The sequence below is a fragment of the Rhodococcus sp. SBT000017 genome, assembly GCF_003688915.1.
Taxonomy (GTDB): domain Bacteria; phylum Actinomycetota; class Actinomycetes; order Mycobacteriales; family Mycobacteriaceae; genus Rhodococcoides.
Genome location: NZ_REFU01000001.1, coordinates 864,076 through 979,418, shown reverse-complemented (window position 1 = coordinate 979,418; position 115,343 = coordinate 864,076). Strand labels below are relative to the sequence as shown.

Sequence of the window (115,343 nt, the reverse complement as noted above, 5' to 3'; positions counted from 1 at the left end):
GTGGGAGACAGCTCTGATTCGATTGTCTCGTCTGCGAATTCAGGATGAGATCGAGGTCGGCCTCCGCTACTTCGAGTCGTCTCTCTTCGACGTCATGCCAGCCCTCAACGCGGATGTGCGTGCGGCACTGCGCGCACGGTGGCCCGAGGACGACCTGCTGCCTAGGCCGATTCTGCGCCCCGGATCGTGGATCGGCGGCGACCGTGACGGCAATCCGAACGTGACCGCCGACGTGGTGCACACGGCGACACATCAGGCCGGATACGTCGCGTTCGAGCACTACCTCGACGAGCTGGTCGCCTTGGAGAAGGAACTGTCGATGTCCGCGCGCCTGGTGGACGTCACCGAGGATCTCGCCGCCCTGGCCGGCGCATCGGCCGAACCGGACGATCGCCGGTCGGACGAACCGTATCGGGTCGCGGTCGTCGGCATCCGGGCCCGGCTCACTGCCACCGCCGAGGCGGTACTCGACGCGGTGCCGGTATCCGGGGTGGACCTCGGGGCGCAGCAGTACGACGGCCCGCAGGACATCCTCGACGACCTCGACATCATCGACCGGGCGTTGCGAGCGGACGGTGATGCGTTGATCGCCGACGATCGACTGCTGCGGCTCCGACAGTCGGTCGAGACGTTCGGCTTCCATCTGCAGGCCTTGGACATGCGGCAGAACTCCGAGACCCACGAAGAGGTGGTCGCCGAGCTGCTGGCCTGGGCCGGTGTTCACTCCGACTACATGTCCCTCGGAGAGGACGAGCGGGTGTCGGTGCTGTCGCAGGAACTTGCGACCAGGCGGCCGCTCGTCGGCCCCAACGCGCAGCTCAGTGAGCTCGCCACCAAGGAACTGGGCATTGTCAGGGCCGCCAAGGAGGCCATCGACCACCTGGGCCCCGACACCATCCAGAACTACATCATCAGCATGTGTCAGTCGGTCAGTGACATGCTCGAAGCGGCGTTGCTGCTCAAGGAAGCGGGCATCTTCGACCCGGGCACCGACGGCTCGGCGCCCACGTCGACGGTGGGTGTCGTTCCGCTGTTCGAGACCATCGAGGATCTTCAGCAAGGTGCCGCGACCTTGCTCGCCACGCTCGACGTTCCGATCTATCGCGCGCTGGTGGCCGGGCGCGGCATGAATCAGGAAGTCATGCTCGGGTATTCGGACTCGAACAAGGACGGCGGGTATCTGGCAGCGAACTGGGCGCTGTACCGCGCCGAGCTGGATCTGCTCGAGGCCTCACGCAAGACGGGTATTCGCCTGCGGCTCTTCCACGGACGCGGCGGCACCGTCGGCCGCGGCGGCGGTCCCAGCTACGACGCGATCCTGGCGCAGCCGCCGGGCGTGGTGCAGGGGTCGCTGCGGCTGACCGAACAGGGCGAGATCATCGCGGCGAAGTACGCCGAGCCGTCCATGGCGCGTCGCAATCTCGAGTCTCTGGTCGCGGGAACGCTCGAATCGACTCTGCTGGACGTGGAGGGTCTCGGGGACGGCGCAGAAGCCGCGTACGACATTCTCGACGACCTGGCCGCCAAGGCACGTGCTGCATACGGACGCCTGGTGCACGAGGAGCCCGGTTTCGTCGAGTACTTCCGCACGTCGACGCCGGTCGCCGAGGTGGGCGAGCTGAACATCGGCTCGCGTCCCGCATCGAGGAAGCCGACGAACTCGGTCTACGACCTGCGAGCCATCCCGTGGGTGATGTCGTGGAGTCAGTGCCGCGTCATGCTGCCCGGGTGGTACGGCACCGGATCGGCGTTCGAGGAGTGGGTCGGCGACGACGATGCCAAGCTCGAGGTGCTGACCGACCTGTATCGAAAGTGGCCGTTCTTCCAGACCGTTCTGTCCAACCTCGCGCAGGTCATGGCCAAGTCGGATCTGGGCATCGCGGCTCGGTACGCGGAGTTGGTTCCCGACGCAGACCTGCGTGCGCGGATCTTCGGCATGATCGAGGCCGAACACGCAACGACTGTGCGGATGTACCTGAAGATCACCGGTCACAGTCGCCTGCTCGAAGACAACCCGTCGCTCGAACGCTCCGTGCACAATCGGTTCCCGTACCTCGAGCCGCTCAACCAGATGCAGGTGGAGATGCTCAGGCGCTACCGAAACGGTGACGACGACGAACGCGTCAAGCGAGGAATCCTGCTGACGATGAACGGTCTCGCGACGGCACTGCGCAACAGCGGCTAGCCTCGCGCACAAGGGGCGAGGAACCGGCTGGCGGTCGATCGCGTCCAACGAGGTATGAGGCAGTGCAGCAACTCGATGGACACCTGGCGAAACGGATCCGCCTACCGCGCGAACGGTAGGCGGATCGGACGATCAGACATCCAGTGCGAGCCTCATGCCGTCGAGAACGACGGCGAACCTCGGGAACGCGACTTCGGGGCCGAACCCAGTTAGCTCGGCACCTGTCGGGTCCGAGGTCAGACAGTGTCCAGCTTGGACGCTGCGCCGGAGTCGAGGAACCAAACCGTCGATTCGGTGCCCAGCGCGCCGGCCGACGGGACGTCGTCGGAATCGGCCCCGCCCACCGCAGCAGCGACGGCATCGGCCTTGTTCGCTCCCGAGACGAGCAGCCACACGTGCTGTGCGCGGCGAACCGCAGGCAGCGTCAGTGTGATGCGCACCGGCGGGGGCTTGGGGGAGTCCTCGACCGCCACGACGAAGCGGTGCTGCTCGCGCACTGCATCGGTGTGGGGGAAGAGCGAATTGATGTGGCCTTCGCCGCCCATTCCGAGGAGATGGACGTCGAATTGGGGAGTCGGCTCACCTTCGGATCCGGAATGCAGGATCTGCGCATACGTTGCCGCAGCCACCTCGGGGTCGCTCCCGTGCGGTCCGTCGGATGCTGCCATCCGAAACACCCGATCCGGATGGACCTCGACGTGGTCGAGCAGCGCCTGCGAGGCTTGAACCTCGTTGCGCTCGGGATCGCCCGAGGGCAGGAAGCGTTCGTCGCCGAAATAGATGTCGACTCTGCCCCAGTCGATCGAGCCGGAGTCCGTGCGTAGCGCCTCCAGCAGCGCGATTCCGGTGCCACCGCCGGTCAGCACCACCGACGCGGAGCCTCGCTCGGCCTGCGCGGCTGTGACCACGTCGACGAAGCGCGATCGTGCTGCGTCGACCAGGGCCTGCGCGTCCAAGTACTGAAGTACAGAGGTCTTACTCATAGCTCACTTTCGACAGTCCGTGCAGGGCGAGTTCGTAGATCTCGTCCGTGTCGAGTCTGCGCAGTTCCTCGGCGAGGCACTCGCGCGTGTTACGACGCGCCAGTGCGACTTCGGCGTCGGGCTGACCGGTACGCCGCAGGGTCGCGGTCTTACCCGTCTGCGGTCGCGTCAGCGAAATGCTGCTGTTCTCTCGGATCAGCTCCACCTTCAGCTCACCCGCCCGGCGGTAGACCGGCACGTCCAGTTTCGCGGCCAGCCAACCGGCCAGGATGTCGAGTGCGGGCTCCTCGGCCAGTCCCGACACCGTGGCCGAGACGACGGCCTCGAACGGAGCCTGGTCGAGCGCGGTGGCCAACAGGCCGCGCCAGTAGGTGATGCGACTCCAGGAGAGATCGGTGTCGCCCTCGGTATAGCTGCTCAGCCGTCCCTTGATCGTCGCGGTGGTGTCGGGGGAGTTGGTGGCATCGGTGATCCGTCGAATTGCCAAGCGTCCAAGCGGATCCTTCGCCGGAACGGTCGGAGCTTCGTCCGGCCACCAGGCGACGATCGGGGTATCGGGAAGCAGGAACGGGATGACGACACTGTGCTCGTGATCGGCGAGTTCGCCGTTCAGGCGCAACACGACGACCTCCGATGCACCGGCGTCGCCGCCCACCCGGATCTGGGCGTCGAGGCTCGAATCGGCTGATCGGTCTCCGTGGATGAGCACGATGACGCGGCACGGATGCTCACGGCTCGCCTCGTTCGCTGCGTCGATCGCTCGTTCGGCCTTGGCCGGATCACGGCTGGCGACGATCAGTGTCAGCACCCGGCCGATGGTCACCGCACCGCCTGCCTCGCGCACCTCCACCAGCTTCTTGCCGACCTCGGCCGTCGTCGTGGCGGGAATGTCGACAATCACGGTCTTCTCCATTCGCGTCCGGTGCGGTGCATCATCTCGTCACCCGAGGAAGGCCCCCAGGTACCGGCTTCGTACGGTTCCGCGGTGCCGCCGGAAGCCCAGAATTCCAGAATCGGATCGAGGATCTTCCACGACAGTTCCACTTCGGCATTGACCGGGAACAACGACGGCTCCCCGAGCAGCACGTCGAGGATGAGGCGCTCGTATGCCTCCGGAGAGGATTCGGTGAACGCCTGGCCGTAGCTGAAGTCCATGCTGACGTCACGCACCTGCATGCTCGATCCCGGCACCTTGGAGCCGAATCGCATCGTCACGCCCTCATCGGGCTGGACTCGGATCACCAACGCATTCTGACCGAGTTCCTCGGTCATCGTGGCGTCGAACGGCAGGTGTGGAGCGCGCTTGAACACCATCGCGATCTCGGTGACTCGGCGCCCGAGTGCCTTGCCGGTACGGAGATAGAACGGCACCCCACCCCAACGCCGCGTGTCCACCTCGAGGGTGATGGCGGCGTAGGTCTCGGTGTTCGACTCCGAGTCGAACCCCTCTTCCTCCTTGAGCCCCTTCACTTTCTGGCTGCCCTGCCAGCCCGCGGAGTACTGACCGCGCGCCGAGGTTCGATCGAGTGGCTCGGCAAGTTTGGTCGCCGAGAGCACCTTGATCTTCTCCGATTGCAGCTCCTTGGGGTTGAAGCTGACCGGCTCCTCCATCGCAGTGATGGCGAGAAGCTGCAGAAGGTGGTTCTGGATGACGTCGCGGGCGGCGCCGATTCCGTCGTAATAGCCTGCGCGACCGCCCAATCCGATGTCCTCGGCCATCGTGATCTGAACGTGGTCGACGTAGTGCGCATTCCAGATCGGATCGAACAGCTGGTTGGCGAAGCGCAGTGCCAGGATGTTCTGCACCGTCTCTTTGCCGAGATAGTGGTCGATACGAAACACGGTGTCCTCGGGGAACACTCGGTTCACGACCGCGTTGAGCTCTTTCGCGCTCTGCAGATCGTGTCCGAACGGCTTCTCGATGACCACGCGTCGCCAATTGCCGTCCTTGCTCTGCGCCAGTCCCGAGCGCGAGAGCTGCTCGAGGACGACGGGGAACGCGCTGGGCGGGATGGACAGATAGAAGGCGTGATTTCCGCCGGTGCCGCGGGTCTCGTCGAGCTCGGTCAGTGTTCGTGACAGCTCGTCGAAGGCGTCGTCGTCGTCGAAGGAGCCTTGGACGAACCGGAATCCCTCGGCGAGGGTGTTCCACACCTCCTCGCTGAACGGTGTCCGAGCATGATCGCGCACGGAGTCGTGCACGATCTTGGCGAAGTCCTGGTTCTGCCATTCCCGCCGGGCAAATCCGACCAGAGCGAAACCGGGGGGTAGAAGCCCCCGGTTCGCCAGGTCGTACACCGCAGGCATGAGCTTCTTACGCGCGAGATCGCCGGTCACTCCGAAGATGACCATGCTGCACGGGCCCGCGATACGGGGGAGCCGCTTGTCTCGCGCGTCGCGGAGAGGGTTGAGCCAGTCCGCGGAATGGAGAGGTTCGGTTTCTGCGGTGGGCACAGTCGGTCAGCTCTTCTGACCTGCTTGGCGAAGCTGCTCGCCGGTGGCCTCGAGCAACTCGTTCCAGGCGGCCTCGAACTTCTGGACGCCTTCGTTCTCCAACGTCACGAAGACATCGGTGATGTCGATACCGAGCGCCGAGATGCGGTCGAAGATCTCCTGCGATTCCGGTCCCTTGCCCGAGACCGTGTCGCCGACGACCTCGCCGTGATCGGCAACCGCGTCCATGGTCTTCTCCGGCATCGTGTTCACCGTGTTCGGTGAGACGAGCTCGGTGACGTACATGGTGTCGGGGTAGGCGTCGGACTTCACGCCGGTCGACGCCCACAGCGGACGCTGCGGACGCGCGCCGCTACCGACGAGCTCGCGGAACCGAGGAGCGACCTCGAAGATCTGCTGGTACGCCACGTATGCGAGACGAGCATTGGCCAGAGCGGCCTTGCCCTTGAGTGCCTCGGCATCGGGGGTGCCGATCGCATCGAGCCGGGAATCGATCTCGCTGTCCACGCGGGAGACGAAGAACGACGCGACCGAGTGGATCTTGTCGAGGTCGTGACCGGCTGCGCGCGCGTTCTCGAGGCCCTCGAGGTAGGCGTTCATCACCAGTTCGTAGCGCTCGACGGAGAAGATCAGCGTGACGTTGACGCTGATGCCCTCGCCGATCACCTTGGCGATAGCGGGGATTCCTGCCTCGGTGGCCGGAATCTTGATGAGCAGGTTCGGGCGGTCGACGATCTTCCACAGTTCGACGGCCTGCTCGTACGTCTTGTCGGCATCGTGTGCCAGGCGGGGATCGACCTCGATCGACACCCGACCGTCGACGCCTGCACTGGCCTCGTACTGAGGCATCAGGATGTCGCACGCCTCACGAACGTCGTCGGTGGTGACCGTACGGATCGTGGTCTCGACGTCGGCACCTTCACCGGCGAGCTTGGTCACCTGCTCGTCGTATGCCGCGCCCGAGCTCAGGGCGGCCTGGAAGATCGACGGGTTGGTCGTCACTCCGACGACACTCTTGGTGTCGATCAGGTCCTTCAGGTTGCCCGAGCGGATGCGATCACGGGACAGGTCGTCCAGCCATACCGAGATTCCGGCGGCGGAGAGCTCTGCGAGATTCTTGTTCTGGGTCATGAATTATCCCTTCACATTGGTGATGGAGCGCTGTGCGGCTGCGGTGACGGCCTCGGCGGTGAAGCCGAACTCGCGGAAAAGTGTTGCAGCGTCGGCAGATTCGCCGTAGTGCTCGAGCGAGATGATCTCGCCGAAGCCGCCGACGATCTTCCACCACGGCATCGCGATGCCGGCTTCGATCGACACCCGGGCCTTGACGGTGGGCGGGATCACCTGGTCGCGGTAGTTCTGATCCTGGCTCTCGAACCACTCGACGCACGGCATCGAGACGACGCGGGCGGCGATGCCCTGCGCCTCGAGCTGCTTCTGTGCCTCCACGGCGTACTGCAGCTCGGAACCGGTGCCGATCAGCACGACGTCGGGGGTCGCCTTGGACGACTCGACGAGGATGTATCCGCCCTTGGAGACGCCCTCGTAGCTGGTGCCCTCGAGAATCGGGATGCCCTGACGGGTCAGCGCGAGGCCGACGGGTCCGCTGCTGCTGGACTTGGCCAGCACTGCCTGCCATGCGAATGCGGTTTCGTTGGCGTCACCGGGGCGTACCACCGACAGGTTGGGGATGGCCCGCAGCGCGGCGAGATGCTCGACCGGCTGGTGCGTCGGGCCGTCCTCGCCGAGGCCGACGGAATCGTGGGTCCACACGTAGATGGGGTCGATGTCCATGAGCGACGCGAGCCGAACCGCAGGCCGCATGTAGTCGCTGAACTGCATGAACGTTCCGCCGTATGCGCGGGTCGGGCCGTGCATGACGATGCCGGACAGGATGGCGCCCATCGCGTGCTCACGGATGCCGAAGTGCAGCGTGCGGCCGTACGGCTCGGCGTCCCAGTCGTCGGTGGAGATCGACGTGGGGCCGAAGGACTTCGCACCCTTGATCGTGGTGTTGTTGCTGCCGGCGAGGTCGGCCGAGCCGCCCCACAGTTCCGGGAGAACGGGTCCGACGGCGTTGAGGACCTCGCCCGACGCCGCACGTGTCGCGACGGCCTTGCTGCCGGGCTCCCAGGTGGGCAGAACGTCGGTCCAGTTCTCGGGCAACGTGCCCTGGGTCAGGCGGTCCAGCAGCTTCTTGCGCTCGGGCTCGCGCGCAGCCCAGGCGTCGAATTCGACGGTCCACTCGGCGTGGGCCTTGCGGCCGCGCTCCTGCAGCTTGCGGGTGTGGCCGATGACCTCGTCGGTGACCTCGAACGTCTTGGCGGGGTCGAAATCGAGTGCCTGCTTGACCTTCGCGATCTCCTCGTCGCCCAGTGCGGCACCGTGGACTGCACCGGTGTTCATCATGGTGGGGGCCGGGAAGCCGATGATGGTGCGCAGCACGATGATCGACGGCTTGTCGGTGACGGCCTTGGCAGCCTCGACGGCCTCTTCGATCGCGGTGACGTTCTCGCCGCCTTCGACCACCTGGACGTGCCAGCCGTAGGCCTCGTAGCGCGCGGCGGTGTTCTCGCTGAGGGCGATGTCGGTGGAGTGCTCGATCGAGATCTTGTTGTCGTCGTAGAACAGGATCAGGTTGCCGAGCTGCTGAGTACCGGCCAGCGACGAAGCCTCGGACGTGACGCCTTCTTCGATGTCTCCATCGGACGCGATGACGTAGATGAAGTGGTCGAACGGGCTCTCACCCAGAGCGGGTTCGGGATCGAACAGGCCACGCTCGCGGCGTGCCGCCATGGCCATGCCCACGGCCGAGGCGAGTCCCTGGCCGAGCGGGCCGGTGGTGATCTCGACGCCGTCGGTGTGGCGGAACTCGGGGTGTCCGGGTGTCTTGGACTTGTAGGTGCGCAGCGCCTCGATGTCGGCGAGCTCGAGTCCGAAGCCGCCCAAGTACAGCTGCAGGTAGAGCGTCAGGCTCGAGTGGCCGCACGAGAGCACGAACCGGTCGCGGCCGATCCAGTGCGTGTCGGTGGGGTCGTGGCGCATGGTGCGCTGGAAGAGGGTGTAGGCGAGGGGGGCCAGGCTCATCGCGGTTCCGGGGTGGCCGTTGCCGACCTTCTGCACTGCGTCCGCTGCCAGAACACGAACGGTGTCGACCGCTCGGGTGTCCAGGTCCGTCCAGTCGCTCGGGTGGTGCGCCGTGGTGAGGACGTCAATATCGTCTGTGATCGACACGAGCAGAAATCTCCTGACATTCGTTCGAGTTGTGGCTCCGAGGAATCGTCGCTCGGCGGCCACTGCGATGCGCCTGGGAGAAGCACGTGCGCAGTCGGTGCCGAAGGACGTCCTTCACCAGCCTAGTTCTGTCCGACCCTACTGTCGTGCCTTCCCCCGGGCGATTGCGCGCGGGTTACTCGTAGGCGACATATTCCTCACTTTGGGTGCCCTGCGAATTGGAGGTGCAAACCCAGCCGTCTACCATCGGTCGTAGTAGGCGCACGTTCGTCGGCCCCCGCGGTGGTAGTTGCGGAGGACCGCGCGTGCGCGCAGGCGCCGAAGTGTCGCCGTGGAGAGACAACCCGCGTGCCGGTGGCGCGCGAGCAAGTGGCCGAGCGCCAGAGAACGACAGTCGTGCGAGGAGACGCAGTGCGAATTGGGCAGCAGCCGGGCGGACACGGTTTCGCCGGCGGCCCCGGATTCGGAGCAGACGACAAGGGTGAGCCCACGCAGGCCGCGCCGGTGACGTCCGCCCCGCGCAGAGCATTCGCACTCTTTCTTGCGTATGTCGCGCTCACGAAGCCCCGGGTCATCGAACTCCTCCTCGTCACGACCATTCCGGCGATGTTGCTGGCAGACCGAGGAAACGTCGATCCGTGGCTGATCCTCACCACGCTGTTCGGCGGAATGCTGGCCGCGGCCAGCGCCAACACGCTGAACATGGTGGTCGACGCAGACATCGACAAGGTGATGAAGCGCACCGAGAAGCGCCCACTCGCCCGCGGTGCCATGCCCGTCTCGCACGCCCTGATCTTCGGGCTCGTCCTGGGTGTGTTCTCGTTCTTCTGGCTGTGGGCTACCACCAACCTGCTCAGCGGTGTGCTTGCCGTCGTCACCATCTGCTTCTACATCTTCGTCTACACCCTCGTGCTCAAGCGGCGCACCTCGCAGAACGTGGTGTGGGGTGGCGCGGCCGGTTGTATGCCGGTGATGATCGGTTGGTCCGCCGTGACCGGCACGATCGGGTGGCAGGCGCTGGTGATGTTCCTTGTGATCTTCCTGTGGACGCCGCCGCACACCTGGGCGCTCATGCTCCGTTACAAGGAGGACTACCAGGCGGCCAACGTGCCGATGTTGCCTGCTGTCGCCTCGGAAACGAAGGTCACCAAGCACATCGTGCTCTATGCATGGGCCACCGTTGCCGCAACGCTCGCGTTGGCGCCGGGCTCGGGCGTCGTCTACGCGGCCGTCGCCGTGGCGTCGGGAGTGTGGTTCCTCGTCGTCGCTCATCGCCTGTACGCAGGCGTGCGAGCGGGGACTCCGGTCAAGCCGCTGAAGTTGTTCATCCTGTCCAACGAGTACTTGGCCCTGGTGTTCTGCGGTCTTGCCGTGGACTCGGTGCTCGGCTGGCAAACGCTCGCCCAGATCTTTTCCTGAGCGAGCGTCCGCCGAGAGCCGGATCAGGGAACCAGAACGATGGACCCGATCGTCTTGCGTGACTCGAGGTCGATATGGGCCTGCGCCGCGTCCTCGAGTGCATAGCGCGCACCCACCCGGACCGTGAGCGCTCCGCTCGCCATCGCTGCGAACACATCTCCGGCGCGCCACTCCAGTTCGGCTCGGTCTCGGATGTGATGCGCGAGCGTGGGCCTGGTCAGGAACAGAGATCCTGCGCCGTTGAGCCGCTGCGGATCGAGAGGCGGGACCGGACCGCTCGCGGCACCGAACAAAGCCAGCGTCCCTCTGATCCGAAGCGACGCCATGCTGGCCTCGAACGTCTCGGCACCGACACCGTCGTACACCGCATGGACGCCCTCGCCGTCGGTGATCTCGCGCACGCGTGCGGCGATGTCCTCGTCGTAGCGCAACACGTGGGCTGCACCGGCATGTGTGGACCGCTCGGCCTTAGCATCCGTGGAGACCGTGGTGATCACGTTCACGCCCTTCGCCACCGCCATCTGCGTCAACAGCAGCCCGACGCCACCTGCGCCGGCGTGCACCAGGACGGTCTCACCCCGCTGGGCCGGGTAGGTGGATTCGATCAGATAGTGCGCCGTCATGCCCTGCAGCAGCGCCGAGGCGGCCTGATCGGCAGGAACGCCGTCGGGTACCGCGATGGCGGACGAGGCGTCGACCAGGACGTATTCGGCGTAGCTACCCGGTGCTGTGGCCCAGGCGACGCGATGTCCCGGTGCGAAACCGGTGACGTCTGCTCCGAGTTGTTCGATCACCCCTGATCCCTCGTCGCCGGGAACGTACGGCAGCGCGCGCGGGTACAGTCCGCGCCGAAAGTACGTGTCGATGTAGTTGATGCCGACGGCGTCGATCCGAACCAGGAGTTGACCGGGTCCCGGCGTGGGTATCGGAACGTCGACGATGTTCATGACCTCGGGTCCGCCGGTGTTGTCTATTCGAATGGCACGCATGAGCACCGTTCTACACGGGCGCGTCGCACCCGGGTACACAGATCCGCTCGATGCACGCATGCGAGCGAAGTTACCGATCAGTAACGACTCGACGGGTCGATGCGGGGATCGTGGACGACCTCGGTATCGTGTCGGCATGGCTACCGAAATCGACAGTGCGGGTATCGAGAAGAACGAGTCGAACGACGTTCCCAAGGGAACGCTCGCGGCAGTGAAGAGCTTCCTCGCCGACCACGGCAACTCTGCCAACGTGGTGATCCAGCCGGTCGGTCGGGCCGGGACTCGGCTCACCATGGTCGGTGCCGACGGCGTCCTCGGGGACCAGGTGGTGGCGACGACCGCCATCGCCCGCGCGATCGTCGACGGTCTCGACCAGTTGACCGAGGCCGAATGGGACCGCGAGCTGGTCAGTTCGGTCAATCCGGCACCCGGACACCACGAGAAGATGGCCGGGTGGGTAGCCAATCAGAAGAAGTTCCCGAAGGCGCGCAACCAGGCGATCGTCTGAGCGGAGAAAAGTCGCAAAACTTGTTCGATTCGGCGGGAACCAACTCGGTACCCGGTGCGTCGAAGTCAGTGGAGGGGCAGTCGGCCATCTGAGGGGGAGGTCGGCTGCCCCTCCACCCTGTTCGAAGCTCGACCGATCGTCACGAGCGAACTGCAACGTCCTCGGTGGTCTCGATCTTCTCGGACGTGGCCGGGCCGCGAGTTCGGCAGGCCGCCCAGACGGCTGCGGTGGCGGCGGTACATGCGCCCGCACCGGCCACGTGGAAGGCGACGAGCACGGCCGGAACCCCGGTGAAGTACTGGACCAAGCCGATCAGAGACTGTGCCAGCACCAGAGCGATCAGGACATTGAGTCGAAACTTGACCGCCTTCGGCGCACGCACTGCGTACAGGGCGAATGCCAGTCCGACGAGCAGGGCCAGGTAGCCGACCAGGAACTGCGAGTGCGCGTGCACCAGCGTCACGATCTCGATACCGAGGCGCGGCACCGGTTCTTCGACGCTCTTGTCGCCTGCGTGCGGACCGGCTCCGGTCACCATGGTGCCCGCGATCAGCACGCCCGTCAGTGCGATTCCGGACAGCCCCGTCAGCGCTCGCAGAGCACCCGGCACCGTGGGCGTCGACTCCGATGGAGCATCGCTCTCGCCCACCTTGGCGTACAGCAGCGTGGCCAGCCACACCATCGCCATCGAGACGACGAGGTGAACGGCGACCGTCCACCACAGCAGTCCGGTGAGCACCGTGAATCCGCCGATGACGGCCTGCACGACGGTACCGAGTGGCATCAGCCACGCGAAGAACAGCACTTCCCGACGACGCCGCGCCCTGGTGACGGCGATGACGACAGCGGCGGCCGCGAGAACAACCACGAACGTGAGCAGACGATTGCCGAACTCGACCGCCTGATGCAGAATCGGCACCTCGGACACCCCGACGGGAGTGAAGCTGCCGGGGAAGCACTGCGGCCATGTGGGGCATCCGAGACCGGATCCGGTGACGCGAACGACGGCACCGGTGACTGCGATGCCACCCTGCGTCAGGATCGCGATGAATGCCAGCACCCGTTGCACTCGAAGCGAGGGCAAGGGCAGGAGATCGACGACGCGCAAGAACGCTCTGTACAGCACCCCACGATGGTAAACGCCGATCAACTACACAGCGTCGTTGGGTGGCGAGCGTCGTTGGGTGGCGAGCGTCGTTGGGTAGCGAGCGTCGATCAGGTGAACTTGAACGTGCGGACGGCGAGGGTGCCGCACACCACAGCCCACACCAGCAGTACGACCACGCCGAAGATGTCGAAGGACGAGGACACACCTCTGCTCAGGGCCTCACCCAGCGCGCCGGACGGAACGATGCGTGCGACGTTCTGCAGTCCTTGGGGGATCTGGTCGTCCACGAACACCGCGCTGCCGATTCCCAGCATCACGAACCAGGCGATGTTCGCGAGCGCCAACACGATCTCGGCGCGCAGGGTGCCGCCGAGCAGCAGTCCCATCGACGCGAAGGTGATGGTTCCCAGAGCGATGATGACGGCCCCGAGCAACAGACCCGTCGCGCTCGGTCGCCATCCCAGAGCGACGCCGATCGAGCCGAGCAGAATCGACTGCAGAATCACCACGATCACCACGGCGGCGGATTTGCCGCCGATGATGCCCCACCGCGGAAGTGGTGTCGCCCCGAGCCTCTTGAGAGCGCCGTAGCGGCGATCGAAGCCGACAGCGATCGCCTGGCCGGTGAACGCCGTCGACATGATGGCCACCATCATCACGGCCGGGACCACTCGGGCAACTCGGTCGGTGCCGAGTTCGCCGAAGGGCAACAGGGTCAATCCGATCAGCAATGTGATCGGGATGAACATCGTCAGCAGCAACTGTTCACCGTTGCGCAGCAACAACTTCAGTTCGAGGCGGGTCTGCGCGAGGAGCATGCGCGCAGCCGACGCGGGCTGCGGGCGAGGCGAGAACAGGCCTGTCTCGAATCGGTTGTCGGCGAGCCGGGCTTCTCTGCGCACGGTCACTTCCTCAATTCTCTGCCGGTCAGCTCGAGGAACACGTCCTCGAGGCGGCGCTGGTCGACCTGTAACTCGGTGGCCAACACGTCCTGCTGTGCACACCAGGACGTGACGATCACCAGAATCTGCGGCTCGATCACGCCGGAGACCACATAGGAGCCGGGCGTCGGTTCCGACGGTACGTAACCCGGGGGAAGAGCCGCGTCGAGCAGGGACAGTTCGAGTCCCGGGGGTGCGGTGAAGCGCAGTTGCCCCTCGGCACCCTGCTTGGTCAGTTCCGACGGTGTGCCCGAGGCGACGACGCGTCCGTTGTCGATGATCGTCAGCCGGTCCGCGAGCTGCTCGGCCTCGTCCATCAGATGTGTCGTGAGCAGTACGCCGACACCGTCGCGGCGCAGGGCGTCGATCAGCTCCCACACCAGCAGCCGGGCCTGGGCGTCGAGCCCGGCGGTCGGTTCGTCGAGGAAGACCAGTTCGGGCCGTCCGACAATGGCGCAGGCCAGGGCCAGTCGCTGCTGCTGCCCACCGGAGAGCCGCCGGTACGGGGTGCGGACGGCAGAGGTCAGGCCGAGGCAATCGAGCAGCCAAGCCGGATCGAGTGGGTCGGCCGAGTACGAGGCGACGAGTTGGAGCATCTCGCCGGCTTTGGAACCGGGGTACGCACCTCCGCCCTGGAGCATGACGCCGATGCGTGGCCTCAGCTGCGCCGACTGTGCGACGGGATCGAGACCCAGGACCCGGACCGAGCCGCTGTCGGGTACGACGAATCCCTCGCACATCTCGACGGTGGTGGTCTTTCCGGCACCGTTGGGGCCCAGCAGCGCGAGAACCTCGCCGGGGCCGATGTTCAGGCTCAGTCCGTCGACGGCACCGACACCGTCGTACGACTTGCGTACGTCGGTCAGTTGTACGACAGGTTGCGTCGCGTCGGACGTCCCGGAGATCACGAGGACTCAGCGTATTCGTCGGTGCTGCGGTCGCGTGCCGGTGGTCCGGTGCGGGAGGGCCACGGCATCCGGTTTCGCGTGAGGAGGTAGAGCACTGCGATGGTCAGGATGGTCATGACTGCGGCCTGCACGATCTGGAACGGCTGGTACTCACTGCCGTTGGGCATGAGGATCACGCTGACCAACGATGAGAAGGCGATGGCAGGACGCCGGAACGAGGGAGTCGTGGCCCACGCTGCCAGCGGAATCACTGCCCACAGCAGGTACCAGGGCTGCACCACCGGGAACAAGAGAACAACGGCCCCGAGCGCGACGCCGAGTGCGCCGACCGGATGCAGGCGGCCGCGCAGAACGGCGATCAGCATCCGGACGACGATGATCCCCGCGACAACGCCGGCGATCGGGCGAGTGAGACCCAACACAGCGGTGGTGTGATCGCCGAGGCCCAGCAGCACGCCGACGAATCCGGTGCCCAGACCGAGGATCGTCGGAATCGACATCCAGCTGCGTACCACCCCCGCAGTACCCAGAGTGTTGATCCAGCCGAAGCCGAGCCCACTGCCCAGGCTCACGGCGACTTGGACCGCGACGGCGATCGAGCCGAGCAGGAGCGCCGCGTACATCACGGATCTGAGGGTCCCGCCCCATCGCCTCGACAATGCCATCCCCACGAAGCCGAGCGCGATGAGCGAGGGGATCTTGATCGTGGACGACAGCGCGATCAGGCCTGCTCCGCCGACGAGAAAAGCGATATCGGTGCTGCGTAGAGCACCCGAGTGCTCGATCGCGCGAAGCGCCAGTTCGGTGCCCGCCAGCATGAGCCCGATCATCAGGGCTTCGTTGTGGATACCGGCCACCAGGTGGAACAGCAGCAACGGGTTCGCGGCACCGAGCCACAGCGCCGTTACCGACGCGACCCCGCAGCGTCGGGCGAGACGGGGCAGCGACCAGACGATCAGCGCCACGCCCACCAGCGCGAGCAAGCGATGAAGAAAGATGCCCGCAACGATGTTCTCGCCGGTCAGGTACGTGATTCCGCGCCCCATCCACAGGAACAGCGGACCGTAGGGTGCTGGGGTCTCGCGCCAGATGTTGGGAACCGTTCGGGTCAGGACGTTGTCGGCCCCGAGTGCATCGACCGGACCGACCTCGTACGGGTCGAGTCCGCGTGCGGTGATCTCGCTCTGGGCCAGGTACGAGTAGACGTCACGCGAAAACATCGGCGGTGCCACACTCAACGGCAGGATCCACAGCAGCAGCGTGCGGTCCATCTGGGAACGAGTGAGCCGACGCGGGGTGCCTCCCGATCGCGTGCGTCCCAACGCGAATCTTCCCAACAGCAACCACGCGAGCACCACGATGACGGTTCCGGTCATCGTGACGGTCAGTGCGGTGGTCGCCATCCGGGACGGCAGGCTCAGAAGTCGGACACCTGCGATCGGGTTCTGCAGCACCGGTTGCGCTCCCGCGCCGAGGGCACCGATCGCCATCAGCAAAGCGCCCGCGGCCCCGAAACGGCGGATGTTCCTGAGCTGGTTCGTTTCCGACGGATTCAGCCCCGGTGCTTCCGGCTCGTCTCCGTGCAGGGTGGCGACGCCGCCGCCAGGCGGACTGGACTCGAGCCCGATGACTCGACGCGCGGGGGCCACGACGAACCGGTGGACGAGCGCAGTCGGCGTGGACTTCGATGTGCCGGACACCGAGGGAGACTCGGGACCGCTCGCGGAAGGTGAGCTCTCGAAACTGGGCTCACTGTCGGTCGATGGCACAGTGGGAGCGTAGCGGTGCACTCACGCGGGATCTCCACCGTGCTCGGTGAGCGAGCCGCATAGGGCACCCTTGCTGGACCGGTTACCGCAATTCCGTCACACTGGTGTTGTGAAAACAACCGAGAGTTCGCTCGTGCGTCCGGGAAGTGTCGAGTCATCGGCCTCCGGCGCAGGCGTTTCGTCGGTGCGACCCACGTCGGCCCCCGAGGGGCAGACGCGGAGCGCTGTGGTCACTCTGCTTCTCGAAGAGGGTCCCATCACCGCCTCCGACATCGGTACTCGGCTGGGGTTGAGCGCGGCAGGTGTCCGACGTCACTTGGACGCACTGATCGACGTGGGCGAGGCCCGCATCACCACTCCTGCGGGTGCTCGGCAACGTGGTCGGGGACGACCGGCGAAGCATTTCCAGCTCACCGCGGCCGGGCGTAACCGTCTCGGCCACACCTACGACGATCTTGCCGGTGCCGCCATGCGGCAGCTACGCAAGATCGGTGGAGACGCGGCCATCGAGACATTCGCCCGGCAACGAGTCAACACGATCGTGGCCGACGTGGAGCCGGCGACGGGATCCGATGCGCATGCCGTGGAGGACGCCGCCGACCGAATCGCCGACGCGTTCAGTGCGGCAGGTTTTTCTGCCACCACCCGTCAGGTGGGCAACGGTGTGCAGATCTGCCAGCACCACTGCCCGGTGTCGCACGTCGCCTCCGAGTTTCCGGAGCTGTGCGAGGCAGAGCAGACCGCGTTCGCCGAGATCCTCGGCACGCACGTGCAGCGTTTGGCGACCATCGCCAACGGCAACTGCGCGTGCACGACGCACGTGCCGCTGTCACCGACGCGGCACTCGAACATCGATAGTTCCGACAAGAAGACTCCCGACGCGCAGCCCCGCGTCGGAGAACGCCCACGCCTCCGGAAGGAGCCCGCATGACCGTCACACCAGACCAGGTGACACCCACCGCGCCGCTGACCCAGGACGAGACCATCGCCTCGCTCGGCACCTACGGATACGGCTGGGCCGACTCGGACGTAGCCGGTGAAAGCGCCAAGCGCGGTCTTTCCGAGGCCGTCGTCCGCGACATCTCACAGAAGAAGAGCGAGCCCGAGTGGATGCTCGAGGCGCGCCTCAAGGCGCTCAAGACGTTCGAGCGCAAGCCGATGCCGAACTGGGGTTCCAACCTCGACGGTATCGATTTCGACAACATCAAGTACTTCGTGCGGTCCAGCGAGAAGCAGGCTGCAACGTGGGAAGACCTGCCCGAGGACATCAAGAACACGTACGACAAGCTCGGCATCCCCGAGGCGGAGAAGCAGCGCCTCGTCTCCGGTGTCGCCGCTCAGTACGAGTCCGAGGTCGTCTACCACTCGATCCGTGAGGACCTCGAGGCTCAGGGAGTGTTGTTCCTCGACACCGACACCGCCCTCAAGGAGCAGCCGGAGCTGTTCCGCGAATACTTCGGCACCGTCATCCCCGCAGGCGACAACAAGTTCTCCGCGCTGAACACCGCGGTGTGGTCCGGTGGATCCTTCATCTACATCCCGCCGGGCGTCCACGTGGACATCCCGCTGCAGGCCTACTTCCGGATCAACACCGAGAACATGGGTCAGTTCGAGCGGACGCTGATCATCGTCGACGAGGGCGCATACGTTCACTACGTCGAGGGCTGCACCGCGCCGATCTACAAGTCGGATTCGCTGCACTCCGCCGTGGTGGAGATCATCGTCAAGAAGGGCGGCCGTTGCCGCTACACGACCATCCAGAACTGGTCGAACAACGTCTACAACCTCGTCACCAAGCGCGCCAAGGCCGAGGCAGGCGCAACGATGGAGTGGGTCGACGGCAACATCGGCTCCAAGGTCACCATGAAGTACCCGGCCGTCTGGATGACCGGCGAGTACGCCAAGGGCGAGGTTCTCTCGGTCGCGTTCGCAGGCCCGGACCAGCACCAGGACACCGGCTCGAAGATGCTGCACCTGGCACCGCACACGTCCTCGAACATCGTCAGCAAGTCCGTAGCTCGCGGCGGTGGCCGGACGTCGTACCGCGGTCTGATCCAGATCAACAAGGGAGCGCACGGTTCGCGCTCGACGGTCAAGTGCGACGCGTTGCTCGTCGACACGATCAGTCGTTCCGACACGTACCCGTACGTCGATATCCGTGAGGACGACGTGTCCATGGGCCACGAGGCCACCGTCTCGAAGGTGAGCGACGATCAGTTGTTCTACCTGATGAGCCGCGGCATGACCGAGGACGAGGCCATGGCAATGGTGGTGCGCGGCTTCGTCGAGCCGATCGCTCGCGAACTGCCGATGGAATACGCGCTCGAGCTCAACCGGCTCATCGAGCTGCAGATGGAAGGGTCGGTCGGATAAGTGAACAACCCCCTCACCGGAGTGATGGGTGCCGTGGCATCCGAAAACCCCGAGTCGGCCAAGGAAGACAAGTCGAAGCTCGTCGAGAACAAGGGCGCTCAGTTCACGTCCTACGACGTGAATGCGTTCGAGATCCCGTCCGGCCGTGACGAGCTGTGGCGTTTCACGCCGCTGCGTCGGCTGCGCGGCTTGCACGACGGTTCCGCTGTCGCCGACGGGGCCGCTCAGGTCACCGTCGGCGCCCCGGAATCGGTGGTCGTGGAGACCGTCGGTCGCGACGACGAGCGACTGGGCAAGGCCGGCGTTCCGGCCGATCGTATTGCCGCTCAGGCATTCTCGGCGTTCACCGAGGCCACGATCGTCTCCGTGCCGAACGAGGTCGAGGTGTCCGATCCGATCGAGATCACCGTCGACGGTCCCGGTGTCGACCATGTCGCCTACGGCCACGTGCAGATCCGGCTCGGTACGTTCGCTCGTGCCACCGTCGTGATCGACCAGCGGGGTAGCGGCACGTACGCCGAGAACGTCGAGTTCGTTCTCGGCGACAGCTCGCAGTTGCACGTAGTAGTGATTCAAGACTGGCAATCCGATGCCGTGCACGTCGCAGCACACCATGCACTACTGGGACGCGACGCCGTGCTGCGGCACTACAACGTCAGTCTCGGCGGCGATCTGGTGCGCATCAGCCCGACCGTGCGCTACAGCGCGCCCGGCGGCGACGCGAACCTGCTCGGTGTGTACTTCGCCGACGCAGGCCAGCACCTCGAGCAGCGACTGCTCGTCGACCACTCGGCTCCGCACTGCAAGTCGAACGTGATGTACAAGGGTGCGCTGCAGGGCGAAGTCGGTCCGGGCAAGCACGACGCGCACACCGTCTGGATCGGCGACGTTCTCATCCGCGCCGAGGCCGAGGGCACCGAAACGTACGAGCTCAACCGGAACCTGGTACTCACCGACGGCGCTCGCGCAGACTCGGTGCCGAACCTGGAAATCGAGACCGGCGAGATCGTCGGGGCAGGCCACGCCAGTGCGACCGGCCGCTTCGACGACGAGCAGCTGTTCTACTTGCGCGCTCGCGGCATCTCGGAGGAGGTGGCCCGACGCCTGGTCGTCCGCGGTTTCTTCCACGAGATCATCGACAAGATTCCGGTCCCCGCCGTGCGCGAACGTCTGGACGCTGCCATCGAGACCGAACTCGCCGTCGTCGGCGCGTAGGTCTCACCCGAAACTTTCTCGACTGCACAAAGGAATTTGAAGATGTCCACACTCGAAATCCGCGATCTGCACGTCAGCGTCGCCAACTCCGACTCGACCGCGGAGCCCATCAACATCCTCAAGGGTGTCGACCTCACCGTGAAGTCCGGTGAGACGCACGCGATCATGGGGCCCAACGGTTCCGGCAAGTCCACGCTGTCCTACGCCATCGCAGGCCACCCCAAGTACGCGGTGACCTCCGGCACCATCACCCTCGACGGTGAAGACGTGCTCGAGATGAGCGTCGACGAGCGCGCCCGTGCCGGCCTGTTCCTGGCAATGCAGTACCCGGTGGAGGTGCCCGGCGTCTCGATGTCGAACTTCCTTCGTACCGCCGCCACCGCGGTGCGCGGTGAGGCCCCCAAGCTTCGGCACTGGGTGAAGGAAGCCAAGACCGCCATGAGCGAACTGGAGATCGAGCCCAACTTCCTCGAGCGCAACGTCAACGAAGGCTTCTCCGGTGGCGAGAAGAAGCGTCACGAGATTCTTCAGCTGGGACTGCTCAAGCCTAAGATCGCCATTCTCGACGAGACCGACTCCGGCCTCGATGTCGATGCCCTGCGAGTGGTGTCGGAGGGCGTCAACAAGTACAAGGAGCGCGAAGAAGGTGGAGTGCTGCTGATCACGCACTACACCCGCATTCTGCGCTACATCAAGCCCGATTTCGTGCACGTCTTCGTCAACGGCGAAATCGTGAAGTCCGGCGGAGCAGAGCTGGCCGACGAGCTCGAGGCCAACGGGTACGCCGGCTACTCCCAGGCCGCGACCACCGGAGCATGAGTATGGCTGCACCGGCAGCTGTGGCGGTGGCGGCATCGTTCGATGTCGCCACGGTTCGCCGCGATTTCCCCATCCTCTCGCGCACCGTCCGGGATGGAAAGCCGTTGGTGTACCTCGATTCCGGTGCCACCTCGCAGCGGCCCGTACAGGTACTCGACGCCGAGCGCGAGTTCCTCACCACCTGCAATGCCGCAGTGCACCGCGGGGCGCACCAGCTGGCCGAGGAGGCCACCGACGCATACGAGGGAGCCAGGGCGGCCATCGCGTCGTTCGTCGGGGCCGACGTCGACGAGATCATGTTCACCAAGAACGCGACCGAGTCGCTCAACCTCGTGACGTACGTGCTTGCCGATCAGCGATTCGACCGCCATCTCGGTCCCGGCGACGAGATCGTCGTCACCGAACTCGAGCATCACGCCAATCTCGTTCCGTGGCAGGAGTTGGCAGCTCGAACCGGTGCCACGCTGCGCTGGTACGGCGTCACCGACGACGGTCGAATCGATCTCGATTCGCTCGAGTTGTCCTCTGCCGTCAAGGTTCTCGCGTTCACGCATCAGTCCAACGTGACCGGCGCGGTCGCTCCGGTCGAGGAATTGGTGCGTCGGGCCAGGGCCGTCGGAGCGCTCGTCGTCCTCGACGCATGCCAGTCGGTGCCGCACATGAAGGTCGATTTCCACGCGCTCGACGTCGACTACGCGGCGTTCTCCGGTCACAAGATGCTCGGTCCCTCGGGAGTGGGCGTGCTGTACGGCAAGGCTGCACTCCTCGAGGCGATGCCTCCGTTCATCACCGGCGGTTCGATGATCGAGACCGTCACCATGGAGAAGACGACGTTCGCCGCGCCCCCAAAACGATTCGAGGCCGGGGTTCCGATGACCTCGCAGGTCGTCGGACTCGGCGCAGCCGTGCGGTATCTGGAGAACATCGGTATCGATGTCATCGCCGCTCACGAGAAGACCTTGGTTGCAGCAACTCTTGCCGAGTTCGCAAAGATCGACGGTGTTCGTGTGATCGGGCCGACCGAGAACGTCGACCGTGGTTCGGCAGTGTCGTTCGTGGTCGAAGGTATTCACGCCCACGACCTCGGACAGATTCTGGACGACGAGGGCGTCGCCATTCGCGTCGGGCATCACTGCGCGTGGCCTCTGCATCGTCGATTCGGTGTGGCTGCGACAGCGCGCGCCTCGTTCGCGCTGTACAACACGGTCGAGGAAGTGCAGGTTCTCGCACAGGCGATTCGCCGCGCACAGTCGTTCTTCGGCACCACCGACCACGGCGGGGGAGGTCAGCAGTAGATGCGTATGGAACAGATGTACCAGGAAGTGATCCTCGATCACTACAAGCACCCGCACGGCCGTGGACTGCGCGAGCCCTTCGGCGCAGAGGTACACCACGTCAACCCCACCTGCGGCGACGAGGTGACCCTGCGTGTGCAGATCGAGAACGGCACCGTCGCAGACGTCTCGTACGACGGCCAGGGCTGCTCGATCAGTCAGGCGGCGACATCGGTGCTCACCGATCAGGTGGTCGGGCTGACCGTCGACGAAGCCCTGACGACGGTCGATGCGTTCAGCGAGATGGTGGGCAGTCGAGGTACCGTCGAGGGTGACGAGGATGTCATCGGTGATGGAATCGCATTCGCCGGTGTGGCCAAATACCCGGCCCGCGTGAAGTGCGCCCTGCTGGGCTGGATGGCTTTCAAGGACGCGGTTGTTCAAGTAGTGGACGCAGATTCGACAGCCACGACGGGCGAGACCGCCCAGTCGGCATTTTCCGGAGGACAGCAATCATGACCGAAGCAACAGAGACGACACCAGCCGTGACCACCACGCCGGTGGAACTCACGGCCGACGAGATCAAGGTGCTCGAGGACCTCGAAGAAGCGATGCGCGACGTCGTCGACCCCGAGCTCGGTATCAATGTCGTCGACCTGGGTCTGGTGTACGACATCAAGATCGATGCCGACGACATCGTCACGGTCGACATGACGCTGACGTCGGCGGCGTGCCCGTTGACCGACGTCATCGAGGATCAGGCTCGTGGCGCGCTCGTGCGCAGCGGACTTGCCGCAGACCTCAAGATCAACTGGGTCTGGATGCCGCCGTGGGGCCCGGACAAGATCACCGACGACGGTCGCGAGCAGCTCAGGGCCCTCGGCTTCACCGTCTGACGTACGGACGAGTCGGCCCGCTCACGCGCCTTTGGCTTCGTCAGCCTTGGAGTCGGCGGACTTGGCTGAGGTCGACTTCTTGGCCGCTGCCTTCTTGGCCGGGGCCTTCTTTGCCGCTGCTTTCTTGGCGGGTGCCTTCTTCGCCGGAGCCGATGCGGCGGACCCCGACTTCGCGTTCTTTCCTGCCGCCTCGACGCTCCGCTGCAAGGCCGCCACGAGATCCACGACCTCGGCATCCTCACCGTCGTCTTCTTTGTCCTTCTCGGTGTGGATGACCTTCTCGCCGCCGTTGGCGAGCGTCTCGTCGATCAGCTTGCGCAGTTCGGTCTGGTAATCGTCGGTGTACTCGGTGGGATCGAATTCCGAGGACATGCTTTCCACCAGCGACGTCGCCATCTTCACTTCCTGCGGGCGCGCGGACGGAGCATCCTCGAGCGAAGGAAATTCTGCGGCCCTGACTTCGTCCGGCCACAGCAGTGTCTGGATCACCAACACGTCGTCGCGCACGCGCAATGCAGCCAGACGGGTCTTCTGTCGCAGAGTGAAGTGCACCAGTGCGGTGCGTTCTGTTTCCTCGAGCGTCTCCCGAAGCAGAACGTAAGCCTTCGGCGACGCGGAGTCCGGTTCGAGGAAGTAGCTCTTGTCGTAGAGGATCGGATCGATCTGCTCGGTCGGCACGAATTCGAGAACCGGAATTTCGTGCTTCTCCGCCGCAGGGAGCTTGTCGAAGTCGTCGTCGGTGAGAATGACGCGTTCGCCGTCGGGGGAGTCGTACGCCTTGTCGATATCGGCGAACTGAACCGACTTGCCGCATTCCTGACAGATCCGGTCGTACTTGATTCGACCGCCGTCCTTCGCGTGCACTTGATGGAACCGAATGTCGTGCTGCTCGGTGGCCGAATAGACCTTCACCGGAACATTGACCAGTCCGAAGGCGATCGAGCCCTTCCAAATGCTGCGCATCTGTCCATGATCGCCGACCGGGCGCCCGTGTGTCGACCGTTGGCGAGAAAACTCAGCCGCGGCCCGGAGTGCGCGCTATCGTGCGCGCGATCGCGAGCCTGGCGGACGCCGGGAGCGTCGGAAACATTTTCAGCATCGCGGTCATCGTCCCGAGCGCGTCGTCATGGCCGGACAGGTACGAACGCTGCAGTTCGACCGGGAGCGAGAAGAAGCTGGAGAAGAACTGGGGGACCATCTCGGGTTCGAGTGCCAGTGCCGTGCGCAGGCCGAGGTTGCGAAGCTTCTGGACCGTCCAGACGTGCACCGGTCGGTTCGGGCCCGATCGACCGCCGCCTCGAAATCTCTCGACGAGGTGATCCGCCGACGCCAGCGACGCCGCGACGCTGTATCCCGTGGCGGGATGCATCAGATTCGACCGGGAACCGAACAGCACCGGTCCGCCTCGCCCGGTGTGAAGCAGCGATCGAGGCGGCGGTTCGACCGAGAACCGCACTCGCTCGACGTCCTCGTGGCCGGTCGGTTCCAGATTCCGGTGGGTGAGACGGTGGTGCAGCCGCGATCGAAGAATGGCGAGTTCGAGCGGTGGTCGGCCGACCAGACAGGTCTCTTCGAGCAGGATCCGATCCTCGTCGAGCGCCACGGCGTACAGAAAACTCGGGGCTTCACCTGAGCGAGCGCCGTTGTCGGTACGCCAGTCCATGAACCAGGCGTCGGATCCTTCGAGTATCGGCTCGGCGCGGTGCCGTTCGACGACGATGCCGTATGCCGTCTGCTGTGCCAGGTCGCGCGAATCGAGCGTGCCCCGGGCGTCGACGACGTGACGGGCATCGACGATGGTGCCGTCGGCGGTCGTCACGCGGGAACCGGTGACGTCCACTGCCGTCCCGGCCAGCACTCGCACGCGGTCGAGGGACAAGGTCGCTTGCAGTGCAGGTGTGTCCAGCACGCAGTACGTCCGGTCGATGATCCGATGGCGATCTGTCCATACCGCCGGCTTCTGCGCAGTCGAGGCAACGGCGGTCTGTGGCAACCACGACGGCAACTCGTCGGCCCAGGCGGAATACGTCGGTGTCCAGGTGCGCGACGGGTGTGGATCGAGTGCAACCACGTCGAGTCCGGCCTCGGCACATCGATGGGCGACCGCCCGCCCCGCGGGACCGAGTCCGACGACGGCGACGTCGGCCGAGAAATCGTTCACATTCCGCCGGTGGCGAGCAAACCACCGTCCACGCGCACGGTCTCGCCGGTGATCCAGGAGGATGCGTCCGACACCAGGAAGGCCACCAGGGCCGCTACGTCCTCCGGGTTTCCGAGGCGCTTCATCGGGTAGCCGGCCGCCGCGGCGTCTTCTCCGTTGGCGACGAGAGCCTCGGCGAACTTCGTCTTCACCACGCCCGGTGCCACGGCATTGACGCGAATCTTCGGACCGAGCTGCCAGGCGAGTTCCTCTGTGAGGCGGATCAGAGCAGCTTTGGATGCGCCGTACGCGGCGATCACTCCGGTGGAGCGGATGCCTGCCACGCTGGCGATATTGACGATCGCGCCGCCGTGCTCGCCCATCCAGGCATGGAACGCCTGCTGGACGAAGCCGAGAGTCCCCACGACGTTCGTGTCGAAGATCTTGCTCACGCCCGCCAGGTCGGCATCCATCAGCGAGCCGTAGACGGGATTGATGCCGGTGTTGTTGACCAGGATGTCCAGTGAACCGAAGGTCTCCACAGTGCTCGCCACCGCGGTGCGCCGGTGCTCCGGGTCGCCCGCATTGCCGTCGATCGCGAGTACCGAATCACCGAGTTCCGCTGCCGCCGCAATCAGAGGTTCGCGCTTGCGAGCGGTGATGGCGACGTTCGCGCCGCGAGCGAGCAGTTCCGCGGCGATGGCCTTGCCGATGCCTCGGCTGCCGCCGGTGACGAGTGCGGTGCGCCCGGTGAGGTCGGGGATCGGCGCGCTGGAAGAGCTGACTGTTTCGGGAGCGTCGGTCATCGATCAGACGTTACCGGTGTCACCGTCGTTCCTGGGTGAGGGCACGTGAATGCTGAGCTAAAATGGGGGTTTGCTGTGCCGTTCGGCGGCGCACATCGAGTTCGCCCGTCGGTCGACGGGCAACGATATTGTTCGGCAATCGCTAGGAGCTCACGCGTGATCACCGCCACCGACCTGGAAGTTCGTGCCGGTGTGCGGACCCTTCTGTCCACCGAGGGGCCCGCGCTCCGTGTACAGGCAGGCGACCGCATCGGGTTGGTGGGTCGCAACGGTGCAGGCAAGACCACCACTCTGCGCATCCTGGCAGGCGAAGGCGAGCCCTACGCGGGTGAGGTCGTGCGCACCGGAGAGCTCGGCTACCTTCCGCAGGATCCCAAGGAAGGCGACCTCGACGTGCTGGCCAAGGACCGAGTGCTCTCGGCCAGGGGCCTGGACACCCTCTTGCACAAGATGGAAAAGCAGCAGGCACTGATGGCCGAAGTGGCCGACGAGGCGCTGCTCGACAAGGCCGTCCGCAAGTACGGCGAACTCGAAGAGCGTTTCGCCTCGCTCGGCGGCTACGAAGCCGAGAGCGAAGCGGCCCGCATCTGCAACAGCCTCGGCTTGGCCGACCGCATCCTCGGCCAACCGCTGCGGACCCTGTCCGGTGGTCAGCGCCGACGCGTCGAACTGGCTCGGATTCTGTTCGCCGCGTCCGACGGCAGTGGTGGACGCTCGAACACCACGTTGCTGCTCGACGAGCCCACCAACCACCTCGACGCCGATTCCATCACCTGGTTGCGGGGATTCCTGCAGAACCACGAGGGCGGACTCATCGTGATCAGTCACGACGTGGAACTGCTCGGAGACGTGGTGAACAGGGTGTGGTTCCTCGACGCCGTGCGCGGCGAAGCCGACATCTACAACATGAACTGGAAGAAGTACCTCGACGCCCGCGCCACGGACGAGCAGCGCCGCCGCCGCGAACGCGCCAACGCGGAGAAGAAGGCCGGAGCACTGCGCGTGCAGGCCGCCAAGATGGGGGCCAAGGCAACCAAAGCCGTTGCGGCACAGAACATGGCGAAGCGCGCGGACAAGTTGATGGCCAACCTCGATGCGGAGCGCGTATCCGACAAGGTTGCGCACATTCGCTTTCCTGAGCCTGCCCCCTGCGGCAAGACACCGTTGATGGCCAAGAACCTGACCAAGATGTACGGGTCGCTGGAGATCTTTGCCGGCGTCGATCTGGCGATCGACCGGGGGAGCCGCGTGGTGGTGCTCGGGCTCAACGGTGCCGGTAAGACGACACTGCTGCGCATTCTGGCCGGAACCGAGAAGGCCGACACCGGAGAGATCGAACCCGGCCACGGCATGCGCGTAGGTTACTTCGCCCAAGAGCACGACACCCTCGACGACATGGCGTCGGTGTGGGAGAACATCCGGCATGCGGCACCCGACACCGGCGAGCAGGAACTGAGGTCGCTGCTCGGAGCGTTCATGTTCACCGGACCCCAGCTCGACCAGCCTGCAGGAACATTGTCCGGCGGTGAGAAGACCCGTCTGGCACTCGCCGGGTTGGTGTCCTCCGCGGCAAACGTGCTGCTGCTCGACGAACCGACCAACAACCTCGACCCGATCTCCCGTGAACAGGTCCTCGACGCGCTCCGCAGCTACAAGGGTGCCGTCGTACTGGTGACCCACGATCCCGGTGCCGCCGAAGCGCTCTCACCCGAACGAGTGATTCTGCTCCCCGACGGTACCGAGGACCACTGGTCGCAGGAATACCTGGAACTGATCCAGCTCGCCTAGTGGGGCGGGGTCAGTCCTGCCGCCGGACCGATTCCTCGACCAGATCCAGGATCGCTGCGAGGTTCGACCGGCCGTGGCCGGACGCGATGCGGGCCACCAGTCCGTCCAGCACGAGATCGAGGTAGTCGGCGAGGACGTCGTTGGGTACGTCGTCGCGCAGTCTTCCTGCGGTCTTCTGACGCTCGAGTCGTCCGAGTGTCGCGTCGGTCAGCTCGGCAGACCGTTCGGCCCAGCTGGTCCGGAAGTCCGCGTCGGTGCGCAATCGTCGGGTGATCTCGAGCCGCGTTCCGAGCCACTCGAATTGTTCGGGTTGCGCCAGCATGTCTCGCATCACCTGCACCAGACCCTGGGTGGAAGCGACCTCGGCCATGCGTCGGGCATCTTCCTGCGCCAGCGCGAGGAAGAGTCCGTCCTTGTCCTTGAAGTGGTGGAATATGGCTCCGCGCGACAGGCCGGTGGCCTCTTCGAGACGCCGTACTGTCGCGCCCTCGTAACCGAACTCGCCGAAGCACTTACGCGCGCCGTCGAGAATTTCGCTTCGACGGGCGGCCAGGTGGTCTTCGCTGACCTTGGGCACGTGTGGGTTTCCTACTTTCGATGAGGGCCTCGACCGATACGGCGATGGGCCCGGAAACACGTTGTCGGTTCCGGGCCCATCGCCGTTCGAGGCATACGTCAGACGACGCGCACTCAGCCTCTGATCATGTTGCGCAGCACGTACTGCAGGATGCCGCCGTTGCGGTAGTAGTCCGCTTCACCCGGGGTGTCGATGCGAACCACGGCCTCGAATTCGACCTTGGAGCCGTCTTCCTTGGTGGCGATGACGGTCATCGTCTTCGGGGTGGTGCCCTCGTTCAGCTTCGCAACTCCGACGATGTCGAAGGTCTCGGTGCCGTCGAGCTTGAGCGACGATGCGCTCTCACCGGCCGGGAACTGCAGGGGAACGACGCCCATGCCGATGAGGTTGGAGCGGTGGATGCGCTCGAACGACTCGGTGATGACGGCCTTGACGCCGAGGAGCGAGGTGCCCTTGGCCGCCCAGTCGCGCGAGGAGCCGCTGCCGTACTCCTTGCCGCCAAGCACGACCAGCGGAATGCCGGCCTTCTGGTAGTTCTGCGACGCGTCGTAGATGAAGGACTGCGGTCCACCGTCCTGCGTGAAGTCGCGGGTGTAGCCGCCCGAGACGTCGTCGAGGAGCTGGTTCTTGAGGCGAATGTTCGCGAACGTTCCGCGAATCATGACCTCGTGGTTTCCGCGACGCGAACCGAGCGAGTTGTAGTCCTTGCGCTCGACACCGTGCGAATCCAGGTACTGCGCGGCAGGCGTACCTGCCTTGATGGGTCCGGCCGGGCTGATGTGGTCGGTGGTGACCGAATCGCCGAGCAGGGCCAACACGCGTGCACCGGTGATGTCCTCGACAGGAGCCGGGTCCATCGTCATGCCGTCGAAGTACGGAGGCTTACGCACGTAGGTGGACTTGGGATCCCACTCGAACGTGTCGCCCTCGGGGGTCGACAGGTTCTGCCAGCGGCTGTCACCGGCGAAGATGGTCTCGTAGGACTTGCTGAACATGTCGCGGCTGATCGAGGACTGGATGGTCGATTCGATCTCCTCGGCGGACGGCCAGATGTCCTTGAGGAACACGGGGTTGCCCTCGTGATCCTCGCCGAGAGCGTCGGTCTCGAAATCGAAGTCCATCGTGCCCGCCAGGCCGTAGGCGATGACCAGCGGCGGCGAAGCCAAGTAGTTCATCTTCACGTCGGGGGAGATGCGGCCTTCGAAGTTGCGGTTGCCCGACAGCACTGCGGTGACCGAGAGGTCGTTGTCGTTGATCGCCTTCGAGATCGGCTCGAGCAGCGGACCGGTGTTACCGATACACGTGGTGCAGCCGTAACCGCCGAGGTAGTAGCCGAGCTTCTCGAGGTACGGCCACAGGCCGGCCTTCTCGTAGTAGTCGGTGACGACCTGCGAGCCGGGAGCCATGTTGGTCTTGACCCAGGGCTTGGTGGACAGCCCCTTCTCCACGGCATTGCGGGCGAGCAGTGCTGCGCCGAGCATGACCGACGGGTTCGAGGTGTTGGTGCAGGAGGTGATTCCCGCAACCACGACGGCACCGTGATCGAGCACGAATTCGCCTGCCTCGTCCGTGGTGACGCGGATCGGCTTGCTCGGACGACCCTCGGAACCGTATGCGGCAGAACGTACGTCGACCGAATCTTCTTCGGCGAAGCTCAGCGAAGCGGAGTCGCTGGCCGGGAACGATTCGTCGAGGGCCTCGTCGAGCTTGCTGTCGCCCTCGTGCTTGGGGTGGTTCTCCTCGACGTAGTTGTGGATGTCCTTGCGGAACGCAACCTTGGACTCGGACAACAGGATTCGGTCCTGCGGACGCTTCGGGCCCGCGATGGACGGAACGACCGAGTTGAGGTCGAGCTCGATGTACTCGGAGTACACGGCCTCGTTCTTCGGGTCGTGCCACATGCCCTGTTCCTTGGCGTACGCCTCGACGAGCGCGAGCTGCTCGTCGCTGCGGCCGGTGAGGCGCAGGTAGTTGATGGTTTCCTCGTCGATCGGGAAGATCGCTGCGGTGGAACCGAACTCGGGGCTCATGTTGCCCAGGGTGGCGCGGTTCGCGAGCGGAACCTCGGCCACGCCCTCGCCGTAGAACTCGACGAACTTGCCGACGACACCGTGCTTGCGCAGCATCTCGGTTGCGGTCAGCACCACGTCGGTCGCGGTGACGCCGGGCTGGATCTCACCGGAGAGCTTGAAACCGACGACGCGGGGGATGAGCATCGAGACGGGCTGGCCGAGCATGGCCGCCTCCGCTTCGATACCGCCCACGCCCCAGCCCAGCACACCGAGGCCGTTGACCATCGTGGTGTGCGAGTCGGTGCCGACGCAGGTGTCGGGGTAGGCCTGGCCCTTGCGGGTCATGATCGTCGGTGCCAGGTACTCGATGTTGACCTGGTGCACGATGCCCATGCCCGGGGGGACGACCTTGAAGTCGTCGAACGCGCCCTGTCCCCAACGCAGGAACTGGTAACGCTCGCCGTTGCGCTCGTACTCGAGGTCGACGTTGCGCTCGAGAGCATCGGCGCGGCCGAAGACGTCGAGGATGACCGAGTGATCGATGACCATGTCGGCGGGGGAGAGGGGGTTGACCTTGTTGGGGTCGCCGCCCAGGGTGGTGACGGCTTCACGCATCGTGGCGAGGTCGACGATGCAGGGAACACCGGTGAAGTCCTGCATGATGACGCGTGCAGGGGTGAATTGGATTTCGAAGCTCGGCTCCGCGGACGGATCCCACGAGGCAATCGAACGAATGTGGTCGGCGGTGATGTTGGCACCGTCCTCGGTGCGAAGGAGGTTCTCCGCGAGGACCTTCAGTGCGTAGGGCAACTTCTCGGCACCGGGCAAGGCCGACAGTCGGAAGATCTCGTACGAGTTCTCTCCGACGTCGAGGGTGCCCTTTGCACCGAATGAATCATTACTTGCGGTCACTTCAGCTCCACTCGTCTATGAGGCACACCGCCGACGGGGCTGTGTCGACGGTTGAAGCGAGGCGCTGACTGCGGGCCTCGGCATCGAAACTCTGGAGTGAGAGTTCGAGGCGGACGCACGGTCAGTGTCTCGATGGAAGTCTAACAGTACGCTTGTCCTGTGAAAACCTGCGGCCGGGTTCTCGGTGGGTGTCGAGAGACCGATCCACACGACGATCCTCACGTAGTGCTCCCGGCTGCGCAATGAAGGGCGACCTCAGTAGTTGCGCCGGACCTGCGGGCCTACCAGGTATGGGCGTGGCGGTGACGTAGGGTTCGACCCGACTGGTTCCTACCGACTGGACGAGAGATGCCTGAGCCGATTCACGCCGTTTCCCCACTTGCCACCGATATTCCGGCAGGTCTGGACGTCGACAGCATCGTCGCCACGGTCCGCGAGTCCGGCGTCAGTGCCCCCGCCGACGAGGAAGCCGGGTTGTCCGCTGCCGTCGCGCGCGCCGAGGACCACGGCATCGATCTGAGCATCGTGATCGTGCCGACCGAACCTCGCCACGACTCGCAACTGCGAGACCTCGCCACCGCTGTCGGAGCACGCGAGGGCGGCACGGTTCTCGTGCTCAGCCCCGGGCAGGTGGGCACGTTCAGCGACTCGATCAGTCGGGTGACCCTCGAAGCCGGCCAGGACCGTACTTACACCGGCAACCACGTCGTCGCTGCCGACAACTTCGTCGACACCCTCGTCGAGGATCAGACACCGTGGGGGCTGCTCACGGGCGGTCTGGTCGTCGTGGTCGCCGCGGTCGTGGCCTTGACAGCTGTCGTCAAGGTCCGCCGATATCGCTCTCGTGCGGAGACGAACGACCGCGCGCACAGCGAGTCCGTCGCCGACTGAGCACGCTCGTCCGAGTGTCGTTCGACTGACCGACGCCCACACCGTTCGACCCGGTCCCGATCATGGCCGTGAGGTCGTCCGAAAAAGTCGGAAAAATTGTTTCCGGTAAACCCCGAGTTCACGGCGTTGTGCCTGGTCGAATTACCAATGTGTCATTTGTGACTGGAGTTTCTTTAGGGTGCGAAGTGTCGTACGGTGCCATTGGCACTGCTGGGGAAGGAGTGTCGCAGAAGGCGGTTGTCATCCGTGGGGAACTCGGGAGGCCACTGCTTCGGGTGTGACTGACGTGGTTCGCACCTGTCGTATCGCTGCGTGTTTCTTTCCCGCCCGGCGAGAACGCTCACCGTCACCTGCGATCGGGGTGGAGGACGGAGAGCACCTCGACGGCACGACGGTTCGACGCGAACCCGAGTGAATGCCGGACCCGAGGGAGACATTTGTGAGCCGACGTCAAGTCCGCGGAACTCACCGCCGTGCACTCGTCCGTACCCGATTCGTGCTGGTAGGCGCAGGCCTTGTTCTCGCGTTGATGGCGACCCTTCCCGGGGTTGCCGCCGCGGTACCACCGCCACCGCCCAACCCCTCGGACACCGACATCGCCGCCGCGGGCAGCGCCGTCGATTCGAGCCTGGGCCAGGTCGGTCAGCTGATCGACGCGATTGCCTCGGCCAACCAGCAGCTGGCCCAACTCGACGACGAGGTCGCGTCGAAGCGAGAAGGCGTCAACAAGGCCCTGGTCGATCTGCAGAACGCACGTGACGCGGCCGATGTCGCTGCCGCAATCGTCGGCGCCGCGCAGCAGGCTCTCGCCGATGCAGGCACCCAGATCCAGGCAGCCCAGGCCAAGTTCGACGAGTTCGCCAAATCCAGCTACACCCAGGGCTCGGGCGTCGCCTCGATGGCGTCGTTCCTGGGATCGAGCGGACCGGACGACGTTCTGGACCGCGCCCAGGTCCTGAAGGTTCTCTCCAACAGTCAGAACGCGGTACTCGACGGCCTGCAGCGGGCCCGTACCGAGCAGGCGAACCGCGATTCGGCGGCGCGTGAGTCCAAGCAGCAGGCCGACGCCGCCGCCTCGGAAGCCGAGGCCAAGAAGGCAGAGGCCGAACAGGCCATCGCCGAGGCGCAGGCAGCGCTGCAGGCAGAGGCCGACCGGAAGGCCACGATCGAATCGCAGCGTGACTCGGCGCAGGCCGAACTCGATGCCGCCCGCAGCAACGTCGCCGGTCTGCAGGACCAACGAGCCGCGTACGGCGACTGGGAGGCGCAGAAGGCGGCAGAGGATGCGGCCATCGCCGCCGCAACGGCCGCGGCGAAGGAAGCTGCTGTACAGGCAGCTGCGCGAGTATCGGCCAACCTGGCGGCGCAGCAACGCGCGGCGGCCATCGCCGAGGGCCAGCGTTCGCACGTGGACGTGGACGACGATTCGAGCGCATCGACCGACTCGGACAGTTCGACCGCGACCACCCCCACCACGCCCAAGACACCCGCCAAACCGAAGACGTCCACGACGCCGTCGGTCACCGGAAGCGCAGCTGTCGAGTTGGCGATCGACCGCGGAATGAGCCAACTCGGCGTGCCGTACTCCTGGGGCGGCGGCGACGAGAACGGGCCGACCAAGGGCATCAGGGACGGCGGAGTCGCAGACAGCTACGGCGACTACAACAAGGTCGGCTTCGACTGCTCGGGGCTGATGATCTATGCCTTCGCAGGGCTTGGTATCTCGCTGCCGCACTACACCGGCTATCAGTACACGGCGGGCAAGCAGGTGCCGTCCTCGGAGATGAAGCGCGGCGACATGATCTTCTACGGACCCAACGCCAGCCAACACGTCGCGCTCTACCTCGGCGACGGGAAGATGCTCGAAGCCCCGCAATCGGGTTCGGTGGTCAAGGTGTCCGACGTGCGATACAGCGGAATGACGCCGTACGCCGTGCGCATGGTGTCCTGAGCGCACCCCCGGCGCGCGCGTCGGGGGTGCCTTTCGGCGCGCATCCCGATCACCTGGAATAGTTGATTGCGGCGGTATGAAACGTGCCCGACGACGATCGACTGAAAGCGGTGAATTCTTGGTGACATCACGTGACGGCCGGATTTCGAACGACGAGGGGTCGACGCGAGTCGAGTCTCCGACTCCGAATCCACCGGGTGGGGAGCCGAAGCGGGTGGACAGTCCGGCCCTGGCCGAGGACGTCCAGCTTCTCGAGAAGGCCGTGTACGAGGTCAAGCGCGTGATCGTCGGTCAGGATCGGCTGGTCGAGCGAATTCTGGTGGGGTTGCTCGCCCGCGGACACGTGTTGCTCGAGGGTGTACCCGGCGTCGCCAAGACCCTTGCGGTCGAGACTTTCGCACGGGTGGTGGGTGGCTCGTTCTCGCGAGTTCAGTTCACTCCCGACCTGGTGCCCACCGACCTCGTCGGCACCCGAATCTACCGTCAGGGCCGTGAGGAGTTCGACACCGAACTCGGACCCGTCGTGGCCAACTTCGTGCTGGCCGACGAGATCAACCGTGCGCCGGCGAAGGTGCAGTCCGCTCTGCTCGAGGTCATGGCCGAACGGCATGTGACCATCGGCGGCAAGACGTTCCCGATGCCCGATCCGTTCCTGGTGATGGCAACGCAGAACCCCATCGAGAACGAGGGTGTGTACCCCCTTCCCGAAGCACAGCGAGACAGGTTCCTGTTCAAGATCGTCGTCGACTATCCGACGGTCGAGGAGGAACGCGAGATCGTCTACCGCATGGGCATCAAGGCGCCCGAACCCAAGCAGATCCTCGACCCGGTCGAGTTGGTTCGCCTGCAGAATCTGGCCGGCTCGGTGTTCGTGCACCACGCACTCGTCGACTACGTGGTCCGGGTCATCGCTGCTACCCGTACTCCCGAGCAGTTCGGTATGGACGACGTGGCCAGCTGGATCGCCTACGGTGCATCGCCGCGTGCGACGCTCGGCATCATCGCGGCCTCCCGCGCACTGGCTCTGCTCCGGGGTCGCGACTACGTCGTTCCCCAGGACGTACTCGAGGTCATTCCCGACGTGCTCCGGCACCGTCTCGTGCTGTCCTACGACGCGCTTGCCGACGAGGTGACGCCCGAGACGGTCATCTCCCGGGTGCTGCAGACCGTCGGGTTACCGCAGGTGTCGCCGCAGGCGGTACCGCAGAGCAACGGATCCGGTCCGGACGGACCGCACTTCGATGGACGTCAGCCGCAGGGGCCGTACCCGACACAGGGGCAGTTTCCGGCACCCGGCCAGTTTCCCGGCCAGGGGCAACCGCCTGCACCCCAGCAGCCCGGCCCTCAACAGCCCAGCCCTCAACAACATCCGCAGGCCGGGCCGTACGGCCAGCCAGCACCGTCTCTGCAGAAGCCGTCGGGTGACGGATCATCGATCGGTACGCCGGGGCAGTGAGCGGATCCGACACCGCCTCCGCGACCGCAGGCCGAGCCGTGGTAGCCCGGCCACCGTCGTTCCGTTCGGGTGAGCTTCGTGATCCGAAGCTGGCCGCAGCACTGCGGACCCTGGAGCTGACGGTGCGTCGACGGCTGGACGGGGTGCTGCACGGTGACCATCTCGGGTTGATTCCCGGTCCTGGATCCGAACCGGGCGACGCCAGGGAGTACCAGCCGGGCGACGATGTTCGGCAGATGGACTGGTCGGTCACCGCGCGCACGACGCATCCGCACGTGCGGCAATCCGTGGCCGACCGCGAGCTGGAGACCTGGCTCGTGGTCGACTTGTCGGCCAGCCTCGACTTCGGCACCACCGGGTGCGAGAAGCGGGATCTCGCGGTCGCGGCCTCGGCTGCCATCACGCATCTGTCCGGCGGCGGCGGCAATCGAATCGGCGCGGTGGTTGCCACCGGTTCAGACACCAACCGCATTCCGGCACGGGGCGGCCGCGTGCACACGCAGTCGATGCTCCGTGCCATAGCCACCACGCCTGCTGCGGCCGACGGTGTGCGCGGTGACCTGCGCGCTGCCATCGAAGCGCTGCGACGGCCCGAACGCCGCCGCGGGATGGCTGTGGTGATCAGCGACTTTCTCGGGCCGATCGACTGGGAGCGCTCGCTTCGGGCCATCTCCGCTCGGCACGACGTGCTGGCCGTCGAGGTACTCGACCCACGTGATCTGGAACTGCCCGACGTCGGTGACGTCGTTCTCCACGATCCGGAATCCGGCCGCACTCGCGAATTCAGTACGACGCCGCGGCTGCGGGCAGATTTCGCGCGCGCAGCAGCCGCACACCGCGACGACGTGGAGAAGGCGTTGCGGCGGTGCGGTGCACCTCGATTGACGCTCCGCACCGACGGTGACTGGATCGCCGACGTCGTACGGTTCGTGACCGCACGCAGGCACACCATCGGATCCGGGTTCACCAACACCGCTCGGGCGGGTTCACGATGAGCCTGACCGATTTCGCGTCGCCGTGGTGGCTCGGATTCCTCGTCGTCGTCATCGCACTGACGGTCGGCTACGTCTGGATCCAGCGGCGCAAGCAGAAGCACGTACTGCGGTTCTCCAATATGGAACTGCTCGAGTCCGTCGCGCCCGATCGGCCGAACCGGTTACGTCACCTGCCCACCGCACTGGTGCTGGTCGGTCTGATGTTCCTCACGGTCGCGCTGGCCGGCCCGACGGCGGACGAGCGCGTGCCGCGGAACCGGGCGACCGTCATGCTCGTGATCGACGTGTCGCTGTCCATGGAGGCCACCGACGTCGAGCCGACTCGGTTGGCCGCCGCACAGGAAGCAGCAAAATCCTTCGCGGACGGTCTGACGCCCGGCATCAATCTCGGATTGGTCGCGTTCGCCGGTACGGCGTCGGTTCTGGTCTCGCCTACGGCCAACCGCGAAGCCACCAAGTCCGCCATCGACAAGTTGCAGCTCAGTGAGCGAACGGCCACCGGCGAGGCGATCTTCACCTCGCTCCAGTCGATCGACACTCTCGGCGCGATACTCGGCGGCGGCGACGCGGCACCACCGGCGCGCATCGTGTTGCTCTCGGACGGCAAGCAGACCGTTCCGCAGAACCTCGACGACCCACGCGGCGGGTACACCGCGGCGCGAGCCGCCAAGGACAAGAACGTCCCCATCTCCACCATCTCGTTCGGCACGAGCTATGGCTCGGTCGAAATCGAGGACGAGGCCGGAGTCGAACGGGTGCCGGTACCGGTGGACGATCCGTCGTTGCGGGACATCGCGGATCTGTCCGGCGGCAGCTTCTTCACCGCGTCGTCGCTCGAGGACCTCCGCGACGTGTACGACACCCTGGAGGAGCAGATCGGTTTCGAGATCACCCGCGGCGACGCCTCGCGTCCCTGGCTGATACTCGGTGTTCTGTGCATCTCGGTTGGCCTCGGTTCGGCGTTGGTGATGAGGCAACGTCTTCCGTGATCGTTGTTCTTACTCACCAGTAAGTTTCGCTTTGTCATTCCAGGACGAACAGATAGGTTGCTAGGCATGTCCACACCTGACTTCATCGCGCGATCAGTACTCGTCACCGGAGGTAACCGGGGTATCGGTCTTGCCATCGCCCAGAGGCTCCAAGCCGACGGCCACAAGGTAGCCGTCACCCACCGCGGCTCCGGCGCTCCCGACGGGCTGTTCGGAGTCGTCTGCGACGTCACCGACTCCGCCTCGGTGGACGCGGCCTTCAAGGAGGTCGAGGAGAAGCAGGGACCGGTCGAGGTTTTGGTCTCGAACGCCGGCACCACCGACGACACACTCATCATGCGGATGACTGACGAGCAGTTCTCCAATGTTCTAGACGCCAACCTCACCGGTGCGTTCCGCGTGGCGAAGCGGGCAAGTCGCTCGATGCTTCGTGCCCGTTACGGTCGGTTCATCTTCCTTGGTTCCGTAGTCGGAATGACCGGCACGGCCGGTCAGGCGAATTACGCCTCATCGAAAGCTGGCGTCATCGGCTTGGCGCGCTCGCTGACCCGTGAACTCGGTTCCCGCTCGATCACAGCCAACGTCGTCGCGCCGGGATTCATCGACACCGAGATGACTCAGGTCCTGGACGAGAAGATCCAGGAAATGGCCGTCAAAGCAATTCCGCTCGCGCGCAAGGGTAAAGCCGAAGAGGTTGCAGGCGTCGTGAGTTGGTTGGCTTCGCCTGATGCGGCTTATGTCTCCGGTGCGGTCATCCCGGTCGACGGCGGTCTGGGCATGGGTCACTGAAAGTCCCTTTCGCGCAACGATATAGACATTCACCTCCGATTTAAGGAACACTGCACCATGGGCGGATTGCTCGAAGGCAAGACCATTCTCATCACCGGCATCATCACCGATGCCTCGATCGCGTTCCACGCCGCTGCCATGGCGCAGGAGCAGGGTGCCAAGGTGATCATCACCGGGTTCGATCGGCTTCGGCTCATCGACCGCATCGCACAGCGTCTGCCCAAGGAGGTGCCCCCGGCGATCGAGCTCGACGCCACCAACGAGGAACACCTCGCTGCACTGGCCGACCGCGTACGCGAAGTAGCACCCGAGGGTATCGACGGGGTTCTGCACTCGATCGCATTCGCTCCCCGCACCCTGATGGGCCCTGACGCGAAGCCGTTCCTCGACGGCCCCGGCCCCGACGCCGCCAAGGCCTTCGAGATCTCGGCGTGGAGCTACGCATCGCTCGCGCGTGCAGTTCTGCCGGTCATGAACGAGGGTGGCTCCATCGTGGGAATGGACTTCGACCCGCGCACGTCGATGCCGTACTACAACTGGATGGGCGTGGCCAAGGCTGCACTGGAATCGGTCAACCGCTACGTCGCCCGTGAAGTGGGCGCCGCCAAGCGCATTCGCTCCAACCTCGTCGCTGCCGGCCCCATCAAGACCCTGGCCGCCAAGGCCATCGCGGGTACGGCAACCGACGATGCGGCCAAGATGAATCAGCTCAACGTCTACTGGGACGGCGCTGCTCCGATCGGCTGGGATGTCAACGACCCCACCGTCGTCGCCAAGTCGATCGTCGCGTTGCTCTCGGATTGGCTGCCCGGCACCACCGGATCCATCGTGTACGTCGACGGCGGAGCCAGCCACAACACGTACCTGCCCGAGAACATGTGATGCCGCGGTGGGCGAAACCGCACGTGGTTTCGCCCACCGAGAGGTTTCGTTCGCCGATCGGACCCCCGCCGGGGCCGGTCTGCGACGGGGGCACAATGGAATCATGACCACCCCTGGAGACTTCGACGCATTGTTGGTGCTCTCGTTCGGCGGGCCGGAACAGCCCGCCGACGTACGCCCTTTTCTGGAGAACGTCACTCGCGGACGTGGAGTGCCGCCCGAGCGGCTCGACGCCGTCGTCGAGCACTACATGCACTTCGGGGGCGTCTCGCCGATCAACCGACTCAACAGAGACATCATCGATGCACTCCGCGGCGAATTCGATTCCGCCGGAGTGGATCTGCCGATCTATTTCGGAAACCGCAACTGGCATCCGATGATCGAGGACACCGTCGCGACCATGAAGTCGGACGGAATCAGGAACGCGCTCGTCTTTCCGACCTCCGCCTGGGGCGGCTACTCCGGATGCAGGCAGTACCACGAGGACATCGCCCGGGCCCGCGCCGCCGTCGGTGACGATGCGCCGCATCTGCTCAAGATTCGGCAGTACTACGACCACCCGCTGATGGTCGACGCGTTCAGCGACGCGGTCGCATCGGCGCGAGCATCACTGCCCGAGCAGCACCGCGACGGTGCACGTCTGGTGTTCACCGCACACTCGATCCCCTCGGCCGCCGACGCCAACGCAGGCCCGCCCGAGGACGGCGGCCACCTCTACAGCCGTCAGGTGACCGAGGCCTCGAGGCTCGTCGCGGCCGCGTCGGGTGTCGACGACTACGACCTGGTGTGGCAGTCCCGCTCCGGCCCCCGCAGGTGCCGTGGCTCGACCCCGACATCTGTGATCACCTCGAAGCGCTGTCGGAGAAGTCCGTCGACGCCGTGATCGTGTGTCCGATCGGATTCGTGTCCGACCATCTCGAGGTCGTGTGGGATCTCGACACCGAAGCGGAGGAGAAGGCCCGCGAACTCGGAATGGCCTTCGCTCGCGCAGGCACCCCCGGATCCGACGCGCGTTTCCCACAGATGATTCGCGAACTCGTGGACGAATACCGAGTCGGTGGCCGATGCCGCGGACTCGGCAGCGTGCCCGGCTACGGTTCGACACTGGACGGCATTCGCTGCGCCGTCGGCTGCTGTGAGCAGCCCACCCGCCCCTCCAGGCCCGCCGCCGCCTCGTCGTGAACGTCTCTGCCTGACACCCGCTTCCCGATGGGGTGTCAGGCGGAGTGCATCGCCGCTTCGATGCTCGTCGCCACAGCGATGGTGCGCGCGGTACGCACTGCAGCCCACAGCGGTCGAACGAGTTCTTCACGTGCTGCGGCTGCCGACGCGGTCGGTGCTTCCGACGGAGCCGATCCCGCCGCGACCGTCAGAATGGCGGCGACCCGATCCGCCGATTCGAGGACGCGGAACGCCCTGTCGGACATTTCTGCGGGGTAGCGATGCCGTGCCGCGTCGGCGATCAAGGTGGCAATACGGGTACGCGGATCGGCGTCGAGGGTTCGGGTGGGTAGCGACTGCATCTGCGCGAGAGCGTCCGCCGCGCCGCGCACGGCCTCACGCATCTCGTACTCGGCCTCACCCAACCCCTGGTCCCGCTGTGCGTGCTCGGGGACGACGATCGAATACACGGTCCAGCGCAACACATCCGGGCCCTCCACGACGGGCACCAACCCGATCCCGGCGTTACCCGAGGTCCCGATCACCACCGCCTGACCGGTGCCGAGGGCAGCTCGGGAGAAGTCCGTGTTCGCGGGGAGGCCGCTCACCGCGCCGGGAACAGGCAGAACCAGCTTGACCCGATCGTCTCCGGCAGCGGGCGTCGACGCCGTTGCAGCCGCTCTGATCGCGTGCAGCAAGCCCGCGATTCCATCGGCGTAGCCGGGGTACTCCAGCCCGAAGTTCTCGGCCGCGTCCGCATCGCCCGCACCCACGAGATGCATCGGTGCCCACTCGGACATGGCGTCGATGACGTCGTCGGGCGAGCTGGCACCGGCCAGCCAGGAACCGGCCCACAGGGCGAGACTTGCACTCGAAGAACACACGACTCACGAGCATAGGTCGGCGTGGCGAACCGTGCTCGGGACGCCGGTGTCGCTAGCGTTGGTCGCCGTGAACGACATGTACGGCGGAGACATTCTCAAAGGGCACAGTCGCATGCGCAAGGTTCCGGCACCGGAGGTGTCGGCCGAGCGCGGATTGGTCGTCGAAGATGCCGGAACCGGGTACTGCGGTGCCGTGGTCGGCTTCGAGCGCACCTACGACGGAGATTTCGTCCGGCTCGAGGACGGTGCCCGCACGACGCGGCTGTTCGCCCTGCGCGAGGCAGCATTCCTGATCGACGGACGTCGGGTCACCCTGGTTCGGCCCAAGCCTGCGGCGGCAGCGGCGGCACCGACGCGTTCCGCGTCCGGTTCGACCAAAGTCGAGGGCCTACGCGCGCGCACCGCCCGTGCCAGCCGCATCTGGGTCGAGGGCGTGCACGACGCGGCCCTGGTGGAAAGTGTGTGGGGGCACGATCTTCGGGTGGAGGGCGTGGTCGTCGAGCATCTGGAGGGTCTGGACAATCTGGGGGAGCGGTTGGCAGATTTCGGTCCCGGCCCCGGCCGACGAGTCGGAGTGCTGGTGGACCATTTGGTGACCGGGTCCAAGGAGTCGAAGTTGACGAGGTCGCTGGGCGAGCACGTTCTGGTCACCGGTCATCCGTTCATCGACGTCTGGGAGGCGGTCAAGCCCGCTGCTGTCGGTATCGATGCCTGGCCGAAGATCCCGCGGGGTGAGGATTGGAAAACCGGAATCTGCCGAGAGCTGGGGTGGGGTAGTCCGCGGGAGGGGTGGCGTCGGGTGTATTCGTCGGTCTCGAGCTTCCGTGATCTCGAAGCACCACTGATCGGGGCCGTCGAACAATTGGTCGACTTCGTCACCGAGTAGGGCTGTGTCCAGCAACGCACCGGCAATTGTCCGATTCGTGCTTGGATGGAGGCTGTGGCAGCGATCATTTGGCTCATAGCGGCAGTGGTGCTCGCCGGTGCCGAGGCACTGACGGGCGACTTCTTTCTTCTGATGATCGCCGGCGGCGCGCTCGGCACCGCAGGCGTCTCGGCTCTGACCGATTTCCCGGTGTGGGCCGATGCGATCGTCTTCGGTGTCCTGTCGTTGGCATTGGTGCTCGGGTTGCGGCCCATTCTTTTGCGGCGCTTCGCGACTCCGCCCGACACCCCGATGGGAATGGCCGCGCTCACCGGCAAGAGTGCGGTGGTTCTCGAACAGGTCACTGCCCACGAAGGCCAGATCAAGCTCGGTGGGGAGGTGTGGACCGCTCGTCCACTCGACGAGACCGAGGTCTATGCCCCGGGTACCACCGTGACCGTGATGGAAATAGACGGCGCTACCGCCGTCGTATGGAAGGGACCGTAGCCAGTGGAAGCACTCATCGCACTGGCTGTCATCGTCGCGTTCGTCGCGGTGTTGATGGCCAAGTCCATCTCGATCGTCCCGCAGGCCGAGGCCGCCGTGATCGAGCGGCTCGGCCGCTACACGCGCACCGTGTCCGGTCAGCTCACGTTTCTCGTGCCGTTCGTCGACCGTATTCGCGCCAAGGTCGACCTGCGTGAGCGAGTCGTGTCGTTTCCGCCGCAGCCGGTGATCACCAAGGACAACCTGACCGTGTCCATCGACACCGTCGTCTACTTCCAGGTGACCAACCCGCAGTCGGCCGTGTACGAGATCAACAACTACATCGTCGGTGTCGAGCAGTTGACCACCACCACTCTGCGCAACGTCGTCGGCGGAATGACGTTGGAAGAGACTCTCACCTCGCGTGATTCGATCAACGGTCAACTCCGCGTCGTGCTGGACGAGGCAACCGGTCGCTGGGGCCTGCGAGTGGCCCGAGTCGAGCTCAAGAGCATCGACCCGCCGCCCTCGATTCAGGAGTCGATGGAGAAGCAGATGAAGGCCGATCGCGAGAAGCGAGCGACCATCCTCACTGCCGAGGGTCATCGTGAATCGGCGATCAAGACGGCCGAGGGCGACAAGCAGAGCCGGATTCTTGCAGCCGAGGGTGGCAAGCAGGCGTCCATTCTCACCGCCGAGGGTGAGCGGCAGTCGCGCATCCTGCGTGCGCAGGGCGATCGCGCCGCGAAGTACCTCGAGGCTCAGGGTCAGGCCAAGGCGATCGAGAAGGTGTTCGGTGCCATCAAGGCAGGCAAGCCGACACCCGAGTTGCTGGCGTACCAGTACATGCAGACGTTGCCGCAGATGGCTCAGGGTGATGCGAACAAGGTGTGGATGATTCCGAGCGATTTCGGTGACGCTCTCAAGGGGTTCGCCAAGACACTCGGTGCGCCCGGCGAGGACGGTGTGTTCCGGTACGAGCCCAACGAGTCGGCCGGCAACGAGCCCAAGCCCGAGGACGACTCGGACGAGGTTGCTGAATGGTTCGAGACCAAGACCGATCCGGCGGTCGCCGAGGCGGTCAAGGCTGCAGAAGCAGTGGCGCGCAAGCCGGTCGACACGTCGCTGGCATCCGCACCCGAGCTGTCGAAGGGGTTCGACGTCGGCGCCCTGGCGGCGTCGCCGGAGGCGGAGCCGGAACAGCGTTGAGTTCGGCCCCGATCAGTTGATCAGGGCAGTTCCGACCCCGGCAGCGGCCAGGGCCCACAGGACGCTGGCGAAGGTGCCGATGATGAACTGTTCGGAGGCATGGGATTCGCGCAGTTCGGGATAGCGCGCGAGTCCCTTGACTGCCAGCACGATGGCGATGCCTTCCGGCCAGCCGGCGAGAATCGACACCGCGACGGCCACGCGTTCGAGGATGCCTATCGTCAGTCCACCACGAAGCGGCTCGACCGGATCGTCTCCGGTCGAGTCGCGTCGTCGTCGTCGTCGTGCGATGCGAAACACGGTGGGTACCATCGCCGTTCCACCCAGGGCTGCGGCGACGACGCTCAGGACGACTCCGACGGCATGGCCGAGACCGTAGGCCGGTCCGGCCACCGTGGCCAGGACCGCCGCTGCCGCGAGCAGACTCGACGCCGCGACGGTGGGCAACCATCGGCGAATTCCGGTGCCGGCGGGAACGGTAGCGGCAACTGCGGTCAGCGCGAGCAGCACCAGGGTGGCGACGATCATGGTCGGTTGCTTCCCGTCGTGTTCGCTGTGTCGAGCAATCGAGTCGCCAGGGTGCGGCCCGCGTTCTCGACGTGCCAGCCGGCTACCGACAGTCGTTGCGACATGGCTTGTTTACTGATCTTCAACCGTTCGGCCGCGTCGGTCTGCGACAACCCGCGGGCCATGAGTTCGACAGCTTCTCGGCCCTGGTCCGATCGTCTGATGACAAGCAGCGCAACCAGGGTCGATGCTGTCTCCGCATCCTCGGCGGCAGCGACATCGGGGCCGCTGACGGCGAGTGCTGCCGGGGCATTCTTGGCTCGGGTCACGGCGTCTCGGGCTGCCTCGAACGCCGGTCCGCGTCCGGCGCGTGTCGTCTCGGGTAGCGGGAGTTCGACGGAGCCGATGCCGATTCCGACGCTCCAGTGCGGGGTGGAGACCAGTTCGAGAGCGATCGAGACGACGGTGGCGGCGTCCTCGCAGACGGCTTGCACTTCGTCTCCTGCGGTGCGCTCGAAGGGTCGGATCAGTTCGTGGTCGCGATATCGATCGAGCAGTTCGGGCACGCGATCGATATCGCGTCTACTGCGGCGTTGGTCCACGGTCAGCACGAACATTGGACAAGGCTAGATCGTTGATGTAGTTCAGTCAAGCTTCAAGGCTTGATTCGTCAGAATCAAGGTTCCCGACCTGTCGGCCGCCCGCGGGGGCAGGCTCGGATCGCGAACCGCGCGAGAGACGCCAATCCACGACCAGCCCACTCAGACCGATCGCAATACAGACCGCAGACAACACCAGCAGCGCCGGATGTGTCTCGCCTCCGATCGCTCCGCCGATCACGACGATTCCGAGAGTGCCAGGCAGCATCCCGACGGCCGTCGCCAGCGCGAACGGGACGGGCCGAACCGCCGACACCCCACACGCGTAGTTCACCAACGAGAACGGCACCGGCGCAATCAGACGCAGAGAGCCGACGGCCAGCCAGCCTCGTCGGCGCAGACTCTCGTCCACCGAATCGAGAGCCGAGTGCGACATCCGCGCCGCCACGGCTTCGCGACCGATCGCACGGACCAACAGCAGCGCCAGAATCGCGCTGACCGTCGACGCGCCGATGGTGACCGCCAGACCGGTCAGGGGCCCGAACAGCACTCCTGCACTGAGCGTGAACAAGGTCCTCGGGACGGGCGCTACGGTCACGATCGCGTGCACGCCGAAGAACACGAGCGGGAATGCCGGGCCGACGGAGGTGCCCCACTCACGAATCTGTTCGACAGTCGGATGGGGTGCGAACACCGCTACCAGAGCGAAGACGGCAATCACCGCCAGCAGCGCGATCAGTCGAACGTCACGCAGGTGCCGGGTCACGAGAGGCCAGCGTACCGGCGCGAGACGACACCTCGCTGCTTCCCGAGTTCGAGAGCAGAGCTGCACGACCGAACGTGAGGTGATCCTCACGATAACCTGCAATGCAGTGGGGTTAGCATCACTTCAAGTCGGGCGCAGGACTACCCGCCGAACCGAGGGAGCAAGCACACGTGTCCATCGCGTCGCACGAAGATGCCGCACGCAGCGCTCATGCGGCCTGGCAGAAGGCAGTGGCCGGTGTCCTGGCCAAATCTCGTCGGGTCGAGGTGGCCGATCTGCCCGCCGATGCCGAACATCTGCTCGATTCCACGACGTACGACGGGATCACCGTGTCCCCGCTGTACACCGCGTTCGACGAGCGACCGGAAGCTCCGCTGCCCGGGCAGTTTCCCTACCTGCGGGGCCGCGACCCCCACCGCGACGTCAACGCGGGATGGAAGGTGTGCACCCGCCACGGCTCGGTACGCGGCGCCGACGACGCGTCGATACTCAATACCCAGATACTCGATTCGCTCTCCAACGGCACCAGCGCCCTGTGGTTGACGGTCGGCGACGGTGGCGTCGACCCCACTGCTCTGCCGGAGGTTCTGCGTGGGGTGTTTCTCGAGCTCGCACCGCTGACGCTCGATGCGCGCGGGGACGCGTCCGCAGCGGCAGCCGCGGTGTTCGGGGTACTCGATTCGGCCGATATCGACGAGCGCGCCGCAGTCGACGTCCGGCTCGGCGTGTCCACTCTCACAGCGGGGTTGGGCGGAGCCGAGTCGATCGAGATGACCGAGGCGCTCGAGTTGGTTCGTGAGTCGATCGGTCGCGCCGAGACGGTTCGTGCGATCACGGTGGACGGCACCGTGTTCCACAATCTCGGTGGCGGCGACGCACAGGAGCTCGGCGCGGCGATCGCCGCAGGACTCGAGTATCTCCGGTCCATGACCGATGCCGGTATCGGCATCTCGGATGCCCTGCGACAAATCGAGTTCCGGTTCTCCGCCACCGACGACCAGTTCCAGACCATCGCCAAGTTCCGGGCCGCTCGCACGCTGTGGGCGCGGATCGCGCAGGTGTGCGGAGCTCCCGACGCCGGTGACGCTCCTCAGCATGCGGTGACCTCGGAAGCAATGATGTCGCAGCGGGATCCGTGGGTGAACATGCTGCGGACCACGCTGGCGTCGTTCGGAGCGGGAGTGGGCGGTGCCGATTCGGTGACCGTGCTCCCGTTCGATGCGGCACTCGGCGGCGGCGCAGCCGGGGTGTCGAAGACGTTCGCGGCCCGCATCGCCCGAAACACCCAGCTGCTGCTGCTCGAAGAAGCGCATCTCGGACGGGTCCTGGATCCGGGTGCCGGGTCCTGGTACATCGAAGAACTGACAGCAGCGGTCGCCGCGAAGGCCTGGGAGTTCTTCCAGACCATCGAAGCGTCGGGAGGATTCCGCGCCGCCGTCGACGACGGTTCGCTCGTGGCCGCGATCGAGAAGACTCGCGCCGAACGCGATTCCGACATCGCTCACCGAGTGACCCCGCTGACGGGCGTCAACGAATTTCCCAACCTGGCCGAGGCTCCGCTGAGTCCCGAACGAACCGCGCCGCAGGGGTCGACAACGGTGTATCGATACGGCCGGGCATTCGAGTCGCTGCGAGACAGGTCGGATGCCTATCTGGCCGAGCACGATTCGCGCCCCACAGTGCTCCTGGTGCCGCTGGGCAGCGTCGCCGAACACAACGTCCGAACGACATTCGCGTCGAACCTGTTGGCGTCGGGCGGTATCGAGGCGGTCAACCCCGGTCCCCTGACCGTGGACGCCGTTGCCGGGGCAGTGGAGGCGTCTGGAGCTCACACCGTCGTGGTGTGCGGCACCGACAAGCGATACGCCGACGAGGCCGCCACTGCGGTGGACGCGCTCCGGGCAGCGGGCGTCACGCAGGTTCTGCTCGCCGGCCCCGAGAAGATCTTCACCGGCATCGAGGGCACCTCGCGTCCCGATGGATTCCTGACCGCGAAAGTCGACGCCGTCGCAGTGCTGACCGAACTTCTCGACACCCTGGGAGCCTGAGATGAGCGAGCCTGACATGAACAACGACGAGCGCAGAATCTCGCACACCATCGGAAGTTTCGCCGAGGTGCCACTGGTCGATCCCGACGAGCCGACCCCGACGCCGCCGTCGGCCGAGGACGTCACCGCCCATGTGCAGCAGGGTGCGAAGGCCAACTTCTACACGCCCGAGCAGGTGGTGTGGTCCACCCCCGAGGGCATCGACGTCAAGCCGGTGTTCACCGAGGCAGATCGTGCCGCCGCCGAGGCCGAGGGCTACCCGCTGCACAGCTACCCGGGCGCACCGCCGTTCCTGCGCGGGCCGTATCCCACGATGTACGTCAACCAGCCGTGGACGATCCGGCAGTACGCCGGCTTCTCCACGGCGGCCGAGTCCAACGCGTTCTATCGTCGGAACCTCGCGGCCGGCCAGAAGGGTCTGTCGGTGGCGTTCGACCTGGCCACTCACCGCGGCTACGACTCCGATCACCCCCGAGTGCAGGGTGACGTCGGAATGGCCGGAGTCGCCATCGATTCCATCTACGACATGCGGCAACTGTTCGACGGCATCGACCTGGGCAGCGTCTCGGTCTCGATGACCATGAACGGTGCGGTGCTGCCGATCCTGGCGCTGTACGTCGCGGCCGCCGAGGAGCAGGGCGTCGGGCCGGAGAAGCTCGCCGGCACCATCCAGAACGACATTCTCAAAGAGTTCATGGTGCGCAACACCTACATCTACCCGCCCAAGCCTTCGATGCGCATCATCTCGGACATCTTCGCGTACACCAGCGAGAAGATGCCCAAGTACAACTCGATCTCCATCTCCGGCTACCACATCCAAGAAGCCGGTGCCACAGCGGATCTCGAACTCGCGTACACCCTCGCGGACGGTGTCGAGTACATCCGGGCCGGTCTGGATGCGGGCATGGACATCGACACGTTCGCACCGCGACTGTCCTTCTTCTGGGCTATCGGAATGAACTTCTTCATGGAGGTCGCCAAGCTGCGGGCCGGGCGTCTGCTGTGGGCCGAGCTCGTCCAGCAGTTCGAGCCCAAAAGCGCCAAATCCCGATCACTGCGCACGCATTCGCAGACGTCGGGTTGGTCGTTGACGGCACAGGACGTGTTCAACAACGTCGCCCGCACCTGCGTGGAGGCGATGGCGGCCACCCAGGGCCACACCCAGTCGCTGCACACCAACGCCCTCGACGAGGCACTCGCCCTGCCGACCGACTTCTCGGCACGCATCGCCCGCAATACCCAGCTGCTCATCGCACAGGAGTCCAACACCGTGCGCCCGATCGACCCGTGGGGCGGCTCGCACTATGTCGAATGGCTCACCCATCAGCTTGCGAACCGGGCTCGGGCACACATCGCCGAGGTCGAGGAAGCAGGCGGCATGGCTCAGGCCATCGGCGAGGGCATCCCCAAGCTGCGCATCGAGGAGGCGGCGGCCCGCACCCAGGCGCGCATCGACTCCGGCCGTCAGCCCCTCGTCGGCGTCAACAAGTACGTGCCCGACGAGCCCGACACCATCGAGGTGCTCAAGGTCGAGAACTCCAAGGTTCGGCGCGAGCAGATCGAGAAGCTCGAGCGACTGCGAGCCGAGCGGGACACCGCCGAGGTCGAGGCCGCTCTGGCGAACCTGACCAGAGCTGCGGCGTCGGACCAGCCGGGCATGGAGAACAACCTGCTGGCCCTCGCCATCGACGCGGCGCGCAAGATGGCCACCGTCGGCGAGATCTCCGACGCGCTCGAGAAGGTCTACGGGCGCCATCAGGCCGAAATCCGGACAATCAGTGGTGTGTACCGCGACGAGGCAGGCAAATCCGAGAACATCACCCGCGCCACCGCGCTGGTCGAGCAGTTCGCCGAGGACGAGGGCCGTCGCCCTCGCGTCCTGGTGTGCAAGATGGGTCAGGACGGGCACGACCGCGGCCAGAAGGTCATCGCCACGGCATTCGCGGACATCGGCTTCGACGTGGACGTCGGCCCGCTGTTCCAGACGCCCGAGGAAGTGGCCCGTCAGGCCGCCGACAACGACGTTCACGTCGTCGGAGTGTCGTCACTGGCAGCAGGCCATCTGACGCTGGTGCCCGCCTTGCGACAGGCCTTGGCCGACGTCGGGCGCGAGGACATCATGATCGTCGTCGGTGGCGTCATCCCGCCCGGCGATTTCGACGAGCTCTACGCGGCGGGCGCCGCGGCGATCTTCCCTCCGGGCACTGTGATCGCCGACGCGGCGATCGGGCTGGTGGAGAAGCTGTCCGTTGCGCTCGGACATGCACCACGCGAGGCCAACGCCTGAATATGAACTCTCCGAACAAGGGCCGCGCCATCGACATCGACGCGGTTGTGGAGTCGGTCCGAGCGAACGAACGATCCGGTCTGGCCCGTGCCATCACCCTGGTCGAGTCCACCCGCTCGGATCATCGTGACCTGGCTCAGCAGTTGCTGTTGCGGGTGTTGCCCGACGCAGGCGGCTCCCATCGGGTCGGCATCACCGGAGTGCCGGGCGTCGGCAAGTCGACGTTCATCGACGCGCTGGGGATGCGGTTGATCGAGAAGGGGCACCGGGTCGCGGTGCTCGCCGTCGATCCGTCGTCGACGCGTACCGGTGGTTCCATCCTGGGTGACAAGACCCGGATGTCGCGGCTCGCGGTGCAGGAGAACGCATACATTCGGCCGTCCCCGACGTCGGGAACTCTGGGCGGGGTCGCACGCGCGACGCGGGAGACGATCGTGCTCCTCGAAGCGGCAGGCTTCGACGTCATTCTGGTGGAGACGGTGGGCGTCGGGCAGTCCGAGGTGACGGTCGCGAACATGGTCGACTGCTTCACGTTCCTCACACTCGCGCGCACCGGAGATCAGTTGCAGGGCATCAAGAAGGGCGTTCTCGAGCTCGCCGATCTGGTGGCCGTCAACAAGGCCGACGGCAAGCACGCGACCGACGCGAAGAACGCGGCGCGGGAGTTGGCGGGGGCGCTGCGGCTGATCTACCCGCACGATGCGATCTGGAAGCCTCCGGTGTTGACCATGAGTGCCATCGAGGGCACCGGACTCGACGAGTACTGGGATACCGTGCTGCGGCACCAGCAAGTACTCAGCGACGCAGGCGAATTCGCGGAGAAGCGCCGCAAGCAGCAGGTCGATTGGACCTGGACGATGGTCAACGACCAACTGCTGCGCAGGCTGGCGCAGAATCCTTCCGTCAAGGCGATTCGCGGCGACGTCGAAGCCCGTGTGCGCGACGGTTCTCTGACGGCCGCATTGGCCGCCCAGGAGCTACTCGACGCGTTCGATTCCTGACTCCGTTTCGGCCGCAGGCGACGCGGGGTAGAGCCGGGCGGCGAGTGCTCCGACCCGTTCGATCAGTCGGTCGAAGAACGCCTCGGGATCGGTGTGCGTGACGATCGCCGCGTTGGGGGCCTTTCCCCACATCCCGCGCCAGTCCGCGACGGTCGTTCCGCGGGTGAGGGTTCCGACTAGTTCGACGTCGACGGTCGCATGTCGATACCTGGCTATGTCCGGTTGCACGGCCACCGCTGCCGCGAAGGGATCGTGCATGTGCGCCAGGAAACCCTGATCGTGATCGCGATGGAACTCCATGTAGAACCGCACCGCGTCGGAGAAGTGCCGAACGATCGGGTTCGACGCGATCGACCGAACACCCGGTGCGTCGTCGGTGGAGATCGACTCCACCGGAAGGCTTCCCGCTCGCGCGGCCAGCCGACGGATGTGCTCGGGGGTCATTTCGATGGTCTCGGTGACGTCGAGCGCGCAGACGACGGGATACCGTTCCGGCGGTAGTCCCGAGAAGGCCGAGAACACTTCTGCGGCGGCCTCCGGGTCGACGGCGATGTTCCACTCGCTGGTCGGTGTCGTGTTGCCCTGGTGCTGAAATGCGCCGCCCATCAACACCAGTCGCTTCAGCAGTCGAGGTAGCTCGGGATCCCGACGGATCGCGAGAGCGAGATTGGTCAGCGGGCCGGTCACCAGCCCGGTGATCTCGCCCGGCCGCGAGCGAACCAGCTCCACCCACATCGTGGTGGCGTCCCGGTCGGACAGCGGCCGCGTCGACACCGGAAGCTCCGCGTAGCCGATGCCCTGCGGCCCGTGAGTGTCCTCGGTGGTCATCAGCGGTGCCACGAGGGGTACCTGTGCGCCGAGCGAGACCTCGACATCGTCTGCGCGGCACAGGTCGAGCCAGGCGAGATTGTTCGCGGCAACCTGGTTGACCGGGACGTTGCCCGCGGTGGATGCGATGCCGAGGATCTCGGCATCCTCGCTGGCCAGCAGGTACAGCAGCGCCAGAGAATCGTCGATTCCGGTGTCCACGTCGACGATCAAAGGGACGGTCATGACGCCACCTCTGTCGTCGGGGTGTGCCGCACCGGGAAATTGACCGATCGCGCGATGAAGCACTTCGACGATGCGGACGCGTGCAGCTTCTCGGCGCGCGGCACCATCGACGGGTCGACGACGGTCACGACCGGAGCCAATGTGACCTCGACGAACTGACCCGAACCATCGGATTGTTCGGTCATCACTCCGGTGGGGGAGTCGGTGTATCCGGTGACGACCACGCCCGATGCTGCAGCGAGCCCGAGGTACCACAGCATGTGGCAACTCGACAGTGAGGCGACGAGCATCTCCTCGGGATTCCAGCGTTCGGGATCGCCCCGAAAGCTCGGATCGGAGCTTGCGTGCAGGTCCGGCTTCCCGGGCGCCGAGACGATGTGATCGCGGTCGTAGGCTGCGGCGCCGGTGGTACCGACGCCGCGGTTGCCCGTCCAGTTCACCGTGAGTCCGTAGTTGTGGTTCGGCACGGGTCCATCGTGCCAGCACCTGTCCACAACGACGAACGGGATTTCAGTTCCGCTTGGCCCAGATCTCCATTCCGGCGGCGTTGAGACGATCGACGAGGACGTCGCCGATCGCGGTGGCGGGCGTGAGAACTCCGCTGGCCTTGGGCAGGGCATCGCCGCCGTGCACGAGCGCGAGTGCCGACTCCGCCAGCATGACCGCGGTGGCCTTGTAGCCGGGGTCACCCGAGGCCTTGACCCGCGCCCGGTAGCGCGCGCCGGAGGTGGTGAGGGTGTACAGGTCGACCGTGAAATGTCCCTTCTCCCGGGCTTTTTCACTGGGGCCGGTGCCCGGCTTGGGCAGAATGCGGTCGAGCACCTTGCCCGGAAGCACCGTCATGGCGGACACACCGACGAACAGCCCCGCAGACAAGGCGCCGGCGAGGACGGGGCTGGCGAACGACGAGCCGACACTCATCACCTCGCTGTAGCGGAACTGCTTTCCGTAGGCCCAGTCGCGAAGTGCGTTGGTGCGCCGGACGACTCGTGTGTTGTACGAGGCCATCACGAACGGTGCTTTCCAGCCACGCAGGCTCGGGTCGATCTTCTTGCCGTCGATCAGCACGGTGTCGAGCTGACGGCCGAGCTGCGGCTCGAGGCCGCGATCGGGACTGAGCGAGTACGGCCGCGCGGCGATGCGTCGGGCCCGCTTGTCCTTCTTCATCGCTTCGATCTGCCCGCGCAGCGAGTCGATGGTGCCGCCGCTGACCCCGCCGGACATCGACGTGACCACCAGGGTCGTGTCGGTCAGCTCACCGGCATTGTCCGCGGTCACTGCCTCGTACAGGGCGTGCACGCCGATGTCGGACGGAATGGAATCGAAGCCGCACGAGTGGACGATGCGAGCCCCGGTGCGCTGAGCGATCTCGTGGTTGGTGTCGATGCTCTCGCGAGCGAACAGCACCTCGCCCGTGAGGTCGACGTAATCCGTCCCGGCCTCGGCACACGCGGTTGCCAATTCCAAGCCGTACTTGGCGTAGGGACCGACGGTCGTGATGACGACCTTGGTCGATCGGGCCATGGCCTTGAGCGATGCGACGTCGGTGGCGTCGGCCTCGAGTACGGACCACTGCTGAGCCCTCGAGCCCAGATCCTTCCGCGCAGCTTCCACCCGCGACCTCGAGCGCCCTGCGAGGGCGATCCGGGTGTCGGCCGGTGCGTGCTCGGCGAGGTACTTGGCCGTCAATTTCCCGACGAAGCCGGTGACGCCGTAGACGACGATGTCGTGAGTGCGATCGGGGCCGATGGTCGAGTCGGATGCAGGCGAGTTCATACCAGCGACACTAACGCGGGTCACCCCGGCGAGTCGACGCGCCGTCAGTTCGTCCAGGTGTGCACGGGTTCTCCGGCATTCATGAGTGTGACGTAATCACCGAGCATTCCGGCGAGCGCGCGATCGCGCTTCTCGCCGGCACGTTCACGGGCGACGACGGCGTTGCGCTGCCACACCGAGCCGGACTGCTTGGCCAGGCACCGCGCTTCGATCACCCCGAGATATCGGTCGCGGACCGTCGCGTCCACGCCGTAGGCGGCCAACCCGGCGTCGGCCAGCGGCAGCAGCCGACGCAACACCAGTTCCTGCGGACTCACCCAGCCCACCTCCGGCCAGTAGAGCATCGAGTCGAACCCGCCGCGGGCGGCGGAGTGCACGTTCTCCTCGGCTGCGTCGAACGACATCTGGGACCACAGCGGGCGGTCGGCGTCGGCAAGCGCGCGCACGGTGCCGTAGTAGAACGCCGCGTCGGCGAGAGTGTCGACCACCGACGGTCCGGCCGGGAGTACGCGATTCTCGAGCCGGATGTGGTGGCCGTCGCCGGACCGATCGTAGATCGGCCGATTCCACCGGTAGACGGTTCCGTTGTGCATGCGCAGTTCGGACAGCGACGGCGTCTTCCCCTCCGCGAGCGCAGCCTTGGGGTCCTCCTCGCTGCAGACGGGCAGCAACGCAGGGAAGTAGCGCGAATTCTCCTCGAACAGATCGAAGATCGAGGTGATCCACCGTTCGCCGAACCACACCCGCGGTCGGACACCCTGATTCTTGAGCTCCTGCGGCCGGGTGTCGGTGGCCTGCTCGAACAGCGGAATGCGAGTCTCGTGCCACAGCGCGCGACCGGCGAAGAACGGCGAGTTGGCGGCGAGCGCCACCTGCACTCCCGAAAGAGCTTGCGCTGCATTCCAATACGACGCAAAATCGTCCGGAGCCACCTGCAGATGCAGCTGAACCGAGGTGCAGGCTGCCTCCGGGAGGATCGTGTCGGTCACGATGTCGAGGTCCTCGGCGGCAGCGGCACCGGGCAGCCGAACTCCGCCGATCTTCAGTTCGATGTCCTCACCGCGCGCGGCGAAGATCTGCTGATTGAGCAGGTCATACCGCGGATTCGCCGAGAGCCATCGGTGCTCGAAGTGCTTCTCGTCCAGAGTCGGGAGCATGCCGATCATGGCGAGACGACTACCCGAGGTGCGGGCGCGTTCGTCCGCTGCGTTGAGTGATCTGCGCAGGTCCGTCTCCAATTCGGCGATCGAGGCACCGCGAAGTGGCCGAGGGTCGACGTTGATCTCGATGTTGAACTGGCCGAGCTCGGTCTGATAGTCGGGGTCGGCGATGGCGTCGAGCACCGCCGCGTTGGCCATCGACGGCTCCATGTCGTCGTCGACGAGATTGAGCTCGATTTCCATGCCGATCTGCGGTTCACCGACGTGGAAGGTCTCGTCGGCCAACATGATCGCCAGCGCGTCGAGACAGTCCTGGACCTTCTGTCGAAACTCGTGCCGGTCCTGCCTGGTGAACTTACGGCGCTCGACGTCCTCGCCCATGGTGACCGCCTATCGGTGCGTGAAGAAGGGCCGTTCGCTCGCGCGCAACGACTTCGGCTACGAGTATCGCAGTCCGCGTTCGCCGAGGGGGACGCACGCGAAAATCACCAGGGTGACGGCTGATAGTCCTTGAGGAAGGAGCCGTACAGATCGATTCCGAGTTCTCCCTGCACGATCGGGTCGTACACCCGAGCGGCACCGTCCACCAGGTCGAGAGGAGCGTGGAAACCCTCGTCGGCGAGCCGCATCTTGGTGGGGTGTGGCCGCTCGTCGGTGATCCAACCGGTGTCGACGGCGGTCATCAGGATCCCGCTGTCGAGCATCTCCTTCGCGCTGGTGCGCGTCAGCATGTTCAGCGCGGCCTTGGCCATGTTGGTGTGGGGATGACCCGGCCCCTTGTAGGCGCGGCCGAACTGGCCCTCCATGGCCGAGACGTTCACGACGTACTTTCGTCGCGCCTCCGAGGCTTCCATCGCGGTGCGGAGCCGCGAGACCAGGATGAAGGGTGCGACGGAATTGCAGAGCTGCACCTCGAGCAGTTCCACCGGGTCCACCTGCTCGACGGTGTGGATCCAGCTGTTGGTCTCGGCCAGATCGGGCACCAGGCCGCCTGCATCGATGGCGAGCCCGCTCTCGATCCTCTCGGCCGTGACCGAACCGGCGACCATGGCCAGCGAGGCAACGTCGTCGGCACTCAGAGCAGCGGTCGACCTGTCGCCGATCGCGGTGGCAGGCAACGAGCTCGCCAGCGACGCGGGGTGCGCATCGCTGGTCTTGCCGAACGTGATGCGCTCCGGTCCTGAGCCCTCGGTCAGGGCCGCAGGCAGAGCTTCGGCCTCGGCGTCGGCCAGAGCGCTGTAGGAACCGGGGGAGCGCTTGACGGTCTGTGCGGCATTGTTGATCAGGATGTCCAGAGGACCCTCTGCCGCGACCGAATCGGCAAGTGCCACAACCTGAGCCGGATCGCGAAGATCGATACCGACGACGCGCAGACGATGCAGCCACTGGTCGCTGTCGTCCATCGCCGCGAAGCGCCGCACGGCATCGTTGGGAAAACGAGTGGTGATCGTGGTGTGGGCACCGTCGCGAAGCAGTCGAAGTGCGATGTACATGCCGATCTTCGCCCGCCCACCGGTCAGCAAAGCCCGCCGACCGGACAGGTCGGTTCGAGCGTTCCGCTTGCCGCGATTGAGCGTCGCGCACTCCGGGCACAGCTGGTGATAGAACGAGTCGACGTGGGTGTAGCGCTGCTTGCAGATGTAGCAGGGACGAGCCTTGATCAGCGTGCCTGCGATGTCTCCTTCGGCGCGGGAGGTGAGAGACAGTCCTGCTGTCTCGTCGTCGATCCGGTCCGGGGATCCTGTCGCGGTGGCGGCGACGACGGCACGGTCGGCCGCGTTGACGGCATTGCGCGCGGCGACGCGTCGAGCACGCTTGAGGTCTTTGAACATGGCACCGGACGCGCGCTGCACAGCGATCGAATCCGGATGATTCTTGTCCAGCTCTGCGGCCTGCTTCAGCACTCGCAGGCACGTCTCGAGATCGGTCGGGTCGATCGCGTCCATATTCGGTCTCCTAGCATCGGCCCCTTCGAGCCGAAAGAAGCGAGTGCAGAACGAAAAAGACCCCGATTCCGAAGAATCAGGGTCCGTTTCGTCTGTCTCAACTCAGATCTGTGAAAATCTCTGTCTGGCTACATCTTTCAGACGGTGTCCGAGGGGGGACTTGAACCCCCACGTCCGTTAATAGGACACTAGCACCTCAAGCTAGCGCGTCTGCCATTCCGCCACTCGGACAAGTGCGACCTCTGCCGCATATTCTTTTGTTGCTTTCACAGCCGGCCGCTGTGTGCTGCGTAAGATTATCCGACGGGTTCCCGATAACCCAAATCCCCACGTCAGTTCATGCTCGAGGCCGTTTCTCATGGTGCCCGGAGCGGATTCTGGTGGTAGGAACGACGTGTGCCCAACGATGTGAGCAACCCCGGAAACCCAGGCGATGTCGATGCCACCGTTGCCCTCGACGAAGTCGTGGATCTCGTCAGTTCCCTCATCCGTTTCGACACCTCGAACACGGGGGAGCTCGAGACCACGGTCGGTGAGAAGGAATGCGCCGAGTGGGTGGCGAGCAAGCTCGAGGAGGTGGGGTACGAAACGGAGTACGTCGAGTCCGGTGCTCCCGGTCGAGGCAACGTGTTCGCCTGGCTGCGTGGGGCGGACTCCTCTCGCGGCGCGCTGCTGGTCCACGGACACCTGGATGTCGTGCCGGCCGAGCCCGCCGACTGGAGCGTGCATCCGTTCTCCGGGGCCGTCGAGGACGGGTACGTGTGGGGCCGGGGCGCAGTGGACATGAAGGACATGGTCGGCATGGCCCTCGCGCTGGCCCGCCAGTTCAAGTCCAACGGAACCGTCCCACCTCGCGACATCCTGTTCGCGTTCCTGGCCGACGAGGAGGCAGGTGGCAAGTACGGATCGCACTGGTTGGTCGACAACCGACCGGATCTGTTCGAGGGCATCACCGAGGCGGTCGGCGAGGTCGGCGGGTTCTCATTGACCGTCGCCCGCCCGGACGGCACCGAGAAGCGGCTCTACATGGTCGAGACGGCGGAGAAGAGCCTGGCGTGGATGCGCCTGACGGCGAAGGCGCGAGCCGGGCACGGATCGTTCCTGCACGACGACAACGCCGTGACGTACCTCGCCGAGGCGGTGGCCAAACTGGGCAATCACACGTTCCCGTTGGTGCTCACCGAATCGGTCTCGCAGTTTCTGCAGGCGGTCTCGGAGGAATCGGGGCTCGATTTCGACCCGACGTCACCGGACATCGACGGCACCCTGCTCAAGCTCGGCAGCATCGCCCGCATCGTCGGAGCGACCCTGCGCGACACCGCGAACCCGACGATGCTCTCGGCCGGCTACAAGGCCAACGTGATTCCGCAGACGGCGACGGCAGTGGTGGACTGCCGAGTGTTGCCGGGGCGGCAGGCGGCCTTCGAGAAGGAGGTCGACGAGTTGATCGGCCCGAACGTCGAACGCGAGTGGATCACGAAACTCGAACCGTACGAGACCACCTTCGACGGAGATCTCGTCGATGCGATGAACGACGCAGTCCTGGCACACGACCCGAACGGTCGAACCGTTCCCTACATGCTCTCCGGTGGCACCGACGCAAAAGCATTCGCGCGCATCGGCATTCGCTGCTTCGGCTTCGCCCCGCTGAAGTTGCCGCCGGAACTGGATTTCGCGGCGTTGTTTCACGGCATCGACGAACGAGTACCCGTGGAATCGTTGGAGTTCGGTACACAGGTACTCGAACACTTCTTGCTGCACAGCTGATACGAAAGGAACCATCGTGGCGTACAACCCATACGACTCGCTTCCGGACCTACCGTCCTTCGAGCTGACGTCCGAGGACGTCGAGGACGGTAAGACACTGGCCGCTCAGCAGGTCAGTGGAATCATGGGAGCCGGTGGACACGACAACTCTCCGCAGCTGTCCTGGTCCGGATTCCCAGAGGGCACCAAGAGCTTCGCCGTCACCGTCTACGACCCCGACGCGCCGACGGCATCCGGCTTCTGGCACTGGGCAGTGGCGAACATCCCCGTCGAGACGACATCACTGGTGTCCGGCGCGGGCGACGACGGCGGGACCGGGGTACCCAGCACCGCGGTGACGCTCAAGAACGACGCAGGCCTGTTCCGCTACATCGGTGCTGCACCGCCCGCAGGCCACGGCCCGCACCGCTACTTCATCGTGGTTCACGCGGTGGACGTCGAACGGCTCGAAGTGGACGAGACGGCAACCCCGGCCTACCTCGGCTTCAATCTGTTCTCGCACGCCATCGGTCGCGCGGTCCTCACCGGCATCTACGAGGCCTGAGCTCCGTCGTCGGGTGCCGGAGGACTCGTCTCCGACACCCGACGGTTCAGGGCCTGTTCGCGGAGCCCACCGCATCGGCGATCGTGGCGAACCCGTGTTGCTCGAGCCGAGCGGCCAGTCCGCGGTGAATGTTCTTGATCCACAGCGGGCCGCCGTAGATGAACCCGGTGTAGCCCTGCACCAGCGACGCGCCCGCGGTGATGCGTTCCCATGCCTGCGCTTCGGTCTCGATTCCGCCGACCGAGATCAGCGTCAGACGCGTACCCACTCGGCGGTACAGGCGTCGCAGCACCTCGAGCGAGCGGTCTGCCAGCGGAGCACCGGACAGGCCGCCTGCTCCTGCTGCGGTGACCACGTCGGCGTCGGTGCGCAGACCGGCGCGGGAGATCGTCGTGTTCGTGGCCACGATCCCGTCGAGACCGAGTTCGACGGCCAAATCGGCCACGGCGTCGATGTCCTCGTCGGACAGATCGGGGGCGATCTTGACCAGTACCGGCACCGTCACCGCCGACTGAACCGCCACCAGAATCGGCCGCAGCGATTCCACGGCCTGGAGGTCACGCAGTCCAGGGGTGTTGGGGGAGCTGACGTTGACGACCACGAAGTCGGCCAACGGGCCCAGCAGCCGGGCGCTGGCGGTGTAGTCCGCGGCAGCACCGTCCGGCTCGACGATCTTGGTCTTGCCGATGTTGGCACCGATCGGGATACCCGTGCGCCTGGCACGGACGCGCTGAGCAGCGTGCTCGGCGCCGTGGTTGTTGAAACCCATGCGGTTGACGATGGCGCGGTCCGGAGGCAACCGGAACAGTCGCGGAGTCGGATTGCCCGGCTGGCTCTGCGCGGTCACGGTGCCGATCTCGGCGAAACCGAATCCGATCGGCCCCCACGCATCGATTCCGTCGGCGTTCTTGTCGAAGCCGGCCGCGAGACCGAGTGGAGCCGGGAAGTCGACGCCGAACACCGTCGAGCGCAGCCGTGGATCATCGACCACGAACATCTTCTCGGCCAGATAGCGGAGCGGCGGCACGACGGCGACGGCGCGGAGCACCGCGAACGCCAGGTGGTGAATCCTCTCCGGTGGCACGAGGAACATCAGGCGTAACAGGACGCGGTACAGATGGTCTCCCACGGTCTTCTCTCCGGTCGATCTGGCTCGGTCGAACTCATGCTGTGGTTTCGACGATCGTGCGGTCAGAACAGTACTGCGACTCGCTCAGATTCCCGGCTCAGGGATGTGATGCGCGGTCTTCTTGCGTTTGAGCAGCACACGCCTGCTGCCATCGGTGTAGAGGCGAACCCGCGACAGTTCCCAGCCGCCGAACTCCGCTTGAATCGCCAGACGCATCGAGGCCGTCACACGGGTCACATCCGGCGGCAGCCGCAACGGCACGTACTCCCAATCGTCGGACGGCGACACTTCCCATCCGACGGGCATCTTCGCGCGGCCGGGTGCCGAACTCTCGTGTGCGTTCACATGCCTCCTTGCCATTCAACCGAAGTCAGCGACCCGCAGCGGGGATGCGCTGCAGACCGTCACCGGTTGCCGATCCCACGTACAGGTCGCCGGTGTCGGCGTCGACGGCAACCGAATTGGGCTGCCGCACAGTGGCCAACCTCCTGGCCTCGACCGGAATTCCGGTATCGAGTGTGTACCCGACCACCTCGTTGAGAGCGGGCAGCGTCACCCATGCGACACCGGATTGCTCATCGTAGGCGATCGCCCACGGCTGCGACCCGACCGGAAACCGTTGGCGCATCAGCAGATCGTGCGAGGTGAAGACGAGCAACTCGGTCCCGGTCGAATCGGTGACCAGCAGGCGACCGAACTCGTCGCTGGTCATCTCCGCGGCACCTTCGCCTGCGCGCAAGGCCACTCCGAGGGTGCCGTCGTCCAGATCCAGGTCGGTCACCGACGTCTGACGACGATCCAGAACCGAGACACCGTTCGGTGTACTGGCCAGAGAATCGGCAGAGGTCACGCTGCCGCCGGAGACCGTGGCGGTGACCTGCCCGTTGGTGTCGAGCACGCGGACCGCTCCGGTGTCGTCCCCGACGGCCGTCGTGCCGTCGGGCAGGTCTGCTGCGGACAATGCGTCTGCGTCGACCGTCAGGTCGGTGCGCTGTCCGTCCGCCACTGCGATTCTCGCGACGGCACCGTCCATGGGGACCAGAACGGTCGATTCCCGTCCGGCGACGAGTTCTGCGCCCGTGGAGCCCAGGTCGACCACGCGGGTCTCGGCCGTGGCTCCGTCGCGGACCAGGGTCACCGTTGTGGATGCGTCGGTCAGCGCCACCAGGGTGCGGGTGGCGGGGTCGAAGGTGAGGGCATCCACGGGCGCAAACGCGCTGACGGTGCCGGCGGGGGTCACGGTCGCCTCGGGGGACTCCGCCGGCGGTCGGGGTTCGACCGAGATGTCGTCGGCGTCCTCGTCGTCGCTGGAACACCCGCCGATCGACAGGACTGTGACGACGGCGAGCGCGGACGCGACTGCCGCCCGAATCGAACGAGCCGACGGTGTTCGCATGAGGCCGAACCTACTTCCTCGAGATGACGCTGCCTGTGGAGGCGCTGCCACATCTGTACCAGCGTGCGGCGATCTCGGCGAAATCGACCGCGCCGGATCGGTTGTCGTCCGGTTGCGTCCGAAGAAGCGGTAGCGTGTTCGTCCGGGGTGAGTGCACGACATGGGAGTGGACGTGGGAACCGAGGAATCACACTTCGTCGTCGAGGAAGTGAACGCGGGAACGCATCCGAACGGCTTCGGACGCACCGACGACGGCCGGGCGTTCGCGTTTCGGGTGCACCGAAGCACCCTGTACGTGGAGATATACCGCGCCGATGTGCAATCTCCGGTACCGGACCGGTCCGAGGTCGAAGCGGTTGCCGAGCATTCGGTCACCGAGGTCGATCTGACGGACGAGCGCAGCATCGTCGGTGTGGTGCGTGATGCGGTCGCCCATGCGCAGCAGCTGTCCGATGCGTCACAGCGGGACACCACAGCGGTGCGGGCCTTCTTCAACCGGGTCAATTCCGTGCTGGAGGGTTTCTGACACGGTGGGGAACCACCAGCTGTTCGCCGGTGTCGGGATGATCGAACACGTCGACGGGGTGTCGGTACACCCGGGCCAGCCTTTCGGCGGTCAGAACGTCCCGCGGCGGACCGGTTGCGATCAGTTCACCCGAGTCCAGGATCGCGACGCGGTCGGCGTAGGCCGCTGCGAGGCCGAGATCGTGCAGTACGACGACCACGGCACGGCCGGCGGCGGCGAGTGAACGCACCACGGCCATCACCGACTCCTGATGTCCGAGGTCGAGTGCTGCAGTGGGCTCGTCCAGCATGATCGTCGCGGTGTCCTGGGCGATGACGCGCGCCAACGCGACCCGGGCCTGCTCGCCGCCGGAGAGCGATGCGAACGGTCGATGCGAGAACTCCGCTACGTCGCAGGCGGACATGGCTGCGGTGACGCGGTCGTCGTCGTTGCGTGCCGCCGACGTACCGACCCAGGGTGCTCGGCCCATCCGGACGATCTGGCCGGCGGTGAACGCGAATCCGACGCTGTGTTGCTGAGGCAGCACAGCGCGTCGCCTGGCCACGTCCACCGTGCGGATGCGGGTCAGCGGTTCGTCGCCCAGCCGAACCGATCCGGCGCTGGGCTCGGTGTCTCCGGCCAGGACCGACAGCAGCGTCGATTTACCAGCGCCGTTGGGGCCCACCAACGCCAGTATCTCGCCGGCCACCACGTCGAGGTGGACGTCGGACAACACCGTCGCGTCCCCGCGCCGTGCGGAGACTCCGCAGGCGACGAGGGTGCTCGAGCCCGGTTCAGGGATGACCGGGATGTCCCGGCGCGCTGTGCGCCCCATCACGCCCAGCCGCCCTGGCGAGCACGGGTGCGGCGGAGCAGCCAGAAGAAGAACGGGGCACCCGCCAGTGAGGTCACCATGCCGAGCGGCAGGTCGACGTTCGCGACGAGGGTTCGCGTGACGAGATCGGCGGCGAGCAGCACGACGGCCCCGGCGTGGGCGCTGGACGGGATGAGCAGTCGATGCGCGGGGCCGAGCACCATCCGCATGGCGTGCGGAACCACCAGACCCACGAACAGGATGATTCCGGTGAACGCGACCCCGGACGCGACGAGGAGGGCGACGACGACGATGGCGAACTGTCTGAGTCGTTCGACGTTCACTCCCAGATGGCGTGCCACGTTCTCCCCGAGTGCAAGCAGGTCGAGCCGGCGGGCGATCGCCAGTGAGGCTCCGATTCCGATCAGCGCGAGCGGGCCGACCACGGCCACCGACTGCCAGGTTGCGCCCGCGAGCGACCCGAGTTGCCAGAACACGATCTGATCGCGGGCGGCGGGACTGGCGACGAAGGTGAAGAACGCGATGACACCGCCGGCGAAGGCATTGACTGCAACACCGGTGAGGATGAGTGTCACCACTTCGGTGCGGCCTGCGTTGCGAGCGAGGAAATACACCGCGATCGTGGTGACGAGCCCGCCGACGAATGCGGCGAGCGCCACACTCCAGACTCCGGCGAAGCTGCCACCGAGCACGATGACCGAGCTTGCACCGACAGCAGCGCCCGAGGAGACCCCGACGACGCCCGGCTCGGCCAATGGATTGGCGAACACCCCCTGGAGCAACGCACCCGCGCAGCCAAGACACGCGCCGACGACGATTGCCAGCGTCAGCCGCGGGAATCGGACCTGCCACAGCGTCACTTCGCCGCTGGGATGTGCCGGCATCGGGCCGATGTCGAGTCCCACCCGATGTGCGATGCTGCCCAGTACTTCCAGCGGAGTCGTCGGCACCTGTCCCACGACGGCCGAGATCAAAGCCAGGACCACCAGTGCAACGACCAGGGCTCCGAATGTGGCAAGTACCCGTCCTCGGCCCGCGCGTGGTTCGGCGAGTGTTCTGTCGGTCATGACGCCGGGTCGTAGACGGCCTTCGACAGTGCGCCCAACACCTTTCCGGTGTTCGGGCCGAAACTGAGGATGGTCCCGTCGTCCATGTCCACCACCCGGCGTTCTTTGCCCGCGGGGGTCTGAGCAATTCCGGGGATCTGCTCGAGACCCTCGATTCCGCCGATAGATTCCAGGCCCTTGGTCATCATCAGAATGACGTCGGGTGCTGCGGCGATCAACGCTTCGCTGGTGACCGGCACGAATTGCTCGGTCAGACCCGATTCGACACCGGCGTCCGTAGCACCGAGAGCCTCGATCAGTGCATCCGCTCCCGAACCGGGCCCGGCGAGCATCTTGATCGCGGGCCCGCGCATGTACAGAAACGCGATCTTCAGCGGTTCGGTGGATTCGGGTGTGTCGTTCGCTGCTGCCGATATCTCGGTGTTCGTTCGTTCGGCGAGGGCAGCACCGGCGTCGGGCACACCCAGGGCGGCCGCCACGGCCTCGATCTGGGTGGCGACGCCGGCCAGAGTGCGGGTGGGATCGAAGTACACGACGGGAATTCCCGCGGCTCGGATCTGATCCTGCACAGCGCGTGGACCGATGCTGGTATCGGTCAGGACGACGGTCGGCGACAGCGCCAGAATTCCTTCGGCGCTCAGAGAATGGCCGGTCGGGGTGACATCGGGCACGCTCTCGGCCGCGGGAAATGCAGCAGAGGTGTCACGCCCGACGAGGTTGTCGCCGAGTCCGAGCGCGAAGACGGTCTCGGCCAGCGTGCCGTACTGGTCGGCAGCGACGATGCGGCTGTTGTCCGTCACCGTGACGGCGACGCCGTCGAATCCGGTCACTGTCACGGGCAGTACCGCGGCCGGATCGTCGGTGACTGGTTCCGGATTCGGATCGTCGACGACGGCGGTGCGGGGACCGACGGAATCCGAGGATCCTACGCCGGGGGTGTTCGCCGAGCAGGCGACCAGGAGTCCGGCGACGAGGAGCACGGCGGCGAGACGATTGACGGTCACAACGGAAGGTTAGCCTGTCCGATGTTTGCGGGTGATCAGGCGCTGACGTCGTCCAGGGCCGACGCGATCGCGGGCGGCAGCTCGAGTTCCTCGGCCATCAGTGCGCCCATCAATTGCGCGAGGTCCCGCGCGCCCACGATGGCGCTGCTCACTCCGGGTCGGTCCCGAGCCCATGCGAGTGCGACGACCAGGGGAGAGGTGGCCAGCCCGTCGGCGGCGGTGACCGCAGCGTCGACGATGCTGACCGCAGAATCGGTCAGGTACGTCAGCACGGACTCCGCGTGCACCTCGTCGGCGCCGCGGGAGTCGGCCGGGATTCCGTTGCGGTACTTACCTGTCAGCACGCCGCCAGCCAGGGGAATCGCGGCGAGGACACCGATGCCGTGGTGGTCTGCGGCGGGAATCAGCTCGTCCTCGATGCCGCGTGCGAGCAGTGAGTACTCGGCCTGAGTGGCCACGATGTGTCCGGTACCGGCTGCGCCTGCCGCCGTCGCCAGTTGCCAGCCGAGGTATCCGCGGGCTCCGGTGTAGCGGACCCGCCCGCTGGTCACGGCGTAGTCGAGCGTGGCGGCGACCTCGTCGACCGGAGTCATCGGGTCCCACGTCGCCACCTGCCACAGGTCGAGGTAGTCGGTTCCCAGTTCGCGCAGCGTGGCGTCGAGTTGGCCGAGCAATCCGCGCCTCGAGCAGTCCACGTGATAGCGGCCGTAGCGCGAACTCAGCCCCGCTGCGCTGCTGATCACCAATTCGTGCCGCGGGACCACGTCGTCGAGCAACTCGGCGAGCACTCGTTGCGCGCGTCCGTCCCCGTACGCCGGAGACGTGTCTACGAGCGTGCCGCCGGCCTCGGCGAACGCCGACAACTGCGCTGCGGCGTCGTCACCGTCGGTTCCGCTACCCCATCCGAGGGTGCCGAGGCCGAGTCTGGAGACTCGAAGTCCGCTGGTGCCGACCGATCTCTGCTTCATATGTGCCGAATGTCCTTTTACGTGTGATCGTCGGTGTCGAACTGCACTGCCGCCAGTGCACAGTAGTGCGCCGCGCCGCTCGGTGCGTACGTGCCGCGCCGGGTACGGTCGTGCCCGTGAATCGCGAATTCAGGGGGCAGGCCGGCGGCCGCGCATCGATAGTGAACCGTCCATCGACACCGATCTCGGAGGGTGGCGCCGCATGATCGACATGACGTGGCTGCAGGCGATCATCCTCGGCGCGGTGCAGGGCCTGACCGAATTCCTGCCGATCTCCTCGTCCGGGCACCTGCGCATCGTGTCCAGTGTGTTCTGGAACGAGGACGCTGGTGCCTCCTTCACTGCGGTGACCCAGCTCGGCACCGAAGCCGCTGTGCTGCTGTTCTTCTGGCGAGACATCGTCAGAATCGTCAAGGCCTGGTTCGTCGGCCTCAAGCAGAAGGACGAGCGCGGACTCGACTACCGCATGGGGTGGTACGTGATCATCGCCACCATTCCCATCGGCGTTCTCGGCCTGCTGTTCAAGGACCAGATCCGAACCGGTGCCCGAAACCTGTACCTCATCGCGTTCATGTTGATCGCGTTTGCCGTCGTCATCGCGATCGCGGAGAAGGTGGGTCGGAAGGAACGTCCGATCGAGAAGTTGACCACCCGCGACGGCATCGTGATGGGTCTGGCGCAGTGTCTCGCCCTGATCCCCGGCGTGTCCCGTTCCGGGGCGACGACCAGCGCCGGCCTGTTCCTCGGGCTCGAACGCGAGGCAGCAGTGCGATTCTCGTTCCTGCTCGCCATCCCGGCGGTCACCGCCTCCGGTCTCTTCTCGCTGCCCGACGCCTTCGAGCCCGTCGGCTCGGGACTGGCCGCGTCGGGCCCGCAGCTGCTGGTGGCCACGATCATCGCCTTCGGGCTCGGCTACGCCTCGATCGCCTGGCTGCTGAAGTTCGTCGCGAACCACTCGCTGTACTGGTTCGTGGGATACCGCATCGTGCTGGGTGTCGTGGTGCTCGGTCTGCTGGCCGGCGGGGTCGTTTCGGCAACGTAGGTTCACCCTCATTAGGCTCGGTGCAATGACAGTCATCTTGCTTCGGCACGGCCGCTCGACGTCGAATACCGCGGGCACTCTCGCGGGTCGCAGCGCCGGCGTCGAGCTCGACGATCGTGGGCGTGAGCAGGCACAGGCGGTCGCGGATCGTCTCGGTGATCTGCCGGTCGCGGAGATCGTTCGCTCGCCGTTGCTGCGGTGCGAGCAGACGGTCGAGCCGTTGGCTGCCAAGCTCGGGCTTTCGCCGGTGGTCGAGGATCGGTTGGTGGAGGTCGACTACGGCCAGTGGACCGGTCGAGCGATCAAGGACTTGCTGGCCGAGCCGCTGTGGAAGGTGGTCCAGCAGCATCCGTCGGCTGCGGTGTTCCCGGAGGGCGAGGGCTTGGCGAAGGTGCAGCAACGCGCGGTGCAGGCGGTGCGCGAGCACGACGCCCGGTTGGCCGCGCAGCACGGTCGCGACGTGTTGTGGGTGGCGTGCTCGCACGGTGACGTGATCAAGTCGGTGCTCTCGGACGCGATGGGTGCCCACCTCGATTCCTTCCAGCGCATCGTTGCCGACCCGGCATCGATCAGCGTCGTTCGCTACACCTCGACGCGTCCTTTCGTGCTGCGGACCAACGACACCGGGTCCGATCTGAGTGCGTTCGTACCGAAGGCCGAGGAGCCCAGCACGTCGGAATCGGGCAACGCGGACTCTTCCGACGCGGTCGTCGGTGGTGGGGCAGGCCGCTAGAGCGTCGATTCGGCGCTGACACCCCGATCGGTGGCAGGCTGGAGGGCAAGCAATACCGTCCATGGTCGATCTGTGGCCGATAATGAAAGTTCCGAGAATTGCTTCGCGGAGCTGTTCGAGTCGTTAGGAGGTGCAATGCCGCGCGCCATACACGTTTTTCGCACCCCTGATCGTTTCGTTGCCGGGACCGTTGGGGAACCGGGCGACCGAACGTTCTTCCTGCAGGCGGTGCACGACGCCCGCGTGGTGTCGGTTGCGCTGGAGAAGCAGCAGGTCCAGGTACTCGCAGACAGGATGGGGCTGCTACTCGAAGAAGTGCACCGCCGCTTCGGAGCCGACGTTCCGGCCGAGGAGACCGATCCGGTCGACACCAGTCCGTTGCTGACTCCGATCGACACCGAGTTCCGCGTCGGAACGATGGGGCTCGGCTGGGATGCCGATGCCAACGCCGTCGTGGTGGAACTTCTCGCCGTCAGCGAGGTCGAGGTGGACGAATCCGTCGTTCTCGACGACACCGACGAGGGCCCCGATGCCGTTCGTGTGTTCCTCACTCCGGTGCAGGCCCGCGAATTCGCGGTGCGGTCCGAGCGCGTCATCGCAGCGGGCCGCGCGCCGTGCCCGCTGTGCGGACAGCCATTGGCTCCCGAGGGACACGTCTGCATCAGGACCAACGGCTACCGCCGCGGTGCGACGTTCGGACCGGTGACCGAGGTCGACGAGTCTTGACCGTCGAACTGCCGCCGTTCGAGGGCCGCGAAACCATGGAGACCGGCGACCTGACCGTCGTCGGTCGGGTGGTGTCGGCCAGCAACGCCACGCTGGTGTGCGAGGCGGGCGAGGGCGAGACGGCCGTGCGGTGCGTGTACAAACCCGTTCGCGGGGAAGTGCCGCTCTGGGACTTTCCGGACGGCACTCTCGCGGGCCGCGAGGTGGCGTCGTACGAAATCTCCGAGGCTCTCGGTTGGGGCGTCATTCCGCCGACGGTGCTGCGCGACGGGCCGTTCGGTCCCGGCATGGTGCAGAAGTGGATCGACACGCCCGATGATCACGCCGAGGGACGCGTCGACCTCGTCGATATCTGCCGTCCCGATCTCGTTCCGGCGGGCTGGATTCCGGTCCTGCAGGCCTACGACGGCGAGGGCGAGGAGATCGCGCTGATCCACGCCGACGATCCGCGGCTGCAGCGGATGGCGGTTCTCGACGTGATCCTCAACAATGCCGATCGCAAGGGCGGGCACGCGCTCGAAGGTCTCGACGGATACGTGTACGGAGTCGATCACGGTATCTGCCTGCACGCCGAGAACAAGTTGCGCACGGTGCTGTGGGGGTGGGCAGGCCAGGCGGTCGACGACGCGTTGATGACCGACGTGGTGCGGTTCGTCGAGACGTTCGACGCAGTCACCGCTCCGCGCCTGGTCGACAAGATCACACTGACCGAAACGGTCGCGGTTCTCGACCGGGCACAGGAGCTGATCGCCCGCCCCGTCATGCCGGAACCTCGCTCGAGCAGACCCATACCCTGGCCCGCCTTCTGATCGGGCTCGGATAGGCTCGGCTGCATGCATTCTTGGTCGAGCCCGGAGATCCCGACAATCCCAGGACAGGGTCCAGCGCTTCGATTGTTCGACACCGCAGACCGCCAGGTCCGTCCCGTCACCCCCGGTTCGACGGCTCGGATGTACGTCTGCGGAATCACCCCGTACGACGCCACCCACCTGGGGCACGCGGCGACGTACCTGACGTTCGACCTGATCTACCGGCTGTGGCTGGACGCGGGCACGGACGTGCACTACGTTCAGAACGTCACCGATGTCGACGATCCACTGTTCGAGCGCGCCGACCGCGACGGCGAGGACTGGCGCGATCTGGGAGCTCGTGAGATCGAGCTCTTCCGCGCAGACATGGAAGCGCTCCGGGTGCTCCCTCCGCGCGACTACATCGGCGCCGTCGAGTCCGTCGACGAGGTCGTCGAACTGGTGGAGAAGCTGGTCGCGGCCGGTGCGGCGTACGTCGTCGACGATGCCGAATACCCGGATGTGTACTTCCGTGCCGATGCCACCGAGCAGTTCGGCTACGAGTCCGGCTACGACCGCGCCACGATGGACACGTTCTTCGCCGAGCGCGGGGGCGACCCCGATCGGGTCGGTAAGCGGGATCCACTCGATGCGTTGCTCTGGCGCGCGGTGCGGCCGGGCGAGCCGTCGTGGCCGTCGCCGTGGGGTCCGGGCCGGCCCGGGTGGCACATCGAATGCGCTGCGATCGCGCTCAACCGCATCGGTACCGCCTTCGACATCCAGGGCGGTGGAAGCGATCTCATCTTCCCGCACCACGAATTCTCGGCCGCCCACGCCGAGGCGGCGACCGGTGATCCGCGTTTCGCGCGTCACTACGTGCATACCGGAATGATCGGGTTCGACGGCGAGAAGATGTCCAAGAGCCGCGGCAATCTGGTGTTCGTCTCGAAACTTCGTGCCGAGAATGTGGATTCGGGTGCCGTTCGGCTCGGTCTGCTCGCCGGGCACTACCGGCAGGATCGGCCGTGGTCCGACGAGGTTCTCGAACGGGCTCACGCCCGGCTCGCCCTGTGGCGCCGGGCGGCGGCGCTTGAGAGCGCGGCGTCGGCCGAGGATGTGATCAATCGGTTGCGGCAGCATCTGGCCGACGATCTGGACACCCCCAAGGCCCTCGATGCGCTCGACGCGTGGGCGAGTTTCGCGGTCGAACGCGGCGGATCGGATGCGGGCGCACCCGGTGCCTTCGCCGATGCGGTCGACGCGTTGCTCGGCGTGCCGCTGCGCTGATCGTTCCCCGACCTAGCTCGCAGGTCCCAGCCGCAGATCGGTCAGCATATCCGGGATCAGCCGTTCTTCCATGACTGCCCGGCCCGAATCACGGAGGGCGGCAGCCAGTTCCGGGTCCCACGGACTGTCCGTCGGATGACCTTTCAGTGGTTCGGAATTCCGTGCATCGAGCGCGTCCCGGTAGGAGTCGACGTCCATGCGCCACGGCGAGGCGTCGTATCGGGAGATGGCTCGGGTCACCATGTGCACTCCGGCCCAGTCGAAATCGGCACGCCAGCGGATGGTGGTGCCGGGTGCGCGTGAGCCCAGCAGCCGGTGGACAGCGGCGGAGGGCTGACCGTCGGTGCAGATCAGGCTCGCGCAGTTCGAACCGAGGGTGCGGGCTGCAGCGGCGAGCACGGCCACGTTCTCACAGACGAACACCGTGGACGAGCTGTTGGTGAGCGGGCCGCGCGAGAGCATGTCCACGGTGACGGGGAAGGGGATGCCCTCCTCTGCCGCATCGTTGAGCCAACGAGCCACCGTGTGGGTTTCGTCGACGCGGTAGCCGAGTACCAACACCCGGCTGGACACTGCGTCGACCGACACGCCGGCGGTCTCCCACAACGCCCTGATGCCGACCGGATCGACGGGTCGAGGGACGTTCTCGCGCAACGACAATGCGTCGAGGACGAGTTTCGGGGCACCGCCGCCCGAGAGCGCCTTCGTATCACCGCAGGCCAGTTCCGCGAGTTCGGTCAGCGACATCCCGTCCACCGGAAGCAGCGCCAGGACCTGTGTCGCCACCGCGAGCGCGTCGACGGCGACGCGGCCCCCGAGAGTGCCGTCCTGATTGAGCAGCGACGCGATCCAGTGCTCGATCCACTCGCGATCGGTATCGCCGCCGAGAACCTCCCTGGCCCGATCGAGTGCATCCGCGCGGACCTGAGCCTTGTCGGCTGCGATCTTCTTCTTGTTCTGCAACGGGGCCTGCTGTGTGAGGGTGTCGATCAGTCCGAGGCCGCCGTTGAGCGGATGGCTCAACCACGCGTCGAAACGCTCGAGGTCGAGCCTGGTGCTGCGCGCCCGAGAATGCAGACTGGAGTTGGACCGAGAGATCGCGCTGCACAGACGCCACAGCTCCGGGGCGTCGCTCAGGTCGACGGTGATGTTGCCGCCGACACGAAGCCAGTTGGATTCCAACTTCTTTCGTGCCGCATCGAGCAGTGCAGCCAATTCGGCGCTGCCGCGCCATTCGCTGTTACCGGTCAAACTCCAGCCCACCTTCGGTTCGGGTCGGCACACGGCGCGTCAGCGGTGACCCGAGTGCGGCAGCGAGGTCGGTACCGTCGTGCTCGGCGAACAGTTCGCCGTTCTCCCACACCAGAAGAGCTGCGCTGACGGTGTTCTCGGCTGTCGAATGCGCCAGGTCGTAGTGCGCGCAGCCGGGAACGTCCCCGTAAGTGATCCACAGGTCGTATCCGGTCATGAACAGATCGAGATCGAATTGCACACTCAGACCGAGCAATTCGCTGCGGCCGTTGTCGTCGACACCGGCGAATGCCTCGTCCAGCGCGAGCAGTCGAGGCGAATGTGGATCGGCGGACGAAAGCATCACGTGTGCCGCGGCGAACAGTGGCAGGTGCAGCGACACCGATTGCTCACCGCCCGAGAGCGCACTGTGGCGTGCGACGGTGAGACGATCCTCGTTGCCGTCGCCGCTGATGAGCGTGAAGGCGAACACGCGCCAGCGGCGATAGTCCAGTGTCGTGGACAGGATCTCGGGGTAGGACCGTTCCGGATGGGCCGCACGCGCGATCCTGATCTCCGACGCGAAGTGGGCTCGCATCGCGGCAAGATCGTCCTGGTTCAACGCCGAGGCGTCGCGGTCGAGCAGTTTGGACACCGCCCGGGCCCCGTCGTCGAGGTTGTCCGCGAGCACCCAGTGCACACCGATCGTGTTGCCCGAGGACATGCGGCGCTGCTTCATCTCGGCGGACATCTGCGCGATCAGCTCACGTGCGTCGACGGTGCGCTCGTGAATCTGCTGCGCCAGGCCGGTCAGCAGTGCATCTTCGAGAATTCGGCGCTCCTGCTCGGTCAGCAGCAACTCCTGATCGGCTCTCGCGGCACCGATTCGGTCGGCGAAGTCTCCGACCGACGAGTAGCCCTGCTCGTCCTGGACGCGGACCACGGTCAAACCGTCCGGCGCATCCCACTGCAGGCGGTAGTCCTGACCCGATGCGGCGAGCTGCGAGTCGAATTCCTGCAGCGCACTCGTCAGCGCCGTCCGGGTCGACTTTCGGCTCGAGTCACTGACTTTCACCGACGCCGTCGCCGCATCGAGTGCCGAATGCAGCGCGCGCACCACCGGCGGAAGTACCGGAACCTCGTCGTCGGGACCCTCGGCCTGCTGGACTCGATAGAGAATCTGCTCCACACTGAGCCACGCCGAGTCGCTCGCCGGCCACGTGTACGCCTCGTGGACGCCGAGGATGCCGAGTAGATCCTTCCGAGCGTAGGGCGCGAGACGCACGGCGTCGCCCAGGGTTTCCGTGACGGCACCGCGCAGGCTTTCCAGCGCTGTGTTGCAGGCCCCCTCGGCCTTGCCGATCGCTTCGCCTGCCTCCTTGTCCGCTTTGCGCGCTGCCCGCTGCTCGGCGCGGCATTTCTCGATGCGTTCGCGCGCGTTCTCGAGATCAATGTCGATCTGTTCGGCTGTGGCACCGAGCTTTTCGCTCAGGAGCTCGAGGCGTTGGACCTGCTGTCGGTAGTTCTCGTCGGCTATGGCGGCTTCCTCGGCGAGCTCCTCGGCCAGGCCACTTGCTTCTTCGAGTCGGTTGGTTGCTTCGCGGGCGCGTTCTGCTTCGCGTGTGTGATCGCTGCGCTTGCGGATCACCACCGAGCCCTGGTGCTCGAAATGCCGAATCGCCGCGGCGAGGGCATCGATGTCTCGACCGATGTGTGGGGTGCGATGAGCCACGGCGGCGGTGCGCAGCTGTTTCTCTTTCGCGGACAGGTCTGCAATCGCTTGGTCGAATTCACGGTCGGCCGCTGCGGACCCCTCCTTCGAGGTGCGCAGCGCCCCGGCGGCGGCGGTGACCGCGCGTTGCGCTTTCACGATGGCCGAGACTCGGGGCAGTTGCTTGGCGGCCGCGGCCAGTGCCTGGACCAACTCGCGGGCAGAGCGCTCGTCGGCCGTCGCGGCCGCCAGTGCGGCGGTTGCGGTTTCGATCGCGGCACCGAGTTCGGCGATCCGTTGCTCTCGTCGCCGCGCACGGGCCGTCGCGCCGATGTACTCGGCATCGGTCTTGGTGTGGCGGCCCTGCTGCACCCCCTGCCAGTACCGACCGTCGACGCCCACCGAGACGGCACCGCCCGAGACTGCTCCTTGATCCTGTTGCAGTGCCACCGAGTTCAGCACGTCGAGGATGCGCGATTCGGATACGGCGGTACCGGGCTCGGGTTGGAGGACGGACGCCAAGGTGGTCCCGGTCGGCCTCGAGGCCTCCGGTAGCGGCGACAGATACTGCTCCGAACTCGAGTCGACGGGGAAGTCCGCGACCGGGTGAATCCAGCCGTCGAGCAGGTTTGCCGCCTGCAGTGCGGATTCGATCCCCGCCGCGTCGGCAGGGGACACCGAGTCGGCAAACCGAACCAGCTGCCACAGAGGAGCGCCCGAGAGTTCGACGCGAGAATCGGTTCGTGCCGCGAACGGCGGCGGCGCGTCATCGTGTTCGGCGCGCACCAGGGTCAGTTCGTCACGCAGCGCGTTCAGCTCGGCCGTGCGGGTCGATACGTCGACGCGTGCCTGGGCCTGGCGGCCACGAAGCCCGTCGACTGCGTCTGCGGTCTGGTCGGCCAACACCGATTCCAGGCTCGGGGCATCGTCGTCGCCGATGCCCGCCAACGCCGCGTCGAGGGCCTCGAACGCTGCGGAGGTGATGCCCGCGGAGGAGTAGAGCGCCGAATTGGCAGACCACCAGGCCCGCAGTCCCGAGGCGAACTGCGCCTTCTCCAGGTCCACGGTCGCCTCGGCCTCGGTGACCGCAGCCGACGCTGCCTCGAGCATCTCGCGAGCCTTCGATGCGGCCTTCTCCGCACGAGCGCGTTCCGTCGACGCCTTCTCGACGGTTCCCAGCGCCTCACGCACCGCCCGCACGTCGCCGTCGCGCTCCTCGGCATGGCCACGCAGTGCGGTGCTGATCTGATCGCTGCGGGCTGTTCCGGGCAGTGGCGTCCAGACGATGCCCGCGTCCTCGGCCGCAGTCTGCAGTTCCTCCTCGGCACGGGTCACCCCGGCAACGGAGTCCCGGAGTGCCGAGTCGGCGCGAGCCGCCTCGGTGGTGCGCTGTTCCAGTTCGGCCTGCGCCTTGCGTGCGCGGTCGGCCTGCTGGGCGGTCGAGATCTCCAGCTTCGCAGCGGACTCGGCCAGATCGTCCAGTTGCTGCTTGCCCTCGTATGCGCTCGAGCGCTGCAGGGTCTCGCGGTCTGCCACGGCCTGATCCAGGGCGCGTTCGGCCTCGTCGAATCGAGTTTCCGCAGCCGCTCGTTCCAGCAGCCGCCGGTCCTTCAGGGCGGCAGCGGCAAAGTGCGCCGTGGTCGCGTGAGTCACCGCCTCGAGCCGGCGCGAGACCTGCTCGACATCCGAACGGGTCTGCACCCGAAGGTATTTGGAGTACACCGAGACGAAGTTCTTGGCGGCGTGATCGGCCTGCGCCAGTCCTTCGAGTGCCCGGCCTACTTCTTCCATGTCGCTGAAGGAGCGCGCTGCCTCGAGCACCAGCTGCTCGTCCAGCGGACGCAGACCGTCGGTCAACGCCTGCGAGAGCCCCTTGGGGTCGAGGTTCTTGGCCAATTGCGGGCGACGAAGCGTCAGAATGAGATTGATCAGTTGGTCGTAGCGCTGCGCGCCCAGCCCGAACATGCGGGCATCGATCGCGGCGCGATAGTCCACCGGGCGATCGGTCAACGCGTCGGTACCCAGCTGCTCACCGAGCTGCTTCTTCGTCAACGGCCGGTCGTCGGAACCCAACAACGAGAAGTCCACGCCCACTCGACCGTCGGCCACGAAGTACCAGCGGGTCACCTTGTCGTTGTGGCGGCTGGCCCGCATTCCGATTCCGACCGTCACCGATTCGGGGTCCTCGCGTGAACCGCGGCCGAACTCCATCCACACGTACGAATGCGCGCTTTCCTGCCCTCGGTAGAGCAGGTTGGATTTCATCGTCCGCTCTTCTCCGGCAAAGGGATTGAGTCGGCGGGGTTCGATGCGGCCGTCCAAGACGAAGGGAAACAGCACTTCGAGTGCCTTGGTCTTGCCGGATCCGTTGGGACCACGCAGTACCAGGCGACCGTCGGCGAAGGAGAACTCCTGATCGCGGTAGTCCCACAGGTTGACGATCCCTGCTCGCGTCGGCCGAAAGCGTGTCGAGTGTGCGGTCATCTACTCAGGCCTCTACTTCGGACGATTCGTTACTGACGGGCTGTGCGGTGCTGGGGGCTTGTGCGGTGCTGGGGGCTTGTGCGGTGCTGGGGGCTTGTTCGGTGCCGAACAGTGAGTCCTGCGGGATCCGATCACGCACGCTGACCATCACGTCGCGGTAGCGCGCGATCACCGGCAGCACCAGTACGCCGCCGGACACGCTGTGTATCAGTCGGAGTCGGTGCAACAGCGCGATCGCCCGCACTCGCAGACCGTCCCGATCGGTCTGCCACTGAGCTGCGAAGGTGCGGCCGAAACGTTCGACGAGATCGTCGACGACCGTTGTCAGCCAACTGTCCTCGATCAACGGATACAGCTTCTTCTGTTGAGCATCATCGAATGCCGTTGCATCGGAACCGAACCCGAACTCGGCGAGATCGCCGAAGATTCCGCCGTCGGGAATGGCGCTGTCCAACTGCTCTACCAGGGCGTCACCGTCGGGAAGGGGGTAGGCCGCCAGCGCGGGTGCATCCGGATCGATCACCCGGTCCGAAATTTCGCCCGCAATCAACAATGCGACCTGGGCGATGGTTCCGGTGCTGGGGAACCGGTAGTCCGAGAGCCGGCCCGAGGTGTCGATGAGGGCGACTCCCTCGGAGCGACGCTCGGCAACGAGGCCGGTCAACAACTCGACGTCGGCAACGGTGCGCGACGCAGCCAGCGCGGTGCGGCCGTCCGGGTCGAGATCGTCGAGGTAGACGACCGGTTGCTCGACCAACGCTCGGCGTACCGTACGCAGCGTTTCCTTCGGGTCAGCCTCACGCCCGGAATCGGTGTGGATCCCGAGCTCGGAATCCTCGGGATCGATCGGGGCGTCCGAGCCGGCCAGCAGACCGCGAATCGATCGCAGGTGCTGCACGGCGCGGGGCGGCCGGAACATGGCGACGACGACGGGACGGTCGATGTCGTAGAGCGCCTCGCCCGCGGATGGGTTGTTCGCCCAGCCGGTCGCATCGCCGTCGGCCAACGCGATGGCGCCGCGCGTCGCGAGCCAGCCGATCGCGTCGACGAACGCGTCTCGGTCGCTTGCTCGGTCGGTCGTCAGCTCGACGCCGTCGACCTGACTCGCCTCGGCCGCAACGTGATCGGCGAGTTCGGACAGAGTGATCTGGTTGCCCGCCCGGCCGAGTGCCGCGAGCGCCAACGCCAGGTACGCGTATCTGCGGCGGTCGAAGATTCGGTCGGTGGACGTTCGCGCGGGTTGGCTGTCGTCCAGTGCGTCGATCACCGGGAACAGACGTGCGGTGGTCTCGGTGACCTCGAGGCGATACCCGAACAGTTCGAGCAGGTCCTCGCGCAACTCGGTGGCCCATCGACGCAGCAGTGGCAGCGCGATCCGATCGGGGTACGTGGTGGTCACCAGATGATTCGACAGCGCGACCCGGGCGGCCCGCTGGTAGGAATCCAATGCGAGGGTGGAGATCTCACGAGCTCTCATCGGCGTGCCACCTCGCTGACTTCGAGCGCGAGGCGGTCCAGATGCAATCGGCCTCTGCTGGTCCGCACGATCGTCGAACGGTCGCTGTCGCTCAGTGTCAGGCGCACGCCGCTGTCGGATCCCGACGAGTCTGAGGTGCGCCCGCTCACGCGCACCCGCGCGGTCAACGCAGCATTCAACAAGCTCAACAGCACCTCGGTTTCCTGCTCGCTCAGAATGCGGTCGTGGATTCCGGCCGAGGCGAGCGATTGCGCTGCGGCGCTGCGTGATCGCTGCGATTCGAGTTGCTGCTCCCGAAGGCGTCGAATGCCACCGTCGTTACGCTGCACCCGTCCCGGAACACCGGGGGTGGGGGTGCGTCCGGTCTCGGCCAGGGTTCGCGAGATCTCGACCGGCGGTGCCTCCCACCACGATCGGGACGTGGAGATGATGTCGGCGTCGGGATGCACCATCGACAGATGCCGTGGTCTGCCGAGGCCGAACACGGCATGGAACAGGGCGTGCGCGCTGTCTTCGGTTGGTGCGGCGGCGAACCAACCGGCCAGGTGGCGCAATTGGCTCTCGCGGCTCACTCCGCCCTTGCGGGTTTCGGTGACGCGGCGCAGTAGCGACAGCACGGCGGCGATCGCGCTCATCGTGCCCTCACGGAGTCGCTCGGACTCGCTGAGCTCGGACTCGGCCGAGACGAACCAGTGCGAGAGGCCGGCCCATCGATCGGTCCAGTCGGCTCGGCGTTCGTCCACGGTGAGGAAGACTCGTTCGTCGCTGATCGCGGCTCGCTCGACGAGTTCCTCGATCCCGGTGCTCTCGACGAGTGCTATCGCCTCGGCGAGCTTCGGTGCGTAGCGAGCCAGATCGGAGCTGAATTCACGCATGTGCGTCAGCAGGGCGTCCTTGTGGACCAGAAACGACTCCGGCGTGATCTCGGTGGTGCGCACGAGGTCACCGAGCACCAGATAGAAGTGGGCGGCGCGGGTCGCCATCTCCGACAGCGTCGAATCGAGTCGGCTGAGCTTGCGGTAGATGCGATCGCCGTCTGCCTGACGGTTCGCCTCGGCCAGCTCGTGCATATCCGCCAACAGCTCGGGGAGCACCAGCCTCGACAGCGCGGCGTCGTCCAGGCGGGCCCCGAGGACGTCCTCGACCGCGCGGTAGGCCTTGTAGCCGGCTTGGCCGAACTGGTAGACGAAGTGACGGTTGCGGTACTCGGCGAGGGTTGCGGCGCGGGTGCCGTCGTAGCTGCGTTCGAGCAGGCCCCAGGCGTGGAGCTGATCGAGCAGAGGTGCGATGTCGAGGGTGGTCAGGGCGTCGTGCCGACCTGGGCTGCGTGCGATGAGGTCGGCTACGTCTCCGGAGTGCAGCAGAACGACGTAGTTGGCTCGTGCGGTGTCGAATGCCCGCAGAACGGCCAGGTACTCGGATCGCTTCTCGGCGACGGCGAACGAGAACAGACCGAGACGATCTTCCTCCACGAACGCGTTCACGACTCCCTGCCGCGCGTCCTCGCCTGATTCGCTCACTGGAACAGGGTAGGGGGTAGGAGTGGAGCCCTGCGGAACGACCCTGAGAGGTTTGAGGCCGGTTTCTTGGGTTATCCAATCAACACAGTTAATTCTAGCCGCTCTAAAGGTGCCTCAGTCGTTCAACCGTGCTCGTACTGTCTCGTCGTTCAGGGAAGCCCGAGGGCGACCGCAAGCGCCTTGTTCAGTTCGAGCACAGTGGCAGGGGAGAGCGCACCGGCAGGCCTGCTCGCGGCGATCTCGTCGTCGAAAAGCTGGACGAGGTCATCGGCGAGAATCGATCCGACGAGTGGGTCCGAACTCCCGAGAGTGACGGCTGTCGGGATGCCATGTTTCGGCGTTGTGGTCACCCGCGCCGCAAGGACAGTGTTCAGGTTGCGGTTGCGGACGTTGTTGGAGACCACGACCCACGGCTTTTCACCGTGCCCCAGGTCGCACCAGTAGATTTGCCCGCGAACTGCGGCCGTCATTCGCCGTAGGCCCGGTCGACCTGCTCGACGTAGCGGTTTCGCCGCGCGCGTTGCTCGTCGAGCCCGTCGGCCTGATCTTTGGCGAGCTCTGCGTAGCCCGCCTCGAGCGCCTTCTCTCGAAGTGACTCCGCACCGGCGCGTAGCAATGCACGGACGATTCCAGACTCGGAATTGTCGCGGACCGCAATGTGATTCTGTTGCGCCCACGCACGGAGGATGACGGACTCGGCGCGATTCGGGTCGGAGAACACGGCCACCTCGGCTTGGTCATCGCTGTCGAGCGTCACAGGCAAACGTTTCACATCCATGTTTCACATTGTGACTCACTTGGTGAATATCGGCAATCGACACAGCTGAGCCACCGCGAAGGTGTCAGATCTCCACGGTCACTTTTCCGTCCACCACTGCGGCGGGGTAGGTGCGCACCGGGTCGATGCCGCTGGGGCAGGTGCCGTCGTCGAGCGAGAAGGTGTACTGATGCAGCGGGCACACGACGATGGATCCGTCGATCTGACCGTCTGCCAGGGGCCCGCCCTTGTGGGGGCACACGGCGTCCATCGCCCGCACCGAGCCGTCGCTGAGCAGGAACACCGCAACCTGCTTGCCGTCCACCACGTAGGCCCGTCCCTCGCCGGGTGTCAGATCCTCCACGGCCCCGACCGGCACGCTCATCGGACCGGCACCTGCGGGAGCGGAAGCAGGGGCAACGACGGGGTGAACTGGGCGGGTGACTTCGGTGCCGCGCGATCCTGCCAGGGGTCGACGTACCCGTCCACCGATGCCTGCATTCGCTCGTCCAGTCCGGCGACGATGCCATCGCGGTCGTCGATCAGCACGCTCTGCAGTTCCTCCAGGCCGACACGCGGAACCCATGCGTACGTTCGCTCGAGCCACTGAGCGTTCTCGCGGTAGTGCTGAATGAACCTGCCTGCCACGGTCAGAACCTCCTCGGCCCCCGTCACGGTGGCCAGTAGATCGCCCTTGCGGATGTGTGCGCCTGCCGCACCGCCGACGTAGATCTCCCATTTGTCTTCGCCCACCGAAACGACGCCGAAGTCCTTGCACAGCGCCTCCGAGCAGTTGCGCGGGCAGCCCGCGACCGCGAGCTTCAACTTCGCCGGAGTCTCCAGGCCCTGGAACCGCTCTTCGAGGGCGATACCCAGAGCCGTCGAGTCACCCAGGCCGAAGCGACAGAAGTCGCTGCCGACGCAGGTCTTCACCGTGCGCATGCTCTTGCCGTAGGCGAAGCCGGAGGGCATGTCCAGATCGCCCCACACCTTCGGCAGGTCTTCCTTCTTGATGCCCAGAAGGTCGATACGTTGTCCGCCGGTGACCTTGACCAGGGGTACGTGGTACTTGTCTGCGACGTCGGCGATCTTGCGCAACTGATCCGGGGTGGTGACGCCACCCTTCATCTGCGGCACCACCGAGAACGTGCCGTCGCGCTGGATGTTGGCGTGGACGCGGTCGTTGATGAACAGCGCGCCGCGCTCGTCCACCCAGTCCGGGCCCCACACCGTCCGCAGCAACGACGCCAACGGCATCTTGGCGGCGGCATCCTCCGCTCCGCCGGTCGCCAGCGCCGCGAACACCGCAGACACCGCCCGCAGATCCTGCGCTCGAATGGCGTCGATCAGTTCCGGCTTGGTCATGGGGATGCAGGGGACGTACCAGTCGGCCGTGGGATCGGCCTCGACGGCTCCACCTGCTGCGCACGCGATGATGTCCTTGACCAGGCCCTTGCACGATCCGCACCCTTTGCCCGCCCGAGTCTTCGCGGTCACGTCGCTCAGGTTCTTGGCGCCCGCGTGCACGCAGGCCACGATGGCGCCTTTGGTGACGCCGTTGCAGTTGCACACCTGGACGTCGTCGGCCAGCTCGGCGGCTCCTGTTGCCGCAGAGGGAGTTCCCATGTCGAAGAGCATGCTGATGCGCTCGTCGGGCAACGGCACTTTCTCGTCGAATGCCTGAGTCAGGAAGTTGGCCTTGGAGATGTCGCCCAGCAGGGTGGCACCGACGAGTTTGTTATTGCGCACGATCACCGACTTGTACGTGCCACTACGCGGCTCGTAGAACTGGACGAACTCGTCGTCGTCGCGTTCGGGGGCGGTGATCCCCATCGAGGCGACGTCCACACCGGCGACCTTGAGCTTGGTGGTCAGCCGCGAACCGTGGTACGCCGCAGTGGGATCGGCACCGGTGAGCACGTCGGCCAGCACGACGGCCTGCTCCCACAGCGGCGCGACGAGGCCGTAGACCTCGCCGCGATGCTGGCAGCATTCTCCGACGGCATATATGGAACCCTCGTCCTCGCAACGCAATTGGTCGTCGACGACAATTCCGCGTTCGATCACCAGCCCGCCCGCGCGAGCGAAATCGACACTGGGACGAATGCCCGCGGTGACCACGACCATGTCCGCGTCGAGCGAGGTGCCGTCGTTGAACCCAACGCCGGTGACGACGCCGTCCTCGGAGCGCACCACCGAGGTGGTCCGCTTGGAGGTGTGAACGCCGACGCCGAGTGACTCGATCTTGTTGCGCAGCACGCGTCCGCCGCGCTCGTCGAGCTGCTGATTCATCAGGTGGCCGGGGGAGTGCACCACGTTCACTTCCAGGCCCTGAGTGCGCAAGCCGTACGCGGCTTCGAGGCCGAGGAGTCCGCCACCGATGACGACCGCCGAGACGTCGTCACGGGACTGCGCCATCTGCAGCATCCCATTGGTGTCGGCGATGGTGCGGAAGCCGAACACGCCGCGCGCCAGCCTGCCGTCGGACTCGCGCAGACCGTCCATGTTGGGGAAGAACGTGTTGCTGCCGGTGGCGATGATCAGCACGTCGTAGTCGACGGACCGACCGCTTTCGCAGACGACGGTCTTGGAGAACCGGTCGAGCGAGACCGCGCGGTCCCCGGCGTGCAGCGTGACGCCGTTCTCGCTGTACCAGCTCATGGGATTGAGGATCAGATCCTCGTCGTCGACGGTGGCCTCGCCCGACAACACGTGCGAGAGCATGATTCGGTTGTAGTTGCCGTACGGCTCGTCGCCGATCATGGTGATCTCGAACAGCGAACTGCCGTCGCGTTTGATGATCTCCTCGACGGCCCTGGCACCGGCCATCCCGTTGCCGACCACCAGTAGTCGCTGCTTGCCCGAAGTCATCAGATCAGCACCAGACCGAAATCGACGACGACCTCTCCGCTGGTTCCGGCAGGGGCGGCAATCACCAGTTCGAGCACCGTGTCCGGATCCACGTCCTCGACCACCCGCAGCGGAATGTTCACTCCGCTCTTGGCACCCATCGGAAACATGCGCATCGGGCTGCCGTCGCGCAGCAAGGTCACGACCACCAGCTCGTCGCTCGAGTTTCCGCCGCGAAAATACAGCGGCTGAGCCGTCGCACCCTCGGGGACGACGAAGCTCAGGCTGGGATCGATCAGCTCGGGCTTGTCCAGACCGTGCCCGGTGAAGGAGAAGATGCCTTGCAGAAATCGCGGTGTGCTGGCCATACACACGAGGTTGCGGGGTCGGGGTGACGTCACCGCTGCGGTGACGTTACGTCGGGATCAGAAAGACCTCACCGGCTGCCGGTCCCTCGTGTGCGGTCGGTCAGAGCCCGAAGTTGCCCGGACCGCGTCGCCTCAGGTACTTCTCGAACTCGGCCGCGATGGCGTCGCCGTCGATCTTGGCGATCGCGTCGGACATGTCCACCTCGGCGTCGCCGCGCTCCTCTAGGCTGCGGACGTATTCGCTGATCTCCTCGTCTTCCTTCGTCATCTCGGTCACCGCCTCTTCCCATTCCTCGGCCTGGGTGGGCAGTTCGCCGAGCGGTACCTCGATGTCGAGCACGTCCTCGACTCGCTGCAGCAGCGCCACGGTGGCCTTGGGGTTGGGCGGTTGAGAGACGTAGTGGGGAACAGCAGCCCAGAAGGAGACCGCGGGCACCCCGGCCTTGACGCACTCGTCCTGCAGTACACCGGTGATTCCGGTCGGTCCCTCGTACCGGGTCTGTTCGAGGTTGAACTGTTCGGCCGACTCGGTGCTGTAGGCCGTGCCGGTCACCGGAACGGGCCTGGTGTGCGGGGTGTCGGCCAGCAGCGCTCCCAGGATCACCACGGTCTCGACGCCGAGCTGTTCGACGAATTCGAGGAGGTCGTCGCAGAAACTGCGCCAGCGCATGTTCGGCTCGATGCCGCGCAGCAACACCACATCGCGTGAGCTGCCGGGAGGCGAACACACCGACAGCCGCGTCGACGGCCACTCGATCTCGCGGGTGACACCGTCCACCTGGCGCACCGTAGGGCGGTTGACCTGGTAGTCGTAGTAGTCCTCGGAATCCAATTCGGCCAGCGGGCTGGCGTCCCAGATCAGCTCCAGATGTTCTATCGCGCCGCTGGCCGCATCGCCTGCGTCGTTCCAGCCCTCGAAGGCAGCCACCAGGATCGGGGAGCGCAGCTCGGGAATGTCATCGTCGAGATCATCGAGATCGTCGAGGTCTGTGGCGTTGGCCACAGCGTCGTGGACTGCCTCGATCAATGCAGCATCGAGAGGCACATCCGATCCGGAACCTGAAATGTCCGCATTTTCGGTACCGTCGTCGATCGGGGACTGGCCATCGAGGTTTCGGGGACTCACCACGACAGCCTACGACCCGACGTAACTTCGGTGCCCACTACTCTGTAGTGATGCCCGCTGAACACAAGCCCAGTCTGCTCGATGCGATTTCACGTCGCGTTGTCATCGGCGACGGCGCGATGGGCACGATGCTCCAGGACGCCGAGCTGACTCTCGACGACTTTCTCGGTCTCGAAGGATGCAACGAAATCCTCAACGACACCCGGCCGGATGTCCTGCGGGAGATCCACCGCGAGTACTTCGCGGCCGGTGCGGACGCCGTCGAGACCAACACCTTCGGTTGCAATCTGCCCAACCTCGCCGATTACGACATCGAGGACCGCATCCGTGAACTTGCGGAGAAGGGCACCCGGCTCGCGCGCGAGACCGCCGACGAGATGGGCCCCGGCCGCGATGGAATGGGCCGCTACGTGCTGGGCTCGATGGGCCCGGGCACCAAGCTCCCCACTCTCGGACACGCCCCGTTTGCCCGGCTGCGCGACGCATACACCGAAGCCGCCCTCGGCATGATCGACGGCGGTGCCGACGCCATCCTGGTCGAGACCTGCCAGGATCTGTTGCAGGTCAAGGCCGCGATCATCGGTAGCCAGCACGCGATGGACAGGCTCGGCGTGCGAATCCCGATCATCACCCACGTCACCGTCGAGACGACCGGTGCGATGCTCGTGGGCAGCGAGATCGGTGCCGCACTGACCGCACTCGAACCCCTCGGTATCGACATGATCGGGCTCAACTGTGCGACCGGCCCGGCCGAGATGAGCGAGCACCTGCGCCATCTGTCCAAGCATTCACGCCTTCCCGTGTCGGTGATGCCCAACGCCGGCCTGCCGACCCTGGGCGCGAAAGGTGCCGAGTACCCACTGACCGCCCCCGAACTGGCCGAGGCTCTGAGCGGTTTCGTCAACGAGTACGGGCTGGCTCTGGTCGGCGGTTGCTGCGGCACCACCCCCGAGCACATCCGCCAGGTTGCCGACATGGTCCACGGGGCAACGAAACTCGAACGTCGGCCGGCTCCCGAGCCGGGCGTCTCCTCGCTCTACACCGCCGTTCCGTTCGAGCAGGATGCCAGCATCCTGATGATCGGTGAGCGCACCAACTCCAACGGATCCAAGGCATTTCGCGACGCGATGCTCGCCGAGGACTACGAGAAGTGCCTCGACATCGCCAAGGATCAGACGCGCGACGGTGCGCACATGCTCGATCTCAACGTCGACTACGTCGGCCGCGACGGTGCCGCAGACATGGCGGCATTGGCGAGCCGCCTGGCGACGGCGTCGACCCTGCCGATCATGCTCGACTCCACCGAACCTGCCGTTCTCGAAGCAGGGTTGGAGCACCTCGGTGGCCGCAGCGCGGTCAACTCGGTCAACTACGAGGACGGCGACGGGCCCGACTCGCGGTTCCAGAAGATCATGCGTCTGGTCAAGGAGCACGGCGCCGCTGTCGTTGCTCTGACCATCGACGAAGAGGGACAGGCCCGTACGGCCGAGTGGAAGGTGCGTGTCGCAGACCGGTTGATCACCGACATCACCGAGAACTGGGGCCTGCGCCACGAGGACATCATCGTCGACACCCTCACCTTCCCGATCTCGACCGGCCAGGAAGAGGTGCGACGCGACGGCATCGAGACGATCGAGGCGATCCGGCAGCTCAAGGAGAAATACCCGAAGGTGCACACCACCCTCGGGCTGTCGAACATCTCGTTCGGCCTCAATCCCGCCGCACGCCAGGTGCTGAACTCGGTGTTCCTGCACGAGTGCACGCAGGCCGGTCTCGACACCGCCATCGTGCACGCGTCGAAGATCCTGCCGATGAACAAGATTCCCGACGAGCAGCGCGAGACTGCCCTCGACCTGGTGTACGACCGCCGCAGCGAGGGCTACGACCCGCTGCAGAAGCTCATGCAGCTCTTCGAGGGTGTCTCCGCGGCCTCCGCTCGCGAATCCCGCGCCGAAGAACTCGGCCGATTGCCGCTGTTCGAGCGACTCGAACGGCGCATCGTCGACGGTGAACGCAACGGCCTCGACGCCGATCTCGACACCGCGATGACCGAGAAGCCGCCGCTCGAGATCATCAACGAGACCTTGCTCTCGGGTATGAAGACCGTGGGCGAGCTGTTCGGCTCCGGCCAGATGCAGCTGCCGTTCGTGCTCGCCTCCGCCGAGGTGATGAAAGCTGCTGTGGCGTACCTCGAGCCGCACATGGAGGCGACCGACGACGACGGCAAGGGCCGCATTGTCCTCGGTACCGTCAAGGGCGATGTGCACGACATCGGCAAGAACCTCGTCGACATCATCCTGAGCAACAACGGCTACGAGGTGGTCAATCTCGGTATCAAGCAACCGATTTCGACCATTCTGGAAGCTGCGATCGACAAGCGCGCCGACGTGATCGGCATGTCTGGGCTGTTGGTCAAATCCACCGTGGTCATGAAGGACAACCTGATCGAACTCAACTCGCGGGGTGTCGCCGAGCAATTCCCGGTTCTGCTGGGCGGAGCGGCGCTGACGCGGTCGTATGTCGAGAACGATCTGCAGGACGTCTACGAGGGCGACGTGCACTATGCGCGTGACGCATTCGAGGGCCTTCGGTTGATGGACACCATCATGACCACCAAGCGTGGCGGCGGACCGGCTCCGGACAGCCCCGAGGCGCTCGCCGCGAAGGCCAAGACCGCCGAGCGCAAGGAACGCCACGAACGCTCCAAGCGCATCGCCGAGAAGCGCAAGGCCGCCGAAGCACCGGTGGTCGTGCCCGAGCGATCCGATGTCGCTGCCGACATCGACATCCCGGTGCCACCCTTCTGGGGCACGCGCATCGTCAAGGGCGTGTCACTGTCGGAGTACTCGGGGCTACTCGACGAGCGGGCTCTGTTCCTGGGGCAGTGGGGTCTGCGCGGTGCCCGGAAGGGTGAAGGCGCCACGTACGAGGATCTGGTGGAATCGGAAGGCAAACCGCGCCTGCGTTATTGGTTGGATCGGTTGAGCACCGACGGCATCCTCGCGCACGCGGCACTGGTGTACGGATACTTCCCGGCGGTCTCGGAGGGCGACGACGTAGTGGTGCTCACCGAACCGGAACCCGATGCGCCCGAACGCTTTCGGTTCACGTTCCCGCGGCAGCACCGCGATCGATTCCTCTGTGTTGCAGACTTCGTTCGATCGCGTTCGGCTGCACGGGAATCGGGCAAGGTCGATGTTCTGCCGATGAACCTGGTGACGATGGGCCAGCCCATTGCCGACTTCGCGAACGAACTGTTCGCCGCCGACTCGTACCGCGACTACCTCGAGGTTCACGGAATCGGCGTCCAGCTCACCGAAGCCTTGGCTGAGTACTGGCATCGCCGGGTGCGCGAGGAATTGAAGCTGTCCGACGGAAAGTCCGTTGCCTCGGAGGATCCCACCGAGGCCGAGGGCTTCTTCAAACTCGAATACCGCGGTGCGCGTTACTCGTTCGGATACGGAGCATGCCCCGATCTCGAGGACCGCATCAAGCTCGCCGCGCTCCTCGAGCCCGAGCGAATCGGCGTGAAGCTCTCCGAGGAACTGCAGCTACACCCCGAACAGTCGACCGATGCGTTCGTACTTCATCACCCGGAGGCCAAGTACTTCAATGTCTAGCACCCACCTGCACGGTGTCCTGTGGGACATGGACGGCACACTGCTCGACTCGGAGAAGATCTGGGACGTTGCTATCGGTGAGTACTCCCGCACGCTGGGAACGGAGCTCAGTACCGAGGTGCGCGAGAGCACCCTCGGCAACTCCATGCGGGACGCACTGAGCAAGGTGCTGGCCAACGCCTCCGTCGCGGTCACCGACGAGCATCTGTCCGAGGGGCGCGAGTGGCTGACGGCCCGCGTCGGAGACCTGTTCGCCGAGGGGATTCCGTGGCGGCCCGGTGCCAAGGACGCTCTTGCGCTCGTGCGCGAGATGGGCCTGTCCACCGGGCTGGTCACCAACACCGAGCGGGGTCTGGTCGAGCGGGCTCTGGACACCCTGGGGCGCGAGTACTTCGACATCACGGTCACCGGCGACGAGGTCGAGGCAGGCAAACCGCACCCGGCTCCATACCTACGCGGTGCTGCGTTGCTCGGACTCGACACCGCGTCGTGCCTTGCGGTCGAGGATTCGCCCACCGGATCGCTCTCTGCCCACACGGCGGGCTGTCCGGTACTGGTCGTTCCCTCGGAGATCGCGGTGGCACAAGCTCCGGGCTACACCATCCGTGACGGTCTGCTCGGTCTGACTGCCGACGACGTCCGGCGGGCTTGGTCAGGCCGAACACCCTGATCTCGACCGTATTCGTGTACCCGAGCGACGACGTGAAAGAATAACCAGCCGTGAAGACTTTCGATTCGCTGTTCGCCGAGCTCACCGACCGCTCGAAGACCCGTCCCGAGGGTTCGGGCACCGTAGCAGCGTTGGACGCGGGAGTTCATTTCCAGGGCAAGAAGGTCCTCGAAGAAGCCGGTGAAGTGTGGATCGCTGCCGAGCACGAGAGCGACGAGGCGCTCGCCGAGGAGATCTCACAGCTCCTCTACTGGGTACAGGTGATGATGGTGGGCAGAGGCCTCGAACTCGAGGACGTCTACAAGCATCTGTGAGTTCGATCCGCATGTCACTCACGAACTCGTCGAACAAGGAAGACTCCATGCTGCGCGTAGCCGTACCCAACAAGGGCGCTCTCTCCGAGTCCGCCGCCGAAATTCTCAGTGAAGCCGGCTACCGACGCCGAAGCGATTCCAAGGACCTGACGGTTCTCGACCCGGCGAACGGCGTCGAGTTCTTCTTTCTGCGTCCCAAGGACATCGCGATCTACGTCGGATCCGGTCAATTGGATCTGGGCATCACCGGACGCGACCTGGCTCTCGATTCGGGTGCCGCGGTCGAGGAACGGCTGGCACTCGGATTCGGTCGATCGACCTTCCGCTACGCCGCACCCGCGGGCAAGCAGTGGGCACCCGAGGACCTGGGCGGACTGCGCATCGCCACGTCCTATCCCAACCTGGTGCGCAAGGATCTGGCCGCCAGAGGACTCGAAGCAACGGTCATTCGCCTCGACGGAGCAGTCGAGATCTCCATTCAGCTCGGGGTCGCCGACGCGATCGCCGACGTCGTGGAGTCGGGACGCTCGCTGCGTCAGAACAACCTCGTGGCCTTCGGCGAATCCCTCTGCGATTCGGAGGGTGTGTTGATCGAACGAGCAGGCACACCGGGCACCGACTCCGCACGCAAGCAACTCATCGCCCGCGTGCAGGGCGTCGTCTTCGCACAGCAGTACCTGATGCTCGATTACGACTGCCCCAAGTCGATCCTCGACGAGGCCGTGAAGATCACCCCCGGAATCGAATCACCGACCCTCGCCCCGATGGTCGACGACAATTGGGTTGCCGTGCGCGCCATGGTTTCTCGCAAGGTGCACAACAACGTCATGGATCAGCTCGCCGAGTTGGGCGCCAAGGCGATCCTCGCCTCCGACATCAGGTCCTGCCGGGCGTTCTGAATCCGGTCCGGCCGTCTGGGGGGCGCATGACATCCGATACTTCCGAACAGAATCTCGCCCGTCTGGCGCGGGCCGTGTTCGACGCGCAGCCGTTCACCCGGTTGCTCGGTGCCGAACTGATCTCGACGGCCGGAGGTCACGTCGAAGTTCGGCTCCGAAACAGGCCCGAGTTGCAGCAGCAACACGGTTTCGTGCACGGCGGCGTCATCAGCTATCTCGCCGACAACGCCGTGACCTTCGCCGGTGGAGTCGCACTCGGCGGGGACGCGGTGACATCGCAGTGCACCGTCGATTTTGCGAGGCCGGCAAAGGGCGAGTACCTGATCGCCCGCGCACACGCCGTGTCAGTCACACGCAGCCAGGCCGTCTGCCACTGCACCGTTCACTCGATCGACGGCGAGAAGGAACGCGTCGTCGCAGTCGCCCAGGGCACCGTCGTCAAGGCCCACACACCTCGACCGACTACACCCTGACTGGTCGTTCCGCAGGCTCCACTCCTGCCCTGACTGGTCGTTCCGCAGGCTCCACTCCTGCCCTGACTGGTCGTTCCGCAGGCTCCACTCCTGCCCTGACTCGTCAGCTGCGACGCCGAACCAGCACCGTCTGAGCGATGCGCCCGACCGGTCCCAGTTCGTCGCTGAGTGTGCCCGCACACATCGCGATACCGTCCGGCCCGGTGGAGGTCTCGGCCGACACCCCGATCCATTCGCCCTGCGGCACTCGGAACACGTGCACGGTCAGGTCGGTGTTCAAGAACGTCCATTCGTCGATCGGGAGCTTCGCTCCGATTCCGTTCGCGATGTCCGCAATCGAGAAGAGTCTTTCCAGGGATGTCATCGATTCACCCTGCACGAGAGCAGGTATGGGCCTGGCCCAGATCTCGCCCGGCCCATCGGCACCGAGCCCGGTGAGGATCTTGAACTCGACGGCGTCGAGATAACCCGACGACCAGGTGCCACCGAACGTGTAGTCGACACCGTCGCTCACCGGTCGCATCACCGGATCGCCCGAGTGCGCAACGTCGTCGGTCGGCGTGGTGCGCATACGCCATGCGCTGCCACGGGCCACCGCCCGCGCAGTTCCCGAGGTGCCGTCCGCCCAGAGTTCCGCCACGACGAGCTCGATATTGGTGCCGGGACGCTCCGTCCACGCTCGGATCTCGATGTCCCCGACCGGAACCGGCCCGAGGATGTCGACGGCCACGCGACTGATGCGGGTGTCCTCCCTGGCGTCCACTCGTTCGAGCGCACGAACCAACAGCGCCGAAGGTGGAGCCCCGTGCTGCATCGTCGGTGCCCACAGGCTGACGGTGTGCTCGGTCGCGGTGACCCTCTCGTGGCCCTCACTACCGACACCGGCGGGAACGAAGAAGGCGTTCGGAACCGTCACAGCTCGGCTCCCACCGGTTCGGCAGCGGCCCTGGGCCACCCCGGATACGGCGGGGGAGTACCACCGAACTCCGGACACAGCGCCTGGTGATCGCACCACTTGCACAACGCACCCCGTTTGGCGCGGAAATCACCGGTCTCGCCTGCGGCCAGAATCGCTTTCCAGATCGCGGAGAGCATGCGCTCGAACCTGCGCAGTTCGCCCTCGTCGGGGGTGTAGGTCAGCTCCTGTTTGTCGGAGAGATACATCAACTTCAGTTGCGCCGGAACGACTCCACGCATCCGCATGATCATCAGGGCATAGAACTTCATCTGGAACAGCGCCTTGGACTCGGTGAACTCCCGCGGCGCCCGGCCCGTCTTGTAGTCGACGACACGGATCATCCCGTTCGGTGCAACGTCGATCCGATCGATGAACCCGCGCAGCGGAGTACCGTCGTCCAGCACCACCTCCACTCGCTGTTCGCAGGATTCGGGCTCGAACCGGGTGGGGTCTTCGAGTTCGTAATAGCCGGCGACCAGCGCGCGAGCCCGGTCGAGAAACGCCGGTCGTTCGTCCACCGGAACCAGAGTCTCGATGTCGGGCGACCGCGCGACCACTCGTTCCCACGCCGGATCGACAAGCTCTCGTGCAGTGGTCGGCACACGATCCTGTGCGGGCAACGCGTACAGGGCCTCCAGTGCGGCATGCACCACAGTTCCCTTCACCTGAGCTTCGGTGGAGACCTCGGGAATTCGGTCGACGGCTCGAAGGCGATAGAGGAGCGGGCACTGCTTGAAATCACCTGCGCGCGAAGGCGACAACGCCGGTGTACTGCGGGAGCCGGACATCGACGGCGACTGGTGCGCACTGTCGCCGGGATCGAGTAGAGGCAAGTCGATGGGCGTCGACACGGAAATACTCACGACTGCGACCCTATGCCGTTGGTCCGACATCTTCGGTCAAGGCCGTAGTCTGACACGTCGAGTCGTCCCAGGTGTCGGACCGAACAGGTCGGGCGTCGAACAGAGCAACGAAAGCAGGTTCCGCTGTGCCGTCCGGTGATGCTGTGTCCTTCGGTGATTCCGCGTCCGCGTCGACGACCGACGGGCCCGAGGTCGACGCGATCGTCGACGCCCCGGTTCCCAGCGCGGACGTTCCCAGTGCGGACGAAGTGGTCACCGCGACCGTCGACGAAATCGAACTCGACGAAGCTCTGACGACCGACGACGGCATACCGGTCGAGCCGGTACCGACCGGACCCGCCCGCAGCGGACCGTTTCGCGTAGGGGATCGAGTCCAGCTCACCGACGGGAAGGGCCGCCACTACACGGTGGTTCTCGAGGCGGGCAAGGAGTTCCACACCCACCGGGGCGGAATCACCCACGACGAACTGCTCGGTGCCGACGAGGGCAGCGTCGTCACGTCCGTCAACGGCACCCCCTACCTCGCGCTCCGGCCGCTGCTGACCGACTACGTGCTGTCGATGCCGCGTGGCGCTCAGGTCATCTACCCCAAGGACGCGGCCCAGATCGTGCACGAGGGCGACATGTTCCCCGGGGCGCGCGTACTCGAGGCGGGTGCCGGATCGGGCGCTCTGACGTGCTCGCTGCTGCGTGCCGTCGGTACCGCAGGAACGGTCATCTCCTACGAGATCCGCCAGGACCACGCCGACTACGCCATCAAGAACGTCGAGACGTTCTTCGGCGAGCGGCCGTCCAACTGGCACCTGACGGTGGCCGACGTCGATCAATTCGGTGTCGATCGTCCCGGTGAGCAGGTCGATCGAGTCGTCCTCGACATGCTCGCGCCCTGGGATGCACTGCCTGCCGTATCGAAGGCTCTCGTTCCCGGCGGCGTGCTGCTGGTATACGTCGCTACCGTGACGCAGCTGTCCAAGGTCGTCGAAGCCCTACGAGCACAGGAATGCTGGACCGAACCCCGTTCCTGGGAGTCGATGGTGCGCGGGTGGCACGTCGTCGGACTGGCGGTTCGTCCCGAGCATCGGATGCAGGGGCACACGGCATTCCTCGTCAGTGTCCGACGCCTCGCCGAGGGCACCGTCACGCCGAAGCCGCAACGTCGATCGGGCAAGGGCTGACCTCTCGGTCTAGGAGCAGGGAGCCTGTCCCATCGCGAGAATCTGGCAGGTGCTGGCATCGGAAAGCTTCCACTCGCCGTCGATCAGCACCCAGGTCTGAGGGGACGGAGCTGCCGTTCCCCGAGGAGTGGCGATCGCGACGTCGGCGGTGGATGTCTCGCCCTCGACCGTCGGTTCGGCAACCTCGAACGTGATCGCCCCGTAGTTCGCCAGGGCCGCGGTCATCGTGTCGAGGTTGGTCAGGCGTGCTTGCCCGTTCTCGACCGAGGCCGCCTTCGTCGCTGCGTCGACGTTCGGGGCCACCAGTTGCAGCAGAGATGCTTCGAGTTCATCGGATGTCGGGGGAGCGACGGCGGGTGCATCGGTTGCCGGGGCGCTGCTCTCGGCGACCGACGTCGAATTGTGATCGGTTTGATCGGATTCGTCGGCCGAGCTGCATCCGGCTACCGAAATCACCGCTGCCGCGAGCGCGACACCTACCGAGAAATTGCGCATCTTCACTGGTGAAGCCCCTGACTCCGTGGTCGGTCCGCTGCTTTGTCAGGTGAGGCTAACATGAACTCGACCGACGCTCGGGTGCGGTCGAGACACACTGCTTCTCCGTCCCGATCGTGGTGTCGGTCCGCGCATTCGGGCCGGTGCCGGTAGCGTTGATAGATCGTCACTGGGAGGAGTCGCTCATGAGCTCAACAGACAATCCGGATGTGGCCGCGGCCAGAGCCGAACTGGACGCCGTGCGAGCCGAAGCTGCTTCATTGCGCCGTCAACTGGGGGAGTCCCCCGAGCAGGTACGTGAACTCGAAGGTCGCGTCGATTCGCTGGCGCTCCGCAACGCCAAGTTGATGGACACCCTCAAAGAGGCCAGGCAACAGCTCATCGCACTCCGCGAGGAAGTGGACCGCCTCGGCCAACCACCGAGCGGCTACGGCGTTCTGCTGAGCGTCTTCGACGACGGCACGGTCGATGTGTTCACCTCCGGACGCAAGATGAGGCTGACGTGTTCACCCAACATCGAGGCCGACTCACTCGCACCGGGACAGACGGTGCGACTGAACGAAGCGTTGACCATCGTCGAGGCCTGCACCTTCGACCAGGTCGGCGAAATCAGCACTCTGCGTGAGCTTCTGGGCGACGGATCGAGGGCACTCGTCGTCGGTCACGCCGACGAGGAGCGAGTCGTGTGGCTGGCCAAGCCGTTGATCGACATGGTCAACGACGAGGGCCCCATCGACCCGGACGAACCGTCCCGCAAACTCCGCCCCGGCGATTCCCTGCTCGTCGACACCAAGGCCGGCTACGCCTTCGAGCGTGTCCCCAAGGCCGAGGTGGAGGACCTGGTCCTCGAAGAGGTGCCGGACGTCGGATACGAGGACATCGGTGGTCTCGGTCGACAGATCGAGCAGATTCGCGACGCCGTCGAACTGCCGTTCCTGCACAAGGATCTGTTTCGCGAGTACTCGCTGCGTCCGCCCAAGGGTGTGCTGCTGTACGGCCCTCCCGGTTGCGGAAAGACGTTGATCGCCAAGGCGGTTGCCAACTCGTTGGCCAAGAAGATCGCCGAGGCCCGCGGGCAGGACGCCAAGGAAGCGAAGTCGTTCTTCCTCAACATCAAGGGCCCCGAACTGCTCAACAAGTTCGTCGGCGAGACAGAGCGTCACATCCGGATGATCTTCCAGCGCGCACGGGAGAAGGCGTCCGAGGGCACCCCGGTCATCGTGTTCTTCGACGAGATGGATTCGATCTTCCGCACCCGTGGTTCGGGCGTCTCGTCCGACGTCGAGACGACGGTCGTGCCGCAGCTGCTCGCGGAGATCGACGGCGTGGAGGGGCTCGAGAACGTGATCGTGATCGGTGCTTCCAACCGTGAGGACATGATCGACCCCGCGATCCTGCGGCCCGGTCGCCTGGACGTGAAGATCAAGATCGAGCGGCCCGACGCCGAATCGGCACAGGACATCTTCTCCAAGTACCTGACCGACTCGCTGCCGGTCAACGCCGACGATGTCGCCGAGTTCGGCGGAGACCGCGCTGCCTGCATCCGAGGGATGATCGACCGTGTCGTCGAGCGCATGTACGCCGAAAGCGACGACAACCGCTTCCTCGAGGTGACGTATGCCAACGGAGACAAGGAAGTTCTGTACTTCAAGGACTTCAACTCCGGTGCCATGATTCAGAACATCGTCGACCGCGCGAAGAAGTACGCCATCAAATCGGTACTCGAAACCGGCAACGGCGGTCTGCGAATCCAACACCTCTTCGACTCCATCGTCGACGAGTTCGCCGAGAACGAAGACCTGCCGAACACCACGAACCCGGACGACTGGGCTCGAATCTCCGGCAAGAAGGGCGAGCGGATCGTCTACATCCGCACGCTGGTCACCGGCAAGAACGCCAGCGCGAGCCGGGCGATCGACACCGAGGCCAATACCGGCCAGTACCTGTAGATCCATCGCTGAGCAGTTTTCGGGGCGCGTCCGCACAGGGCGCGCCCCGAACTGCATCTGTCGGCCGTCTAGGCTCGACTTATGCAGCGCATCATCGGTATCGAGGTCGAGTACGGCATTTCTTCGCCCACCGAACCCACCGCCAACCCGATCCTGACGTCCACCCAGGCGGTGTTGGCGTACGCGGCAGCCGCCGGAGTGCCTCGGGCCAAGCGCACGCGCTGGGACTACGAGGTCGAGTCGCCGCTGCGTGATGCCCGCGGCTTCGACCTAGGACGCTTCAGCGGCCCGGCTCCGGTGATCGACGCCGACGAGATCGGCGCAGCCAACATGATTCTCACCAACGGTGCCCGCCTGTACGTCGATCACGCTCACCCCGAGTACTCGGCTCCGGAGGTACGTGACCCGCTGGACGCAGTCATCTGGGACAAGGCAGGCGAGCGCGTGATGGAAGCCGCCGCCCGCCACGCGTCGAGCGTCCCGGGAGCGCCGCGCCTTCAGCTGTACAAGAACAACGTCGACGGTAAAGGTGCGTCGTACGGCACCCACGAGAACTACCTGATGTCGCGCGAGACGCCGTTCTCGGCGGTCATCGCCGGTCTGTCGCCGTTCTTCGCCTCGAGGCAGGTCATCACCGGGTCGGGACGCGTCGGAATCGGCCAGTCCGGTGACGAAGCGGGCTTCCAGCTTTCGCAGCGGGCGGACTACATCGAGGTGGAGGTGGGCCTCGAGACCACCCTCAAGCGCGGCATCATCAACACGCGCGACGAACCGCACGCGGACGCGGACAAGTATCGCCGCCTGCATTGCATCATCGGCGACGCGAACCTCGCCGAGATGTCGACTTACCTCAAGGTCGGCACCACAGCGCTCGTGCTCGACATCATCGAAGCGGGAGTCGATCTGTCCGATCTGCAGCTGGCCAGGCCGGTGACCGCAGTCCATCAGATCAGCCACGATCCGACGCTGCGCAAGGCCGTCGCACTCGCCGACGGCCGCGAACTCACCGGGCTTGCGCTGCAGCGGATCTACCACCAGCGCGTTGCGAAATTCGTGGCCGCCGAGGGCAGTGGCGATGCGCGCGCGCTGGACGTGCTCGACAAGTGGGCCATGGTTCTCGACCTGCTCGAGCGGGATCCGATGGAGTGTGCCCACCTGCTGGACTGGCCCGCGAAACTGCGCCTGCTCGAAGGCTTCCGCCAGCGGGAGGGGCTCGGGTGGTCGGCTCCGCGGCTGCATCTGGTCGACCTGCAGTATTCCGATGTGCGGCTGGACAAAGGTCTGTACAACCGGCTGGTCGCTCGCGGATCGATGGATCGACTGGTCACCGAGCAGCAGGTACTCGATGCAGTCGGCACGCCGCCGGAGGATACGAGGGCCTACTTCCGCGGCGAGTGCCTGCGCAAGTTCGGGGCCGACATCGCCGCGGCGAGCTGGGACTCGGTCATCTTCGATCTCGGCGGCGACTCCCTCGTTCGCATCCCGACCCTCGAGCCGCTCCGAGGCACCAAATCGCACGTCGGTGCACTGCTCGAGTCGGTCGACAGCGCCGCAGAGCTCGTCGATCAGCTCACCACCTGACGCACCCACAGACCGGTGCCGACCAATCGCGGTGTCTTGCCAACCGGCGGAGTCGGTCTGTCGGTAGGGTAAAGGTCCGTGCACTTTCGGCGGAACGTTCGGTTGCACTTGCACATCCACGACGGTGCACCTCGGATCGACCGGTGAGAGTGCAGTAGATCTGTTTTCTCGATATACGGAGGAGGTCGGCGACTATGGCACAGGAGCAGACACGGCGCTCTGGCGGCGGCGACGACGATGAGGTTCCCGGCGACACCGGAGCCGGTGGTCAGGAACGACGCGAGAAGCTGGCCGAGGAGACCGACGACCTTCTCGACGAGATCGACGACGTGCTCGAGGAAAACGCCGAGGACTTCGTCCGCGCCTACGTTCAGAAGGGCGGCCAGTGACGGTGGATCGTTCGGACCCACGGTCGGCCGGCGACGGAATGACGATCCCACTCGGGTCGAGCAGCTCGTCGTTCTCCGACTATCTTCGTCGGCACGCCCCCCACCTGTTGCCCGAGAGCGGTATCGCGGCGGATCTGGCGTCGCACACCGCCAACGGCACCACCGACAAGTCCGGCATCGCCCCGCACGGGACGACGATCGTCGCCCTGACCTACGCGGGCGGCGTACTGATCGCGGGTGACCGGCGAGCCACGCAGGGCAATCTGATCGCCAATCGCGACATGCAGAAGGTCTACGTCACCGACGACTACTCCGCCGCGGGTATCGCCGGAACGGCGGGCATCGCGATCGAGCTGGTCCGGCTCTTCGCCGTCGAACTCGAGCACTACGAGAAGATCGAAGGCGTTCCGCTCACGTTCAACGGCAAGGCCAACAAGCTGTCGTCGATGGTGCGAAGCAATCTCGGTGCCGCGATGCAAGGGCTTGCCGCCGTCCCATTGCTGGTCGGATTCGACATCGACATCTCGGATCCGGATCGAGCCGGACGCATCGTGTCCTACGACGTGGTCGGCGGGCGATACGAGGAGCGTTCGGGTTATCACGCGGTGGGATCGGGATCGTTGTTCGCCAAGTCCGCGCTCAAGAAGCTCTATCGCCCGGGAATGACCGAGGAGGAGGCGATTCGTGCAGCGGTGGAATCGCTGTACGACGCCGCCGACGACGACTCGGCCACCGGTGGTCCGGACGTCACCCGCGGGATCTACCCGACGGCTGTCGCCATCACCAGTGTCGGGGCGGACGACGTTGCGCACGAGCGGATTTCGGCTGCCGCTCGGTCCGTCCTCGCGGAGCGGACCGAGAGTGCAGCGCATTCCGGCGGTGCCGAGCATCACACCCGGGCCGGCCAGCAAGTGAGCGAAGGGGGTAGCGCACCATGACGATGCCGTACTACGCATCTGCCGAACAGATCATGCGCGATCGTTCGGAGTTGGCGCGCAAGGGAATCGGCCGCGGCCGCAGCGTCATCGTGCTGACGTATGCGGACGGGGTCCTCTTCGTGGCCGAAAACCGTTCGACCGCGTTGCACAAGGTGAGCGAACTCTACGACCGGATCGGCTTCGCGGCCGTGGGCAAGTACAACGAGTTCGAGAACCTGCGCAAGGCCGGCATCCAGCACGCCGATATCAAGGGATACACCTACGATCGGCGTGACGTGACCGGCCGTTCGCTCGCCAAGACGTACGCGCAAGCACTCGGCACGATCTTCACCGAGCAGCTCAAGCCGTACGAGGTCGAGATCTGTGTCGCGGAGGTGTCGCATCAGGACGAGCCGGTCGCTACGCAGCTCTACCGCATCACCTACGACGGATCCATCGTCGACGAACAGGATTTCGTCGTCATGGGTGGCACGACCGAGCCGATCGTGGCCGCGCTGAAGGACACCTATCGTTCCGGCCTGGACCTGGCCGAGGCGGTACGGGTTGCTGTTGCCGCCCTCACGGCAGGTCCCGCGACGCCGCCCCCTGCGGGCGGTGAGCCGGAGAAGAAGGTCCTCGAGGTCTCGGCGCTCGAGGTCGCGGTGCTGGACCAGGCGCGGCCGCGACGAGCGTTCCGACGCATCGCCGGAGCTGCGTTGGAGGACATGTTGCCGACGCCGACTGCGTCGGTCGAGGCGGTCACCGACACCGAAGGTGCACCGCCTTACTGACCGGTGGTCCCGACATTCGTTCGGCCTCGTGCGCTATCGCTTTCGGTAGAGCACGAGGCCGTTCTTGTCGCTGGTGAACTCGAACCACGTTCCGTCGCCCACCACTTCGCCGTCGGCGGCGAGCGCAACGGGGGAGCCCTCCACCTCGACGGTCAACTGCTTCACCGCTCGACGAACGTAGGCGGGCGACGAGCCGAGGGTGCCGGTCAACGTTGCCCACAGCAGTCTGGTTCTGGATGCCCTCGGCTCGGACGGAAGAAACCGAACATCGAGCGTTCCGGTGTGAATGCTGCTGCGAGACATGGGAACTTGATCGGCCGGTGCGTAGTTGCCGTTGCCGACGAACAGCATCCACACCGAATGTCTGGTGCCGTCGAGCCTGATGTTCAGTGGTTCCGCAGCTGCCAGGACCCTCGTCATCGCGATGGCGGCGGCCGGCCATTTACCTATTCGGCGTTGCAACTTCTGACGCAGCCGCACCGAGTCGGGGTAGCCACCGAACGTCGCGGTGTTGACGAAGGACACACTGCGGCAGTCGACGGACACCTCGGCGATGTCGACCCGTTCGGCGGTGCCCGCTTCCACGGCGGCAGCAGTGTCCTCCACGACGGTCAACCCGGTGTCGCGCGCGAAGTGGTTGAGGGTGCCGCCCGGAAATGCTGCGAGCGGTAATCCGTTGCGCACCGCCGATGCAGCAACGCTGACCACCGTTCCGTCGCCACCGCACACACCGAGGGCACGCGGGGACGTGCTCCGAATTCGCTGTTCCAGTTGCTCGTTGAAGTCCTGATCGGGATTCGGCACGAACAGATCGGCATCGGGAAGTGCTCGACGGATCGCGTCGGGCACCGCGTCCGAATCGTCGCCCGAACCCGGATTGACGAGTACCAGCAGCCCCCGGCCGCCGGGCAGTGGATCGATCTCTACCGGGGAACCCAGATCGGCAGGCTTTTCCGATCGCACGGCCCACCAGCGACGGGTGGACAACGCGATGGCCGAGCCCAGAGCCGCACCGGCGATGACGTCGGTCGGCCAATGCACCCCGACGTGCACCCTGGAGTAACACACCGCGGCCGCAACGGGTGCCAGCAGCACGCCTGCCACCGGGGATTCGATCGCCACCGCTGTGACGAACGCGGCCGCGGACGCCGAATGCCCCGAGGGAAACGACGACGACACCGGCGGAGCCAGTACTTGACGCAGGACGGGAACCGACTCGGAATCGGGACGAGTCCGCGGGAAGAGTGGTTTGAGCAGCCCGTTCGCCACAGAGCTCGCACCGGCCAGTGCCACGAGCCCCCGGACGCCACCGCGTCGGGCCGGGCCACCTACGGCCACGAGAAGCGCAGCCGCGCCGAGCCACAGACGGCCGTGATCGGCGGCGTTGCTCAAGGCGCGCAGGCCACCGTCCGCTCTGCTCTGCCGCAGAGCAGCACTTCGCGCCACCAGGGACAGATCCCACGCGTGGACGGCCGTCGCGATCGAGGTACGCGTGGATGTCATGACGCCCAGCCTAGGCACGTGCGACGGCATCCTCACGGACGGACGACATCGGGGCGCTCCGACACATCGATTCGAGGGTTGCGTTGTAGTGTCGAAGTGTGCAGCGACGAATTATGGGCATCGAGACAGAGTTCGGTGTCACATGTACTTTTCACGGACATCGACGGCTGAGTCCGGACGAAGTGGCTCGCTATCTGTTTCGCCGAGTCGTCTCGTGGGGTCGCAGCTCGAATGTGTTCCTTCGCAACGGTGCCCGCCTGTACCTCGACGTGGGCTCGCACCCCGAGTACGCCACCGCCGAGTGCGACAGTCTGTTGCAGTTGGTCACCCACGACCGCGCCGGCGAGCGAGTACTGGAAGACCTGCTGATCGACGCTGAGCAACGCCTGGCAGAAGAAGGTATCGGGGGCGATATCTATCTGTTCAAGAACAACACCGACTCGGCGGGAAACTCCTACGGCTGCCACGAGAACTTTCTCGTGCAACGTGCCGGCGAGTTCTCCCGAATCTCGGACGTGCTGCTGCCGTTCCTGGTCACGCGTCAGTTGATCTGTGGCGCAGGCAAGGTACTCCAGACGCCGAAGGCTGCGACGTTCTGCCTCTCACAGCGCGCCGAGCACATCTGGGAAGGCGTCTCCTCGGCCACCACTCGTTCGCGACCCATCATCAACACTCGCGACGAGCCGCACGCCGACGCCGAGAAGTACCGCCGACTGCACGTCATCGTGGGCGACTCGAACATGGCCGAGACCTCGACGATGCTCAAGGTCGGAACGGCAGCCCTCGTTCTCGAGATGATCGAGGCGGGCGTGTCCTTCCGAGATTTCGCACTGGACAATCCGATTCGCGCCATCCGCGAGGTCAGTCACGATCTCACCGGACGGCGTCCCGTTCGACTCGCCGGGGGACGACAGGCCAGCGCCCTCGATATTCAGCGCGAGTACTACGCGCGAGCCGTCGAGCATCTCAAGACGCGCGAGCCGAACACTCAGGTGGAGCAGGTCGTCGATCTGTGGGGACGAACGCTCGACGCCATCGAGACACAGGATTTCGCGAAGGTGGACACCGAGATCGACTGGGTCATCAAGCGCAAACTGTTCCAGCGGTATCAGGACCGGTACTCGATGGAGCTGTCCGATCCCAAGATCGCGCAGTTGGACCTGGCCTATCACGACATCAAACGCGGCCGAGGAGTGTTCGACCTGTTGCAGCGCAAGGGTCTGGCCAAACGAGTCACCGAGGACGAACAGATCGACGAGGCCGTCGATCTGCCGCCGCAGACCACCCGAGCCAAGCTGCGCGGAGAATTCATCACGGCCGCTCAGGAGGCAGGTCGCGACTTCACGGTCGACTGGGTGCACCTCAAGCTCAACGACCAGGCTCAGCGAACCGTGCTGTGCAAGGATCCGTTCCGTTCGGTCGACGAGCGAGTGGAACGGCTGATCGCATCGATGTAGCGCCGCACGCAGTCGGGTCGTTACCGCTGCGGCCACCGGTGAGCAACTAGGCTCGACTGTCGTGGCCACCACCAAAGTCGAACGCCTGATGAATCTGGTCATCTGTCTGCTGTCGACACGTCAGTTCCTGACCGCGGAGTGGATCCGCGAGAGCGTTGCCGGATACGACGACTCCACCAGCCACGAAGCGTTCAGCAGAATGTTCGAGCGAGACAAGAACGAACTGCGCGACCTCGGAGTCCCGTTGGAAACCGGTACCGCAACCAGATTCGGTGGCGTCGAGGGCTATCGCATCAATCGCGATGCCTACGAACTGCCCGACATCGACCTCACCAGCGAGGAATCGGCCGCCGTTGCGGTCGCCGTCAAACTGTGGGAATCGCCGGAGCTCACCTCCGCGGCACAGAGTGCGTTGCTCAAACTCCGAGCCGCCGGAATTCAGGTCGACCAGAACGAGTCCGCCGCAGCGGTGACCGCGGTTCCCGCACGCACCCGAGGCTCCGAACCCGCGCTGGGTGCCTTGCTGGCCGCGATCGACGACGGCAAGTCGGTACGGTTCCAACACCGCCCGTCGCTGACCGAGCCGTTCACCACTAGAACCGTCCAGCCGTGGGGTGTCGTGACGTTTCGCGGCCGCTGGTATCTGGTGGGACACGACGTGGACCGCGACGACACCCGCACGTTCCGACTGTCCCGAATCGGCGACGAGGTCAAGTCGTTCGGCACCCCGCAGAGCGTCCGCAAGCCCGACGGCGTCGATCTGCAGGACATCGTCCGTCGAGTGGCGGGCACGTCCTCGGTATCGGGCACGGCCCGGGTATGGCTACAGGACGGGAGGGCGCTGGAATTGCGCAGAATGGGAACGGTGGTCGGCGTGCAGAGTCTCGGCACCCGCAGCGGCACTGTCGTCGAGGTTCCCGTGCGGTCCTGGGATTGGGTCTCGCGGTTGATCGCCGGTCACGGCGCGGATGCGGTGGTGCTCGAACCCGCGGAACTGCGCGCCGACGTGATCTCCACCCTGCAGAAGGCGGCCGACGTGGAGAACGAGCGATGAGCGCACGACTGTCGGTTCGGCTGGCCAGGTTGCTCAACATGGTGCCGTTCTTCATGGCCAATCCCGGCTTGAGTGCCGAGGAGGCCGCGCGCGAGCTGGGGGTGTCGACGGCGACCCTGATGGCCGATCTCAATCAGCTCTGGATGTGCGGTCTGCCCGGCTACGGCCCGGGTGATCTCATCGATCTCTCCTTCTCCGAGGAGAGCATCGACGTGACGTTCTCGGCCGGAATCGATCGACCGCTACGCCTGACGTCGACCGAGGCGACGGCCCTGTTGGTTGCACTGCGGTCCCTGACCTCGATGCCCGGCATGGTCGATCCGTCCGCCGCTCAGCGCGCGATCGCGAAGATCGAGACCGCAGCGGGCTCGGCGGCGGCCAACGTGCCACTCTCGTCGGATCACGACGGCGCAGGTGCGGAAGAAGGCCCGGTCTCCGCCACCGTCCGATCTGCGCTGCGTCATCGGCACGCTCTGGAGCTGACCTACTATTCCGCATCGCGGGATGTCGTCACCGAGCGGACCGTCGACCCGATCAGGACTGTCGTCGTCGACGACAACAGCTATGTGCAGGCGTGGTGCCGAAGCGCCGAGGGAGTTCGGCTGTTCCGCTTCGACCGCATCGACTCGGCAACCGAACTCGACGAACCCGCCGCGCCGCCGGAATCGGTGCAGGACGAGGACGCCTTCGAGATCTTCAACGACGATCCCTCGCTGTCTCAGGCGCGGTTGAAGGTGTCGCCTGCCTTCACCTGGATCCTGGACTACTACCCGATGACCCAGGTCGCCGCGGATGCGGACGGGTCGATCGTGGTCACGATGCGGTTCGCGACGCTGCAGTGGATGACGCGATTGACCTTGGGCTTCGGTGGCGGCGTCACGGTACTGGCACCTGAATCCTTGGTGAACTCCGTCCGCGATCGAGCCCGCTCGGCCCTGGATGCGTACGCCGAGCTCGACGCCACCAGCGCGAACGGCACCGTCGCCACATGAACACGGGGCAAACCGGCACCCGCCGCTGCCGGAGGCGGCACCCGGGGTCGGGTACGCTCGGTTCATCTGATCTGTAGGAGGTTCGCATGGGATTCACCAGTCCTTGGCACTGGGCCATCGTTGCGGTGGTCGTCATCATTCTGTTCGGTTCCAAGAAGCTGCCCGAGGCTGCTCGCGGACTCGGCCGGTCGTTGCGCATCTTCAAGAGCGAGGTGAAGGAGATGCAGAACGACGGCAAGTCCGACACCGACACTGCGACGGCGCAGCAGCCGACCGCTCCCGCTCAGCTGCCCTCTCCCGCGCCGGTCGTGCAGCCGACCAGCGAGACCCAGCACGACGCCAAGTCTGCCTGAGCGCAAGGCCGCTCAGCACGCCTTCGGTGCCAGGTGGCACCGAAGGTTCACTGCTGTCGGTGACGGCCTATCGCCGTCGTCCGACCGAAGAAGGCTGACCGTAGAACACCATGCGCATTCCGTTCGATCCGCGGCGTAGCAAGCGCCGAGTCAATCCCGACGGCACGATGTCGTTGGTCGATCACCTGTACGAGCTGCGAACCCGGCTCCTGTGGTCGTTGGTTGCCGTCGCGCTGACGACTGCCTTCGGGTTCTTCTGGTACTCGCACACCATCCTCGGCGTCGAGAGCCTCGGCGACCTCCTACGGGGTCCCTACTGCACACTCGACCCCAGCCTGCGCGCGAACCTGAGCAACGACGACCAGTGTCGTCTGTTGGCGACCGGACCGTTCGATCAGTTCCTGTTGCGGTTCAAGGTCGCCTTCACTGCCGGTGTCGTCCTGGCCTGCCCCATCTGGCTGTATCAGATCTGGGCGTTCATCACCCCGGGCCTGTACGCCAACGAACGGCGACACGCTGTTTCGTTCGTCTCCGGAGCGGCCGCGCTGTTCGTCGCCGGAGCCGTCCTGGCCTACTACGTGGTCGCCAAGGGCCTGCACTTCTTGCTCTCCATCGGCGACAACGTGCAGATCACCGCCCTCAGCGGCGATCAGTACTTCGGATTCCTGATCAACCTCCTCATCATCTTCGGCGTCAGCTTCGAGATTCCGTTGCTGGTCGTCGCCCTGAACTTCGTCGGCGTACTCACCTACGAGCGACTCAAGGCGTGGCGTCGAGGTCTCATCTTCGGGCTGTTCGTCTTCGCGGCCATCGCAACTCCGGGGCAGGACCCGTTCTCGATGCTGGCATTGGCCTTGGCGTTGACGGTGCTCTTCGAAATGGCAGTGCAGATTGCGCGAATTCACGACAAGCGTAAGTTGCGCAAGAGAAGAGACGAATGGGGTGATGTGTCAGATGACGAAGCAACGCGCATCGACGGCGCAGGTTCGATCGAGTCACCGGATGCTGTCGCTCCGACACCGCCGTCCAACGGCTTCGGTACCGCGACCCGAGCACAGGCACAGTACGACGACACGATCTGACCTCGGTCGGACCGTCGGGTCGATCGCATGACCGAGACGGTTGTCGATACGGGGACAAGCCCCCGACCCACCCAGCTGCAACGCTTCTCGGCAGAGCTCGGCTTCCCCCTCGACCGGTTCCAGGTGGATGCCTGCACCGCCCTGGAGAACGGTCACGGTGTTCTGGTCTGTGCCCCCACCGGTGCGGGCAAGACCGTGATCGGCGAGTTCGCGGTGCACTTGGCGCTCGCCGCCGGACGTAAGTGCTTCTACACCACCCCGATCAAAGCTCTGAGCAACCAGAAGTTTGCCGAGCTGACCGCGCGGTACGGGCGTGACACGGTCGGGCTGCTGACCGGAGACTCGTCGATCAACCCCGATGCCCCCATCGTCATCATGACGACCGAAGTGCTGCGCAACATGCTCTACGCATCCTCGGACGCATTGCGGGGGCTCTCGCACGTCGTCATGGACGAGGTGCACTACCTCGCCGACCGATTCCGAGGCGCGGTGTGGGAGGAGGTCATCCTGCACCTGTCCGATGACGTTCGACTGGTCAGCCTGTCGGCAACGGTGAGCAACGCCGAGGAGTTCGGTGCCTGGATGAGCACGGTTCGCGGTGACACCTCGGTCGTGGTGGACGAGAACCGTCCGGTGCCCCTCTCGCAGCACATCATGGTGGGCCGCCGCTTGTTCGATCTGTTCGACACGCGCGCCCAGTCGGCGGACGGCAGTCAGAAGGTCGTCGTCGATCGGGAACTCGTGCGACACGTCAAACAACGTCAGTCCCTCGACTCGATGGACCGCTGGCACGCACCGCACAGCAGGGGCCGCGGCGGTCGCGCAGGCGGCGGAGGTCGCGGTGGCGGTCAGGGCAGCGGCGCGAACAACCGGCCACTTCCGCGACCCGATGTGATCGCCAAGCTCGACGAGGAGGGTCTGCTCCCGGCGATCACCTTCATCTTCAGCCGCGCCGGGTGCGACGGCGCTCTGACGCAGTGCATGCGTTCGCGGCTGGTGCTGACCACGCCCGAGCAGGCCGAGGAGATTCGGTACATCGTCGAGAAGCACACCTCGGAACTGCCGCGCGAGGACCTCGAAGTTCTGGGTTTCTGGGAGTGGCGCGACGCACTCGAGCGCGGATTCGCCGCCCACCACGCGGGGATGTTGCCGGTCTTTCGGCACACCGTCGAGGAGTTGTTCGTCAAGGGCCTCGTCCGCGCGGTGTTCGCCACCGAGACCCTGGCTCTGGGGATCAACATGCCGGCCCGAACCGTCGTGCTGGAGAAGCTGGTCAAGTTCAACGGCGAAACGCACGCCGAGTTGACGCCGGGGGAGTACACGCAGCTGACGGGCCGGGCCGGACGCCGCGGAATCGACGTCGAAGGACACGCCGTCGTGCTGTGGCAGCCGGGAACGGAGCCGACCGAGGTCGCGGGGTTGGCGTCGACCCGTACGTTCCCGCTGCGCAGTTCGTTCGCGCCTGCCTACAACATGTCGATCAACCTGATCGAACAGTTCGGCGCGGCCGATTCGCGTCTGCTGCTCGAACGGTCCTTCGCACAGTTCCAGGCCGACCGCTCCGTCGTGGGGATGGTGCGCGGTATCGAGAAGAACATGCAGACGTTGGAGGCGCTCGGTGCGCGGCTCGGCGGCCCCGACGGCGAGTATTTCGAGTACGCGCGGCTGCGCGAGCGACTGAAGGATCGCGAGAAGACCCTCGAACGCCAGAGCAGGTCCGATCGGCGGGACAAGGCCGTCGATTCGCTGCGTGCCCTGCGCCGCGGCGACGTGATCTCGGTGCCGACCGGTCGCCGCAGCGGCCTGGCCGTGGTGCTCGAGCCGGATGACGACCGAGCCGATCCGCGTCCGCTCGTGCTGACCGAGGACAAGTGGGCCGGCCGACTCTCGGCGGCGGACTTCCCTTCACCTGCAACACCTCTGGGCACCATGAGGCTTCCTCGTTTCGTCGACCATCGCACCGCGAAGACCCGGCGTGACCTGGCAACCGCCCTGGTCACCCGCGGAATCTCGCAGCCGTCGGACCGCATCCGACGCAAATCGACCGCAGCGGACGACAAGGAACTGGCCACGCTTCGACGAGCCATCCGCTCGCATCCGGTGCACGCGCGCCCCGACCGCGACGAGCTCGGCCGTACCGGTGAGCGGTACAACCGACTGGCGCGTGAGACCGAAACGATGCGCCAGAAGGTATCGGCCACGACGAATTCCCTCGCCCGGACGTTCGACCGCATCCTGGCGTTGCTCGCCGACCGCGGTTATGTGACGGCGGGCAAGGATCCGAAGGTCACCGACGACGGCGCAAGGCTCAGTCGGATCTATTCCGAGTCCGACCTCCTGGTCGCCGAGTGCTTGCGCGGCGGGCTGTGGCAGGGCCTTTCTCCGGCAGAATTGGCGGCGGTGGTCTCGGCGGTGGTCTACGAGTCCAGGTCGGAGGGTGACATCACTCCGCACGGTCCGACGGGTCCGATTCGACACGCGCTGACCGAAACGGTCCGGGTATGGCACGAGCTGCGGTCCGACGAAGTTCGGCACAAGCTTCCGCCGACGAGAGAACCCGATATGGGCTTCGTGAAGGCGATCTACAAGTGGGCGTCGAACCACTCGTTGGTCGATGCTCTCGTCACCGCGGGTGACAACGGCAAAGCACTGTCCGGCGGAGACTTCGTACGCTGGTGTCGGCAGGTGATCGACCTGTTGGATCAGGTTCGGCTCGCGGCCCCGGAGCCGGAACTGTCGCGAACTGCGGCGCGGGCGATCGCGGCTCTGCGCCGCGGCGTGGTCGCCGTCGATGCCGCATGACAGGAGAGAATCGGACTGCCGGGTCGGTACAGCGGAGAGTCGTACGGGCGGGATACTGTACCCCCGACGAATCCGAATCTTCAGTGGAGGCGAGATGAGCGGCCCATACGGTCCGACCGATCCGGACAACAGCTGGTCGCGCAAGCCCGATCAGCAGGACGGTGCCGCGAGAGACACGCCGGAGACGCAGCCTGGCGGTCCCTCCGCCGATCCACAGACTCCGACACCATCGGCGTGGGATCAGTACGGACAGCCGCCGGCCGCGCCGTACGGCGAACCCGATCGGAGTGCGTACGGGCAGAGCCCGCAGCAGCCCGGGGGGCAATACCCACAGGGGCAGTACCCGCAGGGTCAATACCCACAAGGTCAATACCCACAGGGTCAATACCCACAGGGTCAGTACCCACCTGCCGGCTATCCGCAGGGGCAATACCCCCAGGCTCCGAACGCACAGGGCGGCTACCCCCAGGGGCAGTACCCCCAAGGCCCGAACCCCACCGCGCAATACCCGGCCGGTCAGCAGTACGGCGCGCCCTATCCCGGTGCCGGTGCGCCTGCATCGGGCGATGCGGCGTACCAGAACCCCTACGCACCACAGCAATTCGGTAGTGGGCAGTACGGACCGGGTGCATACGGCCAGCAGCCACAGCAGCCCTTCAATCCCAATCAGCAGTATCCGAACCAGCAGTATCCGAACCAGCAGTACCCGAATCAGCAGGGGCCCGGGCAGGCCGGGTCCAAGTCGAAGAAGCCCCTGATCATCGCAGGTGCCGTCATCGCAGTGGTCGCAGTGATCGCGGTGGTGTCGTTCTTCGCCTTCGGTCGTACGACCACCCTCGACACTGCTGCGGCCGAGGAGGGTATTCGCACGGTCGTCACCGAGTCCTACGGTGCGTCCGACGTCTCCGGTGTGTCCTGCCCCCAGGACATCGAGGTCGAGGCCGGGACCAGTGTCGATTGCACCCTGACGGTCGACGGTGCGTTCAGGACGGTGACGTTGACCTTCCTCGACGACGACGCCAACTACGAGGTCTCCCTACCCAAGTAGACCGGCTCGGCCACTCGGGTCAGTTCTTCGACGCCGTGGCCGCCATCGCAGAGACGAGACGGTTGACGGCGTTCTCGATTCCGAGGGTCTCGGCGAGCGTGTTCAGTGCGTCGAGATCGTCGGGCTCGGCCGGAATCTCGTCGGACTTCGACAGGACGACATCGGCGTCGGTGACGACTCGGACGACGGGAAGTGCGGCGTCCAGGTAGTCGCTCGCATTGGCCAGCTTCGCCCGGATGCCTTTGGCCATGTCCGAGGACGGATCGAGTGCCGCAGCGCGCAGCGCAGCGACGGATTCGTAGTTCAGCATCAGCGTCGACGCCGTCTTCTCCCCGATTCCTTTGACGCCGGGCAGGCCGTCGGAGGCGTCGCCGCGCAGCAGGGCAAGTTCCGCGTACGCCTCGCCCGCTCGATGAAGTGGCACACCGTAGCGCTCGGAAACCAGTGCGGGATCGAACAATTCGGCTTTGGCCAACCCACGGCCCACGTACAGAACGCGCACCTCGTTCGGCTCGTCGGCGGCAACCTGAAGCAGGTCTCTGTCTCCACTGACCACGACCACGGGGTCCTGACGCTCGCGCGCTGCCAGGGTTCCCAGCACGTCGTCGGCTTCGAGACCTTCTGCGCCTGCGGTCGCGATCCCCAATGCGGCGAGCACATCCATGATCATGTCCACCTGTGGTGTCAGTGTCTCCGGCACCTCTTCGCTCTCGGCGACCTCCGGCGCGGCCTCGGCAACCCGATGCGCCTTGTAGGACGGCACCAGGTCGACGCGAAACTGCGGCCGCCAGTCGAGATCGAGGCACACCGCCAGTCGGCTGGGTTCGGTGCGCGCGATCAACGCCGAAATCATGTCGAGGAAGCCTCGGACGGCATTGACGGGTCGGCCATCGGGGGCCGTAATCGACTCGGGCAGTGCGTAGTAGGCCCTGAACCACAGGCTCGCGCCGTCGAGGAGCAGCAGCGGCGACTTTCCGGGGGCGGTCATGGGGCTCATCTTGCCAAACGGCACTAGCCTGGTGGGATGAGTGTCGATTCTTCGGTCAGTTCCTCACGTTTCTCCAGCGATGTCTACGCGTCCAGACTCGCCCGCGCGGCTCGCCTGACGTCGGAAGCAGGCTTGGATGCCCTGTTGATCACCCCGGGTCCGGATCTGCAGTACCTGATCGGATCGAAGGCCAGTTCGTTCGAGCGTCTCATCGCTCTGGTCGTTCCCGCGGACGGCAGCACCCCCACGGTCGTGGTTCCTCGGCTCGAGCTCGCCGCACTGGGCGATTCCGCGGCGCAAGAGCTGTCTCTGACGCTCGTCGACTGGGTCGACGGTGTGGATCCGTACGCACTGGTGGCATCGGCAGTTCCCGGTGGAACGAGCACAGCCGTCGCCGACGCCATGCCCGCCCTACATTTCGTGCCGCTGGCGGGTGTCTTCGGCACGGTCCCGGTGCTGGCCACCGACGTGCTTCGCGAACTCCGAATGGTCAAGGATGCGGCCGAGATCGACGCGTTGCGGCGCGCTGGGCACGCCATCGACCGCGTGCACGCCCGGATGGGTGAATGGCTTCGAGTGGGCCGCACGGAAGCGCAGATCGCCGCGGACATCGCGGCCGCGATCGTCGAAGAAGGCCATACAGCACCTGAATTCATCATCGTCGGGTCCGGGCCTCACGGCGCCGATCCGCACCACGAGGTCTCCGATCGAGTCGTCGAGGCGGGCGACATCGTGGTGATCGACATCGGGGGACCTGTCGCACCGGGATACAACTCCGACTCGACCCGCACCTACAGTCTCGGCGAGCCCTCGGCGGAGATCGCCGAGCAGTACGCGGTACTCGAGCGGGCCCAGCAGGCAGCTGTCGATGCGGTGGTGCCCGGTGTCACGGCGCAGTCCATCGATGCGGCCGCCCGCGACGTCCTGGTCGACGCCGGTCTGGGCGAGGCGTTCCTGCACCGCACCGGTCACGGGATCGGCCTGTCGGTACACGAAGAGCCGTACATCGTTGCGGGAAACGACATCACGCTCACCGAGGGGATGGCGTTCAGCATCGAGCCGGGAATCTACTTCCGCGGACAGTGGGGTGCACGCATCGAGGACATCGTCGTGGTCACCGCAGACGGGTGCGAGTCGGTCAACCTCAGGCCGCACGGTCTGGCCGTCCTGCCGGTGTGATGCCACCGGGCGAGGCCGAGTTCGTCTCGGTCGTTCGATCCAATCCTGCTGTCGACGAGATACTTCGACGCGCTCCTGAGCTCGGGCTCCCCGGCTGGTATCTGACAGCGGGTGGCCTCTTCCAGACGGTGTGGAACCACCTGGCCGGTCGGGACCTGCGTGCGGGAATTCGGGACTACGACTTCTTCTACTTCGACGACTCCGATCTGTCCTACGATGCGGAGAACGAGGTGATCGAGCGCGTGGATTCGGTGTTCGCCGACCTCGGTGTGGACATCGAAGTACGCAACGAGGCGCGCGTACACCTGTGGTACGAGGAGCATTTCGGCACTGCGATCGCACCGTACCGAAGTACCGAGGATGCGATCGATCACTTCGTCTCCACCACGTGCTGCTTCGGCATCACCACCGACCGGGGCGGAACGGATGTCGTGTACGCACCGCACGGATTCGACGATCTCTTCGCGGGGATCGTGCGGCCGAACCCGCGGTTGCCGATGCAGCACGTGTACGAGGCCAAGGCGGCCCGGTGGACGACCGAGTGGCCGAACCTCACCGTTCTGCCGTGGCCGTGAGGGCCGTGGTGACGGCTCGTTACCGGTTGAGCAGCGAACGGCTACCCAGTACCCGCTGCACCTGAATCTCGATGACGACCCGGGTGGGGTTCTCTCTCGGTACGCGATAGCGCTGCGCATAGCGGTTCTCCGCATCGACGACCGACTCTCGATCGTTCCGGACCGACGCGGGCCCCTCCAACGTCAGCCAGCGAGCGCCGTCGATCTGAGTGACGGCGGCATAGGCACCCCGTCCGGCGTTGATGGCCTTCTGCGACACGTCGTTGGTGATGACCCGGGCAATCTGCGCGTCGCCGTCGTAGGTGAAGCCGACGGCCACGACGTGCGGGGTTCCGTCCGTGCGCAGTGTCGTCAGAGTGGCAAGGTGCCTCTCGGTGAGGAATTCGATTGCGTCGTCGGTGAGTGAAGTCGCGTCAGCGGGTTGTGCGGCCATAACCCGACTGTAGTGAACGGTGTTCGATCGGCAAGACTGGTCGGCGTGAGCAGACGAGCAGAACCCGCCGCCGGAACGCTGTTGCTGTTGGGCGGGCGCAGCGAGATCGGACTCGAGGTCGCTACCCGACTCGCCTCGGGGCGAACTGTCGTACTGGCAGCTCGGCGCAGCACCGACCTCGATGCTCAGCAACGACGAGTGCAGCGTGCAGGTGCGGACGCCGTGCACACCGTCGAGTTCGATGCGAACGCGATGGACACTCACGCCGAGCTCATGAGCCGGGTTGCCGAGCGATACGGCCCGATCGGGATCGTGGTGCTGGCGTTCGGGATCCTCGGGGATCAAGCGCGGGCCGAGGACGATGCGCAGCATGCTCTCGACGTCATCACCACCGACTTCCTGGCTCAGGTTTCGGTGCTGACGCACGCTTCGAAGCTGCTCCGAGCCCAGGGGAGCGGCGACCTGGTCGTGTTCTCGTCGGTCGCGGGTGTGCGCGTGCGACGCGCCAACTACGTGTACGGATCGGCAAAGGCCGGTCTCGACGGGTTCGCCAGCGGACTGAGCGACTCACTGCACGGCAGCGGAGTGCATCTGCTACTCGTTCGTCCCGGATTCGTCATCGGTTCCATGACCGAGGGGATGACACCCGCGCCCATGTCGAGTACGCCGGATCAGGTCGCCGACGGCGTTGTCACGGCGCTGGGCAAGCGTCGGGCCAGCGTGTGGATCCCCGGCACTCTGAGACCGGTGTTCTTCGCCATGCGCCTACTGCCGCAATGGCTCTGGCGCAGGATGCCGCGCTGATGGTGGCGCCCGTGCCCACTCCGATCGTGGTCGTGGGAATCGGTGCGGACGGCTGGGATGGACTGCCTCTTGCTTCCCGCACGGCCGTCGAGCAAGCAGATGTGGTGTTCGGTTCGGCCCGCCAGGTCGCGGGGGTGCGGGAGCACTGCACCGAGAGCAGGACATGGCCCAGTCCGTTGGTGCCGAATCTGCGGCCGATGATCGACGCCTGTGCAGGTTCGCGCGTGTGTGTGCTGGCCAGCGGGGATCCGATGTTCCACGGCATCGGGGTGACGCTGGCGCGAGAGTTCGGTGCCGAGCGACTACGCGTTCACCCGGCACCGTCCTCCGTGTCGTTGGCATGCGCGCGACTGGGCTGGGCACTGCAGGACACCCTGACGGTGTCTCTGGTGAACACCCCGGCCGAGACGGTGTTGCCCGAGTTGGCCGACGGGCGTCGGATACTGGTGTTGAGTCGGGGCAGCAGCACACCGAGAGAGATCGCGGCAGTGTTGTGCGCCAACGGCTTCGGATCGAGCGACATGACGGTCCTCGAACAGCTCGGCGGACCGGCCGAGCGGGTCGCCGGCGGAATCGCCCGCGAGTCGACGTTCGAGGGCATCGACCCGCTCAATGTCGTTGCGGTGCTGTGTGTCCGAGATCCCGACGCGTCCCGCCACACCCGCATTCCCGGCCTGGCCGATTCCGCGTACACCGGAGACGGTCAGATGACCAAGCGGGAGGTTCGAGCGCTCACGCTCAGCGCATTGGCACCGGCACCCGGAGAGTTGCTGTGGGACATCGGGGGCGGATCGGGAACCATTGCCATCGAATGGATGCGGACCGACCGATTTTGTCGCGCAGTGACGTTCGAGAGCTCGCCGGCGCGCCGTGAGCAGATCGAGAGCAACGCACTGCACCTGGGAGTTCCAAGCCTCGTGGTGCACCGCGGCGCCCCGGAGAGCTTCCCGGCTGTCTCTGACGAGGACGCCGTACCGGACGCGGTGTTCATCGGCGGTGGGTTGACCGGTGCCGACATGCTCGAGGCGTGCTGGGGCGCGGTGCGCACCGGCGGACGGGTGGTAGCGAATTCGGTGACCGCCGAATCGGATTCGCTGTTGCTGACCGCCGCGGCGAAGTACGGCGGAGAGCTCCGCAGGTTCCAGATCTATCGCGGTGAACCGCTGGGCGCGTTCACGACGTGGAGACCACAGCTGCCGGTCACCCAATGGAGCGCTGTCAAACTGTGAAGGTCCTGATTCTCGGTGGTACGACGGAGTCGCGGGCACTCGCGGCAGCCATGGACACGGTGCAGGGGATCGAGACGATCACCTCGCTGGCGGGTCGGGTCGCCGAGCCGATACTTCCCGTCGGACAGACGCGGATCGGGGGCTTCGGCGGGCCGGACGCCCTGGCAGTGTGGCTGCGAGACAACGCAATCGACGTGGTGGTCGACGCGACACACCCGTTCGCCTCCACCATCGGGGCACACGCCGAGCAGGCCACCAGGGCAACGTCGGTCGCGCTCCTGGTGCTGACGCGGCCATCATGGACCGCGGGCGTGGGTGATCGGTGGACCTCGGTTGCGTCGTTGCCCGACGCGGCGTCGGCGATCACCTCCGGCAGCAGGGTGTTCCTCACGACAGGCAGGCAGGGCGTTCACCATTTCGCGCGC

Annotated in this window: 102 protein-coding genes, 1 tRNA gene and 1 pseudogene (2 of these 104 only partly in view); 56 read left to right on the top strand and 48 right to left on the bottom strand. The window is 65.7% G+C overall.

Annotated features, from left to right (window positions below):
- Positions 1 to 2,185 carry the 3' portion of a phosphoenolpyruvate carboxylase gene (gene ppc / locus AYK61_RS04235; protein WP_121869928.1) on the top strand. 647 nt of this gene lie to the left of the window's left edge, so 2,185 of the gene's 2,832 nt are visible here — the last part of the coding sequence; the start codon falls outside the window, past its left edge; the stop codon is at positions 2,183 to 2,185.
- A gap of 236 nt (positions 2,186 to 2,421) precedes the next feature.
- Here the strand turns inward: ppc and pgl are convergent, their stop codons facing one another.
- From pgl to tkt, 5 genes are read right to left on the bottom strand one after another with little or no spacing between them, the layout of a single operon-like run.
- The gene (gene pgl / locus AYK61_RS04230; RefSeq protein ID WP_121869927.1) at positions 2,422 to 3,168 is read right to left on the bottom strand and encodes a 6-phosphogluconolactonase; all 747 of its coding nucleotides are present in this window, start codon (positions 3,166 to 3,168) and stop codon (positions 2,422 to 2,424) included.
- Positions 3,161 to 4,069, bottom strand: coding sequence for a glucose-6-phosphate dehydrogenase assembly protein OpcA (gene opcA, locus AYK61_RS04225; protein ID WP_183130148.1), 909 nt, complete (start codon positions 4,067 to 4,069; stop codon positions 3,161 to 3,163). Before opcA ends, pgl begins: the two co-directional genes overlap by 8 nt.
- Positions 4,066 to 5,622 (bottom strand): glucose-6-phosphate dehydrogenase, encoded by a 1,557-nt coding sequence (gene zwf, locus AYK61_RS04220; RefSeq protein WP_094615170.1) that lies wholly within the window; start codon positions 5,620 to 5,622, stop codon positions 4,066 to 4,068. Before zwf ends, opcA begins: the two co-directional genes overlap by 4 nt.
- A 6-nt stretch (positions 5,623 to 5,628) precedes the next feature.
- Entirely contained in the window at positions 5,629 to 6,753 is a 1,125-nt protein-coding gene (tal, locus tag AYK61_RS04215; RefSeq protein WP_121869925.1) for a transaldolase, read from the bottom strand.
- Between the two features lie 3 nt (positions 6,754 to 6,756).
- Positions 6,757 to 8,856: a transketolase gene (tkt, locus tag AYK61_RS04210; RefSeq protein WP_121872426.1), complete on the bottom strand. Its 2,100-nt coding sequence runs from the start codon at positions 8,854 to 8,856 to the stop codon at positions 6,757 to 6,759.
- Between the two features lie 504 nt (positions 8,857 to 9,360).
- On the opposite strand from tkt, the gene AYK61_RS04205 reads away from it, so the two are divergent.
- Complete coding sequence (locus AYK61_RS04205) at positions 9,361 to 10,275, top strand: heme o synthase (RefSeq protein ID WP_183130400.1); 915 nt, start codon at positions 9,361 to 9,363, stop codon at positions 10,273 to 10,275.
- A 23-nt stretch (positions 10,276 to 10,298) separates the two neighbouring features.
- On the opposite strand, the gene AYK61_RS04200 is transcribed toward AYK61_RS04205, so the two are convergent.
- On the bottom strand, positions 10,299 to 11,264 hold the full coding sequence (locus AYK61_RS04200; RefSeq protein ID WP_121869924.1) for a quinone oxidoreductase: 966 nt from the start codon (positions 11,262 to 11,264) through the stop codon (positions 10,299 to 10,301).
- Positions 11,265 to 11,400: 136 nt separating this feature from the next.
- On the opposite strand from AYK61_RS04200, the gene AYK61_RS04195 reads away from it, so the two are divergent.
- Entirely contained in the window at positions 11,401 to 11,772 is a 372-nt protein-coding gene (locus AYK61_RS04195; RefSeq protein WP_121872424.1) for a hypothetical protein, read from the top strand.
- 139 nt (positions 11,773 to 11,911) lie between these two features.
- On the opposite strand, the gene AYK61_RS04190 is transcribed toward AYK61_RS04195, so the two are convergent.
- The 4 genes from AYK61_RS04190 to mptB form a co-directional block, all read right to left on the bottom strand.
- Complete coding sequence (locus AYK61_RS04190; protein WP_121869923.1) at positions 11,912 to 12,898, bottom strand: heme A synthase; 987 nt, start codon at positions 12,896 to 12,898, stop codon at positions 11,912 to 11,914.
- 89 nt (positions 12,899 to 12,987) lie between these two features.
- Positions 12,988 to 13,788, bottom strand: coding sequence for an ABC transporter permease (locus AYK61_RS04185; RefSeq protein WP_121869922.1), 801 nt, complete (start codon positions 13,786 to 13,788; stop codon positions 12,988 to 12,990).
- On the bottom strand, positions 13,785 to 14,729 hold the full coding sequence (locus AYK61_RS04180; RefSeq protein ID WP_121869921.1) for an ABC transporter ATP-binding protein: 945 nt from the start codon (positions 14,727 to 14,729) through the stop codon (positions 13,785 to 13,787). The genes AYK61_RS04185 and AYK61_RS04180 overlap by 4 nt, the downstream gene beginning before the upstream one ends.
- Positions 14,726 to 16,378 (bottom strand): polyprenol phosphomannose-dependent alpha 1,6 mannosyltransferase MptB, encoded by a 1,653-nt coding sequence (mptB, locus tag AYK61_RS04175; RefSeq protein ID WP_121869920.1) that lies wholly within the window; start codon positions 16,376 to 16,378, stop codon positions 14,726 to 14,728. Before mptB ends, AYK61_RS04180 begins: the two co-directional genes overlap by 4 nt.
- A gap of 190 nt (positions 16,379 to 16,568) precedes the next feature.
- Between mptB and AYK61_RS04170 the strand changes: the two genes are divergently transcribed.
- The 7 genes from AYK61_RS04170 to AYK61_RS04140 are packed head-to-tail and all read left to right on the top strand — an operon-like array spanning position 16,569 to position 23,075.
- Entirely contained in the window at positions 16,569 to 17,429 is an 861-nt protein-coding gene (locus AYK61_RS04170) for a helix-turn-helix transcriptional regulator (protein ID WP_374700535.1), read from the top strand.
- A complete protein-coding gene (gene sufB / locus AYK61_RS04165) occupies positions 17,426 to 18,871 on the top strand; it encodes a Fe-S cluster assembly protein SufB (RefSeq protein ID WP_032377835.1) in 1,446 nt (481 codons plus the stop codon). Before AYK61_RS04170 ends, sufB begins: the two co-directional genes overlap by 4 nt.
- A gap of 24 nt (positions 18,872 to 18,895) precedes the next feature.
- Complete coding sequence (gene sufD / locus AYK61_RS04160) at positions 18,896 to 20,086, top strand: Fe-S cluster assembly protein SufD (RefSeq protein ID WP_121872422.1); 1,191 nt, start codon at positions 18,896 to 18,898, stop codon at positions 20,084 to 20,086.
- Positions 20,087 to 20,128: 42 nt separating this feature from the next.
- Positions 20,129 to 20,905: a Fe-S cluster assembly ATPase SufC gene (gene sufC, locus AYK61_RS04155; protein WP_121869919.1), complete on the top strand. Its 777-nt coding sequence runs from the start codon at positions 20,129 to 20,131 to the stop codon at positions 20,903 to 20,905.
- A gap of 2 nt (positions 20,906 to 20,907) precedes the next feature.
- Positions 20,908 to 22,200: a cysteine desulfurase gene (locus AYK61_RS04150; RefSeq protein ID WP_121869918.1), complete on the top strand. Its 1,293-nt coding sequence runs from the start codon at positions 20,908 to 20,910 to the stop codon at positions 22,198 to 22,200.
- Positions 22,201 to 22,698 (top strand): Fe-S cluster assembly sulfur transfer protein SufU, encoded by a 498-nt coding sequence (gene sufU / locus AYK61_RS04145; RefSeq protein WP_121869917.1) that lies wholly within the window; start codon positions 22,201 to 22,203, stop codon positions 22,696 to 22,698. It abuts the gene before it with no gap.
- Positions 22,695 to 23,075, top strand: a complete 381-nt coding sequence (locus AYK61_RS04140; protein WP_008716491.1) for a metal-sulfur cluster assembly factor — start codon at positions 22,695 to 22,697, stop codon at positions 23,073 to 23,075. Before sufU ends, AYK61_RS04140 begins: the two co-directional genes overlap by 4 nt.
- A 21-nt stretch (positions 23,076 to 23,096) precedes the next feature.
- Here the strand turns inward: AYK61_RS04140 and AYK61_RS04135 are convergent, their stop codons facing one another.
- From AYK61_RS04135 to AYK61_RS04125, 3 genes are read right to left on the bottom strand one after another with little or no spacing between them, the layout of a single operon-like run.
- A complete protein-coding gene (locus AYK61_RS04135) occupies positions 23,097 to 24,038 on the bottom strand; it encodes a Ku protein (protein ID WP_121869916.1) in 942 nt (313 codons plus the stop codon).
- A 52-nt stretch (positions 24,039 to 24,090) separates the two neighbouring features.
- Positions 24,091 to 25,236, bottom strand: a complete 1,146-nt coding sequence (locus AYK61_RS04130) for a lycopene cyclase family protein (RefSeq protein ID WP_121869915.1) — start codon at positions 25,234 to 25,236, stop codon at positions 24,091 to 24,093.
- Positions 25,233 to 26,021, bottom strand: coding sequence for an SDR family oxidoreductase (locus tag AYK61_RS04125; protein WP_121869914.1), 789 nt, complete (start codon positions 26,019 to 26,021; stop codon positions 25,233 to 25,235). Before AYK61_RS04125 ends, AYK61_RS04130 begins: the two co-directional genes overlap by 4 nt.
- Positions 26,022 to 26,177: 156 nt before the next feature.
- Between AYK61_RS04125 and AYK61_RS04120 the strand changes: the two genes are divergently transcribed.
- On the top strand, positions 26,178 to 27,809 hold the full coding sequence (locus tag AYK61_RS04120; RefSeq protein ID WP_094615158.1) for an ABC-F family ATP-binding cassette domain-containing protein: 1,632 nt from the start codon (positions 26,178 to 26,180) through the stop codon (positions 27,807 to 27,809).
- A gap of 10 nt (positions 27,810 to 27,819) precedes the next feature.
- Here the strand turns inward: AYK61_RS04120 and AYK61_RS04115 are convergent, their stop codons facing one another.
- Both AYK61_RS04115 and AYK61_RS04110 read right to left on the bottom strand, forming a co-directional pair.
- Positions 27,820 to 28,386 carry a TetR/AcrR family transcriptional regulator gene (locus AYK61_RS04115; protein ID WP_121869913.1) on the bottom strand — a complete coding sequence of 189 codons (567 nt, stop codon included), beginning with the start codon at positions 28,384 to 28,386 and terminating at the stop codon, positions 27,820 to 27,822.
- 113 nt (positions 28,387 to 28,499) lie between these two features.
- Positions 28,500 to 31,310: an aconitate hydratase gene (locus AYK61_RS04110; RefSeq protein ID WP_121869912.1), complete on the bottom strand. Its 2,811-nt coding sequence runs from the start codon at positions 31,308 to 31,310 to the stop codon at positions 28,500 to 28,502.
- Positions 31,311 to 31,658: 348 nt separating this feature from the next.
- On the opposite strand from AYK61_RS04110, the gene AYK61_RS04105 reads away from it, so the two are divergent.
- The 8 genes and pseudogenes from AYK61_RS04105 to AYK61_RS04070 all read left to right on the top strand — a co-directional run bounded on the left by AYK61_RS04105 (position 31,659) and on the right by AYK61_RS04070 (position 40,445).
- Positions 31,659 to 32,201, top strand: a complete 543-nt coding sequence (locus AYK61_RS04105) for a DUF6676 family protein (protein WP_121869911.1) — start codon at positions 31,659 to 31,661, stop codon at positions 32,199 to 32,201.
- Positions 32,202 to 32,640: 439 nt separating this feature from the next.
- A complete protein-coding gene (locus tag AYK61_RS04100) occupies positions 32,641 to 34,152 on the top strand; it encodes an NlpC/P60 family protein (protein WP_121872421.1) in 1,512 nt (503 codons plus the stop codon).
- Between the two features lie 214 nt (positions 34,153 to 34,366).
- Positions 34,367 to 35,608 (top strand): MoxR family ATPase, encoded by a 1,242-nt coding sequence (locus AYK61_RS04095; RefSeq protein ID WP_121869910.1) that lies wholly within the window; start codon positions 34,367 to 34,369, stop codon positions 35,606 to 35,608.
- Positions 35,605 to 36,603, top strand: a complete 999-nt coding sequence (locus AYK61_RS04090) for a DUF58 domain-containing protein (RefSeq protein WP_183130147.1) — start codon at positions 35,605 to 35,607, stop codon at positions 36,601 to 36,603. The genes AYK61_RS04095 and AYK61_RS04090 overlap by 4 nt, the downstream gene beginning before the upstream one ends.
- A complete protein-coding gene (locus tag AYK61_RS04085) occupies positions 36,600 to 37,592 on the top strand; it encodes a VWA domain-containing protein (RefSeq protein ID WP_121869909.1) in 993 nt (330 codons plus the stop codon). Before AYK61_RS04090 ends, AYK61_RS04085 begins: the two co-directional genes overlap by 4 nt.
- A 66-nt stretch (positions 37,593 to 37,658) precedes the next feature.
- Entirely contained in the window at positions 37,659 to 38,381 is a 723-nt protein-coding gene (gene fabG1, locus AYK61_RS04080; protein WP_121869908.1) for a 3-oxoacyl-ACP reductase FabG1, read from the top strand.
- A 57-nt stretch (positions 38,382 to 38,438) separates the two neighbouring features.
- A complete protein-coding gene (gene inhA / locus AYK61_RS04075) occupies positions 38,439 to 39,263 on the top strand; it encodes an NADH-dependent enoyl-ACP reductase InhA (protein WP_094615150.1) in 825 nt (274 codons plus the stop codon).
- A gap of 103 nt (positions 39,264 to 39,366) precedes the next feature.
- A pseudogene (locus AYK61_RS04070) lies at positions 39,367 to 40,445 on the top strand (ferrochelatase).
- 35 nt (positions 40,446 to 40,480) lie between these two features.
- Here AYK61_RS04070 and AYK61_RS04065 read toward each other — a convergent pair.
- Positions 40,481 to 41,308 (bottom strand): hypothetical protein, encoded by an 828-nt coding sequence (locus AYK61_RS04065; protein ID WP_183130146.1) that lies wholly within the window; start codon positions 41,306 to 41,308, stop codon positions 40,481 to 40,483.
- A gap of 76 nt (positions 41,309 to 41,384) precedes the next feature.
- On the opposite strand from AYK61_RS04065, the gene AYK61_RS04060 reads away from it, so the two are divergent.
- Genes AYK61_RS04060 through AYK61_RS04050 form a run of 3 tightly spaced genes read left to right on the top strand, consistent with a single transcriptional unit; the run spans position 41,385 to position 43,868 of the window.
- The gene (locus AYK61_RS04060; RefSeq protein ID WP_121872419.1) at positions 41,385 to 42,194 is read left to right on the top strand and encodes a DUF3097 domain-containing protein; all 810 of its coding nucleotides are present in this window, start codon (positions 41,385 to 41,387) and stop codon (positions 42,192 to 42,194) included.
- 54 nt (positions 42,195 to 42,248) lie between these two features.
- Complete coding sequence (locus tag AYK61_RS04055; RefSeq protein WP_037190035.1) at positions 42,249 to 42,680, top strand: NfeD family protein; 432 nt, start codon at positions 42,249 to 42,251, stop codon at positions 42,678 to 42,680.
- Between the two features lie 3 nt (positions 42,681 to 42,683).
- Entirely contained in the window at positions 42,684 to 43,868 is a 1,185-nt protein-coding gene (locus AYK61_RS04050) for an SPFH domain-containing protein (protein ID WP_121869906.1), read from the top strand.
- Positions 43,869 to 43,880: 12 nt separating this feature from the next.
- Here AYK61_RS04050 and AYK61_RS04045 read toward each other — a convergent pair whose 3' ends face one another.
- The 3 genes from AYK61_RS04045 to AYK61_RS04035 are packed head-to-tail and all read right to left on the bottom strand — an operon-like array spanning position 43,881 to position 45,740.
- Positions 43,881 to 44,396, bottom strand: coding sequence for a hypothetical protein (locus AYK61_RS04045; RefSeq protein ID WP_121869905.1), 516 nt, complete (start codon positions 44,394 to 44,396; stop codon positions 43,881 to 43,883).
- Positions 44,393 to 44,992: a hypothetical protein gene (locus tag AYK61_RS04040; RefSeq protein ID WP_121869904.1), complete on the bottom strand. Its 600-nt coding sequence runs from the start codon at positions 44,990 to 44,992 to the stop codon at positions 44,393 to 44,395. Before AYK61_RS04040 ends, AYK61_RS04045 begins: the two co-directional genes overlap by 4 nt.
- A gap of 31 nt (positions 44,993 to 45,023) precedes the next feature.
- Complete coding sequence (locus tag AYK61_RS04035; RefSeq protein WP_121869903.1) at positions 45,024 to 45,740, bottom strand: TVP38/TMEM64 family protein; 717 nt, start codon at positions 45,738 to 45,740, stop codon at positions 45,024 to 45,026.
- A 170-nt stretch (positions 45,741 to 45,910) separates the two neighbouring features.
- On the opposite strand from AYK61_RS04035, the gene mutA reads away from it, so the two are divergent.
- The 3 genes from mutA to meaB are packed head-to-tail and all read left to right on the top strand — an operon-like array spanning position 45,911 to position 51,076.
- A complete protein-coding gene (gene mutA, locus AYK61_RS04030) occupies positions 45,911 to 47,788 on the top strand; it encodes a methylmalonyl-CoA mutase small subunit (RefSeq protein ID WP_121869902.1) in 1,878 nt (625 codons plus the stop codon).
- 16 nt (positions 47,789 to 47,804) lie between these two features.
- Positions 47,805 to 50,075: a methylmalonyl-CoA mutase gene (gene scpA / locus AYK61_RS04025; protein ID WP_121872418.1), complete on the top strand. Its 2,271-nt coding sequence runs from the start codon at positions 47,805 to 47,807 to the stop codon at positions 50,073 to 50,075.
- 2 nt (positions 50,076 to 50,077) lie between these two features.
- Positions 50,078 to 51,076 (top strand): methylmalonyl Co-A mutase-associated GTPase MeaB, encoded by a 999-nt coding sequence (meaB, locus tag AYK61_RS04020; protein WP_121869901.1) that lies wholly within the window; start codon positions 50,078 to 50,080, stop codon positions 51,074 to 51,076.
- On the opposite strand, the gene AYK61_RS04015 is transcribed toward meaB, so the two are convergent.
- The 6 genes from AYK61_RS04015 to AYK61_RS03990 form a co-directional block, all read right to left on the bottom strand.
- Positions 51,053 to 52,129, bottom strand: a complete 1,077-nt coding sequence (locus AYK61_RS04015; protein ID WP_121869900.1) for a nucleoside hydrolase — start codon at positions 52,127 to 52,129, stop codon at positions 51,053 to 51,055. The genes meaB and AYK61_RS04015 overlap by 24 nt on opposite strands.
- Positions 52,126 to 52,596 (bottom strand): OsmC family protein, encoded by a 471-nt coding sequence (locus tag AYK61_RS04010; RefSeq protein ID WP_121869899.1) that lies wholly within the window; start codon positions 52,594 to 52,596, stop codon positions 52,126 to 52,128. The genes AYK61_RS04015 and AYK61_RS04010 overlap by 4 nt, the downstream gene beginning before the upstream one ends.
- 43 nt (positions 52,597 to 52,639) lie before the next feature.
- Positions 52,640 to 53,905 carry a trans-acting enoyl reductase family protein gene (locus tag AYK61_RS04005; protein WP_121869898.1) on the bottom strand — a complete coding sequence of 422 codons (1,266 nt, stop codon included), beginning with the start codon at positions 53,903 to 53,905 and terminating at the stop codon, positions 52,640 to 52,642.
- Positions 53,906 to 53,949: 44 nt separating this feature from the next.
- Positions 53,950 to 55,446: a glutamate-cysteine ligase family protein gene (locus tag AYK61_RS04000; protein ID WP_121869897.1), complete on the bottom strand. Its 1,497-nt coding sequence runs from the start codon at positions 55,444 to 55,446 to the stop codon at positions 53,950 to 53,952.
- 104 nt (positions 55,447 to 55,550) lie between these two features.
- Entirely contained in the window at positions 55,551 to 57,011 is a 1,461-nt protein-coding gene (locus AYK61_RS03995; protein WP_121869896.1) for an SDR family NAD(P)-dependent oxidoreductase, read from the bottom strand.
- 145 nt (positions 57,012 to 57,156) lie between these two features.
- Positions 57,157 to 57,242, bottom strand: a tRNA-Leu gene (locus tag AYK61_RS03990).
- A 177-nt stretch (positions 57,243 to 57,419) separates the two neighbouring features.
- On the opposite strand from AYK61_RS03990, the gene AYK61_RS03985 reads away from it, so the two are divergent.
- Positions 57,420 to 58,778, top strand: a complete 1,359-nt coding sequence (locus AYK61_RS03985) for a M20/M25/M40 family metallo-hydrolase (protein ID WP_121872417.1) — start codon at positions 57,420 to 57,422, stop codon at positions 58,776 to 58,778.
- A 16-nt stretch (positions 58,779 to 58,794) separates the two neighbouring features.
- Entirely contained in the window at positions 58,795 to 59,322 is a 528-nt protein-coding gene (locus AYK61_RS03980; protein WP_032398050.1) for a YbhB/YbcL family Raf kinase inhibitor-like protein, read from the top strand.
- Between the two features lie 46 nt (positions 59,323 to 59,368).
- On the opposite strand, the gene AYK61_RS03975 is transcribed toward AYK61_RS03980, so the two are convergent.
- From AYK61_RS03975 to AYK61_RS03965, 3 genes are all read right to left on the bottom strand, one after another.
- Complete coding sequence (locus tag AYK61_RS03975; RefSeq protein ID WP_121872416.1) at positions 59,369 to 60,439, bottom strand: quinone-dependent dihydroorotate dehydrogenase; 1,071 nt, start codon at positions 60,437 to 60,439, stop codon at positions 59,369 to 59,371.
- Between the two features lie 96 nt (positions 60,440 to 60,535).
- Positions 60,536 to 60,811, bottom strand: coding sequence for a DUF5703 family protein (locus AYK61_RS03970; RefSeq protein WP_121869895.1), 276 nt, complete (start codon positions 60,809 to 60,811; stop codon positions 60,536 to 60,538).
- Between the two features lie 10 nt (positions 60,812 to 60,821).
- Positions 60,822 to 61,847, bottom strand: coding sequence for a YncE family protein (locus AYK61_RS03965; RefSeq protein WP_121869894.1), 1,026 nt, complete (start codon positions 61,845 to 61,847; stop codon positions 60,822 to 60,824).
- Between the two features lie 160 nt (positions 61,848 to 62,007).
- Here AYK61_RS03965 and AYK61_RS03960 point away from each other — a divergent pair, with 160 nt between their 5' ends.
- Positions 62,008 to 62,373: a hypothetical protein gene (locus tag AYK61_RS03960; protein ID WP_121872415.1), complete on the top strand. Its 366-nt coding sequence runs from the start codon at positions 62,008 to 62,010 to the stop codon at positions 62,371 to 62,373.
- Here the strand turns inward: AYK61_RS03960 and AYK61_RS03955 are convergent.
- The 4 genes from AYK61_RS03955 to AYK61_RS03940 form a co-directional block, all read right to left on the bottom strand.
- Entirely contained in the window at positions 62,348 to 63,187 is an 840-nt protein-coding gene (locus AYK61_RS03955; RefSeq protein WP_121869893.1) for a heme ABC transporter ATP-binding protein, read from the bottom strand. The genes AYK61_RS03960 and AYK61_RS03955 overlap by 26 nt on opposite strands.
- Positions 63,187 to 64,254, bottom strand: coding sequence for an iron ABC transporter permease (locus AYK61_RS03950; RefSeq protein ID WP_121869892.1), 1,068 nt, complete (start codon positions 64,252 to 64,254; stop codon positions 63,187 to 63,189). Before AYK61_RS03950 ends, AYK61_RS03955 begins: the two co-directional genes overlap by 1 nt.
- Positions 64,251 to 65,213 (bottom strand): hemin ABC transporter substrate-binding protein, encoded by a 963-nt coding sequence (locus AYK61_RS03945; RefSeq protein ID WP_397485413.1) that lies wholly within the window; start codon positions 65,211 to 65,213, stop codon positions 64,251 to 64,253. The genes AYK61_RS03950 and AYK61_RS03945 overlap by 4 nt, the downstream gene beginning before the upstream one ends.
- 80 nt (positions 65,214 to 65,293) lie before the next feature.
- Positions 65,294 to 66,226 (bottom strand): aldo/keto reductase, encoded by a 933-nt coding sequence (locus AYK61_RS03940; RefSeq protein WP_121869890.1) that lies wholly within the window; start codon positions 66,224 to 66,226, stop codon positions 65,294 to 65,296.
- 211 nt (positions 66,227 to 66,437) lie between these two features.
- Between AYK61_RS03940 and AYK61_RS03935 the strand changes: the two genes are divergently transcribed.
- The 5 genes from AYK61_RS03935 (at position 66,438) to mshC (ending at position 70,802) form a co-directional block, all read left to right on the top strand.
- Positions 66,438 to 67,268 carry an undecaprenyl-diphosphate phosphatase gene (locus tag AYK61_RS03935; protein ID WP_397485411.1) on the top strand — a complete coding sequence of 277 codons (831 nt, stop codon included), beginning with the start codon at positions 66,438 to 66,440 and terminating at the stop codon, positions 67,266 to 67,268.
- Between the two features lie 25 nt (positions 67,269 to 67,293).
- Positions 67,294 to 68,001 (top strand): histidine phosphatase family protein, encoded by a 708-nt coding sequence (locus AYK61_RS03930; RefSeq protein WP_121869888.1) that lies wholly within the window; start codon positions 67,294 to 67,296, stop codon positions 67,999 to 68,001.
- Between the two features lie 135 nt (positions 68,002 to 68,136).
- Complete coding sequence (locus tag AYK61_RS03925) at positions 68,137 to 68,727, top strand: DUF3090 domain-containing protein (RefSeq protein WP_037189325.1); 591 nt, start codon at positions 68,137 to 68,139, stop codon at positions 68,725 to 68,727.
- A gap of 35 nt (positions 68,728 to 68,762) precedes the next feature.
- Positions 68,763 to 69,536, top strand: coding sequence for an SCO1664 family protein (locus AYK61_RS03920; RefSeq protein ID WP_183130398.1), 774 nt, complete (start codon positions 68,763 to 68,765; stop codon positions 69,534 to 69,536).
- Positions 69,537 to 69,560: 24 nt separating this feature from the next.
- On the top strand, positions 69,561 to 70,802 hold the full coding sequence (gene mshC / locus AYK61_RS03915; protein WP_121869886.1) for a cysteine--1-D-myo-inosityl 2-amino-2-deoxy-alpha-D-glucopyranoside ligase: 1,242 nt from the start codon (positions 69,561 to 69,563) through the stop codon (positions 70,800 to 70,802).
- Between the two features lie 12 nt (positions 70,803 to 70,814).
- Here mshC and AYK61_RS03910 read toward each other — a convergent pair whose 3' ends face one another.
- The 10 genes from AYK61_RS03910 to AYK61_RS03865 form a co-directional block, all read right to left on the bottom strand.
- Positions 70,815 to 72,053, bottom strand: a complete 1,239-nt coding sequence (locus AYK61_RS03910; protein WP_259467927.1) for a DUF2399 domain-containing protein — start codon at positions 72,051 to 72,053, stop codon at positions 70,815 to 70,817.
- Entirely contained in the window at positions 72,043 to 76,227 is a 4,185-nt protein-coding gene (locus AYK61_RS03905; protein ID WP_121869885.1) for a TIGR02680 family protein, read from the bottom strand. The genes AYK61_RS03910 and AYK61_RS03905 overlap by 11 nt, the downstream gene beginning before the upstream one ends.
- A gap of 4 nt (positions 76,228 to 76,231) precedes the next feature.
- Positions 76,232 to 77,704, bottom strand: coding sequence for a DUF2398 family protein (locus AYK61_RS03900; protein ID WP_121869884.1), 1,473 nt, complete (start codon positions 77,702 to 77,704; stop codon positions 76,232 to 76,234).
- The gene (locus tag AYK61_RS03895) at positions 77,701 to 79,176 is read right to left on the bottom strand and encodes a TIGR02677 family protein (protein WP_310886839.1); all 1,476 of its coding nucleotides are present in this window, start codon (positions 79,174 to 79,176) and stop codon (positions 77,701 to 77,703) included. The genes AYK61_RS03900 and AYK61_RS03895 overlap by 4 nt, the downstream gene beginning before the upstream one ends.
- A gap of 197 nt (positions 79,177 to 79,373) precedes the next feature.
- Positions 79,374 to 79,694 carry a type II toxin-antitoxin system PemK/MazF family toxin gene (locus tag AYK61_RS03890; protein ID WP_121869882.1) on the bottom strand — a complete coding sequence of 107 codons (321 nt, stop codon included), beginning with the start codon at positions 79,692 to 79,694 and terminating at the stop codon, positions 79,374 to 79,376.
- Positions 79,691 to 80,002 carry a hypothetical protein gene (locus tag AYK61_RS03885; protein ID WP_121869881.1) on the bottom strand — a complete coding sequence of 104 codons (312 nt, stop codon included), beginning with the start codon at positions 80,000 to 80,002 and terminating at the stop codon, positions 79,691 to 79,693. Before AYK61_RS03885 ends, AYK61_RS03890 begins: the two co-directional genes overlap by 4 nt.
- Positions 80,003 to 80,066: 64 nt before the next feature.
- The gene (locus AYK61_RS03880; RefSeq protein WP_121869880.1) at positions 80,067 to 80,366 is read right to left on the bottom strand and encodes a Rieske 2Fe-2S domain-containing protein; all 300 of its coding nucleotides are present in this window, start codon (positions 80,364 to 80,366) and stop codon (positions 80,067 to 80,069) included.
- The gene (nirB, locus tag AYK61_RS03875) at positions 80,363 to 82,852 is read right to left on the bottom strand and encodes a nitrite reductase large subunit NirB (protein WP_121869879.1); all 2,490 of its coding nucleotides are present in this window, start codon (positions 82,850 to 82,852) and stop codon (positions 80,363 to 80,365) included. The genes AYK61_RS03880 and nirB overlap by 4 nt, the downstream gene beginning before the upstream one ends.
- Entirely contained in the window at positions 82,852 to 83,199 is a 348-nt protein-coding gene (locus tag AYK61_RS03870; protein WP_121869878.1) for a molybdopterin oxidoreductase, read from the bottom strand. Before AYK61_RS03870 ends, nirB begins: the two co-directional genes overlap by 1 nt.
- A gap of 100 nt (positions 83,200 to 83,299) precedes the next feature.
- Positions 83,300 to 84,202: a PAC2 family protein gene (locus AYK61_RS03865; RefSeq protein WP_094615316.1), complete on the bottom strand. Its 903-nt coding sequence runs from the start codon at positions 84,200 to 84,202 to the stop codon at positions 83,300 to 83,302.
- A gap of 173 nt (positions 84,203 to 84,375) precedes the next feature.
- Between AYK61_RS03865 and metH the strand changes: the two genes are divergently transcribed.
- The 5 genes from metH to AYK61_RS03840 are packed head-to-tail and all read left to right on the top strand — an operon-like array spanning position 84,376 to position 90,301.
- On the top strand, positions 84,376 to 87,945 hold the full coding sequence (gene metH, locus AYK61_RS03860; RefSeq protein ID WP_121869877.1) for a methionine synthase: 3,570 nt from the start codon (positions 84,376 to 84,378) through the stop codon (positions 87,943 to 87,945).
- Positions 87,938 to 88,615 (top strand): HAD family phosphatase, encoded by a 678-nt coding sequence (locus tag AYK61_RS03855; RefSeq protein ID WP_121869876.1) that lies wholly within the window; start codon positions 87,938 to 87,940, stop codon positions 88,613 to 88,615. The genes metH and AYK61_RS03855 overlap by 8 nt, the downstream gene beginning before the upstream one ends.
- A gap of 50 nt (positions 88,616 to 88,665) precedes the next feature.
- Complete coding sequence (locus tag AYK61_RS03850) at positions 88,666 to 88,929, top strand: phosphoribosyl-ATP diphosphatase (RefSeq protein WP_032398466.1); 264 nt, start codon at positions 88,666 to 88,668, stop codon at positions 88,927 to 88,929.
- Positions 88,930 to 88,976: 47 nt separating this feature from the next.
- On the top strand, positions 88,977 to 89,828 hold the full coding sequence (gene hisG, locus AYK61_RS03845) for an ATP phosphoribosyltransferase (protein WP_121872413.1): 852 nt from the start codon (positions 88,977 to 88,979) through the stop codon (positions 89,826 to 89,828).
- A 26-nt stretch (positions 89,829 to 89,854) separates the two neighbouring features.
- A complete protein-coding gene (locus AYK61_RS03840; protein ID WP_121869875.1) occupies positions 89,855 to 90,301 on the top strand; it encodes a PaaI family thioesterase in 447 nt (148 codons plus the stop codon).
- A gap of 103 nt (positions 90,302 to 90,404) precedes the next feature.
- On the opposite strand, the gene AYK61_RS03835 is transcribed toward AYK61_RS03840, so the two are convergent.
- A complete protein-coding gene (locus AYK61_RS03835) occupies positions 90,405 to 91,217 on the bottom strand; it encodes a thioesterase family protein (protein WP_121869874.1) in 813 nt (270 codons plus the stop codon).
- A complete protein-coding gene (locus AYK61_RS03830; RefSeq protein ID WP_259468164.1) occupies positions 91,214 to 92,047 on the bottom strand; it encodes a RecB family exonuclease in 834 nt (277 codons plus the stop codon). Before AYK61_RS03830 ends, AYK61_RS03835 begins: the two co-directional genes overlap by 4 nt.
- Before the next feature lie 365 nt (positions 92,048 to 92,412).
- Here AYK61_RS03830 and AYK61_RS03825 point away from each other — a divergent pair, with 365 nt between their 5' ends.
- Positions 92,413 to 93,297 carry a tRNA (adenine-N1)-methyltransferase gene (locus tag AYK61_RS03825; protein ID WP_397485407.1) on the top strand — a complete coding sequence of 295 codons (885 nt, stop codon included), beginning with the start codon at positions 92,413 to 92,415 and terminating at the stop codon, positions 93,295 to 93,297.
- A gap of 9 nt (positions 93,298 to 93,306) precedes the next feature.
- Here the strand turns inward: AYK61_RS03825 and AYK61_RS03820 are convergent, their stop codons facing one another.
- Positions 93,307 to 93,792, bottom strand: a complete 486-nt coding sequence (locus tag AYK61_RS03820) for a hypothetical protein (RefSeq protein ID WP_121872411.1) — start codon at positions 93,790 to 93,792, stop codon at positions 93,307 to 93,309.
- Between the two features lie 185 nt (positions 93,793 to 93,977).
- Between AYK61_RS03820 and arc the strand changes: the two genes are divergently transcribed.
- The 5 genes from arc to prcA all read left to right on the top strand — a co-directional run bounded on the left by arc (position 93,978) and on the right by prcA (position 99,419).
- The gene (arc, locus tag AYK61_RS03815) at positions 93,978 to 95,741 is read left to right on the top strand and encodes a proteasome ATPase (RefSeq protein ID WP_121872410.1); all 1,764 of its coding nucleotides are present in this window, start codon (positions 93,978 to 93,980) and stop codon (positions 95,739 to 95,741) included.
- 81 nt (positions 95,742 to 95,822) lie between these two features.
- Positions 95,823 to 97,322: a depupylase/deamidase Dop gene (gene dop, locus AYK61_RS03810; protein WP_121869872.1), complete on the top strand. Its 1,500-nt coding sequence runs from the start codon at positions 95,823 to 95,825 to the stop codon at positions 97,320 to 97,322.
- Positions 97,323 to 97,516: 194 nt separating this feature from the next.
- The gene (locus tag AYK61_RS03805; protein WP_008716348.1) at positions 97,517 to 97,711 is read left to right on the top strand and encodes a ubiquitin-like protein Pup; all 195 of its coding nucleotides are present in this window, start codon (positions 97,517 to 97,519) and stop codon (positions 97,709 to 97,711) included.
- Positions 97,708 to 98,649, top strand: coding sequence for a proteasome subunit beta (gene prcB / locus AYK61_RS03800; protein ID WP_121869871.1), 942 nt, complete (start codon positions 97,708 to 97,710; stop codon positions 98,647 to 98,649). Before AYK61_RS03805 ends, prcB begins: the two co-directional genes overlap by 4 nt.
- Positions 98,646 to 99,419, top strand: a complete 774-nt coding sequence (gene prcA / locus AYK61_RS03795; protein WP_121869870.1) for a proteasome subunit alpha — start codon at positions 98,646 to 98,648, stop codon at positions 99,417 to 99,419. The genes prcB and prcA overlap by 4 nt, the downstream gene beginning before the upstream one ends.
- Before the next feature lie 33 nt (positions 99,420 to 99,452).
- On the opposite strand, the gene AYK61_RS03790 is transcribed toward prcA, so the two are convergent.
- A complete protein-coding gene (locus AYK61_RS03790; RefSeq protein ID WP_121869869.1) occupies positions 99,453 to 100,922 on the bottom strand; it encodes a bifunctional phosphatase PAP2/diacylglycerol kinase family protein in 1,470 nt (489 codons plus the stop codon).
- A gap of 98 nt (positions 100,923 to 101,020) precedes the next feature.
- Here AYK61_RS03790 and pafA point away from each other — a divergent pair, with 98 nt between their 5' ends.
- From pafA to AYK61_RS03755, 7 genes are all read left to right on the top strand, one after another.
- A complete protein-coding gene (gene pafA, locus AYK61_RS03785; RefSeq protein ID WP_170944814.1) occupies positions 101,021 to 102,379 on the top strand; it encodes a Pup--protein ligase in 1,359 nt (452 codons plus the stop codon).
- 61 nt (positions 102,380 to 102,440) lie between these two features.
- The gene (locus AYK61_RS03780) at positions 102,441 to 103,433 is read left to right on the top strand and encodes a YafY family protein (protein WP_121869868.1); all 993 of its coding nucleotides are present in this window, start codon (positions 102,441 to 102,443) and stop codon (positions 103,431 to 103,433) included.
- Positions 103,430 to 104,425: a YafY family protein gene (locus tag AYK61_RS03775; RefSeq protein WP_121869867.1), complete on the top strand. Its 996-nt coding sequence runs from the start codon at positions 103,430 to 103,432 to the stop codon at positions 104,423 to 104,425. The genes AYK61_RS03780 and AYK61_RS03775 overlap by 4 nt, the downstream gene beginning before the upstream one ends.
- Positions 104,426 to 104,511: 86 nt before the next feature.
- Complete coding sequence (tatA, locus tag AYK61_RS03770; protein ID WP_121869866.1) at positions 104,512 to 104,778, top strand: Sec-independent protein translocase subunit TatA; 267 nt, start codon at positions 104,512 to 104,514, stop codon at positions 104,776 to 104,778.
- 110 nt (positions 104,779 to 104,888) lie between these two features.
- A complete protein-coding gene (gene tatC, locus AYK61_RS03765; protein WP_121869865.1) occupies positions 104,889 to 105,860 on the top strand; it encodes a twin-arginine translocase subunit TatC in 972 nt (323 codons plus the stop codon).
- A gap of 27 nt (positions 105,861 to 105,887) precedes the next feature.
- Complete coding sequence (locus AYK61_RS03760) at positions 105,888 to 108,662, top strand: RNA helicase (protein WP_121869864.1); 2,775 nt, start codon at positions 105,888 to 105,890, stop codon at positions 108,660 to 108,662.
- Between the two features lie 94 nt (positions 108,663 to 108,756).
- Complete coding sequence (locus AYK61_RS03755; protein WP_121869863.1) at positions 108,757 to 109,710, top strand: DUF4333 domain-containing protein; 954 nt, start codon at positions 108,757 to 108,759, stop codon at positions 109,708 to 109,710.
- 19 nt (positions 109,711 to 109,729) lie between these two features.
- Here the strand turns inward: AYK61_RS03755 and AYK61_RS03750 are convergent, their stop codons facing one another.
- Entirely contained in the window at positions 109,730 to 110,707 is a 978-nt protein-coding gene (locus AYK61_RS03750) for a 5'-3' exonuclease (protein WP_121872409.1), read from the bottom strand.
- A 27-nt stretch (positions 110,708 to 110,734) separates the two neighbouring features.
- Here AYK61_RS03750 and AYK61_RS03745 point away from each other — a divergent pair, with 27 nt between their 5' ends.
- Positions 110,735 to 111,877 carry a Xaa-Pro peptidase family protein gene (locus AYK61_RS03745; RefSeq protein ID WP_121869862.1) on the top strand — a complete coding sequence of 381 codons (1,143 nt, stop codon included), beginning with the start codon at positions 110,735 to 110,737 and terminating at the stop codon, positions 111,875 to 111,877.
- A complete protein-coding gene (locus AYK61_RS03740) occupies positions 111,877 to 112,452 on the top strand; it encodes a nucleotidyltransferase family protein (RefSeq protein ID WP_121869861.1) in 576 nt (191 codons plus the stop codon). Before AYK61_RS03745 ends, AYK61_RS03740 begins: the two co-directional genes overlap by 1 nt.
- Before the next feature lie 19 nt (positions 112,453 to 112,471).
- On the opposite strand, the gene AYK61_RS03735 is transcribed toward AYK61_RS03740, so the two are convergent.
- Positions 112,472 to 112,885, bottom strand: coding sequence for a TIGR03618 family F420-dependent PPOX class oxidoreductase (locus AYK61_RS03735; protein ID WP_121869860.1), 414 nt, complete (start codon positions 112,883 to 112,885; stop codon positions 112,472 to 112,474).
- A gap of 45 nt (positions 112,886 to 112,930) precedes the next feature.
- Here AYK61_RS03735 and AYK61_RS03730 point away from each other — a divergent pair, with 45 nt between their 5' ends.
- The 3 genes in view from AYK61_RS03730 to AYK61_RS03720 are tightly spaced (each overlapping or abutting the next) and all read left to right on the top strand, a layout consistent with a single transcriptional unit that may run on beyond the window.
- Positions 112,931 to 113,689, top strand: a complete 759-nt coding sequence (locus AYK61_RS03730) for an SDR family NAD(P)-dependent oxidoreductase (RefSeq protein WP_121869859.1) — start codon at positions 112,931 to 112,933, stop codon at positions 113,687 to 113,689.
- Entirely contained in the window at positions 113,662 to 114,918 is a 1,257-nt protein-coding gene (gene cbiE / locus AYK61_RS03725) for a precorrin-6y C5,15-methyltransferase (decarboxylating) subunit CbiE (protein ID WP_259467926.1), read from the top strand. The genes AYK61_RS03730 and cbiE overlap by 28 nt, the downstream gene beginning before the upstream one ends.
- A protein-coding gene (locus AYK61_RS03720) for a cobalt-precorrin-6A reductase (RefSeq protein ID WP_121869858.1) crosses the window boundary here: on the top strand, positions 114,897 to 115,343 show its 5' portion. Its footprint extends 318 nt past the window's final position; the window shows 447 of its 765 coding nt (coding positions 1-447); its start codon is at positions 114,897 to 114,899; its stop codon lies beyond the right edge, outside the window. The genes cbiE and AYK61_RS03720 overlap by 22 nt, the downstream gene beginning before the upstream one ends.

Bases quoted from the DNA above. Each gene is read 5' to 3' on its own strand.
- pgl (WP_121869927.1), bottom strand. From the start codon at position 3,168: ATGAGTAAGACCTCTGTACTTCAGTACTTGGACGCGCAGGCCCTGGTC.
- tal (WP_121869925.1), bottom strand. From the start codon at position 6,753: ATGACCCAGAACAAGAATCTCGCAGAGCTCTCCGCCGCCGGAATCTCG.
- AYK61_RS04200 (WP_121869924.1), bottom strand. From the start codon at position 11,264: ATGCGTGCCATTCGAATAGACAACACCGGCGGACCCGAGGTCATGAAC.
- AYK61_RS04195 (WP_121872424.1), top strand. From the start codon at position 11,401: ATGGCTACCGAAATCGACAGTGCGGGTATCGAGAAGAACGAGTCGAAC.
- sufB (WP_032377835.1), top strand. From the start codon at position 17,426: ATGACCGTCACACCAGACCAGGTGACACCCACCGCGCCGCTGACCCAG.
- sufD (WP_121872422.1), top strand. From the start codon at position 18,896: ATGGGTGCCGTGGCATCCGAAAACCCCGAGTCGGCCAAGGAAGACAAG.
- sufC (WP_121869919.1), top strand. From the start codon at position 20,129: ATGTCCACACTCGAAATCCGCGATCTGCACGTCAGCGTCGCCAACTCC.
- AYK61_RS04150 (WP_121869918.1), top strand. From the start codon at position 20,908: ATGGCTGCACCGGCAGCTGTGGCGGTGGCGGCATCGTTCGATGTCGCC.
- sufU (WP_121869917.1), top strand. From the start codon at position 22,201: ATGCGTATGGAACAGATGTACCAGGAAGTGATCCTCGATCACTACAAG.
- AYK61_RS04140 (WP_008716491.1), top strand. From the start codon at position 22,695: ATGACCGAAGCAACAGAGACGACACCAGCCGTGACCACCACGCCGGTG.
- AYK61_RS04135 (WP_121869916.1), bottom strand. From the start codon at position 24,038: ATGCGCAGCATTTGGAAGGGCTCGATCGCCTTCGGACTGGTCAATGTT.
- AYK61_RS04125 (WP_121869914.1), bottom strand. From the start codon at position 26,021: ATGACCGACGCTCCCGAAACAGTCAGCTCTTCCAGCGCGCCGATCCCC.
- AYK61_RS04105 (WP_121869911.1), top strand. From the start codon at position 31,659: ATGCCTGAGCCGATTCACGCCGTTTCCCCACTTGCCACCGATATTCCG.
- AYK61_RS04085 (WP_121869909.1), top strand. From the start codon at position 36,600: ATGAGCCTGACCGATTTCGCGTCGCCGTGGTGGCTCGGATTCCTCGTC.
- fabG1 (WP_121869908.1), top strand. From the start codon at position 37,659: ATGTCCACACCTGACTTCATCGCGCGATCAGTACTCGTCACCGGAGGT.
- inhA (WP_094615150.1), top strand. From the start codon at position 38,439: ATGGGCGGATTGCTCGAAGGCAAGACCATTCTCATCACCGGCATCATC.
- AYK61_RS04060 (WP_121872419.1), top strand. From the start codon at position 41,385: ATGTACGGCGGAGACATTCTCAAAGGGCACAGTCGCATGCGCAAGGTT.
- AYK61_RS04045 (WP_121869905.1), bottom strand. From the start codon at position 44,396: ATGATCGTCGCCACCCTGGTGCTGCTCGCGCTGACCGCAGTTGCCGCT.
- AYK61_RS04040 (WP_121869904.1), bottom strand. From the start codon at position 44,992: ATGTTCGTGCTGACCGTGGACCAACGCCGCAGTAGACGCGATATCGAT.
- scpA (WP_121872418.1), top strand. From the start codon at position 47,805: ATGAACAACGACGAGCGCAGAATCTCGCACACCATCGGAAGTTTCGCC.
- meaB (WP_121869901.1), top strand. From the start codon at position 50,078: ATGAACTCTCCGAACAAGGGCCGCGCCATCGACATCGACGCGGTTGTG.
- AYK61_RS04015 (WP_121869900.1), bottom strand. From the start codon at position 52,129: ATGACCGTCCCTTTGATCGTCGACGTGGACACCGGAATCGACGATTCT.
- AYK61_RS04005 (WP_121869898.1), bottom strand. From the start codon at position 53,905: ATGAACTCGCCTGCATCCGACTCGACCATCGGCCCCGATCGCACTCAC.
- AYK61_RS04000 (WP_121869897.1), bottom strand. From the start codon at position 55,446: ATGGGCGAGGACGTCGAGCGCCGTAAGTTCACCAGGCAGGACCGGCAC.
- AYK61_RS03995 (WP_121869896.1), bottom strand. From the start codon at position 57,011: ATGGACGCGATCGACCCGACCGATCTCGAGACGTGCCTGCGAGTGCTG.
- AYK61_RS03970 (WP_121869895.1), bottom strand. From the start codon at position 60,811: ATGGCAAGGAGGCATGTGAACGCACACGAGAGTTCGGCACCCGGCCGC.
- AYK61_RS03965 (WP_121869894.1), bottom strand. From the start codon at position 61,847: ATGCGAACACCGTCGGCTCGTTCGATTCGGGCGGCAGTCGCGTCCGCG.
- AYK61_RS03960 (WP_121872415.1), top strand. From the start codon at position 62,008: ATGGGAGTGGACGTGGGAACCGAGGAATCACACTTCGTCGTCGAGGAA.
- AYK61_RS03955 (WP_121869893.1), bottom strand. From the start codon at position 63,187: ATGGGGCGCACAGCGCGCCGGGACATCCCGGTCATCCCTGAACCGGGC.
- AYK61_RS03950 (WP_121869892.1), bottom strand. From the start codon at position 64,254: ATGACCGACAGAACACTCGCCGAACCACGCGCGGGCCGAGGACGGGTA.
- AYK61_RS03940 (WP_121869890.1), bottom strand. From the start codon at position 66,226: ATGAAGCAGAGATCGGTCGGCACCAGCGGACTTCGAGTCTCCAGACTC.
- AYK61_RS03935 (WP_397485411.1), top strand. From the start codon at position 66,438: ATGACGTGGCTGCAGGCGATCATCCTCGGCGCGGTGCAGGGCCTGACC.
- AYK61_RS03930 (WP_121869888.1), top strand. From the start codon at position 67,294: ATGACAGTCATCTTGCTTCGGCACGGCCGCTCGACGTCGAATACCGCG.
- AYK61_RS03925 (WP_037189325.1), top strand. From the start codon at position 68,137: ATGCCGCGCGCCATACACGTTTTTCGCACCCCTGATCGTTTCGTTGCC.
- AYK61_RS03920 (WP_183130398.1), top strand. From the start codon at position 68,763: ATGGAGACCGGCGACCTGACCGTCGTCGGTCGGGTGGTGTCGGCCAGC.
- mshC (WP_121869886.1), top strand. From the start codon at position 69,561: ATGCATTCTTGGTCGAGCCCGGAGATCCCGACAATCCCAGGACAGGGT.
- AYK61_RS03905 (WP_121869885.1), bottom strand. From the start codon at position 76,227: ATGACCGCACACTCGACACGCTTTCGGCCGACGCGAGCAGGGATCGTC.
- AYK61_RS03900 (WP_121869884.1), bottom strand. From the start codon at position 77,704: ATGAGAGCTCGTGAGATCTCCACCCTCGCATTGGATTCCTACCAGCGG.
- AYK61_RS03890 (WP_121869882.1), bottom strand. From the start codon at position 79,694: ATGACGGCCGCAGTTCGCGGGCAAATCTACTGGTGCGACCTGGGGCAC.
- AYK61_RS03885 (WP_121869881.1), bottom strand. From the start codon at position 80,002: ATGGATGTGAAACGTTTGCCTGTGACGCTCGACAGCGATGACCAAGCC.
- AYK61_RS03880 (WP_121869880.1), bottom strand. From the start codon at position 80,366: ATGAGCGTGCCGGTCGGGGCCGTGGAGGATCTGACACCCGGCGAGGGA.
- nirB (WP_121869879.1), bottom strand. From the start codon at position 82,852: ATGACTTCGGGCAAGCAGCGACTACTGGTGGTCGGCAACGGGATGGCC.
- AYK61_RS03870 (WP_121869878.1), bottom strand. From the start codon at position 83,199: ATGGCCAGCACACCGCGATTTCTGCAAGGCATCTTCTCCTTCACCGGG.
- metH (WP_121869877.1), top strand. From the start codon at position 84,376: ATGCCCGCTGAACACAAGCCCAGTCTGCTCGATGCGATTTCACGTCGC.
- AYK61_RS03855 (WP_121869876.1), top strand. From the start codon at position 87,938: ATGTCTAGCACCCACCTGCACGGTGTCCTGTGGGACATGGACGGCACA.
- hisG (WP_121872413.1), top strand. From the start codon at position 88,977: ATGCTGCGCGTAGCCGTACCCAACAAGGGCGCTCTCTCCGAGTCCGCC.
- AYK61_RS03840 (WP_121869875.1), top strand. From the start codon at position 89,855: ATGACATCCGATACTTCCGAACAGAATCTCGCCCGTCTGGCGCGGGCC.
- AYK61_RS03830 (WP_259468164.1), bottom strand. From the start codon at position 92,047: ATGTCCGGCTCCCGCAGTACACCGGCGTTGTCGCCTTCGCGCGCAGGT.
- AYK61_RS03820 (WP_121872411.1), bottom strand. From the start codon at position 93,792: ATGCGCAATTTCTCGGTAGGTGTCGCGCTCGCGGCAGCGGTGATTTCG.
- arc (WP_121872410.1), top strand. From the start codon at position 93,978: ATGAGCTCAACAGACAATCCGGATGTGGCCGCGGCCAGAGCCGAACTG.
- dop (WP_121869872.1), top strand. From the start codon at position 95,823: ATGCAGCGCATCATCGGTATCGAGGTCGAGTACGGCATTTCTTCGCCC.
- AYK61_RS03805 (WP_008716348.1), top strand. From the start codon at position 97,517: ATGGCACAGGAGCAGACACGGCGCTCTGGCGGCGGCGACGACGATGAG.
- prcA (WP_121869870.1), top strand. From the start codon at position 98,646: ATGACGATGCCGTACTACGCATCTGCCGAACAGATCATGCGCGATCGT.
- AYK61_RS03790 (WP_121869869.1), bottom strand. From the start codon at position 100,922: ATGACATCCACGCGTACCTCGATCGCGACGGCCGTCCACGCGTGGGAT.
- AYK61_RS03775 (WP_121869867.1), top strand. From the start codon at position 103,430: ATGAGCGCACGACTGTCGGTTCGGCTGGCCAGGTTGCTCAACATGGTG.
- tatA (WP_121869866.1), top strand. From the start codon at position 104,512: ATGGGATTCACCAGTCCTTGGCACTGGGCCATCGTTGCGGTGGTCGTC.
- tatC (WP_121869865.1), top strand. From the start codon at position 104,889: ATGCGCATTCCGTTCGATCCGCGGCGTAGCAAGCGCCGAGTCAATCCC.
- AYK61_RS03760 (WP_121869864.1), top strand. From the start codon at position 105,888: ATGACCGAGACGGTTGTCGATACGGGGACAAGCCCCCGACCCACCCAG.
- AYK61_RS03755 (WP_121869863.1), top strand. From the start codon at position 108,757: ATGAGCGGCCCATACGGTCCGACCGATCCGGACAACAGCTGGTCGCGC.
- AYK61_RS03750 (WP_121872409.1), bottom strand. From the start codon at position 110,707: ATGAGCCCCATGACCGCCCCCGGAAAGTCGCCGCTGCTGCTCCTCGAC.
- AYK61_RS03745 (WP_121869862.1), top strand. From the start codon at position 110,735: ATGAGTGTCGATTCTTCGGTCAGTTCCTCACGTTTCTCCAGCGATGTC.
- AYK61_RS03740 (WP_121869861.1), top strand. From the start codon at position 111,877: ATGCCACCGGGCGAGGCCGAGTTCGTCTCGGTCGTTCGATCCAATCCT.
- AYK61_RS03735 (WP_121869860.1), bottom strand. From the start codon at position 112,885: ATGGCCGCACAACCCGCTGACGCGACTTCACTCACCGACGACGCAATC.
- cbiE (WP_259467926.1), top strand. From the start codon at position 113,662: ATGGCTCTGGCGCAGGATGCCGCGCTGATGGTGGCGCCCGTGCCCACT.